The sequence below is a fragment of the Comamonas squillarum genome (genome assembly GCF_025309455.1).
Lineage (GTDB): Bacteria > Pseudomonadota > Gammaproteobacteria > Burkholderiales > Burkholderiaceae_C > Comamonas > Comamonas squillarum.
The window spans coordinates 3,166,198-3,274,108 of sequence record NZ_CP104377.1 but is presented as its reverse complement, the minus strand read 5'-3'; the positions used below and the strand labels follow the sequence as shown (position 1 = coordinate 3,274,108).

120 protein-coding genes and 1 riboswitch (2 of these 121 running past the window's edge) are annotated in these 107,911 nt (G+C 64.4%); of the genes, 79 read left to right on the top strand and 41 right to left on the bottom strand.

The window, feature by feature from the left end:
- From N4T19_RS15260 to N4T19_RS15250, 3 genes are all read right to left on the bottom strand, one after another.
- On the bottom strand, positions 1-130 hold the beginning of the coding sequence (locus tag N4T19_RS15260; RefSeq protein ID WP_116926754.1) for a sensor histidine kinase. Its footprint begins 1,142 nt before the window's first position; only the first 130 of its 1,272 coding nucleotides appear in the window; its start codon is at positions 128-130; the stop codon falls past the left edge of the window.
- A gap of 36 nt (positions 131-166) precedes the next feature.
- The gene (locus tag N4T19_RS15255; RefSeq protein WP_043340843.1) at positions 167-895 is read right to left on the bottom strand and encodes a response regulator transcription factor; all 729 of its coding nucleotides are present in this window, start codon (positions 893-895) and stop codon (positions 167-169) included.
- A 129-nt stretch (positions 896-1,024) separates the two neighbouring features.
- The gene (locus N4T19_RS15250) at positions 1,025-2,374 is read right to left on the bottom strand and encodes an AmpG family muropeptide MFS transporter (RefSeq protein ID WP_182344077.1); all 1,350 of its coding nucleotides are present in this window, start codon (positions 2,372-2,374) and stop codon (positions 1,025-1,027) included.
- A gap of 161 nt (positions 2,375-2,535) precedes the next feature.
- On the opposite strand from N4T19_RS15250, the gene N4T19_RS15245 reads away from it, so the two are divergent.
- The 5 genes from N4T19_RS15245 to cysC all read left to right on the top strand — a co-directional run bounded on the left by N4T19_RS15245 (position 2,536) and on the right by cysC (position 5,833).
- A complete protein-coding gene (locus N4T19_RS15245; protein WP_182344074.1) occupies positions 2,536-3,237 on the top strand; it encodes a helix-turn-helix domain-containing protein in 702 nt (233 codons plus the stop codon).
- A gap of 78 nt (positions 3,238-3,315) precedes the next feature.
- Positions 3,316-4,260 (top strand): DMT family transporter, encoded by a 945-nt coding sequence (locus tag N4T19_RS15240; RefSeq protein ID WP_232539475.1) that lies wholly within the window; start codon positions 3,316-3,318, stop codon positions 4,258-4,260.
- Positions 4,261-4,348: 88 nt separating this feature from the next.
- Positions 4,349-4,702: a DUF6916 family protein gene (locus N4T19_RS15235; RefSeq protein ID WP_116926758.1), complete on the top strand. Its 354-nt coding sequence runs from the start codon at positions 4,349-4,351 to the stop codon at positions 4,700-4,702.
- Positions 4,692-5,210 carry a GNAT family N-acetyltransferase gene (locus N4T19_RS15230; RefSeq protein ID WP_182344072.1) on the top strand — a complete coding sequence of 173 codons (519 nt, stop codon included), beginning with the start codon at positions 4,692-4,694 and terminating at the stop codon, positions 5,208-5,210. Before N4T19_RS15235 ends, N4T19_RS15230 begins: the two co-directional genes overlap by 11 nt.
- On the top strand, positions 5,207-5,833 hold the full coding sequence (gene cysC / locus N4T19_RS15225) for an adenylyl-sulfate kinase (protein WP_116926760.1): 627 nt from the start codon (positions 5,207-5,209) through the stop codon (positions 5,831-5,833). Before N4T19_RS15230 ends, cysC begins: the two co-directional genes overlap by 4 nt.
- Positions 5,834-5,857: 24 nt before the next feature.
- On the opposite strand, the gene N4T19_RS15220 is transcribed toward cysC, so the two are convergent.
- The 6 genes from N4T19_RS15220 to N4T19_RS15195 are packed head-to-tail and all read right to left on the bottom strand — an operon-like array spanning position 5,858 to position 11,006.
- Positions 5,858-6,382 (bottom strand): phage tail protein, encoded by a 525-nt coding sequence (locus N4T19_RS15220; RefSeq protein ID WP_116926761.1) that lies wholly within the window; start codon positions 6,380-6,382, stop codon positions 5,858-5,860.
- 20 nt (positions 6,383-6,402) lie between these two features.
- Positions 6,403-7,548: an ABC transporter substrate-binding protein gene (locus tag N4T19_RS15215; protein ID WP_182344070.1), complete on the bottom strand. Its 1,146-nt coding sequence runs from the start codon at positions 7,546-7,548 to the stop codon at positions 6,403-6,405.
- Entirely contained in the window at positions 7,545-8,570 is a 1,026-nt protein-coding gene (locus tag N4T19_RS15210) for a sulfotransferase family protein (protein ID WP_182344068.1), read from the bottom strand. The genes N4T19_RS15215 and N4T19_RS15210 overlap by 4 nt, the downstream gene beginning before the upstream one ends.
- Positions 8,558-9,412 (bottom strand): aspartyl/asparaginyl beta-hydroxylase domain-containing protein, encoded by an 855-nt coding sequence (locus N4T19_RS15205; protein WP_116926764.1) that lies wholly within the window; start codon positions 9,410-9,412, stop codon positions 8,558-8,560. Before N4T19_RS15205 ends, N4T19_RS15210 begins: the two co-directional genes overlap by 13 nt.
- A complete protein-coding gene (locus N4T19_RS23275; protein ID WP_133248176.1) occupies positions 9,409-10,371 on the bottom strand; it encodes a collagen-like domain-containing protein in 963 nt (320 codons plus the stop codon). The genes N4T19_RS15205 and N4T19_RS23275 overlap by 4 nt, the downstream gene beginning before the upstream one ends.
- Entirely contained in the window at positions 10,368-11,006 is a 639-nt protein-coding gene (locus N4T19_RS15195) for a hypothetical protein (protein ID WP_260718453.1), read from the bottom strand. The genes N4T19_RS23275 and N4T19_RS15195 overlap by 4 nt, the downstream gene beginning before the upstream one ends.
- Before the next feature lie 238 nt (positions 11,007-11,244).
- Here N4T19_RS15195 and N4T19_RS15190 point away from each other — a divergent pair, with 238 nt between their 5' ends.
- A complete protein-coding gene (locus N4T19_RS15190) occupies positions 11,245-12,102 on the top strand; it encodes a M48 family metallopeptidase (protein WP_116926766.1) in 858 nt (285 codons plus the stop codon).
- Positions 12,103-12,122: 20 nt separating this feature from the next.
- On the opposite strand, the gene N4T19_RS15185 is transcribed toward N4T19_RS15190, so the two are convergent.
- Both N4T19_RS15185 and N4T19_RS15180 read right to left on the bottom strand, forming a co-directional pair.
- A complete protein-coding gene (locus N4T19_RS15185; protein WP_232539474.1) occupies positions 12,123-12,422 on the bottom strand; it encodes a DUF2218 domain-containing protein in 300 nt (99 codons plus the stop codon).
- Between the two features lie 5 nt (positions 12,423-12,427).
- A complete protein-coding gene (locus tag N4T19_RS15180) occupies positions 12,428-13,453 on the bottom strand; it encodes an alpha/beta hydrolase (RefSeq protein WP_116926767.1) in 1,026 nt (341 codons plus the stop codon).
- A 162-nt stretch (positions 13,454-13,615) separates the two neighbouring features.
- Here N4T19_RS15180 and N4T19_RS15175 point away from each other — a divergent pair, with 162 nt between their 5' ends.
- Positions 13,616-14,539 carry a helix-turn-helix transcriptional regulator gene (locus N4T19_RS15175; RefSeq protein ID WP_232539473.1) on the top strand — a complete coding sequence of 308 codons (924 nt, stop codon included), beginning with the start codon at positions 13,616-13,618 and terminating at the stop codon, positions 14,537-14,539.
- Positions 14,540-14,691: 152 nt separating this feature from the next.
- Positions 14,692-17,001, top strand: coding sequence for a TonB-dependent siderophore receptor (locus N4T19_RS15170; protein WP_260718452.1), 2,310 nt, complete (start codon positions 14,692-14,694; stop codon positions 16,999-17,001).
- A 67-nt stretch (positions 17,002-17,068) separates the two neighbouring features.
- On the opposite strand, the gene N4T19_RS15165 is transcribed toward N4T19_RS15170, so the two are convergent.
- A complete protein-coding gene (locus N4T19_RS15165) occupies positions 17,069-17,707 on the bottom strand; it encodes an MBL fold metallo-hydrolase (RefSeq protein ID WP_260718451.1) in 639 nt (212 codons plus the stop codon).
- Positions 17,708-17,897: 190 nt separating this feature from the next.
- Here N4T19_RS15165 and N4T19_RS15160 point away from each other — a divergent pair, with 190 nt between their 5' ends.
- From N4T19_RS15160 to pntB, 4 genes are all read left to right on the top strand, one after another.
- Complete coding sequence (locus N4T19_RS15160) at positions 17,898-18,734, top strand: AraC family transcriptional regulator (protein ID WP_260718450.1); 837 nt, start codon at positions 17,898-17,900, stop codon at positions 18,732-18,734.
- A gap of 80 nt (positions 18,735-18,814) precedes the next feature.
- A complete protein-coding gene (locus N4T19_RS15155) occupies positions 18,815-19,240 on the top strand; it encodes a cupin domain-containing protein (RefSeq protein WP_182344058.1) in 426 nt (141 codons plus the stop codon).
- Positions 19,241-19,411: 171 nt separating this feature from the next.
- Positions 19,412-21,073, top strand: coding sequence for a Re/Si-specific NAD(P)(+) transhydrogenase subunit alpha (locus N4T19_RS15150; RefSeq protein WP_260718449.1), 1,662 nt, complete (start codon positions 19,412-19,414; stop codon positions 21,071-21,073).
- Between the two features lie 19 nt (positions 21,074-21,092).
- A complete protein-coding gene (pntB, locus tag N4T19_RS15145) occupies positions 21,093-22,502 on the top strand; it encodes a Re/Si-specific NAD(P)(+) transhydrogenase subunit beta (RefSeq protein WP_182344054.1) in 1,410 nt (469 codons plus the stop codon).
- Positions 22,503-22,508: 6 nt separating this feature from the next.
- Here the strand turns inward: pntB and N4T19_RS15140 are convergent, their stop codons facing one another.
- Both N4T19_RS15140 and N4T19_RS15135 read right to left on the bottom strand, forming a co-directional pair.
- A complete protein-coding gene (locus N4T19_RS15140) occupies positions 22,509-23,096 on the bottom strand; it encodes a hypothetical protein (RefSeq protein ID WP_116926776.1) in 588 nt (195 codons plus the stop codon).
- 62 nt (positions 23,097-23,158) lie between these two features.
- Positions 23,159-23,962: an exodeoxyribonuclease III gene (locus tag N4T19_RS15135; protein WP_182345519.1), complete on the bottom strand. Its 804-nt coding sequence runs from the start codon at positions 23,960-23,962 to the stop codon at positions 23,159-23,161.
- 10 nt (positions 23,963-23,972) lie between these two features.
- Here N4T19_RS15135 and pyrE point away from each other — a divergent pair, with 10 nt between their 5' ends.
- The 3 genes from pyrE to N4T19_RS15120 are packed head-to-tail and all read left to right on the top strand — an operon-like array spanning position 23,973 to position 25,990.
- Positions 23,973-24,671 carry an orotate phosphoribosyltransferase gene (pyrE, locus tag N4T19_RS15130; RefSeq protein ID WP_021026826.1) on the top strand — a complete coding sequence of 233 codons (699 nt, stop codon included), beginning with the start codon at positions 23,973-23,975 and terminating at the stop codon, positions 24,669-24,671.
- 19 nt (positions 24,672-24,690) lie between these two features.
- Positions 24,691-25,353 carry a DUF4124 domain-containing protein gene (locus N4T19_RS15125; protein WP_260718448.1) on the top strand — a complete coding sequence of 221 codons (663 nt, stop codon included), beginning with the start codon at positions 24,691-24,693 and terminating at the stop codon, positions 25,351-25,353.
- 16 nt (positions 25,354-25,369) lie between these two features.
- A complete protein-coding gene (locus N4T19_RS15120) occupies positions 25,370-25,990 on the top strand; it encodes a DNA-3-methyladenine glycosylase I (protein WP_260718447.1) in 621 nt (206 codons plus the stop codon).
- 11 nt (positions 25,991-26,001) lie between these two features.
- Here the strand turns inward: N4T19_RS15120 and N4T19_RS15115 are convergent, their stop codons facing one another.
- The 5 genes from N4T19_RS15115 to N4T19_RS15095 form a co-directional block, all read right to left on the bottom strand.
- Complete coding sequence (locus N4T19_RS15115; protein ID WP_116926779.1) at positions 26,002-26,535, bottom strand: GNAT family N-acetyltransferase; 534 nt, start codon at positions 26,533-26,535, stop codon at positions 26,002-26,004.
- 67 nt (positions 26,536-26,602) lie between these two features.
- Complete coding sequence (locus N4T19_RS15110) at positions 26,603-26,833, bottom strand: hypothetical protein (protein WP_021026822.1); 231 nt, start codon at positions 26,831-26,833, stop codon at positions 26,603-26,605.
- Positions 26,834-26,928: 95 nt separating this feature from the next.
- On the bottom strand, positions 26,929-27,291 hold the full coding sequence (locus N4T19_RS15105; RefSeq protein ID WP_116926780.1) for a hypothetical protein: 363 nt from the start codon (positions 27,289-27,291) through the stop codon (positions 26,929-26,931).
- 14 nt (positions 27,292-27,305) lie between these two features.
- Entirely contained in the window at positions 27,306-27,878 is a 573-nt protein-coding gene (locus N4T19_RS15100) for a hypothetical protein (RefSeq protein WP_133248181.1), read from the bottom strand.
- Between the two features lie 69 nt (positions 27,879-27,947).
- On the bottom strand, positions 27,948-29,078 hold the full coding sequence (locus tag N4T19_RS15095) for an alkene reductase (RefSeq protein WP_116926782.1): 1,131 nt from the start codon (positions 29,076-29,078) through the stop codon (positions 27,948-27,950).
- 324 nt (positions 29,079-29,402) lie between these two features.
- On the opposite strand from N4T19_RS15095, the gene serA reads away from it, so the two are divergent.
- The 6 genes from serA (at position 29,403) to N4T19_RS15065 (ending at position 36,232) form a co-directional block, all read left to right on the top strand.
- Entirely contained in the window at positions 29,403-30,632 is a 1,230-nt protein-coding gene (gene serA, locus N4T19_RS15090) for a phosphoglycerate dehydrogenase (protein ID WP_116926783.1), read from the top strand.
- 193 nt (positions 30,633-30,825) lie between these two features.
- Positions 30,826-31,782: a TauD/TfdA dioxygenase family protein gene (locus tag N4T19_RS15085; protein ID WP_116926784.1), complete on the top strand. Its 957-nt coding sequence runs from the start codon at positions 30,826-30,828 to the stop codon at positions 31,780-31,782.
- A 109-nt stretch (positions 31,783-31,891) separates the two neighbouring features.
- The gene (locus N4T19_RS15080) at positions 31,892-33,256 is read left to right on the top strand and encodes an ABC transporter substrate-binding protein (protein ID WP_232539472.1); all 1,365 of its coding nucleotides are present in this window, start codon (positions 31,892-31,894) and stop codon (positions 33,254-33,256) included.
- Between the two features lie 19 nt (positions 33,257-33,275).
- Entirely contained in the window at positions 33,276-34,283 is a 1,008-nt protein-coding gene (locus N4T19_RS15075) for a carbohydrate ABC transporter permease (RefSeq protein ID WP_260718446.1), read from the top strand.
- Positions 34,273-35,139, top strand: coding sequence for a carbohydrate ABC transporter permease (locus tag N4T19_RS15070; RefSeq protein ID WP_260718445.1), 867 nt, complete (start codon positions 34,273-34,275; stop codon positions 35,137-35,139). The genes N4T19_RS15075 and N4T19_RS15070 overlap by 11 nt, the downstream gene beginning before the upstream one ends.
- A 1-nt stretch (position 35,140) precedes the next feature.
- Positions 35,141-36,232, top strand: a complete 1,092-nt coding sequence (locus tag N4T19_RS15065; RefSeq protein WP_260718444.1) for an ABC transporter ATP-binding protein — start codon at positions 35,141-35,143, stop codon at positions 36,230-36,232.
- A gap of 63 nt (positions 36,233-36,295) precedes the next feature.
- Here the strand turns inward: N4T19_RS15065 and N4T19_RS15060 are convergent, their stop codons facing one another.
- Together N4T19_RS15060 and N4T19_RS15055 are read right to left on the bottom strand one after the other, a co-directional pair.
- Entirely contained in the window at positions 36,296-36,850 is a 555-nt protein-coding gene (locus N4T19_RS15060; protein ID WP_182344045.1) for a nitroreductase family protein, read from the bottom strand.
- A 58-nt stretch (positions 36,851-36,908) separates the two neighbouring features.
- Positions 36,909-37,367, bottom strand: coding sequence for a PaaI family thioesterase (locus N4T19_RS15055; RefSeq protein WP_116926789.1), 459 nt, complete (start codon positions 37,365-37,367; stop codon positions 36,909-36,911).
- Between the two features lie 161 nt (positions 37,368-37,528).
- On the opposite strand from N4T19_RS15055, the gene N4T19_RS15050 reads away from it, so the two are divergent.
- The 6 genes from N4T19_RS15050 to N4T19_RS15025 all read left to right on the top strand — a co-directional run bounded on the left by N4T19_RS15050 (position 37,529) and on the right by N4T19_RS15025 (position 41,964).
- Entirely contained in the window at positions 37,529-38,914 is a 1,386-nt protein-coding gene (locus tag N4T19_RS15050; RefSeq protein WP_260718443.1) for a hypothetical protein, read from the top strand.
- Positions 38,911-40,101 carry a hypothetical protein gene (locus N4T19_RS15045; protein WP_260718442.1) on the top strand — a complete coding sequence of 397 codons (1,191 nt, stop codon included), beginning with the start codon at positions 38,911-38,913 and terminating at the stop codon, positions 40,099-40,101. The genes N4T19_RS15050 and N4T19_RS15045 overlap by 4 nt, the downstream gene beginning before the upstream one ends.
- Positions 40,102-40,374: 273 nt before the next feature.
- On the top strand, positions 40,375-40,503 hold the full coding sequence (locus tag N4T19_RS15040) for a transcription initiation factor TFIID subunit D10 (protein WP_116926792.1): 129 nt from the start codon (positions 40,375-40,377) through the stop codon (positions 40,501-40,503).
- A gap of 41 nt (positions 40,504-40,544) precedes the next feature.
- Positions 40,545-40,703 carry a hypothetical protein gene (locus N4T19_RS15035; RefSeq protein WP_260718441.1) on the top strand — a complete coding sequence of 53 codons (159 nt, stop codon included), beginning with the start codon at positions 40,545-40,547 and terminating at the stop codon, positions 40,701-40,703.
- A gap of 107 nt (positions 40,704-40,810) precedes the next feature.
- Positions 40,811-41,593, top strand: a complete 783-nt coding sequence (locus N4T19_RS15030) for a hypothetical protein (protein WP_260718440.1) — start codon at positions 40,811-40,813, stop codon at positions 41,591-41,593.
- Positions 41,594-41,811: 218 nt separating this feature from the next.
- Positions 41,812-41,964: a transcription initiation factor TFIID subunit D10 gene (locus tag N4T19_RS15025; protein ID WP_116926794.1), complete on the top strand. Its 153-nt coding sequence runs from the start codon at positions 41,812-41,814 to the stop codon at positions 41,962-41,964.
- A gap of 135 nt (positions 41,965-42,099) precedes the next feature.
- Here N4T19_RS15025 and gatB read toward each other — a convergent pair whose 3' ends face one another.
- The 3 genes from gatB to gatC form a co-directional block, all read right to left on the bottom strand.
- On the bottom strand, positions 42,100-43,554 hold the full coding sequence (gatB, locus tag N4T19_RS15020; RefSeq protein WP_116926795.1) for an Asp-tRNA(Asn)/Glu-tRNA(Gln) amidotransferase subunit GatB: 1,455 nt from the start codon (positions 43,552-43,554) through the stop codon (positions 42,100-42,102).
- Positions 43,555-43,574: 20 nt separating this feature from the next.
- Positions 43,575-45,050, bottom strand: a complete 1,476-nt coding sequence (gatA, locus tag N4T19_RS15015) for an Asp-tRNA(Asn)/Glu-tRNA(Gln) amidotransferase subunit GatA (RefSeq protein ID WP_182344038.1) — start codon at positions 45,048-45,050, stop codon at positions 43,575-43,577.
- A 141-nt stretch (positions 45,051-45,191) separates the two neighbouring features.
- Positions 45,192-45,491, bottom strand: coding sequence for an Asp-tRNA(Asn)/Glu-tRNA(Gln) amidotransferase subunit GatC (gene gatC / locus N4T19_RS15010; protein ID WP_116926797.1), 300 nt, complete (start codon positions 45,489-45,491; stop codon positions 45,192-45,194).
- 212 nt (positions 45,492-45,703) lie between these two features.
- Here gatC and N4T19_RS15005 point away from each other — a divergent pair, with 212 nt between their 5' ends.
- The 4 genes from N4T19_RS15005 to mrdA all read left to right on the top strand — a co-directional run bounded on the left by N4T19_RS15005 (position 45,704) and on the right by mrdA (position 50,510).
- Positions 45,704-46,750: a rod shape-determining protein gene (locus tag N4T19_RS15005; protein WP_021026802.1), complete on the top strand. Its 1,047-nt coding sequence runs from the start codon at positions 45,704-45,706 to the stop codon at positions 46,748-46,750.
- A 288-nt stretch (positions 46,751-47,038) separates the two neighbouring features.
- Positions 47,039-47,980, top strand: a complete 942-nt coding sequence (gene mreC / locus N4T19_RS15000; protein WP_260718439.1) for a rod shape-determining protein MreC — start codon at positions 47,039-47,041, stop codon at positions 47,978-47,980.
- 37 nt (positions 47,981-48,017) lie between these two features.
- Entirely contained in the window at positions 48,018-48,536 is a 519-nt protein-coding gene (mreD, locus tag N4T19_RS14995) for a rod shape-determining protein MreD (protein WP_116926799.1), read from the top strand.
- A 21-nt stretch (positions 48,537-48,557) separates the two neighbouring features.
- Positions 48,558-50,510 (top strand): penicillin-binding protein 2, encoded by a 1,953-nt coding sequence (gene mrdA, locus N4T19_RS14990; RefSeq protein ID WP_116926800.1) that lies wholly within the window; start codon positions 48,558-48,560, stop codon positions 50,508-50,510.
- A gap of 30 nt (positions 50,511-50,540) precedes the next feature.
- Here mrdA and N4T19_RS14985 read toward each other — a convergent pair whose 3' ends face one another.
- Both N4T19_RS14985 and N4T19_RS14980 read right to left on the bottom strand, forming a co-directional pair.
- Positions 50,541-51,299 carry a sulfite exporter TauE/SafE family protein gene (locus tag N4T19_RS14985; RefSeq protein WP_260718438.1) on the bottom strand — a complete coding sequence of 253 codons (759 nt, stop codon included), beginning with the start codon at positions 51,297-51,299 and terminating at the stop codon, positions 50,541-50,543.
- Positions 51,300-51,819: 520 nt separating this feature from the next.
- On the bottom strand, positions 51,820-53,502 hold the full coding sequence (locus N4T19_RS14980) for a GMC family oxidoreductase (RefSeq protein WP_116926802.1): 1,683 nt from the start codon (positions 53,500-53,502) through the stop codon (positions 51,820-51,822).
- Positions 53,503-53,797: 295 nt separating this feature from the next.
- Between N4T19_RS14980 and N4T19_RS14975 the strand changes: the two genes are divergently transcribed.
- The 5 genes from N4T19_RS14975 to N4T19_RS14955 are packed head-to-tail and all read left to right on the top strand — an operon-like array spanning position 53,798 to position 58,052.
- On the top strand, positions 53,798-54,922 hold the full coding sequence (locus N4T19_RS14975) for an MlaE family ABC transporter permease (protein WP_116926803.1): 1,125 nt from the start codon (positions 53,798-53,800) through the stop codon (positions 54,920-54,922).
- Between the two features lie 2 nt (positions 54,923-54,924).
- Entirely contained in the window at positions 54,925-55,752 is an 828-nt protein-coding gene (locus N4T19_RS14970) for an ABC transporter ATP-binding protein (RefSeq protein ID WP_116926804.1), read from the top strand.
- A gap of 2 nt (positions 55,753-55,754) precedes the next feature.
- Positions 55,755-56,720, top strand: coding sequence for an MlaD family protein (locus tag N4T19_RS14965; protein WP_182344031.1), 966 nt, complete (start codon positions 55,755-55,757; stop codon positions 56,718-56,720).
- A gap of 10 nt (positions 56,721-56,730) precedes the next feature.
- Positions 56,731-57,414 (top strand): ABC-type transport auxiliary lipoprotein family protein, encoded by a 684-nt coding sequence (locus N4T19_RS14960; protein ID WP_260718437.1) that lies wholly within the window; start codon positions 56,731-56,733, stop codon positions 57,412-57,414.
- A 14-nt stretch (positions 57,415-57,428) separates the two neighbouring features.
- Positions 57,429-58,052 carry a hypothetical protein gene (locus N4T19_RS14955; RefSeq protein ID WP_260718436.1) on the top strand — a complete coding sequence of 208 codons (624 nt, stop codon included), beginning with the start codon at positions 57,429-57,431 and terminating at the stop codon, positions 58,050-58,052.
- 70 nt (positions 58,053-58,122) lie between these two features.
- On the opposite strand, the gene N4T19_RS14950 is transcribed toward N4T19_RS14955, so the two are convergent.
- From N4T19_RS14950 to N4T19_RS14925, 6 genes are all read right to left on the bottom strand, one after another.
- Positions 58,123-58,320, bottom strand: coding sequence for a hypothetical protein (locus tag N4T19_RS14950; protein ID WP_116926807.1), 198 nt, complete (start codon positions 58,318-58,320; stop codon positions 58,123-58,125).
- The gene (creD, locus tag N4T19_RS14945; RefSeq protein WP_116926808.1) at positions 58,317-59,738 is read right to left on the bottom strand and encodes a cell envelope integrity protein CreD; all 1,422 of its coding nucleotides are present in this window, start codon (positions 59,736-59,738) and stop codon (positions 58,317-58,319) included. Before creD ends, N4T19_RS14950 begins: the two co-directional genes overlap by 4 nt.
- 110 nt (positions 59,739-59,848) lie before the next feature.
- Entirely contained in the window at positions 59,849-61,321 is a 1,473-nt protein-coding gene (gene creC, locus N4T19_RS14940) for a two-component system sensor histidine kinase CreC (protein WP_116926809.1), read from the bottom strand.
- 9 nt (positions 61,322-61,330) lie between these two features.
- Positions 61,331-62,047: a two-component system response regulator CreB gene (gene creB / locus N4T19_RS14935; RefSeq protein ID WP_116926810.1), complete on the bottom strand. Its 717-nt coding sequence runs from the start codon at positions 62,045-62,047 to the stop codon at positions 61,331-61,333.
- Positions 62,048-62,072: 25 nt separating this feature from the next.
- Positions 62,073-62,819 (bottom strand): SDR family oxidoreductase, encoded by a 747-nt coding sequence (locus N4T19_RS14930; RefSeq protein WP_116926811.1) that lies wholly within the window; start codon positions 62,817-62,819, stop codon positions 62,073-62,075.
- Positions 62,820-63,191: 372 nt separating this feature from the next.
- Positions 63,192-64,073, bottom strand: coding sequence for a helix-turn-helix transcriptional regulator (locus tag N4T19_RS14925; RefSeq protein WP_116926812.1), 882 nt, complete (start codon positions 64,071-64,073; stop codon positions 63,192-63,194).
- A 129-nt stretch (positions 64,074-64,202) separates the two neighbouring features.
- Here N4T19_RS14925 and N4T19_RS14920 point away from each other — a divergent pair, with 129 nt between their 5' ends.
- The 3 genes from N4T19_RS14920 to N4T19_RS14910 all read left to right on the top strand — a co-directional run bounded on the left by N4T19_RS14920 (position 64,203) and on the right by N4T19_RS14910 (position 68,366).
- Entirely contained in the window at positions 64,203-65,420 is a 1,218-nt protein-coding gene (locus tag N4T19_RS14920) for an MFS transporter (protein WP_182344020.1), read from the top strand.
- A gap of 56 nt (positions 65,421-65,476) precedes the next feature.
- The gene (locus N4T19_RS14915; protein WP_260718435.1) at positions 65,477-66,169 is read left to right on the top strand and encodes a dienelactone hydrolase family protein; all 693 of its coding nucleotides are present in this window, start codon (positions 65,477-65,479) and stop codon (positions 66,167-66,169) included.
- Between the two features lie 145 nt (positions 66,170-66,314).
- Complete coding sequence (locus N4T19_RS14910) at positions 66,315-68,366, top strand: bifunctional 2',3'-cyclic-nucleotide 2'-phosphodiesterase/3'-nucleotidase (RefSeq protein ID WP_260718434.1); 2,052 nt, start codon at positions 66,315-66,317, stop codon at positions 68,364-68,366.
- A 49-nt stretch (positions 68,367-68,415) separates the two neighbouring features.
- Here the strand turns inward: N4T19_RS14910 and N4T19_RS14905 are convergent, their stop codons facing one another.
- Complete coding sequence (locus N4T19_RS14905; RefSeq protein ID WP_409935207.1) at positions 68,416-69,663, bottom strand: magnesium transporter CorA family protein; 1,248 nt, start codon at positions 69,661-69,663, stop codon at positions 68,416-68,418.
- A 71-nt stretch (positions 69,664-69,734) separates the two neighbouring features.
- Positions 69,735-70,748 (bottom strand): porphobilinogen synthase, encoded by a 1,014-nt coding sequence (hemB, locus tag N4T19_RS14900; protein ID WP_021026528.1) that lies wholly within the window; start codon positions 70,746-70,748, stop codon positions 69,735-69,737.
- A 199-nt stretch (positions 70,749-70,947) separates the two neighbouring features.
- On the opposite strand from hemB, the gene N4T19_RS14895 reads away from it, so the two are divergent.
- From N4T19_RS14895 to N4T19_RS14795, 21 genes are all read left to right on the top strand, one after another.
- On the top strand, positions 70,948-71,367 hold the full coding sequence (locus tag N4T19_RS14895) for a CopD family protein (RefSeq protein WP_182345516.1): 420 nt from the start codon (positions 70,948-70,950) through the stop codon (positions 71,365-71,367).
- A 60-nt stretch (positions 71,368-71,427) separates the two neighbouring features.
- A complete protein-coding gene (locus N4T19_RS14890) occupies positions 71,428-72,642 on the top strand; it encodes a VanZ family protein (protein WP_116926816.1) in 1,215 nt (404 codons plus the stop codon).
- A 91-nt stretch (positions 72,643-72,733) separates the two neighbouring features.
- Complete coding sequence (locus N4T19_RS14885; RefSeq protein WP_021026531.1) at positions 72,734-73,087, top strand: (2Fe-2S) ferredoxin domain-containing protein; 354 nt, start codon at positions 72,734-72,736, stop codon at positions 73,085-73,087.
- A 96-nt stretch (positions 73,088-73,183) separates the two neighbouring features.
- Positions 73,184-73,825, top strand: a complete 642-nt coding sequence (locus N4T19_RS14880; protein WP_116926817.1) for an alpha/beta hydrolase — start codon at positions 73,184-73,186, stop codon at positions 73,823-73,825.
- 85 nt (positions 73,826-73,910) lie between these two features.
- Complete coding sequence (locus tag N4T19_RS14875) at positions 73,911-75,083, top strand: D-alanyl-D-alanine carboxypeptidase family protein (protein WP_243419386.1); 1,173 nt, start codon at positions 73,911-73,913, stop codon at positions 75,081-75,083.
- Between the two features lie 658 nt (positions 75,084-75,741).
- Complete coding sequence (rpsL, locus tag N4T19_RS14870) at positions 75,742-76,119, top strand: 30S ribosomal protein S12 (protein ID WP_012202325.1); 378 nt, start codon at positions 75,742-75,744, stop codon at positions 76,117-76,119.
- Between the two features lie 169 nt (positions 76,120-76,288).
- Positions 76,289-76,762, top strand: a complete 474-nt coding sequence (gene rpsG, locus N4T19_RS14865; RefSeq protein ID WP_021026534.1) for a 30S ribosomal protein S7 — start codon at positions 76,289-76,291, stop codon at positions 76,760-76,762.
- Between the two features lie 158 nt (positions 76,763-76,920).
- Positions 76,921-79,032 (top strand): elongation factor G, encoded by a 2,112-nt coding sequence (fusA, locus tag N4T19_RS14860; RefSeq protein WP_182344014.1) that lies wholly within the window; start codon positions 76,921-76,923, stop codon positions 79,030-79,032.
- Positions 79,033-79,179: 147 nt separating this feature from the next.
- On the top strand, positions 79,180-80,370 hold the full coding sequence (tuf, locus tag N4T19_RS14855) for an elongation factor Tu (protein ID WP_116926819.1): 1,191 nt from the start codon (positions 79,180-79,182) through the stop codon (positions 80,368-80,370).
- Positions 80,371-80,395: 25 nt separating this feature from the next.
- Positions 80,396-80,707 carry a 30S ribosomal protein S10 gene (gene rpsJ, locus N4T19_RS14850; protein ID WP_021025591.1) on the top strand — a complete coding sequence of 104 codons (312 nt, stop codon included), beginning with the start codon at positions 80,396-80,398 and terminating at the stop codon, positions 80,705-80,707.
- A 233-nt stretch (positions 80,708-80,940) separates the two neighbouring features.
- Positions 80,941-81,612 carry a 50S ribosomal protein L3 gene (rplC, locus tag N4T19_RS14845; protein ID WP_021025592.1) on the top strand — a complete coding sequence of 224 codons (672 nt, stop codon included), beginning with the start codon at positions 80,941-80,943 and terminating at the stop codon, positions 81,610-81,612.
- Complete coding sequence (gene rplD / locus N4T19_RS14840) at positions 81,612-82,232, top strand: 50S ribosomal protein L4 (protein WP_021025593.1); 621 nt, start codon at positions 81,612-81,614, stop codon at positions 82,230-82,232. The genes rplC and rplD overlap by 1 nt, the downstream gene beginning before the upstream one ends.
- Positions 82,229-82,564: a 50S ribosomal protein L23 gene (rplW, locus tag N4T19_RS14835; protein ID WP_021025594.1), complete on the top strand. Its 336-nt coding sequence runs from the start codon at positions 82,229-82,231 to the stop codon at positions 82,562-82,564. The genes rplD and rplW overlap by 4 nt, the downstream gene beginning before the upstream one ends.
- Positions 82,565-82,566: 2 nt before the next feature.
- Positions 82,567-83,391, top strand: a complete 825-nt coding sequence (rplB, locus tag N4T19_RS14830; RefSeq protein WP_021025595.1) for a 50S ribosomal protein L2 — start codon at positions 82,567-82,569, stop codon at positions 83,389-83,391.
- Positions 83,392-83,401: 10 nt separating this feature from the next.
- Complete coding sequence (rpsS, locus tag N4T19_RS14825) at positions 83,402-83,677, top strand: 30S ribosomal protein S19 (protein ID WP_027010580.1); 276 nt, start codon at positions 83,402-83,404, stop codon at positions 83,675-83,677.
- A gap of 10 nt (positions 83,678-83,687) precedes the next feature.
- Positions 83,688-84,020: a 50S ribosomal protein L22 gene (gene rplV / locus N4T19_RS14820; protein WP_021025597.1), complete on the top strand. Its 333-nt coding sequence runs from the start codon at positions 83,688-83,690 to the stop codon at positions 84,018-84,020.
- Positions 84,021-84,036: 16 nt separating this feature from the next.
- Positions 84,037-84,900 carry a 30S ribosomal protein S3 gene (gene rpsC, locus N4T19_RS14815; protein ID WP_021025598.1) on the top strand — a complete coding sequence of 288 codons (864 nt, stop codon included), beginning with the start codon at positions 84,037-84,039 and terminating at the stop codon, positions 84,898-84,900.
- Positions 84,901-84,902: 2 nt separating this feature from the next.
- The gene (gene rplP, locus N4T19_RS14810) at positions 84,903-85,319 is read left to right on the top strand and encodes a 50S ribosomal protein L16 (RefSeq protein ID WP_021025599.1); all 417 of its coding nucleotides are present in this window, start codon (positions 84,903-84,905) and stop codon (positions 85,317-85,319) included.
- Positions 85,320-85,336: 17 nt separating this feature from the next.
- Complete coding sequence (gene rpmC / locus N4T19_RS14805; protein ID WP_021025600.1) at positions 85,337-85,534, top strand: 50S ribosomal protein L29; 198 nt, start codon at positions 85,337-85,339, stop codon at positions 85,532-85,534.
- A gap of 11 nt (positions 85,535-85,545) precedes the next feature.
- Complete coding sequence (gene rpsQ, locus N4T19_RS14800; protein ID WP_021025601.1) at positions 85,546-85,815, top strand: 30S ribosomal protein S17; 270 nt, start codon at positions 85,546-85,548, stop codon at positions 85,813-85,815.
- Between the two features lie 128 nt (positions 85,816-85,943).
- Positions 85,944-86,453: a peroxiredoxin gene (locus N4T19_RS14795; protein ID WP_116926821.1), complete on the top strand. Its 510-nt coding sequence runs from the start codon at positions 85,944-85,946 to the stop codon at positions 86,451-86,453.
- 127 nt (positions 86,454-86,580) lie between these two features.
- On the opposite strand, the gene N4T19_RS14790 is transcribed toward N4T19_RS14795, so the two are convergent.
- Positions 86,581-87,075, bottom strand: a complete 495-nt coding sequence (locus tag N4T19_RS14790) for a GNAT family N-acetyltransferase (RefSeq protein WP_116926822.1) — start codon at positions 87,073-87,075, stop codon at positions 86,581-86,583.
- Between the two features lie 109 nt (positions 87,076-87,184).
- Positions 87,185-87,697 carry a TlpA family protein disulfide reductase gene (locus N4T19_RS14785; protein ID WP_116926823.1) on the bottom strand — a complete coding sequence of 171 codons (513 nt, stop codon included), beginning with the start codon at positions 87,695-87,697 and terminating at the stop codon, positions 87,185-87,187.
- A gap of 136 nt (positions 87,698-87,833) precedes the next feature.
- Between N4T19_RS14785 and N4T19_RS14780 the strand changes: the two genes are divergently transcribed.
- From N4T19_RS14780 to ptsP, 4 genes are all read left to right on the top strand, one after another.
- The gene (locus tag N4T19_RS14780) at positions 87,834-88,379 is read left to right on the top strand and encodes a hypothetical protein (protein WP_116926824.1); all 546 of its coding nucleotides are present in this window, start codon (positions 87,834-87,836) and stop codon (positions 88,377-88,379) included.
- A gap of 158 nt (positions 88,380-88,537) precedes the next feature.
- Entirely contained in the window at positions 88,538-88,987 is a 450-nt protein-coding gene (locus N4T19_RS14775; protein ID WP_116926825.1) for a PTS sugar transporter subunit IIA, read from the top strand.
- A complete protein-coding gene (locus N4T19_RS14770; RefSeq protein WP_116926826.1) occupies positions 88,956-89,225 on the top strand; it encodes an HPr family phosphocarrier protein in 270 nt (89 codons plus the stop codon). Before N4T19_RS14775 ends, N4T19_RS14770 begins: the two co-directional genes overlap by 32 nt.
- Positions 89,226-89,464: 239 nt before the next feature.
- Complete coding sequence (gene ptsP / locus N4T19_RS14765; protein ID WP_116926827.1) at positions 89,465-91,225, top strand: phosphoenolpyruvate--protein phosphotransferase; 1,761 nt, start codon at positions 89,465-89,467, stop codon at positions 91,223-91,225.
- A gap of 14 nt (positions 91,226-91,239) precedes the next feature.
- On the opposite strand, the gene N4T19_RS14760 is transcribed toward ptsP, so the two are convergent.
- Positions 91,240-92,232: a GlxA family transcriptional regulator gene (locus tag N4T19_RS14760; RefSeq protein WP_260718433.1), complete on the bottom strand. Its 993-nt coding sequence runs from the start codon at positions 92,230-92,232 to the stop codon at positions 91,240-91,242.
- A gap of 134 nt (positions 92,233-92,366) precedes the next feature.
- Here N4T19_RS14760 and N4T19_RS14755 point away from each other — a divergent pair, with 134 nt between their 5' ends.
- The gene (locus N4T19_RS14755; protein ID WP_116926860.1) at positions 92,367-92,957 is read left to right on the top strand and encodes a cysteine hydrolase family protein; all 591 of its coding nucleotides are present in this window, start codon (positions 92,367-92,369) and stop codon (positions 92,955-92,957) included.
- A 78-nt stretch (positions 92,958-93,035) separates the two neighbouring features.
- Here N4T19_RS14755 and lipA read toward each other — a convergent pair whose 3' ends face one another.
- The 3 genes from lipA to N4T19_RS14740 all read right to left on the bottom strand — a co-directional run bounded on the left by lipA (position 93,036) and on the right by N4T19_RS14740 (position 95,231).
- Complete coding sequence (gene lipA / locus N4T19_RS14750; protein ID WP_116926861.1) at positions 93,036-94,016, bottom strand: lipoyl synthase; 981 nt, start codon at positions 94,014-94,016, stop codon at positions 93,036-93,038.
- A 141-nt stretch (positions 94,017-94,157) separates the two neighbouring features.
- Positions 94,158-94,862, bottom strand: coding sequence for a lipoyl(octanoyl) transferase LipB (lipB, locus tag N4T19_RS14745; protein ID WP_116926829.1), 705 nt, complete (start codon positions 94,860-94,862; stop codon positions 94,158-94,160).
- Positions 94,863-94,919: 57 nt separating this feature from the next.
- Entirely contained in the window at positions 94,920-95,231 is a 312-nt protein-coding gene (locus N4T19_RS14740; RefSeq protein WP_116926830.1) for a YbeD family protein, read from the bottom strand.
- A gap of 219 nt (positions 95,232-95,450) precedes the next feature.
- Between N4T19_RS14740 and N4T19_RS14735 the strand changes: the two genes are divergently transcribed.
- The 9 genes from N4T19_RS14735 (at position 95,451) to N4T19_RS14695 (ending at position 102,595) form a co-directional block, all read left to right on the top strand.
- A complete protein-coding gene (locus tag N4T19_RS14735) occupies positions 95,451-95,924 on the top strand; it encodes an ATP synthase subunit I (RefSeq protein WP_021025613.1) in 474 nt (157 codons plus the stop codon).
- 20 nt (positions 95,925-95,944) lie between these two features.
- A complete protein-coding gene (gene atpB / locus N4T19_RS14730; protein ID WP_021025614.1) occupies positions 95,945-96,808 on the top strand; it encodes a F0F1 ATP synthase subunit A in 864 nt (287 codons plus the stop codon).
- Between the two features lie 52 nt (positions 96,809-96,860).
- Positions 96,861-97,109 carry a F0F1 ATP synthase subunit C gene (atpE, locus tag N4T19_RS14725; RefSeq protein ID WP_021025615.1) on the top strand — a complete coding sequence of 83 codons (249 nt, stop codon included), beginning with the start codon at positions 96,861-96,863 and terminating at the stop codon, positions 97,107-97,109.
- 35 nt (positions 97,110-97,144) lie between these two features.
- Entirely contained in the window at positions 97,145-97,615 is a 471-nt protein-coding gene (locus N4T19_RS14720) for a F0F1 ATP synthase subunit B (RefSeq protein ID WP_021025616.1), read from the top strand.
- A 12-nt stretch (positions 97,616-97,627) separates the two neighbouring features.
- Positions 97,628-98,176, top strand: a complete 549-nt coding sequence (locus N4T19_RS14715; protein WP_116926831.1) for a F0F1 ATP synthase subunit delta — start codon at positions 97,628-97,630, stop codon at positions 98,174-98,176.
- 42 nt (positions 98,177-98,218) lie between these two features.
- Positions 98,219-99,778 carry a F0F1 ATP synthase subunit alpha gene (gene atpA, locus N4T19_RS14710; RefSeq protein ID WP_116926832.1) on the top strand — a complete coding sequence of 520 codons (1,560 nt, stop codon included), beginning with the start codon at positions 98,219-98,221 and terminating at the stop codon, positions 99,776-99,778.
- Between the two features lie 18 nt (positions 99,779-99,796).
- Positions 99,797-100,669, top strand: coding sequence for a F0F1 ATP synthase subunit gamma (atpG, locus tag N4T19_RS14705; RefSeq protein ID WP_021025619.1), 873 nt, complete (start codon positions 99,797-99,799; stop codon positions 100,667-100,669).
- Between the two features lie 34 nt (positions 100,670-100,703).
- Positions 100,704-102,107 (top strand): F0F1 ATP synthase subunit beta, encoded by a 1,404-nt coding sequence (gene atpD, locus N4T19_RS14700; RefSeq protein WP_116926833.1) that lies wholly within the window; start codon positions 100,704-100,706, stop codon positions 102,105-102,107.
- 71 nt (positions 102,108-102,178) lie between these two features.
- Positions 102,179-102,595, top strand: coding sequence for a F0F1 ATP synthase subunit epsilon (locus N4T19_RS14695; RefSeq protein WP_021025621.1), 417 nt, complete (start codon positions 102,179-102,181; stop codon positions 102,593-102,595).
- 51 nt (positions 102,596-102,646) lie between these two features.
- Here the strand turns inward: N4T19_RS14695 and N4T19_RS14690 are convergent, their stop codons facing one another.
- Entirely contained in the window at positions 102,647-103,195 is a 549-nt protein-coding gene (locus tag N4T19_RS14690; RefSeq protein WP_116926862.1) for a GNAT family N-acetyltransferase, read from the bottom strand.
- Between the two features lie 46 nt (positions 103,196-103,241).
- Positions 103,242-103,467, top strand: a riboswitch (cobalamin riboswitch).
- A 261-nt stretch (positions 103,468-103,728) separates the two neighbouring features.
- Here N4T19_RS14690 and N4T19_RS14685 point away from each other — a divergent pair.
- The 5 genes in view from N4T19_RS14685 to N4T19_RS14665 are tightly spaced (at most 48 nt apart) and all read left to right on the top strand, a layout consistent with a single transcriptional unit that may run on beyond the window.
- A complete protein-coding gene (locus N4T19_RS14685; protein ID WP_260718430.1) occupies positions 103,729-104,751 on the top strand; it encodes an ABC transporter substrate-binding protein in 1,023 nt (340 codons plus the stop codon).
- Between the two features lie 24 nt (positions 104,752-104,775).
- Positions 104,776-105,846, top strand: a complete 1,071-nt coding sequence (locus N4T19_RS14680; protein WP_260718428.1) for a FecCD family ABC transporter permease — start codon at positions 104,776-104,778, stop codon at positions 105,844-105,846.
- Positions 105,843-106,646, top strand: coding sequence for an ABC transporter ATP-binding protein (locus N4T19_RS14675; protein ID WP_260718426.1), 804 nt, complete (start codon positions 105,843-105,845; stop codon positions 106,644-106,646). Before N4T19_RS14680 ends, N4T19_RS14675 begins: the two co-directional genes overlap by 4 nt.
- Before the next feature lie 48 nt (positions 106,647-106,694).
- Positions 106,695-107,108 (top strand): pseudoazurin, encoded by a 414-nt coding sequence (locus N4T19_RS14670; RefSeq protein ID WP_260718424.1) that lies wholly within the window; start codon positions 106,695-106,697, stop codon positions 107,106-107,108.
- A 32-nt stretch (positions 107,109-107,140) separates the two neighbouring features.
- Positions 107,141-107,911, top strand: the 5' portion of a protein-coding gene (locus N4T19_RS14665) for an OprD family porin (RefSeq protein ID WP_260718423.1). The gene runs 564 nt beyond the window's last position; 771 of the gene's 1,335 nt are visible here — the first part of the coding sequence; its start codon is at positions 107,141-107,143; the stop codon falls past the right edge of the window.

Sequence of the window (107,911 nt, the reverse complement as noted above, 5' to 3'; positions counted from 1 at the left end):
GCGTGGCGTTTTTCTCCGCCGCCGCCTGCCAGGCCCAGCCAATCACCAGGATCAGCACGGCCACGCCGCCCACCACGGTGAGCCAGATGCGCAGATAAAGCCGCTCGGCGAAGTATTTGTAGAGATGCATGCGTGCAAACGTGCAAAGGGGCGCTAGCGCCGGGCCTCAGTCCTGCTGTTTGGCAAACACATAGCCCACGCCGCGCACGGTCAGGATACGGCGCGGGTTTTTCGCATCGGCCTCGATGGCAGCGCGGATGCGGCCCATGTGCACGTCGATCGAGCGGTCAAAGGCTTCGAGCTCGCGGCCGCGCACCGCTTCCATGATCTGGTCGCGGCTGAGCACGCGGCCGGCGCGCTCGGCCAGGGTGACCAGCAGGTCGAACTGGTAGCTGGTCAGGTCGGCGGGCTTGCCGCTGATGGTGACAGCCCGGGCGTCGCGGTCGATCTCGAGGCTGCCAAAGCGCAGCACCTGGCTGGCCGGGGCCGCGGCGCTGCCGCCATCGACGCGGCGGCGCAGAATGGCGCGGATGCGGGCGAGCAGCTCACGCGGCTCAAACGGCTTGGGCAGGTAGTCATCGGCGCCCACTTCGAGGCCGATGACGCGGTCCATCGGGTCGCCCTTGGCGGTAAGCATCAGGATAGGCACCTGGGCCGCGGGGCCGCTCAAGGTGCGGATGCGGCGGCAGACCTCCAGGCCGTCCAGATCGGGCAGCATCAGGTCGAGGATGACCAGGTCGGGCGACTGGCCGCTGGCCGGGTCCTGCAGCGCCGACAGGCCGCTGGCGCCATCGGCCATGTGGCTGACCTGCAGCCCCGACTGGGCCAGATACTCGCTCACCATATTGGCCAGACGCTCGTCATCTTCGATCATCAACAGTTGGTGGGTATGCATGGCAGTCATGGTTATGGGCGGGAGAACCCGCAGATTTTGCTATAGGGGGCCATCGTGGCACGCTGGGGTCGCGCCGGATTGTCCCTGCCGTAAAGTTTGGTAAACCGCACCGAGCTCCTGTCAACGTTCTCAAAACTCCCCAGTGACAGGCCTGATGCGCGAGGCCAGCCAGACCAGCACCAGCACCGGCAGCCCCAAAAGCGCCGTCGATACAAAGAACTGCGCATAGCCAAAATGGTCCACGTACACGCCCGAGAAGCCGGCGATCCACTTGGGCAGCAGCATCATCATCGAGCTGAACAGCGCGTACTGCGTGGCCGAGTAGTTCACGTTTGTCAGGCTGGACAGGTAGGCGATAAAGGCGGCCGACGCAATACCGCCGGCCAGGTTGTCGGCCGAGACCACGGCAATCAGGCCCGCCAGGTCATGGCCGCGCGTGGCCAGCCAGGCAAACAGCAGGTTGCTGCCCGCTGAGAGCACCGCGCCCAGCATCAAGACCCGCATCACGCCGATGCGCATCGAGATCACGCCGCCAATAAAGGCGCCGACCAGGGTCATGATGACGCCAAAGATCTTGCTGACCGAGGCGACCTCGGCCTCGGTGTAGCCCATGTCGACATAGAAGGGGTTGGCCATGATGCCCATCACCACGTCCGAGATGCGGTAGATCGCAATCAAGGCCAGGATCAGCACCGCGTGCCAGCCGTAACGCCCGACAAAGTCGGCAAACGGGGCGACCAGTGCCTCCTGCAGCCACTGGGCGGCATTGCGGGCGGGGGTCATGGGCTTGGCCGCCGGCTCAGGCGACAGCAGCACGGTGACCACGCCCACCAGCATCGAGGCGGCCATCACCATATAGGCAAAGCCCCAGGCCTGGCGCTGGTAGTCGCCCGCGCCCTCTTGCAGGCCCAGGGCCACCAGCCACAGCACGCCCGCACCGGCCCAGATCATCGCGATGCGGTAGCCGGTCTGGTAGGTGGCGGCCAGCGCAGCCTGGCGATCGGCGTCGGCCGATTCGATGCGGTAGGCATCCAGCGCAATATCCTGCGTGGCCGAGCCAAAAGCCACCGCCAGCGCGCACCAAACCACATGGTTGAGGTGCAGCTGCGGATCGACCCAGGCCATGCCCAGCAGGCCGGCAACTACCAGGCCCTGGGCCAGCAGCAGCCAGCTGCGCCGGCGCCCCAGCAGGCGCGTGAGGCCGGGCAGCGGCAGCCGGTCAACCAGCGGCGACCAGACCCATTTGAAGGCATAGGCCAGGCCCACCCAGCTGAGGTAGCCGATGGTGCTGCGGTCGATGCCGGCCTTGCGCAGCCAGAACGACAAGGTGCCCAGCACCAGCAGCAGCGGCAGGCCGGCAGAAAAGCCCAGCGCCAGCATGCGCAGGCTGGCCGGCTCGGTATAGACGCGAAACGTGTCCGCCCAGGAGCGGCGGGCGGCGGGGGAGGAGGCGGTAGCGGGCGAAGAGGTGTCGGCCATGCGGACGAGGCGTACAGTAAAAAGGGGTGGGCCAGGCCAGGCCCGGACAATGCGCCAATATACGCTGATCCGCGCTGCTGAACGGGGCAAGCGGCGCAACAAGGGGTCAGGGCCCACGCTTGGCTACACTGTGCGCTATGCACTGATGCACCGCTGCTTCCATGGCCGACCACCACCACCACCGCTTGCTGGCTCCTGACTACTCTGTTCGCCACTACGAAGGCGAGCAGCAGGCGCACAGCCATGACCATGTGCAGCTCTTGTATGCACTGGCCGGCCGCATGGAGCTGGAGGTCGATGGCAAGGCCGCCTATGTCGATACCGCCAGCGGCGTGGTGATACCGGCGGGTGCCACCCACGCCTACCTGGCACAAAAGGGCAGCGCGCTGGCCGTGGTGGATGTGCCCGACGGCGCAGACTGGGCGCAGATGCGCCGCTTTGCCGCCCCGCCGCGCGACTGGCTGGCCACCCATGCCTCGGCCTTGACCGTGGCCCAGGCCCATGTGGCCTGGGTCCAGCAGTCGCCCGCGCTGCTGCTGCGCCGCGCGCTGGATGTGCAGGCCATCACCGCTGCGGTACGGGCCGATCTGGCCGGCGACTGGCGCACCCCCCAACTGGCGGCGCTGGCACACCTGAGCGCCCAGCGTTTTCATGTGCGCTGGCAGGAGCTGACCGGCAGCACCCCCCAGCAATGGCTGCGCGACCTGCGCCTGACCGAGGCCAGCCAAGCCCTGGCCGCCGGCCAGCCGCTGGAGACCACGGCGCTGCGCTGCGGCTACAGCACGGCCAGCGCGCTGGCCTATGCGCTGCGGCGCGATCGCGGCGTGGGCAGCCGCAGCCTGCGCAAACGCGGCGGCGCATGATGCGCTGGGTGCGTTTGGCAGCCCAGCCACAAGCGTTTCTCGACATTTGCCCCGGCCCCGTCGCGGCACCATAGCGGCATGACACAGACTTCCAGCGGCATGGCATCCCCCGCCCCTTCTTCATTTTTCAGCGCCTCTGCGCAAGGTATTGCGCTGGTCGCCATTGCCGGCGTGCTCTGGGGCACCAGCGGCACCGCCCAGTACCTCGGGGCTGCGGGGCTGTCGCCGTTCTGGGTGGGGGCTGCGCAGCTGGCGGTGGCGGCGGCATTTTTGGGCCTGAGCCTGCTGTGGGCGCGGCGTGGCAGCACCGGCAGCCTGGTGCTGCGGCCCCGCCAGGCGGGGCTGCGGCTGTCGTCGTTCTTCTGGGCCTCGCTGGGCATTGGCGGCTATAGCGTGTTTTTCTACGCCGGCCTGCAGATGGCCGGTGTGGGCGTGGGCACAGCCGTTGCCATTGGCAGCAGCCCCATCTGGGCGGGCCTGCTGCAGGCCGTGGTGCTGCGCGCGCCCCTGTCGCCGCTGTGGTGGCTGGGCACCTTGGTCAGCGTGGCCGGCGGTGTGGCCATGGTGATGGGCGAGGGCGGCAGCAGCCAGGTCTCCTGGCCCGGCTTGGCGCTGTGCCTGCTGGCGGGTCTGTCCTATGCCGGCTATGCGCTGGTCAACAAGCGCCTGGTCAGCCATATGTCCCCCAAGGTGGTGAACTTCTATGTGTTCAGCGGCGCGGCACTGCTCGCACTGCCGGTGGCCGCACTGTATGCGGGCATGCCGCAGTGGAGCCTGTCTGCCGTGCTGGTTGTTGTCTACCTGGGCGCCGTTGTCTCGGGCATTGCACATTTATTGTTCTCGATGGGTCTGCGCCATATCTCGGGGCCCACCGGCGTGGCGCTCAGCCTCATCGAGCCGGTGGCGGCCTTTGTGCTGGCCGTGTGGATCGTCGGCGAACACCAGCCCTGGGTGGCCTGGGTGGGGCTGGCCGCCGTGCTGCTGGGGCTATGGGTGGTCGTGAAAGCCGAGATGCGCAGTTGACTGCCGGGTCGCACATGGACGGCGTGCTCTGCAGGCCCGGCGATAGAATGGCGCTCTTGCCACCACGGACTGCGTTTGCTGCCCCTGTATGACCTTGCCAGACACCACTTACCAACTGGATGACGCCGTATGGACGCGGGTGTTGACGCAGGAGATGGCCAGCCAGCTCCAGGGCCAGTCGCTGGTCTTTCTGGCGGGGGACACTGCCGGGCAGACGCAGCAGATTCCGCTGTTGGTGACCGCTTTTGAGGCGCAAAGCCGAGCCGCCCCCGGCATGGCCGCATACCGGCTCAATTTTCAGGGCCCGACGGCCCCGGTTCTGCCCAGCCAGACTTACCGCGCACGCCATGCGGAATGGGGTGATTTTGCGATCATGGTGTCCGCCACCGGCGCCGATGCGCAAGGCGTGTACTACGAAGCCCAATTCAGCCATGCCCTCTGAGCTGCCTGCGGCCCTGCAACTGGGCAGCTTGCAGCTGCGCCAGTCTTTGGCGTCAGATGCGGATTTTTTACGTGCTCTTTACCGCGATGTGCGCAGCGATGAGCTGGCGCTCACCGGCTGGCCACCCGAGGCCATCGATGCCTTCTGCCATTCGCAGTTTGATTTTCAGCGTCAGCATTACCGCAGCTACTACCCCCAGGCGCTGCATTACCTGGTTGAGCGGGATGGCCAACCGGTTGGGCGCCTGATCGTCGATGACAGCGCTGATGCACTGCGGGTTGTCGATATCTCGCTGCTGGCTGCACAGCGCAGCCAAGGCCTGGGCAGCGTGCTGCTGCGGTGGCTGTGCAACCACGCCGACGCGCAGCAGCGGCCCATGGCGCTGAGTGTGGAGCCCCAGAACCGGGCGCGCCATCTATATGGGCGGCTGGGCTTTGTGCAGCTGCCAAGCGATGGGCTGTACTGGACCATGTGCCGTGAGCCTGCCAAGACGGAGCCTGCCGAATGACCGGCCGACCCGATCCCGCTGCTTTTATCTTTCCGCCAGGCCAGGCGGTGCTGCCGGCGCAGCGCGCCGCGCTGATGGGCCATGCGCCCTGCTGCATTTGGCTTACCGGCTTATCGGCCTCAGGCAAGACCAGCCTGGCCCATGCGCTGGAGCGGGCCTTGCACCAGCGCGGCTGCCATACCTATGCGCTCGATGGTGACAACCTGCGCAAGGGGCTCAATGCCGATCTGGGATTCAGCGCCGAGGCGCGGGCAGAAAACATCCGCCGCATGGCCCATGTGGCGCGGCTGATGGTCGATGCGGGTCTGGTCGTTATCGTCTCTGCGATTTCGCCGTTTGCAGCAGACCGGGCACAGGCGCGGGCCTTGTTTGCGCCAGGAGCTTTTGTCGAGGTCTTTGTCGATACGCCCTTGGCTGTGTGTGAGGCGCGCGATCCCAAGGGCTTGTATGCGCGCGCTCGGCGCGGCGAACTGCGCGACTTTACCGGTATCGGCAGCCCGTATGAGCGGCCGCTGCAGCCGGAGCTGCATCTTCAGGGCGAAGATTTGGCGCCTGAAGTTGCTCTGGGCGCCGTGCTGGCTTATCTGGATGCGCTGGGCTTGGAACAGAAGCGGCCCGGCTGAGCGGGCTGCTGAAAGAACACCCTCTCAGTTGCGCGATGGGAAGATGCCTTCAAGTGCAATGATGAAATTTATGCCCAGATAGGGTTGCATGATGGAAATCGGCTGTGACCCACCAGCGATGCTGCTTCCACCCAATGGGACCGTTGTACCTACCCCACTGGCCTCAACGTACTGCGCGTCTCGCTGGTTTGATTGCGCCAGGAATGCGCCCGTAGCCGGAGCCTGTAGCGTACCTGCTGAAGTGCTAGCTATTGTGGGGTGGTTGTGTTGGGGGAGTTGCTGCAGGTTCAACGTGATGGTTGGGGTTCCACTTTGCTCCCCCAGGGTGACGAACGGAAGCCCTGGTCCTTGACCGGCGCCTACCGGCACCCGACCCATCAAATTTGGAAGCTGAAAAGTGGTCTGCCCATTGCCACCATAGGTGGTTCCTAAAATGGAGAACAAGGCTGGATTTTGGCTAATAGCGAGTGTCTGCCCTGCACAGTAAGCCCAGCCCCGCGGGGCAAAATTACCGGCGAACATAGTGATCATGCCAATAAACGGTTCCATGGTCGGTTCCTTTGATGTTGTTAGGTTTGCAGATAGCCATTGAGCCATCCACTGATAAGCGGGGTGGCTGGGCGGTTGAATACGTGGTTGGTTGAGGTCGTTATGCGCGAACTAACCGCGCGCGGGCCCTGCAGCACCGGCATCATCCAAGCCTCGTGCAACGCAGAAGCAGAAGGGCCTTGCGTACTTTGGTCGAGGGCAGCCGCAATGCTGTAACCCGCCTCGGCACCCATCAGGGCAGCAGCGGTCCAAGGCAATCCAACCCGCTCAAAACGTTGCTTCCAAACCGGCTGAGCCTGTGCAGCGCTGGGCCATGCACCGGCGGTAACGGCATTGCCGCCGGTATGCACATCCGCCAGCCAAGGCAAGCCAGCCAGTCCCCAAGCGCCTTGCGACTGGGCGTGAGCCTGCCACCAGCGGCCAAAGCGGGCCAACTGCGGACCAGAGTACAAGGCCACAACGGCATCAGGCCGGTGGCTGAAAACGGCAGTGCGCAAGCCGTCAAATTCCGCGCTCTGCGGCCCAAACTCGCCCACATGGCGAGCAACCACCCGCCCCCCCAGCGCACGGTAGGCATGCTCGAAACTATAGACAAAGTCATAGCCCCCTTCCATCTGCCCAACAGCCAGCACGGCCCGAGGGCCTAGCTGTTGGTAGACGGCCTGCGCCAGCTGCGCGGCGCTGCCGCACAGATCCAGGCTATGGCGCACGACAGCCTGGGGCTGGCCGGGCTCGGCGGCGGCAGGCAGATCGGCGCCGGTATCGCTGGCCCACAGGGGCAGGCCCAGGGGCTGGGCATGGGCAGCGACCTGGGCTTCGACGGCGGGCGGCATCCAACCGACAACACCATGCAGCTGGGGCCGCTGATCGATCGCCGCCGTGATGCTGCGGGCGGCGCGGTTGGGGGTGGGTGGGGCTTCCACCCAGTGCAGCTGTACAGCAACGTCAGGCCGCTGGGCCAGGCCCAGCTCCAGGCCTCGGCGGTAGTCCGATCCCAGATCGGCCACCTTGTGCGACTGGGGAGCGACGGCCAGCAGTTGCCAGGCCTTGGAGGTTTGCCGGGCCGGGGCACTGGGCGCCAGCGCCTGCGCTGCGCTCCAGCCACCGGTCGTGCTGACGGCCACGCTGGTGGAGGCGAGGAAATGGCGTCTTGGAATCATGGTCATATAGCGGCCTCGGAGAGAGTCTCTGCGCGGTCATGGGCTTCGCACCGGGCCCGCAATTGCTGGTAATGGGTGGCCATCCATTGCTCGGCCAGCGCGCGCAATGCAGCGTTGGCCTTGGCATGTTTGTTGTCTGTGTCCTGGGCAAAGGGCTCATGCGGCCGTTTGCCGTGGCGCGACAAACGCTCGCGCAGCGCTTGCATGGCTTTTGCATCAGGTTGCCAGGACAGCCGTGGCAGAACCAGTTGCTCAATGGCCTCGGGCAGCTGGGCATGGTCCAGCACCAGCGCTTGCGCCGGATCGGCGACGCGTGCCATGTCCGCATAAATGCGGCCCAGCATGCGGGCGCAGTACTGCTCGGGCGGCATCGTGGCCTGCTCCAGCAGGCTCAGGCCCGGCAGGCCGAATGTGGGGCCAAAGGCACCGGGCACCAGGTAAAAGGCGCGTTCCTGCATTTGCGACACCAGCACCGCCAGCGGCTCGCGCGTCAGGAACACCGGCAAGGCCTCGGGCCAGGCCTGCATCAGCAGCGGGGCCTGGCCGGTGTTCCAGGCGTCGATCTTGAGGCTGGCCGATTGCAGTGCCGGGCTGGCCGCGTCGCTGCGCTGGGCCCAGGCGCTCATCCAGGCGCGCAAGGCAGCGATGGCTTGCGCGGGGCTGAGCCAGCCGTTGACCAGCGCTTCGCGCAGCAGGAAATCGACGGGAGGCGGCTCGGACATCGCCAGGTGGTGGGCACTTTCGGCCAGGGCCTGGGGGAACAGGGTGGAGCCGCAGCGCGAGACATGGAAGACCAGCAAGCAGGGTGCCATGCCCGGCGACTGCGCGTGCCAAGCCAGCAGCACCTCCAGCGGTGTCTGGCGGCGAAACGCCTGGTTGAACGGGGTGCCCAGCAGCGGCTTGAGGCTCTCTTGGTAGAACGGTGCGCGCAGCGGCGCATCGCCCAGGCGCGCCCAGTCCACCATGACCTGGGCCCCATCCCAGTACAGCCGAACGGGCCGCCAGCCCCGGAGTGTCAGAGCATCCATTGGGCATTCCAGGCGCGGCGCCCGGCCTTCATCGCCGATTCCACATCGGAGGCATCAAACACCAGCCCCTGGGCCTGGCCCAGCGCGATGCTGCGGGCGCTCAGACTGGCCAGATCCGGGCAGCCGGCCAGCGCATCGGCCAGAGATTCTTGCACAAACACGGCCTGGCGAAACTGCGCAAAGGCCAGCCAGGGGTCGCCGTCATCGGTAGCAGGCTCGCCCTGGTCACCGGCTGCAAAGGCCTGTGCCAGGCGCTCGTCGACCAGCACATCGGCCACCAGGTGGATGCGCGCCTTGCCGCTGCGGTTGCGCACGCGGTGGGGCAGGGAGACATCGGTGTACCAGCATTCGCCCACGCGCATGGGCACGCGCTGGCCACCCAGGTGGAAAAACACCTTCTCTTCGGTTTGCAAGGGGATGTGCAGCCGGGCATCGCCCTCGGCGGCACAGAGGCCCGCGTCGGTGTGTTCCATGATTTCGCTGTCGGGCTGCAGGCGCATCAGGCGCACCGATTTGCACTGCAGGTCCAGGCTGCGCAACAGCTCGGCAATGGCCGGGCAGGCCTGCAGCGCTTCGCAGTCGGTATAGGCGTCCACGTCTGCATCCATCGGCATGATGTCCGATGGTGCCTGGGCAGACGCCCGCAAGGCCAGCGCCTGCCAGCCGCCGTCATGCCGGCCCTGGTTGAAATGCATGCGCCACAGCGATTCAGGCAACTGCTGGGCTTGCTGCAAGGCGGCCGCTACCTCCAGGCGCCAGGGCAGGCGCATGGTGGTGATGCCCTGCAGGCGCAGACCCTGACGGGGCTGGGCTGGTGGGCAGGGAGCGGCTGCTAGGGTCATGGGACGGCGGGAGCGACCGGAGCGCAGAGCGCGTAGGCTGTGCAGCTCAAGGAGCCATCACCCACGAAAGAGTTGAGCACGCGTACCGTCCAGCCTTGCGTGCCGCCACAGCTGGCAGGCGTGCCTGGTGCACTGGCCGAGACGCGCACATCAAAGTTCGCATTGCCACCCTTGGCATTGGCCGCTTCGTAGCCGCCACCCACCACTTGTTCGTTTGCGGCGCAGCAGGCCGAAGCCTGGCAGAGTTCACCTGATTTGGTGTCGGAGCGCAGATTGACCGCAGCAATGGAGCCTGGCGCACCTGTTGCACCGGTAGGGCCGATGGGGCCCTGGGGACCGGTCGCACCGGTGAGGCCAACGGGGCCTGGAATGCCTTGTGGTCCAGTGGGGCCTTGTGGGCCAACCGCGCCTGCAGGGCCTGTGGAGCCCGTGGCGCCAGTCGCACCCACGGGACCGACTGGGCCGGCGGGGCCTGCGTTACCCGTGGGGCCGACCGGGCCAACGGGGCCTGCTACACCGGTCGTGCCAGTGGGGCCTGCAGGGCCTGTGGCGCCTGCGGGACCCACTGCGCCTGCAGGGCCAATTTCACCGGCAGGGCCGGCAGGGCCAGCGGGGCCGGTGGCACCCACCGGGCCAGCGGCACCTTGAGGGCCCGTGGGGCCAGCAGGGCCCGTCGCCCCGGTGCCAATGCCGTCGGCGCAGCGCAGCAGGCGGCCCGTGGCGGGGTCCATACACAGCTGCTCGGTACCGGTGGCCGGCGCGGAAGGCAGCGGCGGGGCATAGGTCTCGCCAGTTCCCTGCACCCGGAACAGATCCTGGTTGGCCTGGCCCTTGATGACAAAGCCCGAGCCCGCCGCCGGCTTGAAGCTGGTATCGGCGGACCAAGCGGCGCTGGCAACCAGGGCCATGATGCCGCCGGCCAGCCAACGGCTGTGGAAGAAGGAGGTGACGAGGTTCATGGCTGGGTTCTCAGAAAAGAGCGGATGCGGGCGGAGCGCAAGGCGCCCCAAGACAGAAGCGAAAGCAGCAGCGCGAGGCTGGCCGTCCAGCCCAGGCCGGAGACTGGCACGGCGACGGGCGCGGTGCTGGGCGGTGGGCCGACATAGACATTGACCAGATTCACGTTTTGCTGGGTGACTTGTGCGCCGGGGCCCAGCGTGAAGGTCGCCGGTTGGCCGGCAGCGGTGGTGATCTGCAGCGGCTGGCCTGGCTGGCCCTGCAGCACCAGGCTGCCGGTGACCACGATATTGGCGCCGTTGGGCAGCACAAAGCTCTGGCCACTGCTGGAGCTGAGGGTGAGGTTGGCCACGGTGGTGACGCCGGTGACCGTGATGCTGGCCCCGGGGGCGGCGCAGGAGCCGTCAAACACCATGGCGCTGGCTGCGGCGTTCAAGCTGCCCTGGTTGCGGAAATCAGAACCCAGTTGGATGCTGCCCTGGGCATCGAGCACGCCACCCGCTTCAATGAGGAAGGCACCGGCATTTTGCAAGCTGCCCCCATCCAGGGAGTAAGTGCCTGCAATCGTGACAGATTCACAGCCCAGATCCTGGCTGCCTCCGCCCAGGCTCCCTTCAGAGCCGGCGGGGATTTCCATCTGCGCCTGTGCGGCGGAGGCGAAGCCGACCGCGAGGCACGCGGCGGCAAGAAGACGCAGGTAAGGCATGGGCGGCCCGCTTTGCTTGGAAGCAAAATGTAATAAGGTGTCGATTTGTACCAGAGCCCACCATTGTTTGCAATTTATTTGTTAAATATGTTCATCGATGTACCAAGCGAAATCGTATATGGGGCTAAAAATGCTGTGCAATCATCGCTCTTTAATGATTGGAACTGGAATGCCTGATCTACCCCATCCCTCACCACTGTTCAGCTGCGCCTGCCAAGGGCGCCGTGCCTGGCTGCAGGCCCTGGTGGCCGGAGCTGTGGTGGCCAGTGCTGGCGGGACGGGCACGGCCTGGGCGCAGGTGGAGGTGGGCAAGTCGTCGGCGCTGCGCAACCTGGTGCCGGCCGAAGCGCTGGAGCAGGCGGCACAGCAGCAGTACGGGGAGCTGCTGGCGCAGGCCAAGCAGCAGGGCGCATTGGCGGGGCCGGGCAATGCCCAGCTGCAGCGCCTGCAGACGATTGCCCAGCGCCTGATTGCACAGGCCCTGCCCTGGAACCCGCGCGCCAAGGACTGGAAGTGGCAGGTGAACCTGATCGGCAACAAGCAGATCAACGCCTTTTGCATGCCTGGCGGCAAGATCGTGTTCTACACCGGGCTCATTGACCAGCTCCAGCTCAGCGACGACGAGATTGCGATGGTGATGGGCCATGAGATGGCGCATGCGCTGCGCGAGCACTCGCGCGAGCAGCTGGCCAAGACCCAGGCCACTGGCTTGGGCATCCGCCTGGGTGCGGCGATTTTGGGTCTGGGCGATATGGGCACCGCTGCGGCCAACCTGGGCGGCCAGCTGCTTACGCTCAAGTTCAGCCGCTCCGATGAGTCCGACGCCGATCTGGTGGGGCTGGAGATCGCTGCGCGTGCCGGCTATGCACCGCAGGCCGCCGTCAGCTTGTGGGAGAAGATGGGCGCTGCCACCGGCAAGGGCGGCATCGGCTTTTTGTCGACCCACCCGACCGGGCCCAACCGCATTGCCAGCCTGCAGGCCAATGTGCCCAAGGTGCAAGGCCTCTACGAGCAGGCCAAGCGCTAAACGTCAAGCCTAAGACGACCTTACACCCAGGCCACCACCATCGGGTTCTTGCGCGAGAACAGCGCCACATGCGCGTCGATCGCATGGCGCACCCTGGCCAGTGCCTCGGCATTGTCAGCGCTGCAGACAAAGGACAGCATGTCGCCCTCGGCCCGCAGGCTGCAGTGGCCCCAGGGGAACTGGGCCTCACCCTGGTGGCTGTCGTACTGCACGCTGATCTTGCGGCTGAAGTGGTAACACAGGCGCTGCAGATAGCGGCTGGCCTCCGGGGTGGCGACCTGGCCTTGGCTGGAGAGGATGGGTAATGTGGACACAGGCATGGCGCTCAGTCCTCGATCGCCATTGCCAGCGCCTGCTGGGCCGCTGGCAGCATGGCGCTGCCGTGGTCGGCGCCGGGAAAGCTGGCATAGCGCAACTCCAGGTCCGGCGCGCCGCGCAGGCCCTCCATCAGCGCGGGGATGCCCGGGGCGTTCTGGCGCTGGCGCCGTATGGCGTCGCGGGCCGGGTCGCTGGCGGGGGGGGATGGCGCGGGCCGAGATGCCTGCGTGGATGGCGCCACAGGCCTCGCTTCGCGCTCGCCTTGCGTGACCAGCAGCCGCAGCGCCGGCGCATCCTTCGCCTGGCTGGCGGCATGCGCCAAGAATCCGGGCAAGGCCTGCAGCACCAAGCCATCGCGCCACCAGATCGAGGGGCTGGCGGCGACATAGCGGCCAAATCTGCCCGGCCGCGTCAGCAGCGCGTGCAGCACACAGAGGCCGCCGTACGAGTGGCCAAAAAAGGTCTGGCGCGCCGTGTCGATCGGCAAGCTCCCCTCCACCAGCGGGCGCACCTGCTGGTCGATGAAGTCGAGGAAATGGTCGGCACCGCCTTCGGCGCGTCCGCGCGCATCGGTAGCCGGGCCGGGGGCCGGCGGCGTGTAGTCATAGCTGCGCGCAGCAAGGTCCAGCACCTGGCTGTCGGCATAGCCCAGGCCAACGACCACGGCGCCTTGCGTGGGCACCGAGGGCCCGCGCGCAAAACGGTTGCGCATCAGCTGCGCGGTGGGCGTGAACAGCAGGTTGCCGTCAAGCAGATAGAGCACCGGGTAGCCCTGGGGCGGTGGTGGCGCGGGCGGCACGGCCACCATGATGCGGTGCACGCGCTCGGGCGCGCCCGGGCCCGGCATGCCGGGGGCGCGCAGGTCCAGCTGCCGCGTGCCGGGCAGGGTGACCGGTGGCGCGTCCTTCAGGCTGCTGTGCCAGGCGCAGCCGGGCAGCGCGAGCGCAGCGCCCAGGCCCAGCAAACGGCGCCGGGTTATATCGGCCAGTTGGGCCAAGGGCAGGGTGGGAAGAGGGGGCAGGGCGAGTTGCATAGGGGCTGGGCTTGCGGCAAATCAACCATGGGCTTGAGAATGATTTGCATTAAGAAATTATCATGGCAAGCATGGCACAAACCCGCTTGGCCCATGTTTGCTGCAGCAAGAAAGATGTTTGCGCATGCTGGGCTCCTTCAACACGCTCTACCGGCCTGGCCTGTGCGCGCCGCTGATTCCGCGATCAACGCCGAGGCGGAGCTGCGCGCGCATGTCTCGCGGCTGCGCGAGCTGCGCCCTGGCCTGAACCTGCACAGCGAAGACGGCTGCGACCCGCGCGACCAGACCGCGCAGGCCGATATCGATGCCGGGCTGCGCCTGGTGGTGTTGCTCGAAGGGCGTATCGATGTCTCTTACGGCCTGACCCGGGTGGCGCTGAGCCACCAAGGCGCAGGCGCCAGCGCCGCGCTGGTGTCGGTGGCCGAGCGCGAGCGCTTTGAGCGGCGGGCGCGCTCGGGCGTGTACTCGCGCCGCGTCAGCCTGGGGCTCACCCCTGCCTGGCTGGCCCAGGCTGGTGGTGGCGATGGGGCCGGCTGGCCCGATCTGCAGCGCTTCATGCACGAGCACCTGGCCACGCGCCAGTGGCAGCTGTCGCCGCGCGCTGCGGTGATTGCCGAGCAGATCGTGCACCCGCCCGGCTTGACTCCCCTGCTGCAGCACATGTACCTGGAGAGCCATGCGCTGGAGCTCTTGGGCGAGGCGCTGGCCACCGTGGGCGATTGCGAGGCCGCAGCGGCGGGCGGCAGTGCGGCGAGATTGCTGCCGCGCGAACACCAGCGGCTGCGCGAGTTGCATGCGTTTCTCGCCTCGGGCCAGGCCGATGCACTGTCGATGGATGCGATTGCGCGCCAGGCAGGCGTCAATGCCAGCACCTTGCAGCGCCAGTTCCGCAGCGTCTACGGCACCACGGTGTTTGAGTTTTTGCGCGAATGCCGGCTGCAGCGCGCCCGCCAGGCGCTGGAGCGCGATGGCATCACCGTGGGCCAGGCCGCGCTGCTGGCCGGCTACACCAGCGCCGCCAACTTTGCCACCGCCTACCGCCGGCGCTTTGGCCTGGCGCCCAAGCTGGCGCGGGTACGGGTTTAATCACTCGCCTTCCGGCTTTTAGCCTTGCTGCATGCCTGTGCTGCCGCTGGCGCAAACATCTTTGTTGGCCGCGCAAACCACGAGTCACCCCTGCAATGGAAGAATTCGATATTCGGTAATGAAAATCATTTGTCTTTCAAAAAAGGGGTGGTATGGCGATCCAGGCAGGGGAACAGGGGTGGCGTTTGCGCGCCGTGGCAGCGGCGGTGGCGGTGCTGGGCATGCAGGCAGGGGCCCAGGCGCAAACACAGGCTGCAGCGCAAGCGCCGTCGGAGCAGGATCCGACCTTGGCGACGGTGCAGGTGCTGGGCACGGCAGAAAGCGCCTGGAAGCAGGCGCCGGGCGTCTCGACCGTCACGCGCGAGGACCTGGACAGCCAGCCGAGCAATGACCTCGCCGATGTGCTGCGCCAGCAGCCCGGTGTGAACCTGACCAGCAACTCCAGCAGCGGCCAGCGCGGCAACAACCGCCAGATCGACCTGCGCGGCATGGGGCCGGAAAACACCTTGATCCTGGTCGATGGCAAGCCCGTCAACAGCCGCGGATCGGTGCGCTACGGCTGGCGCGGCGAGCGCGACACGCGGGGCGACATGAACTGGGTGCCGCAAGAGGCCGTCGAGCAGATCGAGGTGCTGCGCGGCCCCGCCGCTGCCCGCTACGGCAATGGGGCGGCTGGCGGCGTGGTCAACATCATCACCAAGGGCATCCCCGACAAGCTGAGCGGCAGCGCCACCGTGTACTACAACCAGCCAGAGGATTCGCGCGACGGCAGCAGCAGCCGCACCAGCTTTTCGCTCGCCGGGCCGATCTCCGAGCAGCTGGGCTTTCGCCTGAGCGGCAATGTCGACAAGACCGATGCGGACGCCTGGGACATCAACCAGGGCCATGCCTCGACCCGCACCGGCATTTATGCCGGCACCTTCCCGGCCGGCCGCGAAGGCGTGCGCGACCGCAACCTCTCGGGGCGCCTGAGCCTCAAGCCCGCAGCGGGCCACCGCATCGACTTCGATGCCAGCTTTGCGCGCCAGGGCAATATCTACGCGGGCGATACGCAAAACACCAACAACTACACGGTCGATGCGAATGGCAAGCTGGTGGCCACCTCGCAGCGCGTGCTCGATGCGCTGGGCACCGAGACCAACCGCATGTACCGCTCGACCTATGCCGTCACGCACAAGGGCGAGTACGACTTTGGCAGCTCCACCGCCTACCTGCAGTACGAAACCACGCGCAACACGCGCATGAACGAAGGCCTGGCCGGCGGTACCGAAGGCCTGTTCTCCAGCGATGCCTATGGCACCTCCAAGCTCGACATCCTGACCGCCCATGGCGAGATCAGCGCCCGAGGCCAATGGGGCAGCCTGCCCCATGTGATGACCCTGGGCGCCGAGTGGGTGGAGCAAAAGCTCAACGACAGCAACTCCGTCTCGCAAACCACGACCGAGGCCGGCAGCGTGCCGGGGGTGGACAACACCGGCCGCAGCGGCAAGATCTCCTCGCGCATTGCCTCGCTCTTTGTCGAAGACAACATCGAGCTCAATGCCAGAACCCTGCTGACCCCCGGCCTGCGCCTGGACCAGCACAGCGAGGTGGGCACCAACTGGAGCCCGTCGCTCAACCTGTCGCACTACCTGACGGACAAGGTCACGTTGAAGGCCGGTGTGGCGCGGGCCTACAAGGCGCCCAATCTGTACCAGACGAACCCCAACTACCTGCTCTACAGCCGTGGCATTGGTTGCTGGGGCGCGGGTGGGGCCTGCTATCTGATGGGCAATGCCGACCTCAAGCCCGAGACCAGCATCAACAAGGAGCTGGGCATCGAGTATGCCGACGAGGGCCTGCTGGCGGGCGTGACCCTGTTCCACAACGACTACCGCAACAAGATCGATGCGGGCATGACCCCGGTGGGCACCGCGACCGGCGGCACCGGCGCCTATGCCAATGCCGATGTGTTCACCTGGACCAATATCCCCAAGGCAGTGGTCTCTGGTGTGGAGGGTACGTTCAACGTCAAGCTCAGCCCCGCAGTGCGCCTGAGCAACAACCTCACGTACATGGTGCAGAGCAAGAACAAGACCACCGGCGAGCAGCTGTCCATCATCCCCAAGTACACGCTCAATTCACGCATGGAGTGGCAGACCACCAACGCCTTGCAACTGCTCGGCTCGGTCACCTGGTACGGCGGCCAAAAGCCCAACAAGCTCGACTACCAGGGCCTGCCGCTGACCGGCGAGGAAACCCGCCGCCTGGCCCCCTATGCGCTGGTGGGCGTGGGCGCGCGCTACAGCTTCAGCAAGGATGTCACCCTGACCGCCGGCATCAAGAACCTGTTTGACAAGCGGCTCTACCGCATGGGCAATGCCGTGGGCGTGAACAACCCGCGCACCATCTACGGCGCAGGGGCCGCCACCTACAACGAGCCCGGTCGCTCGTTCTACGCCTCGCTGACCGCCAAGTTCTGATCGGCGCCCATGCAAAATAGGCCAGCGGCATGCCGCTGGCCTTTGGCGTTAAAACCTGAACCCCGGATCAGGTCCCACCCACATAAGGATTGCTTTGGCGCTCGCGGCCAAAGCTGCTCTCGGGGCCATGGCCGGGGATGAACACCGTTGCATCGCCCATGGGCCATAGTCGCTGGGTGATGGAGTCGATCAGCTGCTGGTGGTTGCCCTGGGGGAAATCGGTGCGGCCAATGCTGCCGGCAAACAGCACATCGCCAACAAAGCAGCGCGTGATCTGCGGCGCATGGAAGACCACATGGCCGGGGGTGTGGCCGGGGCAATGGCGCACCTGCACGGTCTCCTGCCCGATGCTGACCGTATCGCCATCCTGCAGCCAGCGCGTAGGTGTAAAGCTTTGCGCGGGTGGAAAGCCGAACATCTGGCTTTGCTGGGGCAGGCCATCGATCCAGAACTGGTCGCCCGGGTGCGGGCCAATGATCGGCAGGCCGCGCTGCGCGGCCAGCTCGCCGGCGCCACCGGCATGGTCGATATGCGCATGGGTGAGCCAGATGGCCTGGAGCTGCAGACCCAGGCGCGCGATCTCTGCCTCGATCCGATCCAGATCGCCACCGGGATCGATGACGGCGGCCTCCATCTGCTGGTCGCACCAGACCAGGGAGCAGTTTTGCTGAAACGCGGTGACGGGAATCGTGTGGTAGTGGAGCATGGTTCAAATCGGTGCCTGCGGCAACGCGCAGGGCTGGCGGATGCGGGGCGCAATCTGGCTATTGTGCGGCAAGCTGTGGTGGGCTTGGGGCTGGGCGGGGTTCGGAGCCGCAAGTGGCGGGCGCCGATTGGGGGATGGTTTGTAGAATCAGCACTTCGCCCCCTGCTTTCACCACCTGTCTGGACTCTTGATGCCCCGCCCCCCTGCCTTGCCACGTTCGGATTGGGTGCTGCGCAGCCCGCCTTCCGACAGCATGGAGCGCATCGAGGCCTGGTTCCATGGCCGGGCCTACGCGATGCACCGCCACGACACCTATGCGATAGGGCGCACCCTGGCGGGCGTGCAGAGCTTTCACTACCGGCGCGGGCGGCGCGACAGCCTGGCCGGCAGCACCCTGGTGCTCCATCCCGACGAGGCGCATGACGGGCAGGCCGGCACGGACGAGGGCTTTCGCTACCGCATGGTCTATGTGGAGCCTGCGCTGATCCAGGACATTCTGGGCGGCAGCGCGCTGCCATTTCTGGAGGGCGGCATCACCAACGACCCGGCGATATCGGCCGCTGCTGAGGTCCTGCTGCAAGGCGTGGGGGATATTGCCGAGCCGCTGGAGCAAAGCGATGCGCTGGTGCAGCTGGCCCATGCGCTGGCCGCTGCCACCGGCGGGCCGGGCACACGGCGCGCCAAAGCCAAGGGCGACTACCAGGCCGCGCGCCGTGCGCGTGACTACCTGCTGGCCCATGCCAGCAGCGGGGTGGCACTAGATGCGCTGGAAGCGGCCACCGGCCGCGACCGCTGGAGCCTGTCGCATGATTTCCGCATGTTCTACGGCACCAGCCCCTACCGCTACCTCACCATGCGCCGGCTCGATGCCGTGCGGCGCGGGCTGCTGGCGGGCCTGTCGCTGGCCGATGCTGCCCAGGATGCCGGCTTTGCCGACCAAAGCCATATGACGCGGCATTTTCTCAAGACCTTTGGCATCACGCCAGGGCGCTGGCTACAGGTCATGCGCCAGGCATCGCGCCGCTGAACGCTTCCCCACAAACGTTCAATACTTTTGGGCGGTGCATTCTTAAGCTGGCTGCTGTTTTCAACACTTACAGCACCACCATGTCAGCACCTACCGAAACAGCTCCCACTCCAAGCCACCGTGGCCAAGGCCAGTCCATCGATCTGCAAGGCAAGATCGCATTGCTGCAGGGCCACTGGCAGCCGCGCGTGGTGGCAGAGATGAACGACTACCAGTTCAAGGTCGTCAAGATCGCTGGCGAATTTCTCTGGCACCAGCACCGCGACACCGATGAGACCTTTATCGTCCTCGATGGCCAGCTGCGCATCGACCTGCGCGACGCCAGCGGTGACATCCGCGCCATCCACCTGCAGGCCGGCCAAATGGCTGTTATCCCCCAGGGTATAGAGCACAAACCCTTTGCACAGGAAGAGGTTCAGCTGCTGCTGATCGAGCCGCGTGGGGTGGCGAATACGGGGGATGGCGAGGCGGGCGCGCGCACGGTGGCGAATGGTCTCTGGATCTGATCGCGGCCCAGCCATGGTCATGACTCGCATAGTAGATATGCAAGGCCCTAGGCAAAAATGCGCGTAGCCCAAATGGCTGCCCCGTGATACAAGGGGTTCAGCGCTGCAGCCATCGCCGGGCATACCGGCGCTCTGCAAGCCCGTTGATCCCTGAACCAGGAGCGCGCATCCATGTCCAGCATCTCACCGCCCACCGCGCCTGCGCCGCAGGCCGCGGCGTCTCCGCCCCAGTGTATCGGTGTGCCGCACGAGATATTTCCCGGTGAAAAGCGTGTCGCCACTGTGCCTGCGGTGGTCGACAAGCTGGTCAAGCTGGGCTTTCGTGTCAGTGTGGCGGCTGGCGCTGGCGAGGCGGCCAGTTTTGGCGACGAGGCCTACCGCGCGGCGGGCGCCCAGGTGCTGCCCAGTGCGGCGATCTGGGCAGGGGCTGACATTCTCTTCAAAGTGCGGCCCCCGACGCCTGAAGAGGTGGAATGGATGCATGCCGGCCAGATCCTGGTCGGCTTTGTCTGGCCCGCGCAAAACCCCGCGCTGATGGCGCAGCTGGCAGCCAAGGGGCTGACCGTGCTGGCCATGGATGCGCTGCCGCGCACCCTGAGCCGCGCGCAGAAGATGGATGCGCTGACCTCGATGGCGGGCGTCAGCGGCTACCGGGCGGTGGTCGAGGCTGCCCATGCCTTTGGGCGTTTTTTCAACGGGCAGATCACGGCGGCGGGCAAGGTGCCGCCTGCGCAGGTGTTTATTGCGGGAGCAGGGGTGGCCGGCCTGTCGGCGATTGGCACGGCGGTCAGCCTGGGCGCGGTGGTGCGCGCCAACGATACGCGGGCCGAGGCGGCCGACCAGGTGCTGTCGCTGGGCGGCACCTTTGTGCCGGTGGACTATGCCGAAGAAGGCGGTGGTGGCGGCGGCTACGCCAAGGTGATGAGCGAGGGCTTTCAGGCCGCGCAGCGCCAGATGTATGCGCAGCAGGCGGCATGGGCCGACATCATCATTACCACGGCCCTGATCCCCGGCAAGCCGGCGCCGCGCTTGATCACTGCCGAGATGGTGCAGGCGATGAAGCCCGGCAGCGTGATTGTGGACATGGCCGCCGAGCAGGGCGGCAACTGTGCGCTGACGGTGCCCGGCGAGGCCGTGGTGCGCCACGGCGTGACGATTGTGGGCTACACCGACCTGGCCTCGCGCCTGGCGGCGCAGTCCTCCACCTTGTATGCCAACAACCTGCTGCGCTTGACCGAGGAGCTGTGCAAGGCCAAGGATGGGCATGCGCTGGTCAACATGGAGGACGATGCGATCCGGGGCCTGACGGTGGTGTACCAGGGCAGCATCAGCTGGCCCGCGCCTGCGCTGGCGGCCGCACCCGTGGCCAAACCGGCAGCGGCTACTGCGGGAGCTGCGGGCACGGCAGCAGCCAGCCCGGCGGCTGCCAAAAAACGCGGCCACGGCCATGGCGCCGGCAGCCCCTTGCCGGCACGCACCCTGGCGATCCTCTTTGCAGTGCTGGCGCTGCTCTTCTGGCTCATTGGCGCCCATGCGCCTGCGGCCTTCCTGGGGCATCTGACGGTGTTTGTGCTGGCCTGCTTTATTGGCTACATGGTCGTCTGGAACGTGACGCCCGCGCTGCACACGCCGCTGATGAGCGTGACCAATGCGATCTCCAGCATCATCGCCATTGGCGCGCTGGTGCAGATGGCGCCGCCGGGCCTGGTGGGCACGGACCGGCCGGGGCTGCTGATCGGCGCACTGGCCTTTGTGGCGCTGGTGCTCACGGCGATCAATATGTTTGGTGGTTTTGCGGTCACGCGCCGCATGCTGGCCATGTTCCACAAATAGGCCACCGAGGTAGAACTGCATGACCGAAAGCCTTGCCACCGTCGCCTACCTGGGCGCTGCCATCTTGTTCATCCTCAGCCTGGGCGGGCTGTCACACCCCGAGACCGCGCGGCGCGGCAATCTGCTGGGCATGCTGGGCATGGGCCTGGCGGTGCTGGCGACCATTTTTGGCCCGCGCGTCTCGCAGTCCGGCGTCGTGGCCATTGTGGTTGCGCTGGTGCTGGGCGGCGGCATCGGCCTGTATGCTGCCAAGCGGGTCAAGATGACCCAGATGCCCGAGCTGGTGGCGCTGATGCACAGCCTCGTCGGCCTGGCCGCCTGCCTGGTGGGTTTTGCCAGCTATGTCGATACCTCGCACCCGCTGCAAGGCGCCGAGAAGGCCATCCATGCGGCCGAGATCTATATCGGCATTCTCATTGGCGCGGTCACGTTCTCGGGCTCGCTGGTGGCCTTTGGCAAGCTCAATGGCCGCATTGGTGGCAAGCCGCTGTTGCTGCCGGGCCGGCACCTGCTCAATCTGCTGGGGCTGGTGGTGGTGGTCGCGCTGGGCTGCTGGTTTGTGCAGAGCGCATCGCTGGGCCTGGGCATGCTGGCGCTGCTGGTGATGACCGCCATCGCGCTGCTGTTTGGCCTGCACATGGTGATGGCCATTGGCGGTGCTGACATGCCGGTGGTGGTGTCCATGCTCAACAGCTATTCGGGCTGGGCCGCAGCGGCCACGGGCTTCATGCTGGGCAATGACCTGCTGATCGTCACCGGCGCGCTGGTGGGCTCGTCCGGGGCGATCCTGAGCTACATCATGTGCCAGGCGATGAACCGCAGCTTTATCAGCGTCATCGCTGGCGGCTTTGGCAGTGGCGCGCCCACGTCCGCGGGCCAGGCAGGTGCGGCGCCCCAGGGTGAGGTGGTGGCGGTGACGGCGGCCGAAACCGCCGAGATGCTGCGTGAGGCCAAGCGCGTGGTCATTGTGCCGGGCTATGGCATGGCAGTCGCCCAGGCCCAGCACACCGTCAACGAGATCACCCGCACGCTGCGCGAGCGCGGCGTCGAGGTGCGCTTTGCGATCCACCCTGTGGCCGGCCGCATGCCCGGCCACATGAATGTGCTGCTGGCCGAGGCCAAGCTGCCCTATGACATCGTGCTGGAGATGGACGAGATCAACGACGACTTTCCCGACACCGATGTGGCGATGGTCATTGGCGCCAACGACATCGTGAACCCGGCCGCGCAGGACGACCCCACAAGCCCCATTGCCGGCATGCCGGTGCTGGAGGTCTGGAAGGCGCGCCAGTCGATCGTGATGAAGCGCTCGATGGCGACCGGTTACGCGGGCGTGGACAACCCGCTTTTCTACAAGGACAACAACCGCATGCTGTTTGGCGATGCCAAGCAGATGCTCGATGAGGTGCTGGCGACGCTCAAAAGCTGAGCGCTCTTACCATTCGAAGGCGGAGTCACTCTTGGGAAAGCGCTCGACCGGGCACTCGCCGCTGCGCGCATAGCGGTCGGCATAGTTGAAGCGGTAGGCCATCTCGCTGCCATTGCGGCAGGGCAGGCCGCCATACAGCCGGGCATAGGTCGCGCGCGCGCCACTGCTGCTGCGGTAGGTGTCTTCGCCCTTGAAGACCAGCTTGCCGTCCTTGTGCTGGATGCGCAGGGTGCCGTACGAGGCGTTATTGGGCGTCTCGTAATCGACCAGCATGTCCGCGCCCTGCTGGCCCAGCTGCGAGATGATCAGAAAGTTGGCGCGCTGCTCGGCCACCAGCTGCTCCCGGCTCAGCACCCGCATCGTGGCGGTGGACTGCAGCCGGGGTGCCAGTGCCAGGGCCTTGCCTTCGAGCACGATGATGGCGGCGGTATTGTCTGGTGAATCCCGCGTAGGCCCTGCCAGCAGCACCTTGGACAGGCGCTGGGCCAGCGCCTCCACCAGCTCCTGCGTGCTGTAGTCGGAGGCATTCTTGGCGCAGGCGGCCGTGCTGGCCAGCAGACAGGCCAGAAGAACAGGTACTGCGGTCATGCGCATGGAAGGCTCCCGAAGGGCGGTTGCAGCTCCCGGGACGGAGGCCGCAGGGACTGGGCGATGGGTTACAGCTGGAAGTCGTAATCGATGGTAATCGGGGCGTGGTCCGAGAACTTCACATCCTTGTAGATATGCTCCTTGCGGGCCAGCGCGGCAATCGCGGGCGTGGCCAGGTGGTAGTCCAGGCGCCATCCCACGTTGTTGGCATAGGCCTGGCCCCGGTTGCTCCACCAGGTGTAGCAGGCATCGGTGGTATCGGGCTGCAGCACGCGGTACACATCGACCAGGCCGCCGGTCTCGGTCTCTTTCTCCAGCAGCTGGGTCATCCAGCTGCGCTCTTCGGGCAGAAAGCCGCTGTTTTTCTGGTTGCTGCGCCAGTTCTTGATGTCGGCATTGGTGTGGGCAATGTTCACGTCGCCGCAGAGAATGAAGTCGCGCTCGGCGCGCAGGCGCATCAGGTGGGGGTGCAGCTCGGCCAGAAAGCGGTACTTGGCGGCCTGGCGGATCTCGCCGGAGCTGCCGCTGGGGAAGTAGCAGCTGATGATGGAGAGCTTGCGCGTGGGCGTGTCAAAGCGCAGCTCCACATAGCGGCCTTCGGCGTCGAACTCGTTGGGCGAAAAGCCGATCACCACATCGCTGGGCGCATGGCGGGTATAGATGCCCACGCCCGAGTAGCCTTTTTTCTCGGCAAACTGGAAATACCCGTTCATCTCATCGATGACGTCGAACTTGTCCAGCATATCCGCTTGCTGTGCCTTGATTTCCTGCACACAAATACAATCGGGCCGGGTTGTCTCAATCCAGGGGATCACGCCCTTGGTGGCAGCGGAGCGGATGCCGTTGAGGTTGAGGCTGGTTAATTTGAACAAGGATTGGGTCATGGTCGTTAGTCTCCCACAGTCAGGCGCGGATGCGCAGCTGGCGCAGGATTTTGTAGAGTTTGCCGTGGACGCGGGCGTGCTGCGCTTTGGGCAGTTCACCACCAAGGCCGGCCGCATCAGCCCGTATTTCTTCAATGCGGGCCTGTTCGATGACGGCGCCAAGATGGCGCGGCTGTCCGAATTCTATGCAAAAGCAATTCTGGCCAGCGGTGTGGCATTCGACATGGTGTTCGGCCCGGCCTACAAGGGCATTCCGCTGGCTGCGACCGTGGCCGTGGAGCTGGCGCGCCAGGGCAAGAACGTGCCCTTTGCCTATAACCGCAAAGAGGCCAAGGACCACGGCGAAGGCGGCAGCCTGGTGGGTGCGCCCCTCAAGGGCCGCGTGCTGATCATTGACGATGTGATGTCGGCCGGCACCGCCGCGCGCGAATCGATTGCGCTGATCCAGGGCGCGGGCGCCATCCCCCACGCCATGGCCATTGCATTGGACAGACAGGAAAAAGCCACTGAGAATGGCAAGGATGTGGCGCATAGTGCGGTGCAATATGTGCGTGACCAGCTGGGCATGCAGGTCTGCACCATCGCCAAGCTGGAGGACCTGCTGGCCTTTCTGGCCCAGGGTGCGGCCGCCGATTCGATGCGTGAACACCACAGTCAGGTGCTGGCGTACCGGGAACGTTATGGCGTTGGCAATTGATTATTAGAATTCGATAGTTTTGAATGATAAGGATCTGACGATGCGCAAGGACCGGTGTGCCGCTGCTTGGGCCATGGCGATGCTGATGCTCGCTGGCGCCAGCCATGCCCAAAAGTCCCCGTCTACGACCATGGTCTACAGCTGCGTCGATGCGGGCGGGCGCCGCCTGACGGCGGACCGGCCCATTGCCGCCTGCGCGGACCGTGAGCAGCAGGTCACGATGCCCGGCGGTGCGGTACGCACGGTCGGGCCTGCTTACTCCGAGCGCGAGCGCGCCGAGCAGGCCGCCCAGCAGCGCCGTGAGGCCGAAGAGCGCTACCGCGCCAATGACGGCAAGCGCCGCGAGCGGGCACTGGCGACCCGCTTCCCCAGCAAGGCCGCGCATGACGCCGAACGCGCTGAAGCCGTCGACGTGCTGCGCGCCCAGATCCGCATCGTGCAGGAGCGCCGCAGCTTCTTGCTGGAAGACCGCAAGAAGATCGACCAGGACATGGAGTTCTACAAGAAGGACCCGAGCAAGGCGCCCGCCCCGCTGCAGGCGCGCCTCGATGGCAACCGCCGTGACTTCAAGGAAGTGGACGAGCAGATCGCCACGATCAACGACGAGATCAAGGCCACCAATCTGCGCTTTGACGAAGAGGCCCAAAGCCTCAAACCCTACTGGAGCCCGGCTGCCAAGTAGCCGTGCGCACGCCCCCATGCCTCTTGACTCCCTCGCCCCAGGCCTGGCGCTGGCCGACGACCAGCGCGCGCGCTGCAGCTGGTGCATGGCCTCGCCCCTCTACCAGCACTACCATGACCATGAATGGGGCTTCCCCGTGCATGACGACCGCCGGCTGTTCGAGAAGATCTGCCTCGAAGGCTTTCAGGCGGGCCTGAGCTGGCTGACGATTCTGAACAAGCGCGCGTCATTCAGAGCCGCCTTTGCACAGTTTGATGCCCTGCAGGTGGCGCAGTTTGGCGCCGACGATGTGCAGCGCCTGCTGGCCGATGCCGGCATTGTGCGCCACCGGGGCAAGATCGAGGCGGTGATCAACAATGCCCAGCGCCTGGCCGAAGTGCAGCGCGAGTTCGGCAGTTTTGACGCCTACCTGTGGCGCTTTGCGCCAGCACCCGCCAGCCGCCCCGAGCGCATCACGCTGGAGGCCGTGCGCCAGATGGGTGTGCCGCCCGAGGCGGTCGCCCTGTCCAAGGACCTGAAAAAACGCGGCTGGAAGTTTGTCGGCCCGACCACGGTCTATGCCTTCATGCAGGCCATGGGCATGGTCAATGACCATCTGCACGGCTGCCATGTGCGCGATGGCCAGCCGGCGGGCTGAGCGCTGTTGCGCTACAGCGCAGCCAGTTCGCTGACCAGCAGCGAATAGCGCTGCAGCGATACATACGCTCCATCGCGCTTGCTGCAGTCGCGCAGCAGGCCTTCGTGGCAAAAGCCCAGGCGGTCCAGCAGCCGGGTCGATGCCGCATTGCCAGGCTCCACATAGGCCACCACGCTGTGCAAGTCCAGACGCGCAAAGGCGCTGGGCAGCCACTGGCGCAGCGCCTGGTCCATCCAACCCTGGCCCCAGTGGTCGGGCAGCAGCCAGTAGCCCAGATCGGCGCTGTCGGCTTCGTCGTCATGGTCGTAGAGGCCGACGGCCGCGATGACGGCGCCATCGAGCAGCACCGCCTGCCACCAGCCGCTGCCCTCACTGGCGACGGACGCATACCAATCGAGTTGCTCCTGCGCAATCGCGCGGGCATCGCTGTGCTCTGTTTCCAGCCCGTAGAACGCGGTCAGCCGCGCATCACCCATCGCATGGGCGACGACGAACAGGTCGGCGGGGGAGAAATCGCGGAAATGGAGGCGTTCGGGCTGCAGCATGGTGCAAGCCTAGCACCGCTGGGCGGCGGTGCTGTACGATAGGGAAGAGGGGGAGGTGAAACAGCCGTTAAGCCGCTACATGCCAGCGGGCGGGCTGGTGGCTGCCAACGGTCTGTATGCCCAGCAGCGCCGCGTTGCGCTGCAATACGGCTTCAAACTGTGCGCCGCTGGCGCCGATCTGCTCGGCAGCGCCATCCCAGTAGTCGTCGGCAATCTGGGCGGCCGTGAAGTCGCGGTGCGTGAACTTCTGCACAATATTGCGCAGCTTGTCGAGGTTGATGCTGTCGATATCGGTCATGGCAAGCCTCCAACTCAGATGTAAACACCAGTGTCGCGCAAATGGGGCGGCTGTCAATCGGCAATCGCCACCAAACCGGTGCTTTGAACAGGTTCTTAGCCGCGCATGGCCGCTGTGCTGCGCAGCAGGCGCTGCACCAGGAGCGCGCCCACCCAGGCAATGCCGCCAATCCACAGCGGCACCAGCACATAGCTGGGTGCGCGGGCCCACTGGCCCAGTTCGTCCAGCTCCCTCAGCGGCCACAAGGCCAGCGCCAAGCCGCAGGCCCACCAGGCCAGCGCCAACAGCGCAAAGGCCCAGGGCAGCCAGGCGGGGCCGCCACCTGCTGCGCGCTGCCGGGTGGGGCGGTTTTGCACAAACATCCACAGCACGGCGGCGAGCACCAGCAGCAAGGACAGGCCCAGGGCCACCGGCCACCACAGGGCCAGCGGCAAAAAGGCCAGAGTCAGCGAATCCATGGCAGGCCCGGCCTTTATTCCTTGTTGCAGAGCATGGAGTCAGCCAGGCTGCCCACGGTCACGCGCAGGTTCTTGCCCTTGTGGGCCTGCACCGCCCAGGTGTCGCTCAAATCTTCGGGCACCAGATCCTTGTCTTGCATCAGCTCGGGCTTCTTGTGCTCGGAGCGGTCCTGCTTGACCACCTCGGGCACGATCATCGTGATGGTGCTGCCGTCCATGCGCCACTGGCCCGTGCCTTGCAGCACAAAGCGGTATTGCTGGTCGGTGCTGGGCATGTCATAGACCAAAAAGGCCTGCGAGCGCAGGCTGTGGTCGGGGTTGAACTGGTTGGTATAGGTAAAGCTGGCGCTGTCCTTGCCCATGCTGATCTGGAACTGGCATTCCCAGACGCCGGCCAGGTCGGCTTCGCTGATGCTGGCCGCCGCAGGTGACGGGGCCTGCGGTGCCGGTTTGTCTGCGGGAGCCTGCTGGGGCGCACGTGGCGCCGGTTGGGCCTCTTTTTTGGAGGGCCAGAGGCTGGAGCAGGCGGCCAGGCCGGGGACCAGCAGCAGACAGAACGTGGTGCGGAAGAGGGGAGTCAATGGCATCTGCGCACTCTACCAAAATCCGGTAAAGCCGCGGCCCGGGCCTTTGTAGGCCCAGGCCGTTCAAGGCGCTTAGCCGGCGAGGGTGGGGTAGTCGGTATAGCCCTTCTCGCCGCCGCCATAGTAGGTGCTGCTGTCGCCGGTGTTCAGCGCCGCGCCGCTACGCAGGCGCTCGACCAGGTCGGGGTTGGCAATGTAGGGCCGGCCAAAGGCGACGATATCGGCCTGGCCGCTGGCTACGGCTTGCTCGGCCAGCGCACGGTCATAGCCGTTGTTCACCATCCAGGCGGCCTTGCCGCCGGCGCGGCGGTATTCCGCCTTGAAGGCCTCGTAGTCGAAGGGACGGCCTTCGACTTCACGCGGGCCGCCGGTGGCGCCTTCGATCACATGGATATAGGCCAGGCCCAGCGGCGCCAGCTGGTGGGCCAGGTAGGTGAACAGGCTCTGGGGATCGGCGTCGTCGATGCCATTGGCGGGGGTGACGGGCGAGAGCCGGATGCCGACCTTGCCACGGCCGACCGCGTCGATCACCGCGCGGGTGACTTCCAAGGTCAGGCGGGCGCGGTTTTCGATCGAGCCGCCGTAGTCGTCGCGGCGCGCATTGGCGCCGGTCTTCAAGAACTGGTCGAGCAGGTAGCCGTTGGCGCCGTGGATCTCGACGCCATCGAAGCCGGCGGTCTTGACCGCATTGCGGGCGGCCGCAGCAAAGCTGTGCACGATGCCGGGGATCTCCTCGGCATCCAGCGCGCGCGGCTCGGAGGTCGGCTCGAAGCGGCCTTCGCCGGTGGCCGGGTCGATCAGGTAGGTCTTTGTCTTGGCAGTGATGGCCGAGGGCGCCACGGGGGCCTGCTGGTCCGGCTGCAGCAGGCGGTGCGAGACACGGCCCACATGCCACAGCTGGCAGACGATCTTGCCGCCCTTGGCATGCACCGCGCTGGTGACCTTGCTCCAGCCATCGAGCTGGTCCTGCTCGTACAGGCCGGGCACATCGGCATAACCCTGGCCCTGGTGGCTGATGGCGGTAGCCTCGGTGATCAGCAGCCCGGCGCTGGCGCGCTGGGCATAGTAGGTGGCTGCCATCGGCTGGGGAACGGCCTTGGGCGAACGGTTGCGCGTCAACGGGGCCATCGCAATGCGGTTGGCCAGGGCCAGATCACCCACCTGCACAGGTTCAAACAGGTTATGGGTTGCGGTGCTTGTCATACAAAACTCCTGGTGGTTGTGTCACAAAATCACCCGCTTTTTGTACCACGCAGCCCCGCCCTTTGCAGGCCAGGGTTGAAGCCCGGGCGCTGTCAGCGAAGGCCTTGGATTCTTAAATACCCAACAAATCAAAGGTTTGCTGTGGGGCGGCGGGCAAGCTGGCGCAGGTGATTGGGCGCCAGCCCTGCTGCGATACAACCTAGGGTCAACCCGACAACACGTAATGGCAAAGGTTCTGCGCCATGATCGACCCGGGTCTGCTAGCTGCCGATCGCAGCCTGGTGGGCAGACCGCAGTCGTTTGTGAAAGAGAAAGCGCGCATTCATGACCAAAACATCGCTGGATAAATCGAAGATCAAGTTCTTGCTGCTCGAGGGCATCCACCCTTCTGCGCTCAAGGTGTTGCAGGCGGCAGGCTATACCCAGGTCGAGGCGCTGACCGGTGCCTTGGAGGGCGAAGAGCTCAAGCGCAAGATTGCCGACGTGCACTTTGTCGGCATCCGCTCGCGCACGCAGCTGACGGCCGATGTGTTTGCTGCGGCCAACAAGCTGGTGGCAGTGGGCTGTTTTTGCATCGGCACCAACCAGGTCGATCTGAATGCGGCGCGCGAGCGCGGTATTGCGGTGTTCAATGCGCCCTTCTCCAACACACGCTCTGTCGCGGAGCTGGTGCTGGCCGAGGCCATCTTGCTGCTGCGCGGCATCCCCGAGAAGAACGCGGTATCGCACCGGGGCGGCTGGAAGAAAAGCGCCGACAACTCCTTCGAGATCCGTGGCAAGACCTTGGGCATCGTCGGCTACGGCTCGATCGGCACGCAATTGTCGGTGCTTGCCGAAGGCCTGGGCATGAAGGTCGTGTTCCATGATGTGGTCACCAAGCTGCCGCTGGGCAATGCGCACCAGGCGGCCAACCTCAACGCGCTGCTGGCGCAGTCCGACATCGTGACCCTGCACGTTCCCGAGTTGGCCTCGACCCACAACATGATTGGCGCGGCCCAGATCGCGGCGATGAAGCCTGGCAGCATTTTGATCAATGCCTCGCGCGGCACCGTGGTGGACCTCGACGTGCTGGCCCAGGCGCTGCAAGCCAAGAAGCTGCTGGGCGCGGCCATCGACGTGTTCCCGGTCGAGCCCAAGAGCAACAAGGACGAGTTCCAGTCGCCGCTGCGCGGCATGGACAACGTGATCCTGACCCCGCACATCGGCGGCTCGACGATGGAAGCCCAGGCCAATATCGGCCTGGAAGTGGCAGAAAAGCTGGTCAAGTACAGCGACAACGGCACCACCACCTCGGCGGTCAACTTCCCCGAAGTGGCCCTGCCCGAGCACCCTGGCAAGAACCGTATCCTGCACGTGCACGAGAACCGCCCAGGCATCCTGTCGGCCATCAACCAGGTGCTGGCCGACAACGGCATCAACATCGCCGGCCAGTACCTGCGCACCGATGAAAAGGTGGGCTATGTGGTGATCGATATCGACCAGGAATCGTCGGCCCTGGCGCTGGAGAAGCTGGCCCAGATCGCCGGCACGATCCGCTGCCGCGTGCTGTTCTGATGCCGCGCCCACCATACGGCGAACCAGCGGCGCCGATGCGGTAGATGGCTTTAGACACCGAAGAAAGAGGCTTATGCCTCTTTTTTCTTAGCTGCTGTTGGCATATCGATGCATGAAATGCGTCGTTGTGGTGGCGCACCCCGCTGCCTAGCATGAAGGCTTCAACCCGATTGCCAGACCACGAGGAGCGCCCATGAATGCCATCACCAATGTTCGCCACCTGAGCCCAGCGGCCGATGCCGCTGCAGCTACGGCCCTGCACGTCGAGCCCCTGGCGGGCCGCATCGGCGCGGTGGTGCATGGGGTGTCGCTGTCGGGTGCATTGGAACCGGCGCTGTTTGCCCAGATCAAGGCAGCGCTGCTGCAGCACCGGGTGATTTTCTTCCGGGGCCAGCAGCACCTCGATGACGCCGGCCACCAGGCCTTTGGCCGTTTGTTTGGTGAGATCGAGGCCCACCCTACCGTGCCCGCGCCCGATGGCACGGCCTTTCTGGAGCTCAACTCGCAGCACGGCGGCCGGGCCGATTCCTGGCACACCGATGTGACCTTCAAGGCGGTCTTCCCCAAGGTCTGTGTGCTGCGCGCCGTGACCTTGCCCGGCCATGGTGGCGACACCGTCTGGGCCAATACCGTGGCCGCCTATGAAGGCCTGCCCGCGCCGCTGCAGCAGCTCGCCGAGCAGCTCTGGGCCGTGCATGGCAATGACTACGACTATGCGGAGAACTTCCGCCAGAACACAGCCGCCAGCCAGACCGAGACGCAGGGCCGGGCGAGCTACCGCAAGGTCTTCACCAGCAAGACCATCGAGTCCGAGCAGCCCTTGGTGCATGTGCATGCCGAGACGGGCGAGAAGGCGCTGCTGCTGGGCCACTTTGCCAAGCGCATCAAGGGCCTGCGCAGCAACGAGTCTGCCGCCTTGCTGCAGCTCTTCCATGAGCGCATCGTGCGGCTGGAAAACACCGTGCGCTGGCACTGGCAGCCGGGCGATGTTGCCATCTGGGACAACCGCGCCACCCAGCACTACGCCATCAATGACTATGCCGATGCCCACCGCGTGATGCGGCGCGTGACGGTCACCGGCGACGTGGCGACCTCGGTCGATGGCCGCACCAGCGTCGACCTGACCGTGCGCGAGCCGGCAGCGGCCTGAGCAGCCTGAGCGGCGGCCAGGCGCACCGGCTGGGCGCAGCGCCCTCCCCAACAGCAACACACTGATCGCAGATGGCGATGGCCGCCTGCGCGCACCACAGAGAGTTTCCATGACCCGAACCACCTACCACTACGAAGGCGGCCTGCTGGTGCCGCGCCGCAAGCTGCTGGCCTCTGCGCTGGCGGCCGGCGCCGGCAGCGTGCTGGGCTTTCCGGCACTGGCGCTGGACAGCAAGCCGCTCAAGGGCGTAACGCTCAATACCTCGCTGTACAGCTCGCCGTATTCCAAGCTGCTGCGGCCCTGGATTCCCGAGTTCGAGGAGGCCACGGGCGCCAAAGTCAATTTCGACACGCCCGGCTTTCCGGTCTACAACCAGCGCGCTGACCTGGAGCTGTCCACCAAGGGGGCGGCCTTTGATGCGGTCAATGTCACCTTCATCTATTCGAGCCGCTGGATCAATTCGGGCTGGCTGACGCCGCTCGATGGCTATATCAACGACCCCAACAAGACGCCGGCGAGCTTTGACATCCGCGACTTTCTCGAAGGCGCGCTGGCGCCCGAGCGCGGCCGCGATGGCCAGCTCTACGGCATCCCCTGGCAGGCCGAGGTCACGATTGCGGCGGCCTCGCGCTTTGATGTGCTCCAGCAGTCGGGCCTGGCCTTTCCCGATACGACAGACGCCTGGCTGCAAGCGGCCAAGCTGCTCAACCGCAAGGAGCGCGCGGCCGGCTTTGTCACCGACAACCACTATGGCTGGACCTTCATCCCGTTCCTGCAGGCCTTTGGCGGCGATGTGTTCCGCAAGGCGCCCGATGACCTGTTCCCCACCTTGGACAGCCCCGAGGCGATAGCGGCGGCCGACTACTTTGCCCGCCTGCTGCGCGAGTACGGGCCCGACGGTGTGGTCTCCTACACCTCGGACCAGGCCGTGCAGTCGCTCAAGGCCGGGCGCAGCCATTTGAGCGTGCAAGGCCAGATCAACCTCTCGCAGCTGGCCGATAAGTCCAGTAGCAAGGTGGCGGCATCGGCGGCCTGGGGCCAGGTGCCCAAGGGTGTGGCCGGGCGCTTTCCGGGCACGGCCATCCATGGCTGGGGCATTCCGGTGGGCAGCAAGAACAAGGATGCCGCCTGGCAGTTCATCCGCTGGGCCACGTCCAAGGAAACCTTGCAGCGCGCCGTGGCTGCAGGTTACGGCTCGCCCACGCGGCGCTCGGACATTGACTCGGCCGCTTACCGTGAGCGCCAGCGCGTCAACGGCTATGACATCGCGTCGCTGGTGACATCGTCGGTGGAGCTGTCGGCCAAGCAAGGCCATATGAAATACCGCACCGTGGCTGCCTACCCGCAGGTGGACCAGCAGATCAACAAGGCCATTGAGCTGATCGTGACCGGCCAGCGCACGCCTGAGCAGGCGATGAAGCAGGCGCAGACCGCGTCGATTGCCGAGCTGCGCCGCGCCGGCGTCTCGGTCTGAGTGGCGAGGGAGCGCGCCCATGCCGCCCACTGCATCTCTCGCGCCGCAGGCGCTCGACACCGGACCCGCGCGCCCGCTGCCCAGCCAGGCGCGCGGCAAGCCCGCTGCGGCTGCAGCGTCGCGCAACTGGCAGCGCAACTGGCAGCGCGAATCGGCGCGGGCCTATGGCCTGGGCCTGGCACCCGCACTGGTAGTGCTGGCCGCCATCACCTTGCTGCCGCTGGTCACGCTGGTGGTGGTGAGCCTCACGCCGCTGAGCCTGACCGACCCGGCAGCGACCTTCCATTTTGAGCAGCCCGCCGGCAACTATGCGCAGCTGCTGCAGGACCAGCGCTTTGTCGATTCGCTCTGGGTGCAGGCCAAGCTCTCGTCGGTCAGTGTGCTGCTGCAGCTGATCGTCGGCCTGGGCCTGGCCTTGCTGCTGCACAGCAGCAGCCGCGTGGTGGCGGGCCTGCGCACGTTCTTTCTGATCCCGATGGTGCTGCCGCCGATTGTGGTGGCCCTGGTCTGGAAGATCATCTACACGCCCGACATCAGCCCGATGCATGCGCTGCTCGAGCAGTGGGGCTGGCCGCTGCGCTCGCTGATCGCCAACCCCGACACCGCGCTGTGGGCCATTGTGGCCGCCGATGTCTGGCAGTGGTTCCCGTTCACGATGCTGATGGTGCTGGCCCAGCTGCAGATGGTGCCGCGCGACCCGGTCGATGCTGCCCGCATCGATGGCGCCAACCGCTGGCAGGTGTTTGTTTACATCGTGCTGCCCTATCTGCAGCGCACCCTGGTGGTCTGCGCGCTGTTTCGCCTGATCGACAGCTTCAAGGCCTTTCCGCTCTTGTATGTGCTGACCAATGGCGGGCCGGGCACCGTGACCGAGGTCACCAATTTCTACGGCTTTATCCAGGCCTTCAACTTCTCGTACTGGGGCTACGGCAGCGCCATTGCGGTGGTGATGCTGGCCATCATCTTTGTGCTGAGCGCACTGGTCAGCCGCCTGGGCCGGGCCAAGGGAGATGCCCATGCACGCTGAGACCTGGCACCACGCAGCACCTGCGCTGCCCGTATGGCAACGCGCCGTGCAAGGCGCGCAGCGCCATCTGCGCAGCACCGCTGCCGTGGTGGTGCTGATGGTGGTGCTGCTGCCTTTTTTGTGGATGGTGCAGATGGCCTTTCGCCCGGCGGGCGATGCGCTGTCGCTGGATCTTGTCTTCAGCCCCACGTTGGAGGCCTTTGCGGGCCTGTGGCAGGACAACTTTGCACGCTCCTTTGGCAACAGCTTGCTGGTGAGTGTGCTGTCCACCGGGCTGTCGCTGCTCTTGGGGGTGCCCGCTGCCTATGCGCTGTCGCGCTGGCGCTTCAAGCAGCGGCGCCAGGTGGCGCTGTGGGTGCTGTGCACACGCATGGCGCCGCCCATTGCGTTCACGATTCCGTTCTTTCTGGCATTTCGCTGGCTGGGCCTGCTCGATTCCGTCTGGGGCCTGGTGCTGGTCTACCTGACCTTCAACCTGGCCATCGTGATCTGGATGATGCAGGGCTTTTTTGAGGCCATTCCCACGGCGCTCGAAGAGGCGGCCTGGATGGACGGCTGCAGCATCTGGTCGGCCTTCTGGCATGTGACCTTGCCGCTGACCCGGCCGGGCCTGGTGGCCACCGCCGTGCTGTGCTTCATCTTTTCGTGGAGCGACTTTTTCTTCGCACTGATTCTGACCCGCACGCAGGCGGTGACGGCGCCGGTGGCCATTGTCAATTTTCTGCAGTACGACGGCTGGGAGTGGACCAAGATTGCAGCGGCCGGCACCCTGGTGATGCTGCCGGTGCTGCTGTTCACGGTGCTGGTGCGCAAATACCTCGTTCACGGCCTCACCGCCGGTGGCGTTAAGGACTGACATGGCTTCGATTGCATTGAGACAGCTGCGCAAGCATTTTGAGGGGCACGATGTGCTCAAGGGTATTTCGCTCGATATCGCCGAGGGCGAGTTTGTGGCGCTGGTCGGCCCATCTGGCTGCGGTAAATCCACCTTGCTGCGCATGCTCGCCGGGCTCGAAGAGGTCAGCAGCGGCCAGATCGTGCTGGGTGGCCAGCTCATCAACGATGTGCCGCCGCGCGAGCGCAATATTGCGATGGTGTTCCAGAACTATGCGCTCTACCCGCATATGACGGTGGCCGAGAACCTGGGCTTTGCGCTCAAGCTGCAGCGCCAGGCGCCCGCAGCCATTGCGCAGCGCGTGCAGCAGGTGGCCGAGATTCTGGGCCTGGAGCCGCTGCTGGCCCGCCTGCCTGCCCAGCTGTCGGGCGGCCAGCGCCAGCGTGTGGCCATGGGCCGCGCCATTGTGCGCGAGCCACTGGCCTTTTTGTTTGACGAGCCGCTGTCCAACCTGGATGCCAAGCTGCGCGTGCAGATGCGCACCGAGATCAAGGCCTTGCACCAGCGCCTGCGCACCACCACGGTCTATGTGACGCATGACCAGATCGAGGCCATGACCATGGCCGACCGCATCGTGGTGATGCGCGACGGCCTGATCGAGCAGGTGGGCACGCCGCTGGAGCTGTACGACCGGCCACGCAATGCCTTTGTCGCGCAGTTCATTGGCTCGCCCTCGATGAACCTGATTGCCGCCCGCAGCCAGCCAGCGCAGGACGGCTGGCAGCTGGTGACCGACGATGGCCTGCGCCTGCCGCTGCTGCCCGGCCTGCAGGCCCAGGGCGAGCGTGCGCTGTGGCTGGGCGTGCGGCCCGAACATGTGCAGCTGGAAGTGGCGCCCCTGAGCGGTGTCGCCACCAGCGCTGCGACCGTCGAGGTGGTGGAGCCCACCGGCGCCGAAACCCAGGTGATCAGCCGCTTTGGCCAGCAGCCACTCATTTCGACCGTCAAGGAACGCCTGGCGCTGGCGCCCGGCCAGGCGCTGCATTGGCACACGGCGCCGCAGCACTGGCATGTGTTTGACCGGCAAAGTGGCGAGCGCCTCAACGTCGCTTAATACCAAGTACCTCATGCACAAAGGCTTCCAGTCGGGAGCCTTTGCGTTGCTGGGTGCGGGTGTTTAAGCCAGGGGGCCTGCGGTCAAGATTTCCGACAGCGCCTTGCGCGGCGAGGGCGTCTCGCGCTCGGCCAGGTCGGCGGGCAGGCTGGACTTGTCGCCGCGCTCGCCAATGGCGACCAGGCATTCGACCTGCCAGTTGTCGCCGAGCTTGAGCACGGCGCGTGCGGCATCGCGCTCGATGCCGCCCATGGCGTGGGTGGCCAGGCCCATCGCATGGGCTTGCAGGGCCAGGTAGCCCCAGGCGCAACCGGTGTCAAAGCTGGGCGCGGGAGACTCGTCCTTGTTCGACAGCACCACCAGCAAGGCGCCGGCGTTCAGGCACCAGCGGCGGTTGAACTCGTTGGGAATGGTGGAAAACGCCTGCCAGTTGGCATCGCCGTTGATCGAATAGGCAAAGTGCCAGGGCTGCTTGTTGCTGGCCGAAGGGGCCCAGCGTGCGCCTTCCACAATGGTCTCGATGTCCTTGTGCGTCAGCGCCTTGCCCGAGAAGGCGCGGGGCGAGAAACGGTCCAGAAACTGGGGATGGATGGCATGGGTGGATTGGCGCGTCGTCATGGTCAAAAAGTGAGCAATAAGACCGCCAGCATGCCATATCTGCCGGTTTTTTGCAGGCTTAGATTTTTTGTTTATCGACCAGCTTGAAGGTGCCGGTGGCCAGGCCCAACAGGTTGCCGGCATCGTCATGCAGCTCGCCGCGCACAAAGGACAGGCTCTTGCCGCGCTTTTCGCAAACGGCCGTGCAGACCACATCGCCACTGCCCGGCGCAATGTAATGAATGGTCAGGTCCACGGTGATGACGCCATAGCGCAACGGATCATGCGCGCGAGCTGCGCAGGACAGGCCCACATCGAGCAAGGTGGCGATGGCGCCGCCATGCATGTCGCCCCGGCTGTTGGTGTATTGCTTCTGGTAGGGCATGCGCACCCGGGCGCGCTCATTGCCGATCGCCTCGCCCTTGAGCAAGAAGGCCTCGGCCATGGCCATGCCGAGGCCGAAGATCTGGTTGGCGGGCTCATCCACGGTGTAGGCGGGGATGTCGTTGGCAACAGCGGGGGATGCAGTGGTGGTCATGGGGCAGGGCGCAGCAGGTTCAAAACCTTGGATGTTAGCGGCTGGGCCGCCAAGCCGCGCCGCATGGCTGACACCTGGGAGTCGCCGCCCCAGCGGCACCCAGCTTCGTTTGCAAAGCGGCTGCCTCCGCTTCTGTGCCCTCGGTTTATCATCGCTGGCTTATGCCCGCCTGGCCCCCATCGTCCTCTCTGTCATCCCCGTATTGCCCGCGCTGCGGCGCAGCGAACTGCCGCAGCGCAGGTGCGCGCGACCGCTTTGCCTGCCTGCAGTGCGGCGCGCAGTTCCGGCTGGAGCAGCTGCAGGGCCAGTCCTTCGCGGCTGGTCAGGCCGCGCCAGGGGCGCCAAACGGGGCGCGGTTGCGCCAGCACCTGCCCTGGCTGGCGGTGGCGGTGGCCATGCTGGTGTCCATCCCCTGGTGGCTGCCCCGGCTGCAACCCGGGCTCCAGCTGAAGCTGCCCACTGCCTGGCAAGACAAGGCACCGCAGCTGGCACTGGGCCGCAGCGAGGCGACGACGCTGATCGAGCGCAACGGCCAGCGCCTGCTCGTGCAGCTGTTTGAAAACCGCGAGCAGGGCGATGTGGTCTACCGCGTGCTGGTCCGTGATGCGGCCACCGGCGCCAGCCTGGGCGAGCCCCAGCGCATGGCCATGCCCTGGGCCGGCAGCTCCGGGCGGGCCGAGCTGCAGTTTTTCTCGGACGGCCAGCTCTACCTATTTTTGCGGGAACGCGGCTTTTGGCGGCTGGATCTGGCGAGCCTGCGCTTTGTCGATCTGCTGCCCCAGCTCAGTGAGAAATTTGCCGCGCAGCTGGGCGAGGGCATCGTGGGCGTAGCGCCCAAGGGCCGCGACCGGCCCGACAGCCTGGAGGTCACCAGCCGCAGCGGCAGCAAATACCTGGTGTACTGGCTGATCGGCCAGATCTGGCCGGCGGCCGACAGCAGCAGCCTCTACGAAAAGGCCCAGGCCGGCTACCGCCAGGAGATCGCCTTCTACCGCTATGAATCGCTGCCCCGCCCGACCGGCGAGGAGAACCGCGCCGTGCTGGTGCAGTCCTGGTGGCGGCACGAGCCCGGCCAGCCCGCCTACTTTGGCTATTACGACCTGCAGCCCAGCGACAGCCGCGAGGTGCAGACATCGCCGCGCAGCTATGTGGCCATTGGCGATGGCTTCTCGACCCGCCCCTATGCCACCAAGGACCGGGGCCTGCTGCGCATCAAGGTGGTGCAGCCGGCGGTGCCGCGCTTCCATGCCGATGTGATGGCCGAGAACGCGCGCCGCCTGCTGCTGGCCTACAACCCCACGCCGCTGCGGCAGGAGGGGCGCGTGATCCAGCTGCTGGACAAGGCCAGCGAGCAGGTGGTGTGGAGCCGCACCATCGACCAGTTGCCCGCACTGGGCCAGCGCGAAGGCGGCATGTATGTCACCGGCCAGGCCGTCAGCGCCGGCTTTTTGCTGCTCAACGACATGCGCCAGCCCGCGCTGCTGATTGGCGATGACGGCGAGGTGCTGCAGGACTTTGGGGCTGCGGCCGCAGGAGCTGCGCAGTGAGCATTCCTCGGCGTTTTTATCTTCCGATGGGCCTGGGCTTTCTGTTCTTTTTTGTGCTGCCGCTGCTGGTGCCCGCGACGGTCAAGCTGCTGCAATCGGGTGCAGACAAGGCCGAGGAGCTGGGCGATGTGGCCGCCTCGGCCATCTACCAAGGGGAGGACGGCAGCCTGCGCATGCTGCGGGTGATGAAGCACAGCACCGCGCAGGACGATGTGTTTGTGCTGCTGGACAACGACCTGCAGGCCAAGCAGCTGCTGGGCGAGCCCCAGCGCATTGTGCTGCCGCGCGCCCAGCTGCGCCAGCCGGCGCGCTTGCGCAGCGAGGCCCATGGCCAGCTGTCGCTGCTGCTCAATGACCGGCACTGGTGGCTGCGCGAGCCGGCGCAGACCGCGTTTGCGCCGATGGATGCCGCGCTGCGCCAGCGCTTTGCGGCCGAGCTGGGCACAGGCGTGTCCAAATATGCGTTTGGCGAGCTGCGCGAGCCGGGCCTCTTGGATGTGACCAGCAATACCGGCGACCGCTATGCGCTGTACTGGGCCAGTGGCGAGCTCTACCCCTGGGCCGAGCGGCTGCAGCGCTGGCAGCAGCGCCCCTGGGCACAGTACCCGCAGACGGCCTCGCGCATCGACTATGCCGACTTTGACACCGACGTGGCCCAGTACGGCATGCCGATGATCTTGCTGCAGTTTGCGCAAAAAGTTAGGCCAGGCGAGTTTGAGCGCTGGCCACGGCTGAGCGTGCACTCCAGCGCCGACAAGCAGGTGCGCGCCGCCCCCAAGCTCTACCAGCCGGTCAGCGATGGTTTTGTCGTCAGCCGCCAGGCGCTGCGCGACGCGGGCATTACCCAGATTGCCGCGGTGGCCAGCGTACCGGTGCAGTTCAGAGGCGAGGTGCTGGCCCGCAATGCGGACCGGGTGCTGATGCGCTACGACGAGACCCCTACCACCGCCGCCGAGGTGGTGCTGCAGATCGTCGATGCGCACAGCCTGCAAGTGGTGTGGCGCAAGTCCACGCGCGAGATGCCGCAGTTGCTGTTTGACGGCGAGCACCTGGCGGCCCAGGCCTGGCCCGGCGGTTTTTACCTGAGCACCGGCTTGAACCTGCCAGCCCTGGTGATCGACAACGAGGGCCAGACCTTGGTCGACTTTCAGCCCCAAAAGCGCCTCGAGCAACCCAGCGAGGACTGAGGCCTAAGAACCTGTTCAAAGGCAAGCACACGCGGCCCGGGCGGCCCATTGTCAACGTGGATAGTGGACGATAAAAGTGCAGGGCCATCCGATAGTTATTGGCTGGCCTACAGCGCTGTTTTGTAAAGAAATTTTGCAAATCCGCCGGCCTGTTTACGTAAAGCCAAACGAATCTCCAAAACTCCTACAGCCAGCGCCACCCTGCAGCGGCACCATGTCCTTACGGCAGGCGTTTGTCCCTGCCGCCAACCTGACACTGAAGGAGTAAACGCCATGAACCAGCAGAACCACCAACAGTCCGGACAGCACCCTGCCCAGAAAAAGGAGCAGCAGCAACAGCAGCAATCCCCGAAGCAGCAGCAACCGGGCCAGCAGGACCGCAAGCAGTCCTCGCAGAAGTAGGCTGCGACAGCGCGGCCCACGAAGACCACACGGAGCACCCCATGCAACAACTGCCATTGCCGATGACCAAGCAGCAGCCTTGGCCGCTGCAACAGGGCCAGCCGTTGCGCGAGGCCAAGTACTCGCAGCAGCAGTGCAAGTGCAACCGGCGCCAACTGGGCACCGAGCCCAGGACGCCGGACAACGCACAGATGTGCTGATCTTCTGAACCCTGCGCCAAAGCCCGCACGATGCGGGCTTTTTTGTGGGCGCGGCAGGGCATGCGCGGCGATACTGGCGCTTTCCATCCCCCAGCCAGCAGACCTCCATGAACACCGGATTCTTCGCGCAGCCCAGCCCGCCGTACCCCCGCACCAACTACAGCTTTGCCTACCAATGGATCGAAGAAGTTGGCAGCCTGACCGCCTTGCTGGCGCATGTCGAAGCGCTGCGCGCCGCAGCCCCCGCGCACCGCTATCTGTGCACCTTGGACGATATCCAGCAGGGCAGCTACACCAGCGGCCATGCCAGCCAGGATGACCGGCTCTACCTGGCCAGCCCGCCGGATATGGACTGGGACGACCCAGTGCAGGAGGCGGCCTGGGATCTGCAGGCGCTGCAGCACCGCGCGCGCCAGCTGCGCCAGGGCCCGCAACGCTGGGCCGATGTCTGCGGCAGCCTGGCGGTAAGCGCCAGCGATCTCGACGCACTGCTGGCCGCGAATCGCGCGCCTGATCTGCTGCTCGATGACGTCGTCTATATCCAGCGCCTGCCGTTGGCCCAAGGCGATCCGCTGATTGCTGGCCAACCCAATGGCTATTTCAGCGCAGACTGGGACAGCTTTCAAAACCACGCCATCCACCAGCATCTGGCCGAGCAGCATGGCTACCAGCTGTTGGCCATGGGCGCCGCCTGGATGGCACTGGCTCGCGTGCAGCCGCCCGGTGCCGTGCAGGCCCAGGCGCTGGTGGAGGATTTGCGGGCGCTGTATGCCACGGGTGATGAGGCGCTGCTGGCCCATGCGGGCTGGCAAGCCTTGCCAGCGCTGCTGCAAACCCAGCGCATCCTGGTGATGGGCTATACCGAAGATATGGCCGACCGCTGGGAGTAAAGCCTCGCTTGTATTTCTGTGAAGGACGGAAAAGGAATGTAGGCGGCCCTGCGTTGCTTACCGCCTGGAATGCACCAAGCGGCTTTGCAAAATGTGCACCGAGAAACGTCTCGATGCAGGCGGCGCGTCAATTCCTACACCGGCCGTTCGGCTGCAGCGCGACCATAGAGCCATGGCAGGGCATGTCGCCCGGTCATCATCTTGAAGGAGCTAACGCTATGAATCAGCCAAACAGCCAACGCAATCCCAACCAGGTGAACCAGCAGCAATCGGGCCAGAAGCCCGGCTCGCCCAAAGAGCAGCAACACCAGCAGCAGTCGCCGCAGCACAAGCAGCCTGGTCAGCAAGACCGCTCCCAGCAGCAGCGCTGAAGGCCGCGTTGGCCTGAGCAACTGGTAGTCGCCAACGCGCGATAACCAGGAGGGTCAGCCAGGGTGCATGCCTGGCAAGCCCGTAAAAAAGCCTCCATTGCTGGAGGCTTCTTGCTGTCAGCGGTGGCGGGGAGATCAGGCCAGCTTGGCCTTCAGCAACTCATTGACCTGGCCCGGGTTGGCCTTGCCCTTGGAAGCCTTCATCACCTGGCCGACCAGTGCGTTGAAGGCCTTGTCCTTGCCGGCCTTGTACTGCTCGACATTGCCGGGGTTGGCGGCGATCACCTCGTCGATGATGGCTTCGAGCGCGCCGGTGTCGTTGGATTGCTTCAAGTCCTTGGCGTCGATGACAGCGTCGACGTCGGTGCCTTCGCCGCTCCACAGCGCTTCAAACACCTGCTTGGCGCTGTTGTTGCTGATGACATTGCCGTGGATGCGGTCGATCAAGGTGCCCAGCTGCGCGGCGCTGACCTTGACCTGGTCCATGCCGATCTCTTCCATGTTCAGGCGGCGCGAGATCTCACCCATCACCCAGTTGCTGGCCAGCTTGGGCTGACCGCTGGCCTTGGCAGCGGCTTCAAAGTAGTCGGCCATGGCCTGGCTTTGGGTCAGGGTGGTGGCGTCGTACTCGGGCAGGCCGTAGTCGGCCACAAAGCGGTCGGCGCGCTGGCGCGGCAGCTCGGGCATCTCGGCCTTGACGGCCTGCACCCAGCTGTCGGCGACCACCAGCGGCGGCAGGTCCGGATCGGGGAAGTAGCGGTAATCGGCCGCGTCTTCCTTGGTGCGCATGGCACGGGTCTCGCCGGTGTCGGGGTTGAACAGCACGGTGGCCTGCTGGATCGCGCGGCCATCTTCGATCTCTTCGATCTGCCAGCGGATTTCGTAATCGATGGCGATCTGCATGTTCTTGAACGAGTTCAGGTTCTTGATCTCGCGGCGGGTGCCCAGCGGCTGGCCGGGCTTGCGCACGGACACGTTGGCATCGCAGCGGAACGAGCCTTCCTGCATATTGCCGTCGCAGATGCCGATCCAGGTGACGATCTTGTGCAGTTCCTTGGCGTAGGCCACGGCCTCGGCGGTGCTGCCCATGTCGGGCTCGGTGACGATCTCCAGCAGCGGCGTGCCGGCGCGGTTCAGGTCAATACCCGATTGGCCGATGAACTCGTCGTGCACCGATTTGCCCGCGTCTTCTTCGAGGTGGGCGCGCACCAGGCGCACGGTCTTTTTCTGGTCGCCGACAAAGAAGCTCACCTCACCGCCTTGCACCACCGGGATCTCGAACTGCGAGATCTGGTAGCCCTTGGGCAGGTCGGGGTAGAAGTAGTTCTTGCGTGCAAAGATGCTGACGGGCGCAATCGTGCTGCCCAGCGCCAGGCCGAGCTTGATGGCGCATTCGACGGCCTTCTTGTTCATCACCGGCAGGGTGCCGGGCAGGGCCAGGTCTACGGCGCAGGCCTGGGTGTTGGGCTCGGCGCCAAAGGCGGTGCTGGCGCGGCTGAAGATCTTGCTGTTGGCGGCCAGCTGGGTGTGGGTTTCAAAGCCAATCACCACTTCGTAGCCGTTGATGAGCTTGATGCTTGTTTCGGTCATGTTCTGTTTTCCTCCCTGCGTTACTTCGCGATGCCGGTGGGCTGGCGCAGGTGGTGGTCGGTGGCTTGCTGCAGCTGGTGGGCGGCGTTCAGGAGCTTGGCTTCACCAAAATAGTTGCCGATCAGCTGCAGCCCCACGGGCATGCCGCCTTCGCCAAAGCCGGCGGGAACGCTCAGGCCAGGCAGGCCGGCCAGCGACGCGGGCAGCGTGTAGATGTCGGCCAGGTAGTTGGCAAGCGGGTCGCTCTTGCCGCCCAGTGCCCAGGCCACGGTGGGCGCAGCGGGGCCGGCAATCAGGTCGCAGTCCTGGAAGGCGGTCTGGAAGTCGTCGGCAATCATGCGGCGGATCTTTTGCGCCTGCAGGTAGTAGGCGTCGTAGTAGCCGTGCGAGAGCACATAGGCACCGGTCATGATGCGGCGCTTGACCTCGTCGCCAAAGCCTTCGGCGCGGGTCTTCTTGTACATGTCCACCAGGTCGCTGTAGTCCTTGGCGCGGTGGCCAAACTTCACGCCATCAAAGCGCGAGAGGTTGGACGAGGCCTCGGCCGGGGCGATGATGTAGTAGACGGGGATGGACAGCTCGGTGCGCGGCAGGCTGATGGGCACCAGCTTGGCGCCCAGCTTTTCGTACTCCTTCAAAGCCCCATCGACGGCGGCGCGCACATCGCTGCTCAGGCCATCGCCAAAGAACTCGGCGGGCACGCCAATGCGCAGGCCGGCCAGCGAGTCGTTGAGGTGCAGCGTGAAGTCTTCGGCCGGGTGGTCCAGGCTCGTGGAGTCTCGGTCCAGGTCGGGGCCGCACATTTCGCTCAGCAGCAGCGCGCAGTCTTCGGCGGTGCGCGCCATCGGGCCGGCCTGGTCCAGGCTGGAGGCGAAGGCGATCATGCCGTAGCGGCTGGCGCGCCCATAGGTGGGCTTGATGCCGGTGATGCCGCAGAACGACGCAGGCTGGCGGATCGAGCCGCCGGTATCGCTGCCGGTCGCCGCAGGCGCCAGGCGCGCGGCCACCGCTGCTGCCGAGCCGCCGGACGAGCCGCCGGGAACCCGGCTGGTGTCCCAGGGGTTGCGCACCGGGCTGATGGCGCTGTTCTCGTTGGCCGAGCCCATGGCGAACTCGTCCATGTTCAGCTTGCCCAGCGTGACCGCGCCAGCAGCTGCCAGCTTGGTCACCATGGTGGCGTCAAACGGCGACTGGTAGCCGGCCAGCATCTTGCTGCCCGCAGTGGTCGGGAAGTCCTGGGTGACGAACAGGTCCTTGTGGCCCATCGGCACACCGGCGAGCTTGCCGGCCGTGCCCGCTGCAATGGCGGCATCGGCAGCGCGGGCCTGGGCCAGCGTCACGTCTTCATTGATGTGGATGTAGGCACCCAGATCCTGGTGGGTCTTGGCGCGGGCCAGAAAGTGCTGGGCGGCCTCGACGGAGGACACTTCGCGGCTTTTGAGCTTGGCAGCCAGCTGGGCCACGCTCAAGTCATGCAATTCGGTAGGGATGCTCATGCAAATCTCGCGATCTTGGCGATCTCGGTGAATGGGAAGGGGCGCGGGGCGCCGGTCTCAGGGGCGGGCTGCAAGCCTGGGCTGCCACCCCGGCCGGGGGCCGGTGTTTGCCCGGCCCGCCAGGCCTGAAGATGCTGTGAATTACTCAATCACCTTGGGCACCAGGAAATAGCCTTTTTCCACGGCAGGGGCACTGCGCTGGTTGGCCTCCCGGTTATTGGGTTCGCTGATGACGTCATCGCGCAGGCGCAGGCTGATTTCCTGGATCGCGGCCACGGGGTGTGACAGGGGCATGACACCGGAGGTATCCACAGCCTGCATCTTCTCCACAATGCCGAAAAAGTTATTCATCTGCGAGAGCATGCGCTCACTCTCGGAGCCGGATAATTCGAGCCGCGCCAGGTTGGCGATGCGGGCAATGTCATCTTTTGTCAGGGCCATAGATAGTCGTATGTAAACCAGTCGTAAAAAAACGGGGCCGGAAAGCGTTGCCCTGTAAGTTATTCACAGGGGATGGGGTATTATCCCGTCTTTGACGCAATAACGCGGCAACGTCGGTCATTGCGCATCAAAAACCCTTCTGTCATCTCACCACACACCAATGAAGGGCGATGGAGCGCCGAAGCGCGTTCCATGCCCTAGAGGAAACTTGCATGTTCGGAGCGTTCCGTCGCTACTTTTCCACCGACCTGGCCATCGACCTGGGCACGGCCAACACCTTGATTTTTGCACGCGACAAAGGGATTGTGCTCGATGAGCCCTCCGTGGTTGCGATTCGCCATGAAGGTGGCACCCATGGCCGCAAGGTCATCCAGGCCGTAGGCCGCGAAGCCAAGGCCATGCTGGGCAAGGTGCCCGGCAATATCGAAGCCATCCGCCCGATGAAGGACGGTGTGATTGCCGACTTCCTGATCACCGAGCAGATGATCAAGCAGTTCATCAAGATGGTGCACCCCCGCACCTTGCTCTCGCCCAGCCCGCGCATCATCATCTGCGTGCCCTGCGGCTCGACCCAGGTCGAGCGCCGCGCGATCAAGGATGCTGCGCTCAAGGCTGGTGCCACCCAGGTGGAGCTGATCGAAGAGCCGATGGCTGCTGGTATCGGCGCCGGCCTGCCGGTGTCCGAGGCCTCGGGCTCGATGGTGGTCGACATTGGTGGCGGTACCACCGAAGTGGGCGTGATCTCGCTGGGCGGCATGGTCTACAAGGGCAGTGTCCGCGTGGGCGGTGACAAATTCGACGAATCCATCATCAACTACATCCGCCGCAACTACGGCATGATGATCGGCGAGCCCACGGCCGAGCTGATCAAGAAGAGCATTGGTTCGGCGTTCCCGGGCTCCGAAGTCAAGGAAATCGAAGTCAAGGGCCGCAACCTCTCCGAAGGCGTGCCGCGCAGCTTCACCATCAGCTCCAACGAGGTGCTGGAAGCCCTGACCGAGCCGCTGAACCAAATCGTCTCTGCCGTGAAGAACGCGCTGGAGCAAACGCCGCCCGAGCTGGGGGCCGATATTGCCGACCGCGGCATGATGCTGACCGGTGGCGGCGCCTTGCTGCGCGACCTGGACCGCCTGCTGGCCGAGGAAACCGGTCTGCCGGTGCTGGTGGCCGAGGAGCCACTGACCTGCGTGGTGCGCGGCTGCGGTATCGCCCTCGATACGCTCGACCGCAAGGGCGTGACCATCTTCACCAGCGAATAACCCGGGCGCCCTCCGCGCGGATACGCAATAATGGCGAGCGTCAGCGACTATGCAACCCATAGCCCGCTGCCGGCCCGCCATTGCGTTTTGTGGCCCGCTTGCCACTGGCAGTGTGCACAAGGTCTGGCTGATGGGCCCGCCGCCGCCATGCGCCCGCTTCTGCTTTTTCGCTTTTCTCTGATGTCCCTGCTCATGTCCCTTGTCCACCGTGCTGACCGCCGAGCGGCGGGGCGGCACGCGCCCGGACCAGGCGCAGCGCGCAGGGCCCGGTTCTGCTGAGGCCACCGCATGGCACGCAACGTCTTCTCCGGCGGTATACCGACCTTCCGACCCCAGGGGCCCAGCGCCAATGTGCGCCTGGCGCTGTGCGTGGCGCTGGCCGTGTTCCTGATGGTGGCCGACGTTCGCTTCAAGCTCACCGAGCCGCTGCGCAAGGTCGTCGCCACGGTGCTGTTCCCGATGCAGTGGGTGATGCTGCAGCCGGTGTTGCTGGCCCAGGGCGGCGCCAGGTATTTTGAAGACCTGCACACCGCGCAGGCAGCGGCCATAGTGGCCGAGAAAAACGCCATCGCGCTGACGCATCGCGCCAACCTGGTCGAGACCCTGGACCACGAGAACCAGCGCCTGCGCCAGCTGCTCAACCTGGTGCCCCGCCTCAAGACCGAGGGGCGCGCTGCCCAGGTGGTGTACGAGACGGCGGACGCCTTCAACCGCCGCGTCGTGATCGACAAGGGCGAGGTCGCCGGCATTGCGCGCGGCTCGCCGGTGATGGACGAGATGGGCGTGCTCGGCCAGGTGACCCGGGTGTTTCCGATGTCGGCCGAGGTGACCTTGCTCACCGACCGGGAGCAGGCCATCCCCGTGCTCAACCCGCGCACCGGCGCGCGGGCCGTGGCCTATGGCGACCCGACCAATGCCTATGGCGGCGGCATGGAGCTGCGCTTCATGCCCAGCAATGCCGATATCCAGGAAGGCGATCTGCTCACCACCAGCGGTGTGGATGGCGTCTATGCGCCGGGCCTGCCGGTGGCGCGCATCGTCAAGATCGAGCGCCGTGCCGATTCGCCTTTCTCGCGCGTTTACTGCGAGCCGCTGGCGCAGATGTTCGGCACGCAGTTTGTGATGGTGATCAACCCGCTGCCCGAAGACGCGCTGCCTCCGCGCCCGCCGGTGGAGACCAAGACCCAGGAAGGCCCGGCCTCCACCCCCCGCAAGGGCAAGCGCGGATGATGCCCGCTACGATGAACCCCACACCAGGAATGCAGCCATGATCATGCCGCGTGGGCAGCCCTTGCTGCTCCCTGTCCCCCCGGGCTTTATTGCGCTGACCCTGGTGCTGGGGCTGATGATCAATATGCTGCCGCTGGGCCGCGCGCTGTGGCTGCCTGATGTGCTGCTGCTGGTGCTGGTGTACTGGGGCGTGCACGAGCCCGGCAAGATCGGCATGGGCTGGGCCTTTGTGCTGGGCCTGTGCATGGATGTGCACCAGTCGTCCCTGCTGGGTTTGCATGCGCTGGTGTATTCGGCCGTGCTGTATGGCGTGGCGCTGCTGCGCCAGCGCATCACCTGGCTGAGCGTGATGGCCCAGGCGGTGCAGGTGATGCCGCTGTTCCTCGCGTCCGACGTGGTGCTGATGCTGCTGCGCATGTTGCTGCGCGGCAGTTTTCCGGGCTGGGGCTTTTTGACGCCCGGCCTGTGGTGCGTGGTGCTGTGGCCGCTGGTGAGCTGGCTGCTGCAGCTGCCCCAGCGCCAGCCGCCCGACGATGACGAAAACCGCCCTTTGTAAGCGGGGGCGTTTGCGCAGACCATGACCGAGATCCAGAATTCAGACCGCGCCTTCAGCCGCTTTCGGCTGCGGGTGATCGTCATCGGTCTGGTGGTGGTGCTGTGCTTTGGCATTCTGCTCTCGCGCCTGTATGTGCTGCAGGTCGAACGCCATGATGACCTGCTGGCACAGGCCGAGAGCAACCGCACGGCGGTGGTGCCCATCGTGCCCAACCGTGGCCAGATCTATGACCGCAATGGCGTGCTGCTGGCCACCAACTACTCGGCCTACACGCTGGAGATCACGCCCTACAAGGTCGGTGATGTGGAAGAGACCATCGATGCGCTGTCCCAGCTGATCGAGATCACGCCGCGCGACCGGCGCCGCTTCAAGCGCCTGCGCGAGGATTCGCGCAATTTCGACTCGCTGCCGATCCGCTCGCGCCTGACCGACCAGGAAGTGGCCAAGTTCGCCGCCCAGCGCTACCGTTTTCCCGGCGTGGATGTGAAGGCGCGGCTGTTTCGCTCCTACCCGATGGGCGAGACCGGTGCCCACCTGATCGGCTATATCGGCCGCATCAACCAGCGCGAGAAGGAGCGCATCGACGACTCCGACGAAGCGGCCAACTACCGGGGCACCGAGTACATCGGCAAGACCGGTGTCGAAGCCAGCTACGAAAAGGAGCTGCATGGCCACACCGGCGTGGAGCGCATGGAGACCTCGGCCGGCGGCCATGCGGTGCGCAAGCTCGACAGCTCCCCGGCCACCCCCGGCGAGAGCGTCGTGCTGTCGGTGGACATCAAGCTGCAGAAGATGGTCGAAGACCTGTATGGCGACCGCCGGGGCGTGGCCGTGGCGATCGACCCGCGCAGTGGCGAGCTGCTGGCCATGGTCAGCAAGCCCACGTACGACCCCAATATCTTTGTCGAAGGCATTGACCAGGAAAGCTGGAAGGCGCTGAACGAATCCATCGACCGCCCCTTGCTCAACCGCGCGATGCGCGGCACCTACCCCACCGGCTCCACCTACAAGCCCTTCATGGGCCTGGCAGGGCTGGAGACGGGCAAGCGCACGCCCTCGACCATCATCCAGGACGGCGGAAGCTGGACCTTTGGCGGCCACACCTTCCGCTCCGGCCATGCGCTGGGCCCGGTCGATCTGAACCGCGCGATCCAGCACTCGAGCAATGTCTACTTCTACACGCTGGCCAATGAGATGGGGGTCGATGCGATCCATGATTTCATGAAGCCGCTGGGCTTTGGCCAGATCACCGGCATCGACCTGCCCGGTGAAGTGCGCGGCGTGCTGCCCAGCACCACCTGGAAGCGCGACACCTACAAACGCCCCGAGCAAAAGCGCTGGTATGCGGGCGAGACCATTTCGCTGGGCATTGGCCAGGGCTACAACAACTTCACCATCTTGCAGCTGACCCATGCGTTGGCCACGATCCTGGACAATGGCAACAGCCGGGTGCCGCATGTGGGCCGTTCGCTGATCGACCCGGTCACCGGCGAGCGCCGCCCCATCGAGCAGCCCCCACCCGTGAACCTGGGTTACAAGCAAAGCAATATCGAGGCCGTCAAGCGCGGCATGGTGTCGGTGGTGACGGGCGGCACCGGGCGCGGCTCCTTTGGCACGGCCCGCTACACGGCCGGTGGCAAGACCGGCACGGCCCAGGCCATCAGCATCGGCCAGAAGGAAAAGTACAACGCCGCGCGCCTGGCCGAGCGCCAGCGCGACCATGCGCTGTACATCGCCTTTGCACCGGCCGATGACCCCAAGATCGCTGTCGGCGTGATTGTCGAGAATGCGGGTTTTGGTGCCGGCTCGGCCGCGCCGATTGCCCGCCGCATCATGGACTACTGGCTGCTGGGCGAGTACCCCAGCGAGGCCGACATGGCCGCAATGCAGCGAGGTGAAGGCCGCGCGCCAATGGGCACGCCGCGCAGGGTCGAAGATATCCAGCTCAAGCCGGCCGCCGAGCCGGGGCAATAACGAGGCAGCCTTCGCGCTGAGTGCCGGTTTCTAGCGCAAGAACGCGTCGTAGCCGGTCTTGAGGATCAGTGCCGCCACGACGACGATGAACATGCCGCGCACAAAGCCCGAGCCTTTTTTCAAGGCCATCCAGGTGCCCAGCATGCTGCCCAGGATGTTGGCTGCGGCCAGCGGAATCGCAAAGTGCCACCAGACATGGCCCTTGGCGGTGAACAGGATCAGCGCCGCGATATTGGTGGCGATGTTGAGGATCTTGGCGCTGGCCGAGGCATTCAGGAAGTCATAGCCCAGCCAGCGCACCATCAGGAAGACGAAGAAGCTGCCGGTGCCCGGGCCAAAGAAGCCGTCGTAGAAGCCGATGGTGGCCCCAATGGCCGAGGCCACCCAGGCTTCGGCGCGGCCGCTGTAGCGCGGCGCATGGGTCTGGCCCAGCTGCTTTTTGTACAAGGTGTAGGCCAGCACGGCAATCAGGATGACCGGCAAGGCCTTGCGCAGCATGCTGGGGTCGACCACGGTGACCGCCCAGGCCCCCAGCAGCGAGGCGACAAACCCTGCGCCTGCAGCCGGTGCAATGGCGGCCCAGCGCATGTCCACCCGCTTGGCGTACTGGCGCGCCGAGATCAAGGTGCCCCAGACGCCGGCGCTCTTGTTGGTGCCCAGCAAGGTGGCCGGCGGCGCAGAGGGGAAAGCGCCAAACAGCGCGGGCACCAAAATGAGGCCGCCACCACCGACGACCGCATCCACAAAGCCCGCGAACATCGACGCGAAGGTAACGAAGATCCATTCCATGGGGCGAGATTGTCGCATCGCCGCGTGGGGTGCAGCACCGTACCAGAGCCGCTAAATGCAGCGCTGCCAGCGGAACAGAAGGGGCGGTGGTGCCAGGCCGTGATGGGCTGGCCGGCGGGTGTGGAGGCGGGCGGCGGCGAATGCGGCGCCAGAAAAACAAAAGCGCCCGAAGGCGCTTTGAAGGAGCATCTCATTTTTATTGATGCTTTTTATAAATGTTCGAATTGTAGAGATGTCTCCTCGGTCCTCTCGCAGAGCACTGTTTCAGTGCCTCGAGTGCCTCTACTATAGGTCATCGCACCTGCATGGTGCATTGGGATTTACCCCAAAGGTAACTGATTTGGTGCAGATTGCAGGATGCGACCGATTTCTGCCCCTTTCCTGCGCCCAGCCGCCCCATAACGGCAAAAAATGAGACAAAACTGCCGTTTCAGGGCGTGTTGGGCGCTTGATTGCCCTTGAAGAGGGCAGGGTCAGCGCAGCGGGCGCTGTAACCGCGCTGAAACTCTGCGGCGCACCATCATGGCCCATGGCTGGCGCGTATCCACTCTGAGGCCCGCTCGGCCAGCATCAAGGTTGGCGAGTTGGTGTTGCCGCTGGTGATCGTGGGCATGGCGCCGGCATCGACCACGCGCAGGCCCCGCACGCCGCGCACGCGCAGCTCGCTGTCGAGCACGGCCATTGGGTCGTGGTCGGCGCCCATCTTGGTGGTGCCCACCGGGTGGAAGATGGTGGTGGCGATATCGCCGGCCAGGCGCGCCAGATCCTCATCGCTTTGGTACTGCGCGCCGGGCTTCCACTCTACCGGCTGGTACTTGGCCAACGCGGGCTGCGCGGCGATGCGGCGGGTCACGCGCAGGCTGTCGGCTGCGACCTGGCGGTCCTCGGCGGTGGACAGGTAGTTGGGTGCGATCGCCGGCGCAGTGCGGAAATCCGCGCTCTTGATCTGCACGGTGCCGCGGCTCGTGGGGTTGAGGTTGCAGACGCTGGCGGTGAAGGCAGGAAAGCTGTGCAGCGGCTGGCCAAAGGCGTCGAGCGACAGCGGCTGCACGTGGTACTGGATATTGGGGTGGGGCTGGCTGGCGCTGCTGCGGGTGAAGGCGCCCAGTTGCGAAGGCGCCATGCTCATCGGGCCGCTGCGCTTGAGCAGGTATTCCAGCCCGATCTGGGCCTTGCCCCAGAGGTTGCTGGCCAGCACGTTCAAGGTGGGCGCGCCATCTATCTTGAAGACCGAGCGGATCTGCAGGTGGTCCTGCAGATTGGCGCCGACGCCGGGCAGGTCATGCTGCACGGCAATGCCATGCTGCTGCAGCAAGGCGCCGGGCCCGATGCCCGACAGCTGCAGGATCTGTGGCGAGTTGATGGCGCCCGCGCTCAGCACCACCTCCTTGTCGGCCTTGACGATGGTCATCTCGGTGCCGGTCCAGACCTCCACCCCGGTGCAGGCGAGCTGGCCGCCGGCCTGGCGCTCCAGCACTAGGCGCGAGACCTGGGCATTGGTCCACATCTCGAAGTTGGAGCGGCCGTAGCAGGTGGGGCGCAAAAAGGCCTTGGCGGTGTTCCAGCGCCAGCCGTTTTTCTGGTTGACCTCGAAGTAGCCCACCCCTTCGTTGCTGCCCCGGTTGAAGTCCTCGGTGGCGGGGATGCCCGCTTGCTGGGCGGCTTGCGCAAAGGCATCCAGAATGTCCCAGCGCAGGCGCTGCTTCTCGACACGCCACTCGCCGGTGCTGCCGGTGCGGCGGTTGCCATGCCACTGCGCAAAGCTGGGGCTGGTCTCGCCTTCCTGGTCCAGGCGCCAGTGGTCTTCATGGCGCTTGAAGTAGTTCACCGTGTCGTTCCAGCGCCAGCGGGCGTCGCCGGTCAGCTCGGCCCAGTGGTCGTAGTCGCGCGACTGGCCGCGCATGTAGATCATGCCGTTGATGCTGGAGCAGCCGCCCAGCGTCTTGCCGCGCGGGTAGAGCAGGCTGCGCCCGTTGAGCCCGGCATCGGGCTCGGTCTTGTACAGCCAGTCGGTGCGCGGGTTGCCGATACAGTACAGGTAGCCCACGGGGATGTGGATCCAGTGGTAGTCGTCGCGCCGGCCCGCCTCGATCAGCAGCACCCGGTTGTGGGTTTTGGCGCTGAGGCGGTTGCACAGCAGTGCGCCCGCCGTGCCTCCCCCGATGACGATGTAGTCGAAACTTGTGTTGTCTCCAGATTGCATGTGCGGTCTTTTTCTCATTGGGAGTATGGGGCTCCCTCGGTCCATCGAATCGGCAAGTTTGTGAGCAGTATGCCGGGCTTGCCAAGCGGGAAAACCAATGCCCTGTCACCCATCGCGCCTACTGCCTGCCCTTGGCCGCCCAGCGTGGTGTAGATGCCGCACAAGCGTGGCTCGGCGATGCCTTCCTACAGCGGCACGCGCTGTGATCGCCAGCCCGCTGGGTGCGCCTGGGTGACAGACCGGCTATAGTGCGAATGGCGTGCGCGCAGGGCGACACGCTTTGTTTTTGGACCCCATGGACGATACAGCCCCTCATCTACAGCAACTTCAGGACGGCACGCAGCGCTGGGCGCAGCTGCGTGGGCGCTGGGGTGCGGCAGAGCTGGGCCAACGCCCGATGTGGCGCGAGTTGCGCCGCCAGCTCGATGGCGCCGCGCCCAGCGCCGATCAGGGCTGGGACCTCAGTGAGGTGCAGTGGCTCGACCATGTGGGCGCGCAGCTCCTGTGGGACCACTGGGGCCAGCAGTGGCCCGCGCAGCTGCGCACCACCGAGCTGCAGCGCCAGATGCTCGAACGGGTCGCGTCGCTGACGATGGGCTGCCCGCCGGAGACCAAGGTCAACTGGTGGGGCTGGCTGATCCAGCTGGGCCTGGTGCTGCTGGGCTTCATGGCCCATGTGCGCAGCATGGTCGAGATGGTGGGGCAGCTGTTGCTCGATGTGCTGCGCCTCATCAAGAACCCGCTGCGCGGCCCCTGGCGCGATGTATCGGGCCATCTGTATGCGATGGGGGCCACCGCGCTGCCCATCACGGCCCTGGTGGGCTTTTTGATTGGCGTGGTGCTCGCCTACCTGATGTCGCTGCAGCTGCGCCAGTTCGGTGCCGATGCCTTCATCGTCAATATTCTGGGCATCTCGCTGGTGCGCGAGCTGGGCCCCTTGCTGGGCGCCATCTTGGTGGCCGGCCGTACCGGCTCGGCCATTACCGCACAGATCGGCGTGATGCGCGTCAACGAAGAACTCGATGCGATGCAGGTGATGGGCATTGCGCAGGGCTACCGCCTGGTAATGCCGCGCGCGCTGGCGCTGGCGCTGGCGATGCCACTGGTGTCGATGTGGACCACGGTCTGTGCGTTGGTGGGCGGCATGATGGCCGCCGATGCCGCGATGGGCGTATCGCCCGCCTATTTTCTGCAGGCCATGCCCGGCGCGGTCGATATTGCCAACCTCTACCTGGCGCTGGCCAAGTCGGTCACCTTTGGGGTGGCGATTGCGCTGATTGCCTGCCACTGGGGGCTGGAGGTCGAGCCCAACACCCAGAGCCTGGGCCGGGGCACGACCTCGTCGGTGGTGATCTCGATCACGGCCGTGATCGTGCTCGATGCGATCTTTGCGATCGCGTTCCGCAAGGTGGGGTTCTAGCGATGAGCCATGCCATCTCCCAACCCCCCAGCGCGCCGACCAGCGATGAGAAAGTGGTCGATATCCGCAAGCTCTGGACCGTGTTTGGCCAGGGCGACAGGGCCTTTGCGATCCACCAGGACCTGGACCTTACGGTTTATCGGGGCGAGATCCTGACCCTGGTGGGCGGCTCGGGCACCGGCAAATCGGTGCTGCTGCGCCAGATGCTGGGGCTGCTGCACCCGGCCAAGGGCGAGGTGCTGGTGATGGGCCAGCCCGTCAAGGAGCTGAGCCTGCGCGGCGCGGCCTCGCGCATCGGCATGCTGTTCCAGCAGGGCGCGCTGTTCTCGGCCTTCAATGTGCTCGAGAACATCGCGTTTCCGCTCAGCGAGCAGGGCACGCTGCCCAAATCCGTGGTGCATGATGCGGCGATGGTCAAGCTGCAGATGGTGGGCCTCAAGCCCGAGCATGCCACCCGCATGCCCTCTGACCTGTCGGGCGGCATGATCAAGCGCGTGGCGCTGGCCCGGTCGCTGATCATGGACCCGCCCCTCTTGCTGCTCGACGAGCCCACGGCCGGGCTCGACCCCAACAGCTCGGACGAGTTCTGCGCTCTGCTCAAGGACCTGCATGCCGAGCTGGGGCTGACCGTGGTCATGGTCACCCATGACCTCGATACCTTGTTTGCACTGTCCACCCGCGTGGCGGTGCTGGCCGAAAAAAAGGTGATTGTCTCGGGCACACCGGCCGATGTGGTGCAGTTCAAGCACCCCTTTATTGAACATTTCTTCCTGGGTGAGCGTGGACGCCGTGCAATGGCTCCAGTGGCGCTTGGTGGGGTGAAGGAATAGCTATGGAAAACAAATCACACGCACTGGCGGCTGGATTGTTTGTGGTCTTGCTCACGGCGCTGGTCATCTTCCTGAGCCTGTGGATGGGCCGGGACAACACGAACTACATCCGCTATGAACTGTCCACCCGCGAGACCGTCAGCGGCCTGCAGCCGCAGGCGGCGGTGCGCTACAAGGGGGTGGCCGTGGGCCGTGTGACCAAGATAGAGTTCGACCCGGCCCGCGACGGCACGGTGCTGATCATCATTGCGGTCAACGCGGAAGCGCCCATCACGCAAACCACCTACGCGATGCTGGGCTACCAGGGTGTCACGGGCCTGGCCCATATCCAGCTCGATGACGACAACACCGAGACCACGCCGCTGCCCCCCGGCCCCGACGGCATTCCGCGCCTGCGCGTCAAGCCCTCGCCGTTTGGCCAGATTGCCGAGCAGGGGCCCATCATCTTGCAGCAGGTGGAAGACGCGACGCGCAAGGTCAACGACCTGCTCAGCGAGGACAACCAGCAGGTGCTGGTGGACAGCATGAAGAGCCTGGGCCAGGCAGCGCAGAGCATGGAGCAGCTGAGCAAGCGCCTGATGGTGACGGTCGACACCAAGCTCGACCCTGCACTCGCCAGCCTTCCTGCCATCGCGCAGGATACGCGCAAGACGCTGGCGGGTATCCAGAAGACCTCCAATGACGTGAGCACGGCAGTGGGCAGCCTGGCGGCCAAGGGCGGCGTGGTGGACCAGATGGGCCAGGCGGTCGAGAAGGTGAGCGACGCGGCCGACAACTTCAACCGCAGCACCTTGCCGGCGATGGGCCGCACCATGCATGACGTGGGCTCGGCCGCGCGCCGCATGGGCGATACGGCCGATGCATTCAAGAACAACCCGCAGTCTCTGATTTATGGCAGCTCCAATGCGCTGCCGGGCCCTGGCGAGCCAGGTTTTGTAGCCCCTGCCGCCGCAGGCAGCGGCCGATAGGATGGATGCCATGATTTCTACTTCCCTGCGTGCACCATGGGGCCGCCGCCTGCAAGGCGCAGGCCGTGCAGCCCTGGTGGCTGCATCCGTGGCGGTGCTGGCCGCTTGCTCGGCCCTGCCGCAAAAGCCCCAACCCGTCGCCCGTTATGACTTTGGCCCGACAGCCGCGCCGGTCTCACCCAGCGCGGCAGCTGCCGGCGCCGAGCCGCTGGTGCTGGCCAATGTGCGCGCCGCGGGCGTGCCCGATGCCAGCGCCGCCATCTACTACCGCCTGGCCTATGCCGATGTGCGCGAGCTGCGGCCCTACACCCAGGCCAGCTGGGTGCTGCCGGCCATGCAGCTGATCCAGCAGCGCATGCGCGATGTGCTTAGTGGCCAGCGCGCCGTCGTGCTCGATGACGATGGCGCCACCCAGCTGCTGCGCAAGAGCGGTTACCCGGCGATGCTGCGCCTCGAGGTGGTGGATTTCAGCCAGGTCTTCGACTCGGCCCAGTCGAGCCAGGGCGTGCTGCGCCTGCGCGCCACTCTGAGCGAAATCACCCCCAAGGGGGAGCGTTGGCTGGCCCAGCAGGTGTTCCAGGCCCAGCAACCCGCCGCCAGCGCCGATGCGGCTGGTGCCGCCGCCGCATTGGCCTCGGCCACGGACCAGGTGGCCCAGCAGCTCGATACCTGGCTGCGCCAACAAAACCGCTGATGGGCGGCGCAGTGATGCGCCCGCTGTGGCGCCTGGCCGCTGCCTGGGTGATAGGCTCCGTGGCCGTGCTGCCGCTGTTGGCAGCCGCGATGGATGACGATGCCTACCGCGAGGCGGTGGCACAGCTCGATGCCCGCGCAGACAAAGCCCTGGCGCATTGCAAGCGCCTGGCCACCGGCTCGGCGGCGCAGCGCCGCTGCACCGCCGAGGCCCAGACCCAGCACGAGGTCGACGCCGCCCAGCTGCAGGCGCGCCGCCACCCCAGCGGCAACAACCGCTTCAAGGCGCTGGCCGCCCAGGTGAACCGCCGCTATGCGCTGGCGGTCGAGGACTGCAAGACCGGCCATGCCGGCAACGACAAGGACAGCAAGAGCGCGCAGCAGGAGTGCCTGCGCGGGGCCAAGCAACAGCGCGCAGCCGGCATCCAGGAGGCCCACCAGCAGGCGGCCAGCGAGGTGTCCATCTTCACGCCACCCAAGAGCGAGGCCGAGCGCCAGCGCGAAGCCGATCTGGACACCGCCATCCGCAAGTGCGACAGCCTGCTGGGCGACGCCAATGTGCAGTGCGTGCGCGGCCTGTCGCCGGAAGCTCGCTTGCGCGCCATCAGCCGGGGCAGCGGCGTACCGCCTGCCAAATAGGCTCTCATTTTTAAAAAAGCAACAAGGCAGCCCGAGGGCTGCCTTGTTGCGTTGGGGTGTGAAAAGGCGTTCAGAACCGCTGCTGCGCCAGTAACAGCGAGCAGCGCAGCCGCAGCCACATCAGGCGCCGGGCATTGGCCTGCAACGGCAGCTGGCTGCCGCGCTCCAGCCACTGGTCACGCAGCGCGCGCAACTGGCTGCGGCTCATCTGGTGCTGGGCCTGGCGCCATTGCTGGCGCTGTTGATCCATGCGGGTGTCGGTGTTCATGCGCTCTCCTGGGTGCGTGGGCCAAAAGTCTTGGAGGCTGGGGTGGGAACTGGCTCGGGGGCGTCGCCTTTGCCAAACGCATACCAGTCGACCTTGCGGGTGGCCACCATCACGATCGCCAGCACGGCGAACAGCGCGAGCGAGCCGACGGCCAGCGCGGTTTGTTCGAGCTGCAGCAGCACAAACAACAGGCCATACATCACTGCGATCAGCGCGGCAAACGGCAGGCCGCGCCGCAGGCTGCCCAGGATGTGGCTGGCATAGTAGCCCAGCAGCAGCACGCAGGCGCCCGCGCCAATGGCATAGGCCTGGCTGAAGCCCAGGTGCTCGGACAGGCTGATCAGGAGCAGGAAGAAAATGCACAGCGCCGAGCCCACCAGCAGGTACTGCACCGGGTGTACGCGCAGCTTTTTGAGCACCTCGAACATGGCCACGGCGACAAAGGTCAGCACGACAAAGAGCAGGCCGTACTTGGTGGCACGGTCGCTCAGGCTATAGGGGTTGACCGGGTCGATGAAGCTGGTGCCAAACTGCTCCAGGCACTGGCTTTCGTCGGAGGCATGGGCGTAGGTGGTGTCGGGCGTGCCCAGGCTGCACAGCGAGCGCTCCTGCACAAAGGCCTGGCGCGCCGATGAGGCCAGCGCCGGGATGCTCCAGCTGGCGTTGAAGCCCTGGTCGCTGATCTCGCGGCTGAGCGGCAGAAAGTTGCCACCAAACGAGGGATGGGGCCAGTCGGCCTGCATGCTGACCTGGTTGGTGCCGCCCAGCGGCACAAAGGCCAGGCGCTCGGTGCCCATCAACTGCAGCAGCACGACCACTTCGATGGCGCTGCTGTCGTTGCCACTGGCAGCAGTCATAGGCTTGGTCTGCAGGCCCCGGGTGTAGACGCCGTGGCCGGTGCCTGGCTCCAGCGGCAGCGGCTTGCCATCGACCTGCAAAGTCGCACTGCGGATGCCGCGCGGATCGCTGAGCGGCAGGACCAGGCGCGGCGCATCGCAGTGGCGCACGGCACCGCCCTCGGGCTTGCCTTGCAGCTGGTTGCCGGGCGCAAAGCGGGCCACCAGCTTGTCGTGCATGAGGAAGGTGTTGACCTGGTAGAGGCCGCGCGCGCGCGGCTGCATCTCGGCCCGCGTCTGGTGGCTGATCTCATCGGGCAGCGCGTAGCGCTGAAAGCTGACCAGGCGGGTCTCCACACGCCCCTCGCTGTCCTTGCCGCTCACTTCACGGCTGCAGCGCTGGGCCAGCACCGGGCCAAACAGGGTCTGCGACCCTGCGGTGCTGTTGACCACGCTTTGTACCGCGCGGTCGCGGTTGTAGATGCGGTCGCGCACCACATCGCTGATCATCATTAGCGCCACCAGCAAAAGCGCCATAGTGATGGCCAGGCTCAGGGCCTTTTGCACCAGTCTGTTTTTCATGCATTCCTCGTTGCTCTGTGTATCGGTGCGGCGAGTGTCTGCGGCCCCGGTGAGCCGAGCATGAAGTCTGTGAAGGCAGTGTGAAGTGCAGCGGCTTGCGGCGGAAGTGCTCAGTCCTGGGCCGAGAAATCAAGGCTGGCGCGCAGGCCCGGATGGGTATTGGCAAACTGCAGCCGGCCGCCATGGAGCAGCATGATGCGCTGCACGATGGACAGGCCCAGCCCGCTGCCACTGCGCTCGCCGTTGGGGCGCGGCGTGGTGAAAAAGCGCTCGCCCAGGCGGAGCAGCAGGCTGGCCGGCACGCCCGGGCCGCAGTCCTGCACGGCCAGGCGCTGGGGCGCCAAGGTCAGCACGATCTGGCTGTGGGCAGGCGAGAAATCCAGCGCATTGGCCAGCAGGTTGCTGATCGCCAGCGTGACCAGGGCCGCATCCCAGGCGCCCTGGCTGTCATCGCCTTGCAGTACCAGCTGTATGCCTTTTTGCGAGGCCGTGGCCTGCAGCTGCGCGATGGCCTGCTCGGCGCAGGCGCGCAGGCTGGTGTGCTGGCTGACCGTAGCCAGCGCGCTGCGCTGCTCCAGCTGGCTCAGCTGCATCAGCTGGTCGATCAGGTTTTGCAGGCGCAGGCTCTGGTCCACCACCTGCTGGGCAAACATCGCGCGGTCGGCGGCGGGCAGCTCGTCCTGCAGCAGCTCACCCGCGCCCCGGATGGCGGCGACCGGGCTCTTGAGCTCATGCGTGAGGGCGCGCACATAGCCTTCGATGTAGTCGCGCCCCTCCAGGCGCCGGCGCATCGAATCCATGGCCTGGGCCAGGTCGCCCAGCTCGCCGGGGACATTGGGCACCTCGGGTGTCTTGGGCGCGCGGGTGATGCGGCTGCCTTGCGCCTCCTGCAAGGTGGGGCCCTGCACCTGCTGGGCATAGCTGCGCAGCTTGCGCACCTGTACCACCAGCCACCAGGTGATGGCAAAGCCGACGGCCGCCGACAGCAGCAAAAACAGCACACCGCCGCGCAGCATCTTGCTTTCGCTGCTGTCGATGATGCTTTGCACCGCGTTGGCCGGCTTGGAGACGGTGAGCACGCCCAGGATGGTGCCGCCCTGCACGACGGGCGCGGAAACATACATGACGCTGGTGGCCTCGTCGGTGGCCACTTCGCGCGAGGTGCGGGCGCCGTATTCGCCGCGCAAGGTGAGCGCCACATTGCGCCAGCGGGAGTAGTCGGCCCCCACATCCAGCCCTGCCGAATCGAACAGCACGCGCCCCTGGGCATTGGTCACGGTCACGCGCAGGTCGAGTGCGGCCTTGCGCGTGTCCCAGATCCACACCCGCAGCGGCTGCTGGAAGGCGGCCTGCACCTGCTGGGCAAAGCGGCTGGTGCTGCTGCCGCTACCGCTGCCCAGCTTTCCATCGGCCAGGTCATCGCTGGCCTGCGCGGCCAGCAAGTAGGCGGTCTCGACCAGCGTGTCTTCGGTCACCTTGCGCACGCTGGGCTTGATCTCGGCCATGAACACGCGCAGCACAAAAAAGGCCGCCAGCCCGTTGATCAGGAAGAACGCAAACAGCAGGCGGATCCCCAGACGCATGGCCGGTCCTCAGTCGCCATCGCGCAGGCTGTAGCCCATGCCGCGGTGCGTGGTGATGAAGTCGCGGTCGGCCACCACGGCGCGCAGCTTGGCGCGCAGGGTCTTGATGTGGGTGTCCACCGTGCGGTCGGTGCTGTCGCTGTGCAGGCCCCAGACGGCATCGAGCAGATGGTTGCGGCTGAGGATGCGGCCCTGCGCGGCCAGCAGGCTGCTGAGCAGCTGGAACTCGCGCCGCGTCAGATCCAGCAGCACGCCCTGCAGGCGCACGCACTGGCCGGCCTCGTCGAGCTGGAAGGCAGCACTGGCGGCATGGGGCGGGGCGCTGCTGGCGCTGGCCGGCGCCAGCGTAAATTGCTGGGCGCGGCGCAGCAGTGCGCGGGTGCGGGCCACCAGCTCGCGCGGGCTGAAGGGCTTGCTCAGGTAGTCATCGGCGCCCAGCTCCAGGCCCAGCACCCGGTCGACTTCTTCGCCCCGGGCGCTGAGCACCAGGATGGGCGCGGGCGAGCCAGCAACGCGCAGCTGGCGGCACCAGTCCAGGCCATTGCCATCGGGCAGGCCCACATCGAGCAGCAGCGCATCAAAGTGGCCACTGGCCCACTGCGCGCGGGCATCGGCCAGCAACAGGCTGTGGGTGCAGCCGATGCCATCGCGCTCGAGCGCATAGCAGACGGTGCGGGCAATGGCTGGATCGTCTTCCAGCAGCAGAACATGGGGAGCAGGGCGCATGGTGGGTTCCGTCAGAACGGGCGGCCTAGCGGCCGCCTCCGGCATCGATGAAGGAGCCGGTGCAGTAGCTGCTGTGCTCGGACATCAGCCAGTAGATGGCCTGGGCGATTTCGTCTGCGGTGCCGCCGCGCCCCAAGGGCACGCCTGCCGACAGCCGCTGCACGCGGTCGGGCTGGCCGCCGCTGGCGTGGATGTCGGTCTCGATCAGGCCCGGGCGCACGCCATTGACGCGGATGCCTTGCGCGGCCACCTCATGGGCCAGGCCCAGGGTCATCGTGTCGATAGCGGCCTTGGACGCCGCATAGTCCACATACTGGTGGGCTGAGCCCAGGCAGGCGGCGCGGCTCGAGACATTGACGATGCTGCCGCCCGCGCCGCCTTCGGCGGTGCTCATGCGGCGCACCGCCTCGCGGGCGCAGAGAAAGCTGCCCAGCACATTGATGTCGAACATGCGTCGCCAGCGCGCCATGTCCATATCCTGCAGGCGCTGGGCGCGGTCCACCACGCCGGCGTTGTTGACCAGCCCCGTGATGCGCCCCAGCTCGCTGTCCACGCGCGCAAACATCGCCAGCACCTGGCCCTCGTCACCCACATCGGCCTGCACGGCGATGGCGCGGCGGCCCAGAGCCTGCACCGCCTGCACCACGGCCTGGGCCGCAGCTTCGTTGCTGCTGTAGTTCACGGCCACATCCCAGCCATGGTGGGCGGCCAGGACGGCGGTGGCGGCACCGATGCCACGGCTGGCTCCGGTGATAAGGACGATTGAGGTCATGGCATGTCGGCTCGCAAAAGAGGCCCTATCTTAGAACCTGTTCAAAGTCACTACGTAGCCGCGTTGGAGTGCAATCGGGATGAGTTCGAAGGGATGGAACGCAGCTTGCACCGGGGTGCAAGCAAGGGCCAGCGTGAAGAAATTGCCCGATTTCACTCCAACCCGTAGGGACAGTGGCTTTGCGGGCGCCCGGCTAGGGCCGCCCGGGCAGGGGCGGTCTGCGGCGTTGCAGCGCTTGCCAATAGCTGGCTATTGGCTGCGCACTGCGCCTAGCATCCCATCCCGCAAAGACACTGTCGCAGCGCGAGGAGACTTTGAACACGTTCTTAGGCGAGCTTGCGGCCGCTGCCCACTGTGCTGCCCAGGTCGCGTTCAAGGCGCGGGCAGCGCGGCCAGCCGGTCCAGCGCCTCGGCGTCCTGGTCGCTGACGGGCAGGTAGACCACCATGCGCATGCCGTTGCGCGGGGCCGACCACCAGTAGGTCTGGCGCAGATGGATGATGCCCAGCGTGGGGTGGTCAAAGGTCTTTTCGTTGTTCTCGGGGCTGCGCACCTGGTAGCGCTCCCAGGCATGGCGGAAGACCTCGGAGTGCCTGAGAAAGTAGTCCAGCCGCTGTGCAATGGCTGGATCGCCGCTTTGCTGGGTGGAGGCCGCCCGGAACATCGCCACCATGCGCTCAATGGCCTGGGGCTCGTGGCGCACCACGCGCTGCCACTGGGGGTTGAACAGGTTCATGTGCAGGCAGTTGCGCTCCAAGGCAGGCAACTGCTGCAGCGACACGCCCATTAGCCGCTCATAGGCGGCATTGGCGGCCAGCAGGTCAAAGGCCGCGCTTTGCATCTGGGCGGGGTAGGGCAGCAGCTTGTCGAGCAGCTGCATGTGCAGCGCACCCGGGGCGTCGTCGGCGGAGGGTGCAGCCTGGTCGAGCTTGATGCCCGCCAGCGCCAAGAGGTGGCGCAGTTCGTCGTCATTGCATTGCAGCGCCCGGGCAATGGCCTCGATCGCCTGGCGCGACGGTTGCACCTCGCGGCCCTGTTCGAGCTTGGTGTACCAGGTCACGCCAATGCCGGCGAGCTGGGCGACCTCTTCGCGCCGCAGGCCCGGGGTGCGCACCCGGCCGTGGCGCGCCAGGCCCATGGCGTCGGCCGACAGGCTCTCGCGCCGCGCGCGCAGAAAGTGGCCCAGCTCCTGCGAGCGGACAGAGGCCGCGACAGCAGGCGGGTCATGGGGTGGGGGGGCTGCAAACAATGTCATGGGGCGCTAGTCTCGCGGTCAATGGTGCAGTGCAGTATAGGCCTTTCAAGCCTAGGCTAAGCAGAATCTTGTACCAGTCTAAAAAACATAACACACTGGCGCCCTGTTTATTTTCAGGCGCAGACTCCCATGCGAAGAATCACTGCTGACAACGCCACATTCGGCGTTTTTCTGGCCTTTTTGCTGATCCCGCTCTCGGGCATCGGCACCGATATCTACCTGCCCTCGATGCCCGCCATGGCCCAGAGCCTGGGCGGCACCGCGTCCCAGATCCAGCTGACCTTGACCTTGTTCATCGCCGGCTATGGCCTGGGCCAGCTGGTGGTGGGCGTGCTGCTGGACCGCTTTGGCCGCTGGCGGCCCACGATGGTGGCGCTGGCCCTGTTTGCGCTGTCGAGCGCGGCCATTGCCGTCAGTGACGACATCGTGGTCATCTGCGCGCTGCGCCTGCTGCAAGGCCTGCTGGGCGCGGTCGCCGTGGTGGGCAAGCGCACCTTTTTTGTCGATGTGTTCCGGGGCCCGGCACTGCAGCGCTACCTGACCTGGATGACCGTGGTCTGGTCGCTGGGGCCCATCTGCGCGCCTTTTATCGGCGGCTTTGTGCAGACCCATTGGGGCTGGCGCGCCAACTTTGTGGTGCTGGCCGTGTTCTCGGTGGTTGCGCTGGTGCTGGAGCTGCTGGGCGGTGGCGAGACCCTCGCCCAGCCCCAGCCCATCCGGCCGCGTGAAGTGGCCAGCCGGGCCTGGGAGATCATGCGCAACCGCGCCTTTGCGCGCGGCGTGCTCTGCGTCAGCGCTGCGTATGCGATGGTGATGGGCTGGAGCATGGCCTCGCCCTTTATCGTCGAGACCGTGTACCACCGCCCGCCCACGACGACGGGGTCGCTCGCGCTGCTGATGGGCCTGGCCTGGATGGGCGGCGGCTTGATCGCCCGCGCGGCGATGGCGCGCTCGCTGGCGGCCAAGCACCAGGCTGCGCTGTTGGCGATGGCTGGTTTCATCGCACTGCTGGCGCTGACGGCCTGGCTGCCCGCGTCCTGGCCATCGCTGGAAGTGATGGCGGCCGTCGCCTTTTGCATCCATGTGGCAGCGGGCCTGGTGTTCAATATCCACTTCGCCAATGTGCTGTCGATGTTCCCCAAACACGCTGCCTTGTCGGGCGGCATTGCCGGCGGTCTGGCCTTTTTGCTGACCTCGCTGCTCGCGTCCTTGGGCATCCACCTGGTGAACCCGCAGACCGGGTTGGGCCTGGCGGCGGTCTATGGCGGGCTGGCCTTGCTGCTAGCGGCCGCCTGGCTGACGATGCTGGCGCGTCCGGCGCCGGCAGCGGCCTGCGCAACGCCATAATCAACCAGGCCCCCAATCTCGCATCTGTCGAATCTGTTTAGCAAGGAGTGATCGCTATGGGACATTTTGTAGATCTGACCTCGGCCGACGGCCAGGTGTTTCCGGCCTACATCGCCGAGCCTGAAGGCCAGGCGCGCGGCGCCATCGTGGTGGTGCAGGAGATCTTTGGTGTCAATTCGCACATCCGCTCGGTGGCGGACAGCATTGCCCAAAGCGGCTATGTGGCGATTGCGCCGGCCACGTTTGCCCGCATCAAGCCCGGTGTGGACCTGGGCTACAGCGAGGCCGACATGCAAGCCGGCGTGGCCCTGAAGGCCGCTGCCGAAGCGCCTGCGGTGGCGCCCGGTGTGCTGCTGGACCTGCAGGCTGCGATTGATGAAGGCGCACGCCGCAGCGGCGGCAAGGTCGGCATCACCGGCTTTTGCTGGGGCGGTCTGCTGGCCTGGCGCGCAGCCTGTGAGCTCCAGGGCCTGTCGGCCTCGGTGCCGTACTACGGCGGCGGCATGACCACGGGCGAGGAGATCGCGCGCACGCCCAAGTGCCCGGTGATGGCCCATTTTGGCGACAAGGACCACTGGATCTCGCTGGCGTCGGTGGACGCTTTCCGCACTGCCCACCCCGAGGCCGAGGTCTATGTCTACGTGGCCGACCACGGCTTCAACTGCGACCAGCGCGGCTCGTACGATGCAGCAGCATCGGCCGCCGCACGGGCGCGCAGCATGGCCTTTTTTGCCAAGCATGTAGGCTGAGCGGTCACTCCCGCTGTGCTCCGCACCAAGCCTTGCCGGCCCGCAGCCTGCAAGGCTTTGTTGCATTTTCGGGGGCCGTTCGTAACACCGTCGTCATAGGGGCTGCAGATGATGCGCGCATCGCTCACTTTCAACGATAAGCACCATGCGTACCCCCTTTTTCCGTGCCACCGACCTGCGGATGGCGCCGCTTGCCTTGTCCGCGCTGGCCGCTGCCGCCATGCTGACGGCCTGCGGCGGTGGCGGCTCCAGCAGCACCAAAGCGGCCACGGCCACGTTGGCGGTGCTGGAGACCACCGACCTGCACTTCAACATCCGCAGCTACGACTACTTCAAGCTGGCCGATGACCCCTCGTATGGCTTTGAGCGCACGGCCACCCTGATCCGCCAGGCGCGCAGCGACTATGCCAATACCTTGCTGGTGGACAACGGCGACACCATCCAGGGCACGGCGCTGGCCGACTACGAGGCGCAGGTGGCGCCGATTGCCTGCGACCAGCAGCTGTCGATGTACAAGGCCATGGCGGTGTTCAAGTTCGATGCCGGCACCTTGGGCAACCATGAGTTCAACTATGGCCTGCCCTTCCTCAATCAGGTGCTCGGTGGCGGCCTCCAGGTCGATGGCGTCGATGCCAGCAAGAAGTGCGCGGGCAATGGCTACCCGATGGCGCTGGCCAATGTGATCAGCAGCCAGACCAAGGCCCCGCTGGTGTCGCCCTATGTGGTGCTGGAGCGCGAGATCAGCGGCACCGACAGCGACGGCAAGGCCGTCAAGCTGCCCATCAAGATCGGCGTGATCGGCTTTACCACGCCCGGCATCCTCGGCTGGGACAAGCGCCATCTGGAAGGCAAGGTGCAGGTGACCGGCGCCGTCGAGGCGGCGCAAAAGTATGTGCCCGAGCTGCGCAGCAAGGGTGCGGACATCGTTGTGGCGCTGCTGCACGGCGGCCTGGACGCCTCGGAATACCGCGCCGACATGGAGAACCCGGGCCTCTACCTGAGCCAGGTGGCGGGCATCGATGCGATGGTGATGGGCCACCAGCACAGCGTGTTCCCCGACACGGCCGCGCAACCGGCATTCAGCATGGCCGGTGTCGACAACAAGGCCGGCACCATCAACGGCGTGCCGGCGGTGATGGCCAGCAGCTGGGGCAAGGCGCTGGGCGTGGTGGCGCTGGCGCTGAAGTGGGACGGCAAGGCCTGGAGCGTGGACAAGACGCAGAGCAAGTCGGAGCTGCGCAGCACCACCACCGGCAAGGATGCCGCCGGCAAGACCAGCTATGTCGCCGTCGACAGCAGCATTGCACCGGTGGTGGAGAGCCAGCACCAGGCGGCGATCAGCTATGTGAAGACGCCGGTGGGCCAGACGGACTTTCGCATGGGCACGCAGTTTGCCGATGTGGGCGACCCCGGCGCGATCCAGCTGGTCAACCAGGCGCAGCAGGACTATGTGCAGCGCTATGTGCAGGCCAACCTGCCGCAGTATGCGCAGCTGCCGGTGCTGTCGGTGAGCGCGCCTTTCAAGTCGGGCTTCCAGGGCGGTGGCGATTACACCGATGTGGCCGCCGGCCCGCTGGCGATCTACAACGCGGCCGACCTCTATCTCTACCCCAACACCGTCTACGCGGTAAAGGTGAACGGCGCGCAGATCAAGCGCTGGCTGGAGGCCGCTGCCCAGCGCTTCAACCGCATCGACCCGGCTGCGACCGCAGACCAGTGGCTGATCAGCAGCTTCCCCGGCTACAACTTTGACATGTTCACCACCGCCGACATGCGCTACCAGATCGATGTGACCCAGCCCGTCGGCAGCCGCATCGTGGATCTGCAGTACAAGGGCGCCCCGATCGACCCGGCGCAGGACTTTGTGATCGCCACCAACAACTACCGCGCCACCAGCGGCAAGAGCTTTCTGCCTGAGCTCGATGGCCGCGCCACGATCTATGCCTCGCCCGATGCGAACCGCGATGTGGTGATCTCCTACATCAAGGAGCATCCGCAGATCAGCCGCGCGGCCAACGGCGCTGCCCACAGCTGGCGCTTTGCCAAGACGCCCACTGCCGGCAAGGTGCTGTTCACGTCGGCGGCCAACGCGTTGCCTGTGGCGCAGGCAGCGGGCCTGGCTAATGTCTCGCTGGACAAGGCCGATGACGGCACGGGCACGCAGCGCGCGGTCTACCGCATTGATCTGGGCCAGTAAGCCGTCCAGCAGCGGCGCGCCATGCGCCGCTGCTGGGGGCTGTACAGCGCTATCGGCCCGTGCGGGTGAGATAGCGCTTGTACGAGAAAAAGCCGATCAGCGCCACCGTGATGAAGGCCATCACGCCCATCGCCCACCAAAAGCCGTCTTCCTTGTGGATGAGCGGGATGAACTCGAAGTTCATGCCAAAGATCGCGGCAATCAGGTTGAGCGGCAGAAAGATGGCGGTGATGGTGGTGAGTGTGCGCATGATGTCGTTGGCGCGGTTGCTCTGCACCGAAAAATGCATCTGCACGGCGGTCTCGGTGCTTTGCTCCAGCCGGCGCACATGGTGCACCACGCGCTCGATATGTTCGAGCACATCGCGGCTGCGCACCTTAAGCGCTTCAAGCTCGCGCTGGGCGCTGGGCGCCTCGGGTTGGGGCCAGGTCTCCAGCGCATCGACCCAGTCCTGCACGGCGGCGCGCTGGTCCTCGCAGATCTCGTCGAGCTGGTGCAGGGACAGGCGCGCTTCGAGCAGCGCCTGCCAGTTGGCAATGCGCTTGCGCGGCGACAGCAGCGCGCTTTGCCACTGGTCCAGGTGGCGCGAGAGCTCGCGGCGCAGGTCCAGGTAGTTGTCCACAATGATGTTGACCACGCGCATCATCAGATCGGCCGGGGACATGGGCAGGCGGATGGGCTGCAGGCCGCCCGGCGTGGGGCTGCTGCCGGGGTTGCGAAAGGCCTTGTCCTCGCGCGCCAGGCGCTCTTGCGTGGCATGCGATATCTGGCCCAGGTCGGGCGCGCTGGCATCCTGCGGGGCGGGCGCGCCGGCCTTGGCAAACTGCAGCAGGCGCCGCGCATAGGCGTCGCGCACGGTGCAGTCCTCCGGGTGCACCGACAGCAGCACCCGCTCCCAGGCGGCAAAGCCCACCGGGATGGTGCTGATGTGGGGCGCCTCATTGATGGGCTTGGCAGCGGCGGTGCGGCGGGCGGCGGCCAAGGCGGCGGTGCCCGCCTGCGAGGGGGTGCTGGCCAGGCGCCGTATCACCAGCAGGTCGTACTGCGAGGTGTAATCGTAGTGGGAGGGGAGCTGGGCATTGAGCAGGTCGGAGACATGCAGATCGACCAGCGGCGCGCCGCTGAGCTTTTGCAGCGCCAGCTGCAGGCTGCCCAGCTGCTCGCTGAAGTAGCCGCGCGTGCAGGCCAGCCACAAAAAGCCCTTGTCCGGGAGTTCATAGGGCACGGCGGCCAGTTCGCTGGCCTCGTTGCCGACGATGTGAAAGATGCGGATGCTGCTGGGTGTACTCACCGGAATTCCTCGAACGGTTCAGGCGCAGCATGGCAAAAAAAACGGGCCTGTGCAAGCCCGTTCTGGTATTTTTGCTATCAGTTTTTCTCTTTGAGCCAGCGCGCAGCGTCCAGCGAGAAATAGGTCAGGATGCCGTCGGCGCCGGCGCGCTTGAAGGCCAGCAGCGACTCCATCATCACCTGGTCATGGTCCAGCCAGCCGTTTTGTGCGGCGGCCTTGAGCATCGCGTACTCGCCGCTGACCTGGTAGGCAAAGGTGGGCACCTTGAACTCGTCCTTGACGCGGCGCACGACATCCAGGTAGGGCATGCCGGGCTTGACCATCACCATGTCGGCGCCTTCGGCCAGGTCCTGCGCCACTTCGCGCAGTGCCTCGTCGGTGTTGGCCGGGTCCATCTGGTAGACGTTCTTGTCGGCCTTGCCCAGCGCGCCGCGCGTGCCCACCGCATCGCGGAAGGGGCCGTAGAAGGCGCTGGCGTACTTGGCGCTGTAGGCCATGATGCGGGTGTAGATGTGGCCCTGGGATTCAAAGGCCTCGCGGATGGCGCCAATGCGGCCGTCCATCATGTCGCTGGGGGCGACGATGTCGACACCGGCCTCGGCATGGTTGAGCGCCTGGCCCACGAGGATCTCGACAGTTTCGTCATTGAGGATGTAGCCGGTCTCGTCGAGCAGGCCATCCTGGCCGTGGCTGGTGTAGGGGTCGAGCGCCACATCGGTCATCACGCCCAGTTGGGGGAATTCCTTTTTCAGCGCCCGCACCACGCGCGGGATCAGGCCCTCGGGGTTGAGCGCCTCCTTGCCGTCGGGGGTCTTGAGCGCCGTGTCGATCTGGGGGAAGAGGGCCATCACCGGAATGCCCAGCGCCACGCACTGCTCGGCCACCGGCAGCAACAGGTCCAGGCTCAGGCGGTCAACGCCCGGCATGGACAGCACGGGCTCGCGCTTGCCTTGTCCTTCATGCACAAAGACCGGATAGATGAAGTCGTGCGGGGTGAGCACGTTCTCGCGGACCAGGTTGCGGGTGAAGGCATCGCGGCGCAGACGGCGCGGACGGTTATGGGGAAAGGGGGTGGGGCTGGACAGATGCATGCAGCAATTGTGCGCCAGATCAATGCCAGGCTGCACAGCGCGGGCCCGAGAGACTGCGCTGGGCATGGAGGAATGGACGCTGGGCTTGTGCCTGGCTTGCGCCAGATCAAGCCCCGACCTGAGCGCGGCATCGAACCGTGTTTAAGCCGGGGTCCAGCGCTGGGCCATCGTGCCAGCCACTACACTGTGGCGCATGCTCATGCTGTGGATCAAAGCCTTTCATATCGTGTTTGTGGCCAGCTGGTTTGCGGGCCTGTTCTACCTGCCCCGGATCTTCGTGAACCTGGCCATGGTGCCGGCCGACTCGCAGGCCGAGCGCGAGCGCCTGCTGCTGATGGCGCGCAAGCTCCTGCGCTTCATGACGATGATTGCGGTGCTGGCGCTGGGCCTGGGCCTGTGGCTGTGGCTGGGCTGGTGGCGCGGCGCAGGCGGCTGGCTGCATGCCAAGCTGTTCTTTGTGCTGCTGGTCATCGGCTACCACCATGCCTGCGCGGTGCTGCTGCGCAAGATCGCCAATGGCACGGACCGGCATTCGCATGTCTGGTACCGCTGGTTCAACGAGGTGCCGGTGCTGGCCATGGTCATCATCGTGGTGCTGGTCGTCGTCAAACCCTTTTAATCCGCGCACACTCGGGTACCGCCTAACGCACCACCATCTGCGCACCAGGGTCCACGCACCATGCCTGACAGCAGCCCCGCTCCCCTCAACCTGCAAGAGCCGGCCCCGGCCGGCGAGCACCGCACCATCGCCTGGCCGCTGGTGCCGGTGTATATGGCGCTGATCGTCTTTGCCAGCCTCTTTCCCTTTGCGGGCTGGCGCACCCAGGGCATCTCGCCGGCGGAGTTTTTGCTCGCCCGCATTCCGCCGCCGTACTGGACCTGGTTCGATGTCTGGATCAATGTGGCCGGCTATGCGCCGCTGGGCTTGCTGCTGAGCCTGGGCTGGTGGCGCCATGGCTGGGTCAGAACGGGCTGGCTCTGGGCCTTGTGCGTGGGCAGCCTGCTGTCGCTCGCGATGGAGTTCCTGCAGATTTTTCTGCCGCTGCGGGTGTCCAGCAACATGGACTGGCTGCTCAACAGCATCGGCACCTTGCTGGGCGCGCTGGCCGTGCCCCTGCTGGCCTGGCTGGGTATCTTGCGGCGCTGGCGCGATGTGCGGGCGCGCTGGTTCGATGCCGATGCGCGGGGCGCGATCGTGCTGCTGATGCTGTGGCCGCTGGCCTTGCTGTTCCCGGCCGCGCAGCCCTTTGGCCTGGGCCAGGTCTTTGACCGGCTGGAGATGTGGCTGGTCGACATGCTGGAGAACTCGGCCTTCGAGCACTGGATGCCCAACTTCATGCAGGCCACCGAGCCGCTGTCGCCCATCGGCCAGTTGATGGCCGTGCTGCTGGGCCTGCTGATTCCCTGCTGGCTCGCCTTCAGCGTGATGGGCAGCGTGACGCGGCGCATGGCCATGGTGGCGCTGGTGGTGCTGGCAGGGATTGCATTCTCGGCGCTGTCGTCCTCGCTGAGTTACGGGCCCAGCTATGCCTGGGACTGGCTGGACCAGACCACGCGCCTGGGCATTGCGCTGGCCGTGTCGCTGGCGCTGCTGCAAGTGGGCCTGCCGCGCCGCTACTGCGTGCTGCTGCTGCTGATGGGCTTGATGATCGATGTCAACTTGCTCAACCAGTCGCCGCCCAACCCCTACTACGCCGATGCCCTGCAGTCCTGGGAGCAGGGGCGCTTTATCCGCTTTTTTGGCCTGGGCCAGTGGCTCAGCTGGCTGTGGCCGTTTGCGGTGATCGCCTATGTGCTGCTGCGCCTGGGCCGGCTGCCTGCGGTGGTGGCGGCGCGCCGGCGCCAACGCCTGGACCAGCGCGCGGCTTCCAGCACACCGCCCGAGCAAGGCTAAACGCAGTAGCCCGTGGCAGTATTGCGGCCTCTGGGCGCCAGGCGGGCGCCAAGCTGCCACAATGGGGGATCGCATTCGAAGAGAGCTTGGCATGAGCGAGCAAAAACCTGGCAACGACGGCCAGTACTACCAGCACCACGTGTTCTTCTGCCTCAATGACCGCGTCAACGGTGAAGACAGCTGTGCCCACCATGGCGCCAAGGACATGTTTGACCACTGCAAGGCCCGCGTCAAAGCCGAAGGCTTGAGCGGGCCGGGCAAGGTGCGCGTCAACAAGGCTGGCTGCCTGGACCGCTGCGCAGGCGGCCCCATCATGGCGGTCTACCCCGAGGGCGTCTGGTACACCTATATCGACAATGACGATATCGATGAAATCGTCGAGTCGCACCTGAAGAACGGCAAGGTGGTCGAGCGCTTGCTGACCCCGCCCGACGTGGGCCGCTGAGCGCGCGCCTGCTTCCTCCCCTTTTTTTCCCGCACAGACACAGGGCGCCACTGCCGCTGCAGGCGCTGGGTGGCCCGCCATGGAGTAGACCGCAGCATGAACGCGCAAACCGAACGTTTCACCATCCACGGGCCGGCCGGCATTCTGGAAGTGGCCCGCGATCTGGCCGCCAGCCCCGATGGCGCGCAGCGCGGCACGGCCATCATTGCCCATCCCCATCCCCTGTTTGCCGGCACGATGGACAACAAGGTGGTGCAGACCCTGGCGCGGGCCTTTGTGGCGAGCGGCTGGACGGCGCTGCGCTTCAACTTTCGCGGTGTCGGCCAGTCGGCAGGCAGCTATGACGAAGGCCGCGGCGAGCGAGATGATTTTCTGGCCGTGGTCGAGCAGCTCGCGCCCCAGGGGAATCTGGCGCTGGCCGGTTTTTCTTTTGGCTCCTTTGTGATGAGCCATGCGTTGGCGGAACTTTGGCCCCAACGCCAGATCGACAAGGCGGTGTTCGTGGGCACGGCCGCATCGCGCTTTACGGTGGCGACCTTGCCGCCCGAAGCCCATGAGCGCACCTTGGTGGTGCATGGCGAGGCCGATGACACGGTGCCGCTGTCGGCGGTGATGGACTGGGCCCGGCCTCAGATACTACCGGTTACGGTTGTGCCCGGAGGCGGGCATTTTTTCCACGGACAATTACCGCTGCTCAAAGGCCTGGTCACGCGCCACCTGCTGGCCCCCGCCTTGTGATGGTGGTGTAGTATTGCTATTGTTTTTGATATCCTGCGGCCAGCCATCCTGCGCTGCAGGCACTTGTTTCTAAGAGTTGAACGACATGAAATCGAGCTTGATGCCCACCCTGCGTAACTGGGCTGCAGCAGCGCTGCTGGCGCCCACCCTGGCCTTTGCCCAATTGGCAGCGCCCCAGCCGCCCGAGATCGCGGCGCGCAACTACCTGTTGTTTGACGTGACCACCGGCCAGATCCTGGCGGCCAAGGATGTGGATGCGCCGGTCGAGCAGGCCTCGCTCACCAAGCTGATGACGGGTTATGTGGTGTTCGATGCGCTGCGCAACAAGAAGATCAGCCTGGAGCAGACCATGCCGGTGAGCGAGCGCGCCTGGAAGATGCCCGGCTCGCGCATGTTCATCGACCCCAAGATGCAGGTGAAGGTGGATGACCTGCTGCACGGCATGATTGTGCAATCGGGCAACGATGCGACGATGGCGCTGGCCGAAGCGGTGGGCGGCACGGCCGAGAACTTTGTGCGCCTGATGAACGAGCAGGCCAAGGCGCTGGGCATGACCAACACGGCCTACAAGAACCCCGAAGGCCTGACCGAGCCGGGCCACACGACGACCGCCAAGGACCTGAGCATTCTGGCCAACCGCCTGATCAAGGACTTCCCGGAGTACATGCACTACTACGCGACCAAGCAGTGGTTCTACCCCGGCACGCCCAAGTCCAACGGCACCAATCGTAATACTTTGTTGTTCCGCGACCCGACGGTGGACGGCCTCAAGACCGGCCACACCAATGCCGCCGGCTATTGCCTGGTCTCTACGGCCAAGCGCCAGGTACCCAATGCGGGCGAGCGCCGCCTGATCTCCATCCTGCTGGGAGCGGCCAGCGACAAGGACCGCGCCAACGAAAGCCAGAAGCTATTGAACTGGGGCTATACCGCATTCGACACCGTCAAGCTGTTCGATGGCGGCCAGGCCGTGGCGACCCCCAAGGCCTGGAAGGGCGCGCAGGACACCGTCAAGATCGGCAGCGTGGCGCCCATCGTCGTGAATGTGCCAGCGGGCACCGGCGGCAAGCTCGAAACCCAGGTGGTGAGCCAGGAGCCGCTGATTGCGCCCTTCACCAAGGGCCAGAAGCTGGGCACCTTGAAGGTGATGGCAGGCGGCCAGCCAGTGGCCGAGGTGCCGCTGGTGGCGCTCGACGATGTCGCAGAAGCGGGCATCTTTGGCCGCGCCTGGGATGCGATCCGTCTGTGGATCAAGTAAAGCGGTGCTGATGCCGGCCCTATAAGAACCTGTTCAAAGTCTCTACGCAGCCGCGTTGGAGTGCAATCGGGATGAGTTCGAAGGGATGGAACGCAGCTTGCACCGGGGTGCAAGCAAGGGCCAGCGCGCAGAAATCGCCCGATTTCACTCCAACCCTTAGGGACAGTGGCTTTGCGCTGCCCGGGAAGGGGCGCCCGGCTAGGGCCGCCCGGGCAGGGGCGGTCTGCGTCGTTGCAAATCCTCGCAATAGCTGGGCTATTGCTGCGGTATTGCGCGGCTGGGCGCCCCCCCCCCTAGCATCCCATCCCGCAAAGACACTGTCGCGGCGCGAGGAGACTTTGAACAGGTTCTAAGGCCCGGCAGACGCCCAGTCCACCCCTCTGCAAAGCGTGCCCCTGGCACGCTTTGTGGTTTCTGTGCTTGCAAAAATGAGAGCAGCTAAAGCAGAGCTGTTGGGCGCTGCCTGAAGAAAGTGCCCCGATGGCGGCCACCGGGCAGTGGCCTTGGGTCCAAACCATTTGCTCAATTTGGAGTCAGGTGGTACATTAGAGGGCTTTTCGGAATTTCCGAAGGGGCTGCCGTCTTTGCCTTTGGGGCAAGGGGCTGGCAGCAAATCACGGTAAGTTCACGGTAATTTCACGTTTAGGGACGTTTATTAATGCCAACCATTAACCAACTCGTGCGTCAGGGCCGCACGGTAGAAGTTGTTAAATCCAAGAGCCCTGCTATGGAAAACTGCCCCCAGCGCCGCGGCGTGTGCACCCGTGTGTACACCACGACGCCTAAGAAGCCTAACTCGGCTTTGCGTAAGGTGGCCAAGGTTCGTCTGACCAACGGTTTCGAAGTCATTTCGTACATCGGCGGTGAAGGCCACAACCTGCAAGAGCACAGCGTTGTGCTGGTGCGCGGTGGCCGTGTGAAGGACTTGCCAGGTGTGCGTTACCACATCGTGCGCGGTTCGCTTGACCTGCAAGGCGTCAAGGACCGTAAGCAGTCCCGTTCGAAGTACGGTGCCAAGAAGCCTAAGGCCAAGTAAGCCCTGGTTTTTTGAACGAATACAAAGGTGCTGTGTCCCGCGTGGCGCGAGATTCAGCGTAGTGACCCCAAGCGCAAGTGTTTTGTGTGGGTCGAGTAAGTGGGAGTCCTTGATTGGCTCTCGCGGTGTCTGAAAAGATGCCAACTGAAGCAAAGATAGAGGTAAAGAAATGCCACGTCGTCGCGAAGTCCCCAAACGTGAAATTCTGCCGGATCCAAAGTTCGGCAATGTAGAGCTGTCCAAATTCATGAACGTGATCATGGAAGGCGGCAAGAAGGCAGTTGCTGAGCGCATCATTTACGGCGCTCTGGAACTGATCGAGAAGAAGCACCCTGATAAAGACCCGCTGGAAGCTTTCGTTGTTGCCATCAACAACGTCAAGCCCATGGTCGAAGTGAAGTCCCGCCGTGTTGGCGGTGCCAACTACCAGGTGCCAGTGGAAGTGCGTCCTGTCCGTCGTCTGGCTCTGTCCATGCGCTGGATCAAGGAAGCTGCTCGCAAGCGCGGTGAAAAGTCCATGGCCCAACGCCTGGCCAACGAACTGCTGGAAGCCACCGAAGGCCGTGGCGGCGCGATGAAGCGTCGTGACGAAGTGCACCGTATGGCCGAAGCCAACAAGGCATTCAGCCACTTCCGCTTCTAAGCTGCGCGAGATCTGTCTCGATATTGCAAAGGCCGCATGCAACAATTTTTGCCTGCGGCCTTGCTCGGATTGAGACTGCCCTCACATCGTAGGCTGATGCCTGCGCAATCCGCCAGTCCGCATCGCCTCCACACTTACTGATCAACAAAGGATCAACCATGGCTCGCAAGACCCCCATCGAGCGCTACCGCAATATCGGTATTTCTGCGCACATCGACGCAGGTAAAACCACCACGACCGAACGTATCCTGTTTTACACCGGCGTGACCCACAAGCTGGGCGAAGTGCACGACGGCGCTGCTACCACCGACTGGATGGAGCAAGAGCAAGAGCGTGGCATTACCATCACTTCCGCTGCAGTGACCTGCTTCTGGAAGGGTATGGACATGTCCTACCCAGAACACCGCTTCAACATCATCGACACCCCCGGCCACGTTGACTTCACGATTGAAGTGGAACGTTCCATGCGCGTGCTCGACGGCGCTTGCATGGTGTACTGCGCTGTGGGTGGCGTGCAGCCCCAGTCCGAAACCGTGTGGCGTCAAGCCAACAAGTACAAGGTGCCACGTCTGGCCTTTGTGAACAAGATGGACCGCACCGGTGCCAACTTCTACAAGGTCTACGACCAGATGAAGCTGCGCCTGAAGGCCAACCCCGTGCCCGTGGTGATCCCAATCGGCGCTGAAGACAACTTCACCGGCGTGGTCGATCTGGTCAAGATGAAGGCCATCATCTGGGACGAAGCGTCCCAGGGCATGAAGTTCGAATACGCTGACATTCCTGCAGACCTGGTCGAGACCGCCAACAAGTGGCGTGAAAACCTGGTGGAATCGGCTGCCGAAGCGTCGGAAGAGCTGATGAACAAGTACCTGGAAGAAGGTACCTTGTCGGAAGAAGAAGTGAAGGCCGGTATCCGTGCCCGCACGCTGTCGACCGAAATCCAGCCTATGCTGTGCGGCACCGCGTTCAAGAACAAGGGTGTGCAGCGCATGCTGGACGCCGTGATCGACTACCTGCCTTCGCCAGTGGACATCCCTGACGTGGCTGGTACCGACCCAGAAGACGAAGAAAAGAAGCTGACCCGCAAGGCGGACGACGGCGAAAAGTTCTCTGCTCTGGCGTTCAAGCTGATGACCGACCCGTTCGTGGGCCAGTTGACCTTCGTGCGTGTGTACTCCGGCGTTCTGTCCAAGGGCGACACCGTGTACAACTCGGTCAAGGGCAAGAAAGAGCGTATCGGCCGTATCGTGCAGATGATGGCGAACGACCGTATCGAAGTGGACGAAATCCGCGCCGGTGACATCGCCGCTTGCGTGGGCCTGAAGGACGTGACCACCGGTGAAACCCTGTGTGACGTGGCTTCGCCTATCGTGCTCGAACGCATGGTGTTCCCAGAGCCCGTGATTGCACAGGCTGTGGAACCCAAGTCGAAGGCCGACCAGGAAAAGATGGGTATCGCTCTGTCGCGTCTGGCTGCAGAAGATCCATCGTTCCGCGTGCGCTCCGACGAAGAATCGGGTCAGACCATCATCGCCGGTATGGGCGAGCTGCACCTGGAAATTATCGTTGACCGCATGAAGCGTGAATTCAACGTGGAAGCCAACGTGGGCAAGCCCCAAGTGGCCTACCGCGAAACGATTCGCCAAAAGGTGGTGGACGTGGACGGCAAGTTCGTTCGCCAGTCCGGCGGTAAGGGCCAGTACGGTCACGTGGTGTTCACGGTTGAGCCGCAAGAGCCAGGCAAGGGCTTCGAGTTCGTCGACGCCATCAAGGGCGGTGTGGTTCCTCGCGAATACATCCCTGCGGTGGAAAAGGGCGTGATCGAAGCGCTGACCTCCGGCGTGCTGGCTGGCTACCCTGTGGTGGACGTCAAAGTGACGCTGACCTTCGGTTCGTACCACGATGTGGACTCGAACGAAATGGCGTTCAAGATGGCCGCTATCTTCGGTTTCAAGGAAGCTGCTCGCAAGGCCAGCCCCGTGATCCTCGAGCCCATGATGGCCGTGGAAGTGGAAACGCCTGAAGACTACGCCGGTACCGTGATGGGTGACTTGTCTTCCCGCCGCGGTATGGTGCAGGGCATGGACGACATGGTCGGTGGCGGCAAGGCCATCAAGGCAGAAGTGCCACTGTCCGAAATGTTCGGCTACGCCACGTCGCTGCGTTCGCAAACGCAAGGCCGCGCTACGTACACGATGGAGTTCAAGCACTACGCTGAAGCCCCACGTAATGTGGCAGAGGCTATTGTCGCTTCCCGCGCAAAGGCCTAAAATATGCGCCCGCACCTGGCTTGCCAGGTGCGGATCGCTTTTTTGTCTACGACCGGATGCCGCTTTGTTTCCTGTGCGAAGCGACCCAGCAATTCGGTGTAGACGTTAAACCCAACACAGGTTTTGCTCTTTATTTGGAGAATTCTCATGGCAAAAGGTAAATTCGAACGGACCAAGCCGCACGTCAACGTGGGCACCATTGGTCACGTGGACCACGGCAAGACCACGCTGACGGCTGCTATCGCAACCGTGCTGTCTGCCAAGTTCGGCGGCGAAGCCAAGAAGTACGACGAAATCGACGCTGCTCCTGAAGAAAAGGCACGCGGCATCACCATCAATACCGCACACGTTGAGTACGAAACGGCTAACCGCCACTACGCTCACGTGGACTGCCCAGGTCACGCCGACTATGTGAAGAACATGATCACCGGCGCTGCCCAGATGGACGGCGCTATTCTGGTGTGCTCGGCTGCTGACGGCCCCATGCCCCAGACCCGTGAACACATCCTGCTGGCTCGCCAGGTGGGCGTGCCTTACATCATCGTGTTCCTGAACAAGTGCGACATGGTGGATGACGAAGAGCTGCTGGAGCTGGTGGAAATGGAAGTCCGCGAACTGCTGGACAAGTACGATTTCCCAGGTGACGACACCCCCATCATCCGCGGCTCGGCTAAGCTGGCTCTGGAAGGCGACCAATCCGACAAGGGTGAACCCGCTATCCTGCGTCTGGCTGAAGCGCTGGACACCTACATCCCAACGCCAGAGCGCGCTGTGGACGGTGCTTTCCTGATGCCCGTGGAAGACGTGTTCTCCATCTCCGGTCGTGGTACCGTGGTGACCGGCCGTATCGAGCGCGGTATCATCAAGGTCGGCGAAGAAATCGAAATCGTCGGTATCAAGGACACCGTCAAGACCACCGTGACCGGCGTGGAAATGTTCCGCAAGCTGCTGGACCAAGGTCAAGCTGGTGACAACGTTGGCCTGCTGCTGCGCGGCACCAAGCGTGAAGACGTGGAGCGTGGCCAAGTGCTGTGCAAGCCTAACTCGATCAAGCCACACACTCACTTCACCGCTGAAGTGTATGTGCTGAGCAAGGACGAAGGCGGCCGCCACACCCCCTTCTTCAACAACTACCGTCCTCAGTTCTACTTCCGTACCACGGACGTGACCGGCGCCATCGAGCTGCCAGCTGACAAGGAAATGGTGATGCCTGGCGATAACGTGTCGATCACCGTCAAGCTGATCAACCCCATCGCTATGGAAGAAGGTCTGCGTTTCGCTATTCGCGAAGGCGGCCGTACCGTGGGCGCTGGCGTGGTTGCCAAGATCATTGCTTAATTCTTAGCACAACTGGGAATTAACCATGTCCAAGCAAAAAATCCGCATCCGCCTGAAGGCTTTCGATTACAAGTTGATCGACCAGTCCGCTGCTGAAATCGTTGAAACCGCCAAGCGCACCGGCGCGATTGTCAAGGGTCCAGTGCCACTGCCAACCCGCATGAAGCGTTTTGACATTCTGCGTTCGCCCCACGTGAACAAGACTTCGCGTGACCAGCTGGAAATCCGCACCCACCAACGCCTGATGGACATTGTCGATCCTACCGACAAGACCGTTGACGCGCTGATGAAGCTGGACCTGGCTGCCGGCGTGGACGTCGAAATCAAACTGCAATAAGGCCTGAAAGCCACACCTGCCGGTGTGGCTGCTTGTCCTTTCTAACGCGAACTTGCCTATTTGGGAAGTTCGCGTTAGAATTTATGGCTTCGTGATCTATACATCCAATGTGCCTGGCATTTTGGTGGTAAGAGGCGAAGTTTTTATTAACCTTCTTTCGTGCCTGTGGCGTCAAACCCAGGGGCAACACCGAGCCAATTGCAGTTTCGGTGGCGGAAGTTTTGGAGCAACAAATGAGTCAAAGCAACTCCCTCGGGTTGCTGGGCCGTAAGGTAGGCATGATGCGCCTGTTCACGGATGACGGCGATGCAGTGCCTGTCACCGTGGTGGATGTGTCTAACAACCGCGTGACCCAGGTCAAAACCCAAGAGAACGACGGCTACGTGGCCCTGCAGGTCACTTTTGGTCAACGCCGCGCTTCGCGCGTGACCAAGCCAGCCGCTGGCCACCTGGCCAAGGCAGGCGTGGAAGCTGGTGAAATCACCCAGGAATTCCGCGTTGAAGCTGACACCGCCGGCAAGTACGCCGCAGGTGCATCCTTGCCAGTGACCGAGATCTTCGCAGTGGGCCAAAAGGTCGACGTGCAAGGTACCTCGATCGGTAAGGGCTACGCCGGTACCATCAAGCGTCACAACTTCAAGTCGCAACGTGCTTCTCACGGTAACAGCCGTTCGCACAATGTTCCCGGCTCGATCGGTATGGCACAAGACCCAGGTCGCGTGTTCCCCGGTAAGCGCATGACCGGTCACATGGGCGATGAGACCGTGACTACCCAGAATCTCGACGTGGTTCGTATCGACGAAGCCCGTCAACTGCTGCTGATCAAGGGCGCAATCCCCGGTTCGAAGAATGGCTTCGTGACCGTGCGTCCTGCTGTCAAGGCAGCCGCTAAAGGAGCGAACTAATGAAGCTCGAACTCCTGAACGAACAAGGTAAGGCAGCCTCCCAAGTGGACGCTCCTGAGACCGTGTTTGGTCGCGATTTCAATGAAGACCTGATTCACCAGATCATCGTTGCTTACCGCGCCAACGGCCGTCAAGGCACACGCGCTCAAAAGGACCGCGAACAGGTCCGTCACACCACCGCCAAGCCTTTCAAACAAAAGGGTACTGGCCGTGCACGTGCTGGTATGTCGTCTTCGCCTCTGTGGCGTGGCGGCGGTCGCATCTTCCCGAATCTGCCTGATGAAAACTTCACGCAGAAGATCAACAAGAAGATGTACCGCGCCGGTATGGCATCCATCTTCTCGCAGCTGGCCCGTGAAGGCCGCCTGGCTGTGGTTGATTCGCTGACGGTTGATTCGCCCAAGACCAAGGTACTGGCTGACAAGTTCAAGTCCATGAACCTGGACTCGGTGATGGTGATCGCCGACGAAGTGGACGAAAACCTGTACCTCGCTTCGCGCAATCTGAAGAATGTGTTCGTGGTTGAGCCACGTTACGCTGATCCAGTGTCGCTGGTGCAATTCAAGAAAGTGCTCGTTACCAAGGGCGCTCTCGACAAACTCAAGGAGATGTTCGCATGAGCCGTGTGAACCCTACTCCCGCCGAACGCAAGTTCGACGAAGGTCGTCTGATGCAAGTGCTGGTTGCTCCTATCGTGTCCGAAAAGGCCACGCTGGTTGCTGAAAAGTCCAACGCTGTGACATTCAAGGTGCTGCAGAACGCCACCAAGCCCGAGATCAAGGCCGCTGTTGAGCTGCTGTTCAAGGTCGAAGTGAAGGGCGTGTCTGTGGTGAACACCAAGGGCAAGACCAAGCGCTTTGGCAAGACCATCGGCCGCCGCGACAACGTGCGCAAGGCTTATGTGCTGCTCAAGCCAGGTCAAGAGCTGAACCTCTCTGGGGAGGCTGCGTAATCATGGCTGTTATTAAGCTCAAACCAACTTCGCCCGGCCAACGCCATGTGGTGAAGGTGACCCGTGGCCATCTGCACAAGGGCGAAGGTTTCGCTCCTCTGCTGGAACCTCAGTTCCAAAAGGCAGGCCGCAACAACAACGGTCACATCACTACCCGTCACAAGGGCGGTGGTCACAAGCACCACTACCGTGTGGTGGACTTCAAGCGCACCAAGGACGGCATCCCCGCCAAGGTGGAACGCATTGAATACGATCCAAACCGTACCGCTCACATCGCTCTGGTGTGCTACGCAGACGGCGAGCGTCGTTATGTGATCGCTCCGCGTAACCTGGAAGTGGGCGCAACCATCATCAGTGGCTCTGAAGCACCGATCCGCGTGGGTAACACCCTGCCGATCCGCAACATCCCTGTGGGTTCGACCATTCACTGCATCGAGCTGAAGATCGGCGCTGGCGCACAAATCGCCCGTTCCGCTGGTACCTCGGCTACCCTGCTGGCTCGCGAAGGCGTTTACGCCCAAGTGCGTATGCGTTCGGGCGAAGTTCGCAAGATCCATATCGAATGCCGTGCAACCATCGGTGAAGTCGCCAACGAAGAACACAGCCTGCGCCAACTGGGCAAGGCCGGTGTCAAGCGTTGGATGGGTATTCGTCCTACCGTCCGCGGTGTGGTGATGAACCCTGTCGATCACCCACACGGTGGTGGTGAAGGCAAGACCGGTGAAGGCCGTCACGCAGTTGACCCATGGGGCAATCTGACGAAGGGCTACCGTACCCGTAACAACAAGCGCACACAGACCATGATCGTGTCGCGCCGTAAGAAGTAAGGGGTAGCAAATGACTCGTTCTCTTAAAAAGGGTCCGTTTGTTGACCATCACTTGCTGGCAAAGGTCGAAAAGGCCATCGCCACCAAGGACAAGAAACCAGTGAAGACCTGGTCGCGTCGCTCCATGGTTCTGCCCGATTTCATCGGTCTGACCATCGCCGTGCACAACGGCAAGCAACACGTACCGGTATATGTAACCGACCAGATGGTGGGCCACAAGCTCGGCGAATTCGCCCTGACGCGCACCTTCAAGGGTCACCCCGCTGATAAAAAAGCGAAACGATAAGGAGTAGACCATGTCTGAAACACGTGCAGTCCTCCGCGGCGTTCGCCTGTCGGTTGACAAAGGCCGTCTGGTTGCGGATCTGATTCGCGGCAAGAAGGTTGACCAAGCTCTGAACATTCTCGAATTCACGCAGAAAAAAGCTGCCGTGATCGTCAAGAAGGTTCTGGAGTCCGCTATCGCCAACGCTGAGCACAACGACGGCGCTGACATCGACGAATTGAAGGTCAAGACCATCTTCGTCGAGCAAGGCACCACGCTCAAGCGTTTTACCGCTCGCGCCAAGGGCCGCGGCAACCGCATCAGCAAGCCTACCTGCCACATTTATGTGACCGTGGGTAACTGAGGCCTAAAGGAAGAACATGGGACAAAAAATCCATCCTACCGGCTTCCGTCTGGCGGTCAGCCGTAACTGGTCTAGCCGCTGGTACGCAAGCAACCGTGATTTCGCCGGCATGCTGGCCGAAGACATCAAGGTTCGTGAGTACCTGAAAGAGAAGCTGAAGAACGCTGCCGTGGCACGCGTTCTGATCGAGCGTCCTGCCAAGAACGCCCGCATCACCATTTACTCGGCGCGTCCTGGTGTGGTGATCGGCAAGAAGGGTGAAGACATCGAGGCCCTGAAGAAGGAACTCGCTGCTCGCCTGGGCGTGCCAGTGGCTGTGAACATCGAAGAAGTGCGCAAGCCTGAAATCGATGCCCAGCTGATCGCTGACTCGATCACCCAGCAGCTCGAAAAGCGTATCCAGTTCCGTCGCGCCATGAAGCGTGCGATGCAGAATGCGATGCGTCTGGGCGCTCAAGGTATCAAGATCATGTCGTCGGGCCGTCTCAACGGTATCGAAATCGCACGTACCGAGTGGTACCGCGAAGGTCGTGTGCCACTGCACACCCTGCGCGCCGACATCGATTACGGCACCTCCGAAGCCAAGACCACCTACGGTGTGATCGGCGTGAAGGTGTGGGTCTACAAGGGTGACACTCTGGGTCGTAACGATCTGCCAGCCGCAGAAACGCCACGTCCTGAAGAAGAGCGTCGTCCACGTGGTCCTCGTCGTGACAACCGCAATGGCGATCGTCCATCGCGTGGCCCTCGTCGCCCCGCTGGTGGTAACACGGCTCCTGCAGACGGCAGCGACAAGCCCGCCGGCGCTGGTGCTGATTCCGTTAAGCGCGTTCGCAAGACTGACGCGCCCGCTACAGCAGCGGACGGTAAAGGAGAATAACTATGCTGCAACCTGCTCGCCGCAAATACCGCAAGGAGCAAAAGGGTCGCAACACTGGTATCGCAACCCGTGGTAACACGGTAGCGTTCGGTGATTTCGGCCTGAAATGCACGGACCGTGGCCGCCTGACGGCCCGCCAGATCGAGGCTGCACGTCGTGCAATCTCCCGTCACGTCAAGCGTGGTGGCCGTATCTGGATCCGCGTGTTCCCTGACAAGCCAATCTCGACCAAGCCAGCCGAAGTCCGTATGGGTAACGGTAAGGGCAACCCAGAGTACTACGTGGCTGAAATTCAGCCCGGTAAGATGGTGTTCGAAATCGTTGGCGTGCCCGAAGAACTGGCCCGCGAAGCGTTCCGCCTGGCTGCTGCCAAGCTGCCGCTGCGCACCACGTTCGTTACCCGTCAGCTTGGCGCTTAAATTCAGGAGAAATCGATATGACGAAAGCTGCTGAACTGCGCCAAAAAGACGTTGCTGGCCTGGAAGCCGAGATCAAGTCCTTGCAAAAGGCTCACTTTGGTCTGCGCATGCAAAAGGCAACGCAACAACTGGGCAACACCGCTACCATCAAGGCTACCCGCCGCGATGTGGCACGTGCCAAGACCATTCTTGCTGAAAAGCAAGCCGCCAAGTAATAGGAGCCGACATGACGGAAGCTAAAAAATCCCTCAAGCGCACCTTGATTGGCAAGGTGGTCAGCGATAAGCGTGAAAAGACCGTGACCGTTCTGGTAGAACGTCGCGTGAAGCACCCCATCTACGACAAGATCATGATCAAGTCCAGCAAGTACCACGCCCACGACGAAAAGGGCGAGTACAACACCGGCGATACGATCGAGATCACCGAGAGCCGTCCGCTCTCCAAGACCAAGAACTGGGTTGCTACCCGCTTGGTGCAAAAGGCTGCTTTGGTTTAAGTCTTTTGCGACTTGCACCAACGTAACTTCAAAAACGACCCACAATCTGTGGGTCGTTTTTTTATGCCCGTTTTGGCCCTCCGGCCGGCGGGATCACTGCCTGATGGGCAATTTACAAGGAGTACACCATGATCAAAGTTGGCGATTCGCTTCCCTCTGCAACCCTGAGCGAGTTTGTGGCGGTCGAAGGCAATGGCTGCAGCCTGGGCCCCAATGCCTTTGATGTGAGCAAGGAAGCGGCTGGCAAGACCATCGCTTTGTTTGCGGTGCCCGGCGCTTTCACGCCGACCTGCTCGGCCAAGCACCTGCCTGGCTACGTGGAAAAGGCAGACGCCTTCAAGGCCGCCGGTGTGGATGAAATCTGGTGCCTGTCCGTCAATGACGCCTTTGTGATGGGCGCTTGGGGCAAGGACCAGCACACCGAAGGCAAGGTGCGCATGATTGGTGACGGCGATGCCGCCTTTGCCAAGGCCACCGGCCTGACGCTGGACCTCAACGGCAAGGGCCTGGGCCTGCGCAGCAACCGCTACTCCATGCTGGTCAAGGATGGCAAGGTGGTGCAGCTGAACGTGGAAGCCCCTGGCCAGTTCACGGTCAGCGATGCCGACACCATCCTGGCCCAAGCCAAGCAGGCCTAAGGCCACATCGGGCTGCTGCTGCGCTGCAAGGCGTTGCAGGGCCTGGCCGGAATGCACAAAGCACGCCTAGGCGTGCTTTTTTGTGGCTGGCAGCGGTATCTGCAGTGCGCTGTTCCTAGCGCAGCGGTCAGGGATGGACGTCGGCCTTGAGGTAGTGCGTACCGGCGACGGGGTTGTGGTAGTAGGGCGGAATCTCTTCAAAGCCAAAATCGGCATAGAGCGCGCGGGCCGACTCCATGCTGTCCAACGTGTCGAGCAGGATGCAGTCATATCCCAGGCGGATCGCGCTGGCCATGGTGTAGTCCACCAGCTGGCGGCCCAGGCCAAAGCCCCGGAAGGCCTTGCGCACATAGAGGCGCTTCATCTCGCAGGCGTTGCTGTAGTCCACGTCGTCCATGGGCCGCAGCGCGCAGCAGCCGGCGACCGAGCCTTCCACCAGCGCCAGCACCAGGTCGCCGCGTGGGTCGCCATATTCGCCGGGCAGCTCGGCCAGCTCTTCCTCAAAACCCTGGAAACCCAGATCAATATCCAGTGACTGGGCATATTCCCGAAAGATCTCGCGGGTCACGGCGAGCTCTTCCGGTGTGGTGGGGTGCAGGAACGTTATCTCAGGTCGGTCCACAGCGGCGGCGCTTAGTCAAGGAATGTGCAGTGTAGCGCCCGCGCCATCGCAGGCGCCATTGAAAAACCGCCTATCAAGGGCGGTTTTCTTGGGGGGGTGCTGCAAAGGTTCAGGTCTCTGCGAGCAGCTTGTCGATCAGCTTGTGCAGCTCCTCAAAATTGGGCGCGCCCACATAGCGCTTGACCACCTGGCCCTGCTTGTTCACGACAAAGGTGGTCGGGGTGAGTTGGATGTCGCCCCAGTCCTTGGCAATCTGGCCGGTGTTGTCGATCGCGACCTTGAAAGGCAGCTTGCGCGACTCTGCAAAGTTGACGACATAGCTGGGCGGGTCGTAGTGCATGGCCACTGCCATGGTGTCGTAGCCACGGTCCTTGTACTTGTCGTAGGTCTTGATGATCTCGGGCATTTCCGCTACGCAGGTGGTGCAGCTGGTGGCCCAGAAGTTCACCAGGGTGACCTTGCCCTTCATGTCGGCCGTCGTCTGCGTGCTGCCGTTGAGCAGCACAAACCGGCTCTCGGGCGCGGCCGCCTGCCCCGTGCCCTGGTAGACAAAGGCACCAATGCCAATCGCCGCAGCGATGGCCAGCGTGGTGAGGACGGTGGTGGAGGTTTTTCGGGACATGGTGCTCGGAGTCAAGGCGGTGCCGAAAGTTCGGCGCTGTGGTCATTATGCGACCAGTGTTGCTGACGGGCGCAGTAAGCTGGCCATACCTGCGCGCACGGCTTGACCATCACAGTGCCGTGCCCATAATGGCCGGATGCCCCTGGCCCGCCGCCTGATCCTCACCACTGCCATGCTGCTGGCCGCCTGCAGCCCGGCGCTGAACTGGCGCGTGGTGCGCCTGGCCGATGCACCGCTGGACCTGATGCTGCCCTGCAAGCCTGACCGTGCGGTGCGTGAGCTGGCCTGGGGCACGCAGACCTTGGCCGTGTCGATGGTAGGCTGCAAGGCCGACGGGGCGACCTATGCACTGGCCCATGTGGCCCTGGCGCAGCCGCAGGATGCGGCCTCGGTGATGGTTGACTGGCAAAAGGCACTGCACCAGCAGCTGCAGATCGCCGATGCCTGGCAGCCGCTGCCCGGCGAGACCTTTGTACTGCCCGGTACCTTGGCGCTGCCCCAGGCACGCCAGCTGCAGTGGCAGGGCCGCAATGACCAGGGGCGCACCGTGTATGCGAATGCACGCTGGTTTGCGCGCGCCGAAGGGCCGCAGGTGCGCGTGTACCAGGCCCTGGTGCTGTCCGCTGAGCCTTTGGCCGCTGAGGCGCTGCAGAGCTTTGTCCAAGGTCTGCAGCTGCGTTAGGAGTCGCCGGATTGGCCACGGGCCAGCCCGGGCGCTTGGCTAAGCAACACTACCAATGTTGCAGTGCCGCAAAATCGCTACACTGGTGCAGGGTACAGCAGGGCCGGGATTGCCGCCTGCTGCATGCCCATTCACAGAACTTCTGGGTTTTTGATTTGATGAGCAACCGGATATTGTTGATCGCCCATGCACCGCTGGCCCAGGCGCTGGCGCAATGCGCCGCGCATGTGTTCCCCGACAGCGGAGAGCACCTGATGGCGCTGGATGTGCCTGCCAGCGCCGATCCGGTGGCCTGCCTGCAGGAGGCGCGGGCCATGCTCGACCACAGCCACAGCGGCCCCGTGCTGGTGCTGAGCGACGTGTTTGGCGCGACCCCGCATAATATTGCCCAGGAGCTGGCCAAGCGCCGCGCATCTACAAGGCTGGTGGCCGGTGTCAACCTGCCGATGCTGCTGCGCGCGCTGTGCTATCGCCAAGAAGCGCTGGACAGCCTCGTGGCCCGGGCGATTGCAGGGGGCAGCCAGGGCATTATGCAGGTGACGCAGAACACGCCACAGAACCAAAATATCCGAGCACATGATCAAGACCGCAGTCACCATCAGCAATAAACTGGGCCTGCATGCCCGTGCGTCTGCCAAACTCACCAAGCTGGCCGGCAGTTTTGCCTGCGAGGTTTGGATCACGCGGGGCGAGCGCCGCGTCAATGCCAAAAGCATCATGGGCGTGATGATGCTGGCCGCCGGCATCGGCACCGAGGTGACCATCGAGACCGATGGCGCCGATGAGCAGCAGGCCATGGATGCCTTGCTGGCCCTCATCAACGACAAATTCGGCGAAGGCGAATAAGGCGCAGCCTGGCGTCTGCAGCGGCGCGGGCTCGCTTTTCGCACCGGCCACGACCTTCCAGGCACGCCGCTGCCTGTCGGTGCTGGCAGGTTGCCCAGCTGGCACTGGCATGCGCCGCTCTTTACCTGAACGCCCGCCTTTCCCTGCGCTTTACCAGCCCCCGTGCTTGTACAGTCTTCTGAGACAGGCGTATAAATCAGCTTGGCGCAACGAGCGCGCCAGCGAAGAGGAAGATCCGCATGACATTTGCCATCCATGGAATTGCAGTGGCCCGGGGGATTGCCATTGGCCGGGCCGTCATGGCGGCGTCCAGCCACCTGGAGGTGACCCATTACCTGATCGAGCCCGACCAGGTGGCGCGCGAGATCGAGCGTGTGCGCAAAGGGCGGCTGGCAGTGATCGAAGAGCTGCAGCGCCTGCGCGGCGACCTGGGGGTCGATGCCCCGCAGGAGCTCGAGCCGCTCCTGGATGTGCACCTGATGCTGGTGCAGGACGACATGCTGTCCTCGGGCGTGCGCCAGCTGATCAGCGAGCGCCTCTACAACGCCGAATGGGCGCTGACCGCGCAGCTGGAGCTGCTGTGCCGCCAGTTTGACGAGATGGACGACGAGTACCTGCGTGAGCGCAAAGGCGATCTCGAGCAGGTGGTCGAGCGCGTGCTGCGCCATATGCGTGGCGTCTCCAGCCCGGTGGCGGCGCCCGTCAGCACGCCGCTGGGCGTGCAGGAGGGGCAGCACGACTGGGTGGCCGATGAGCGCGATGCGCCGATGGTGCTGATCGCCAATGACCTCTCGCCGGCCGACATGCTGCAGTTCAAGCAAAGCGTGTTTTCCGGGTTCGTCACGGCCGTGGGCGGCAAGACCAGCCACACCGCCATCGTCGCGCGCAGCATGGATATTCCGGCCGTGGTGGGCGCACGCACGGCCAGCCAGCTCATCCGCGCCGATGACTGGGTCATCATCGACGGCGATGCCGGGGAGGTGATTGTCGATCCCTCGCCGATCCTGCTGGAGGAGTACCGCTTCAAGCAGCGCCAGATGCGCCTGGAGCGCGAGCGCCTCTCGCGCCTGCGCGATACGCCCTCCATCACCATCGATGGCGAGCGCATCGAGCTGCTGGCCAATATCGAGCAACCCGGCGATGGCCCGGCCGCAGTTAAAGCGGGTGCCGTGGGCGTGGGGCTGTTCCGCACCGAATTTCTCTTCATGGGGCGGAGCGGCAAGGTGCCCGATGAAGAAGAGCAGTACCGCGCCTACCGCGAAGCGCTCGAGGGCATGCAGGGCATGCCGGTGACGATTCGCACACTCGACGTGGGCGCCGACAAGCCGCTGGACAAGGCCCAGCCCAAGGACTACTACCTCAACCCGGCGCTGGGCTTGCGCGCCATCCGCTTCAGCCTGGCCGACCCGGACATGTTCCGCACCCAGCTGCGCGCCATCTTGCGCGCCGCAGCGCACGGCCCGGTGCAATTGCTGTTTCCAATGCTCGCCCATGTCAGCGAGATCAAGCAGACCCTGGCGCTGGTCGAGCAAGCCTCGCAGGAGCTGCGCGAGCGCAATGTGCCCCAGGGCCTGGTCAAGCTGGGCGCGATGATCGAGATACCGGCCGCAGCACTGACGGTGCGCACCTTTTTGAAGTACTTCGATTTCCTCTCGATCGGCACCAACGATCTGATCCAGTACACGCTGGCGATCGACCGGGCCGATGAGGCGGTGTCGCAGCTCTACGACCCCTTCCACCCCGCCGTGCTGCGCCTGGTGGCCGAGGTCATCCAGGCGGCCAACGCCGCCGGCAAGGATGTCTGCGTCTGCGGCGAAATGGCCGGCGATACCGCGATGACCCGCTTGCTGCTGGGCCTGGGGCTGCGCAGCTTTTCGATGCAGCCCGCGCAGATCCTGGCCATCAAGCAGCAGGTGCTGCGGGCCGATACGCGGCGCCTGGTGGGCTGGGCCCAGCAGGTCGTCGATGCCGAGAATCCGGCCGATCTGTTGGAGAGCTAAGGCCTTCGCAGGGATTACTCCGCCGGCGTGCGAAAGCGGCTGCGGTACTGGCCCGGTGTCGTGCCCAGCTGGCGGCGAAACGCGCGCTGCAGCGTGTCGGTGGTGTTGAAGCCGCAGGTCTGGGCCACCCGCTCCAGCGGGGCATCGGTGGCCTCGAGCTGCTGGCGGGCTGCCTCCACCCGCGCAGCTTCCAGGTAGGCGGCCGGTGTCATGCCCAGCTCGGTCTTGAAGATACGGGCCAGCTGCCGGTCGCTCACATGCATCTGCTCGGCCAGGTCGGGCATCGACAGCGGCTGGCCCAGGTGCTCGGCGATGTACTGGCGCAGCTTGTCCATGCGGCGCGTGCTCGACAGCGGCTCGAGCATCACGCTGAACTGGCTCTGCCCGCCGGGGCGTTTCAAGAACATCACCAGCTGGCGCGCCACGCGCATCGCCAAGGTGTTGCCAAAATCCTCGGCCACCAAGGCCAGCGCCAGGTCCAGGCAGGTGGTCAGGCCCGCACCGGTCCAGATGTGGCCCTGCTGGATGTAGATGCGGTCGGCATCGACGCGGATGCCGGGATGGTCCTGGGCCAGCTGCGCGGCCGTGGACCAGTGCGTTGTGGCCTCCCTGCCGTCGAGCAGGCCGGCGGCGGCCAGAATATGGGCGCCGACACAGACCGAGGCCACGCGCCGGGACTGTCCCGCCAACGTCTGCACCCATTGGACGACAGCCGGATCGGCCAGCGCCTGCACGCGGCCCTTGGCATCGGTGTCGACCGAGCCCGGCACGATCAAGGTATCAATGGCCTGGTGCTGCAGGCTATCCAGGCGTATGTCGGGCAGCACGCGCACGCCTGCAGCGGTGGTGACCGGGTCCAGTGACTCTGCAGCCAGCAGCACCTGGTAGCCGCAGGGCGCTTCCATCTCGCGCTGCAGCAATGCAAATACCTCGGGCGGGCCGCTGATGTCGAGCAGGTCAACCCGGTCAAACAACACGATCACCATCAGGCGTTCAGGGTGCGGCATGCGTTCTTTCGTTCAAGGCGGGTGTCGGTTTCTGCGGCAAAGACGGCATTGTCCGAAGCGGGGGCTGTCCCTAAGATGCATCCATGCCGCCACCACTGCCGGTGGCGGTCAACCCTCTACACCAGGCCACCACCATGCATACCAGCACTTTACGCGAACTCAACCAACTTGACGCCAAGCCCGCGGTCCTGGCCCAGTCGACCCTGATTCTGGTCGACTACCAGAACACCTACACCCAGGGCGTGATGGCGCTCGAAGGCTGGGAGGCCGCGCTGGACGCCGCATCCCGCCTGCTGGCCCAGGCCCGCGCGGTCGGCGCCAAGGTGATCCATGTGATGCATGATGGCGGCGCGGGCTCGCCGTATGACATCCGCGCCGAGATCGGCCAGATCCATGCCAGCGTGGCGCCGCAGGCCGGGGAGCCGGTCGTCGTCAAGACCGCTCCCAATTCCTTCCACAACACCGATCTGGCCGAGCACGTCGATGCTGCCGGCAACGCGCAGCTGGTGATCATCGGTTTCATGAGCCATATGTGCGTCACCTTCACCGCCGAAGGCGCCTTCCTGCGCGGCAAGCGCGCCACCGTCGTTGCCAATGCCTGTGCCACCCGCGCGCTGCAGTCGGCTGCCGGTTCGGTCTCTGCCGTGCAACTGCACCAAAGCGCGATGGCCACCATCGGCGACCTGTATGCGGTGGTGGTGGGCAGCAGCGCGGCGCTGGGTTAAGACTGCGACTCTGGCGCGAGCCCCAACGCAAAAAGGCTGCCCGGTAGGCAGCCTTTTGCTGTGATGAACACCGCGCGTTTACACGCCAGCCGCGTGTGCCTGCTGGTCGGCGTGGTAGCTCGAGCGCACCATCGCGCCCACGGCGGCATGGGTGAAGCCCATCTTGTAGGCCTCTTCTTCAAACATCTTGAAGGTGTCGGGGTGCACATAGCGGCGCACCGGCAGGTGGCTGTTCGAGGGAGCCAGGTACTGGCCGATGGTCAGCATGTCGATGTTGTGGGCGCGCATGTCGCGCATCACCTGCAGGATTTCCTCATCCGTCTCGCCCAGGCCGACCATGATGCCGCTCTTGGTCGGCACGCTCGGATGCAGGTCCTTGAACTTCTTGAGCAGGTTCAGGCTGAACTGGTAGTCGGAGCCGGGGCGCGCTTCCTTGTACAGGCGCGGTGCGGTTTCCAGGTTGTGGTTCATCACATCGGGTGGGGCAGCCTTGAGGATTTCCAGCGCGCGGTCATCGCGGCCGCGGAAGTCCGGCACCAGGATCTCGATCTGGGTCGTGGGCGAGAGCTCGCGGATGTTCTTGATGCACTCGACAAAGTGGCCCGAGCCGCCGTCGCGCAGGTCATCGCGGTCGACGCTGGTGATCACCACATACTTGAGGCGCAGTGCGGCAATGGTGCGCGCCAGGTTCAGCGGCTCGTTCAGATCGAGCGGGTCGGGGCGGCCATGGCCCACGTCGCAGAACGGGCAGCGGCGCGTGCACTTGTCGCCCATGATCATGAAGGTCGCCGTGCCCTTGCCAAAGCACTCGCCGATGTTGGGGCAGCTGGCCTCTTCGCAGACGGTGTGCAGGTTGTTCTGGCGCAGGATGTCCTTGATCTCGTAGAAACGGGTCGTGGGGCTGCCGGCCTTGACGCGGATCCAATCGGGCTTTTTCAGCACCTCGGCTTGCTGGACCTTGACGGGGATGCGCGCCAGTTTGGCGGCCGCCTTTTGCTTGGCCAGCGGGTTGTAGGTGGCAGCGGACTGTGCTTCGCGCACGACTTCATTGGTGCTCATGATGCTCACTTTAGTTGTTTCACCGCGTTCTGTGCGAGATGCACGCACAAACCCGCTGGGGCCGTAGGCTCTGAGCAAGAACGGCCCGAGGCTGCTGCGCCGCCCCTTGGTGGGGACCAGGGCGTGCGCTGCGGCACCCGCTTATGCAGAACCGGCAGTCGCCAAGCGGGAGGACAGCTCGCGCGCCAAGGTCTTGGCCACGTCCTCCCAGTCGGCGTTAACCCCAATTGTAGAAAGATCGACGGTTTGCAGCCCGGCATAGCCGCAAGGGTTGATGCGGTGGTAGGGTTCCAGGTCCATCTTTACATTCAGGGCCACACCATGGTAGCTGCAGTGGCGGGTGATCTTGATGCCCAGCGCGGCAATCTTGCCCAGGCCGTCAAACACCGGCTCGGGTGCGGGGCTGGTGCCATCGCGCTGCACCGGGCGCTGGGCCAGCATCGCGTGGGAGAAGGGGTCATCGAGGCGCACATAGATGCCGGGGGCCCCCGCCACGCGGTGGCCGGTAACGCCCAGCGAGGCGAGGGTGCGGATCACCGCCTCTTCAATGCGGAACACATATTCTTTGACGAAGTAGCCGGCACGCTGCAGATCGATCAGCGGGTAAGCGACCACTTGCCCCGGGCCATGGTAGGTGACCTGGCCGCCCCGGTTGGTTTGTACCACTGGAATGTCGCCTGTATGCAACAGATGGCTGGGCAGGCCCGCAATGCCCTGGGTGAAAGTGGCCGCATGCTCACACATCCACAGCTCATCGGGCGTTTGCGGCGTGCGCTGCGCAGTGAATTGCTGCATGGCGTGCAGCGTGGTCTCGTAATCGGCCTGGCCAAGAAAGCGGGTCTGCATGGCGAAAAGCGGCCGCAACGGGCCGGCAAGGTTCACAAAGGTGACAACAAGGTGCGCTTACAGTACGACCTTGACCAGGGGGCTGGAGGTGAGCGCCCGGTAGAGGTTGTCGAGCTGTTCGCGGCTGGTGGCCGTCACGGTGATGGTGACACCCAGGTACTTGTCGCCGCTGCTGGGGCGCAGCTCTACCTTGCTGGCGTCGAAGAAAGGGTCGTGTTCCTTGGCGATGGCGGTGACCGCGTGGACAAAGCCGTCCTGGTTGAGCCCCATCACTTTAATCGGAAAGTCTGAGGGGTATTCGATCAGGGAATCTTTGCGAGGATCGGTGCCGGAATCGCTGGGGTCTGCAGCAGGTGTGTTGGTGCTCATTTTGCTATTAAAACAGAAGCTTGCAAGTGATGTGCCATCAGTCGATAAGCCATCTTCATGGTGTGGAATTTGTCGGATGCAGCTGACGTCAAAAGGGGCTGGATGGGGGCTTGTGTGCCGCAAAAAAACAGACGCGCAACAAAACGCTTCCCGTTTGCAACGGGTTTATCCTTATAATCGCAGGCTTTGGCTAGGTTGTTCTGCCCGGGAGCCAACACTATGACAACAAATGCTCCACAAGAAGAACATGTGGCCGAAGAATCGGACTTCAAGCCCCTGACTGCTCAAGAAGCAGCAGAGTGGCGCCAGCGCCATCCGCCGGTATCGGTGGTGCGTGTGGTGAAGTGGCAGCTGGTTGTCGGGGTGGTGCTCACCGTGTTGGTGGGTCTGGTGACGCAGCGGGCCGGATGGATGTGGTCGGTGGCATACGGTGCGGCGGCGGTGGTGATTCCTGCTGCCTTTTTTGCACGTGGATTGCGGCTGCATCTGGGGGCTGGGCAAGAGAATCTTGCGATGGTCCGGTTCTTTGGTTTGGAGATCGCAAAATTGGTGCTGACCGTGGTGCTGCTACTGCTGGCGCCCCTGGTGGTGCCGGGACTCAACTGGTTGGCGCTGGTGTTGGGTCTGGTTGTAGTGATGAAGACGTACTGGTTGGCGCTTTGGCTGCTGACCAGATCTGCAAAAATTTTGTAATTGAGAAGAAGAGTTGTCCGATGGCCGCAGAAGCGAATGCACCCACTGCAAGTGAATACATCGTTCACCACTTGCAGCATCTTCAGAATATCAAGCAAAAGTCGATCATCGATTTCTCGGTGGTCAACCTTGATTCGATCTCAGTGAGCGTGATCCTGGGCGTGCTGGGCATCTTTGTGATGTGGCTGGCCGCGCGCACGGCCACCTCCGGCGTGCCTGGTCGTTTCCAGGCAGCAGTCGAGATGCTGGTCGAGATGGTGGATAACCAGGCCAAGGCCAATATCCACAACGCCCAATCGCGCAAGTTCATCGCTCCTCTGGCGCTCACCGTCTTCGTCTGGATTTTCCTGATGAACGCGATGGACATGCTGCCGGTCGACCTGCTGCCCCTGCTGTGGCAAGGCGCTACCGGTGACCACCACGCCTATCTGCGTGTCGTGCCTACCGCCGATCTGTCGACCACCCTGGGTCTGTCGACGGCCGTGCTGATCCTGTGCCTGTACTACAGCGTCAAGATCAAGGGTCTGGGCGGCTGGGCGCACGAACTGGTGTCCGCACCTTTTGGTACCAGCAAGAATCCTGTCTTTGCCGTGATTCTCGGCATCGTCAACCTGCTGATGCAGATTATTGAATACGTTGCCAAGACGGTGTCGCACGGTATGCGACTGTTCGGCAACATGTACGCTGGTGAGTTGGTGTTCATGCTGATTGCCCTGATGGGTGGCGCAGCCGCTATGTCGCTCTCTGGTGTGTTGCTCCCCGTGGGGCACATCATTGCAGGCACGATCTGGGCGATCTTCCACATTCTGGTGATTACTCTGCAGGCCTTCATTTTCATGATGCTGACGCTGATTTACCTCGGCCAGGCACATGAAGCTCACTAACTGTTCCCTTTCCTTTTTCTCTTAACCTTTCTTTTTTTTCTCAGGAGTCATCATGGAAAACGTTCTCGGTCTCGTCGCTCTGGCTTGTGGTCTGATTGTTGGTCTGGGCGCTATTGGCGCTTCGATCGGTATTGCTCTGATGGGCGGCAAGTTCCTGGAATCGTCGGCACGTCAGCCTGAGCTGATCAACGAACTGCAAACCAAGATGTTCATCTTGGCTGGTCTGATCGACGCTGCATTCCTGATCGGTGTTGCTATCGCTCTGCTGTTCGCTTTCGCCAACCCGTTCCAACTGGCCTAAGCTCCGATCAACGCCGTAGATAGAAAGGTGTTGCCGTGAGTATTAACGCGACCCTGTTCGTTCAGGCCATTGTCTTCTTGATTCTGGTGCTCTTCACGATGAAATTCGTGTGGCCACCTATTGCCAAGGCGTTGGATGAGCGAGCAAAGAAAATCGCCGATGGTCTTGCTGCTGCCGATAAGGCAAAGTCCGAGTTGACAGCTGTGAACAAGCGCGTTGAGGAAGAACTTTCCGCAACCCGCAATGAGACAGCGTCGCGTATCGCGGACGCAGACCGTCGTGCCCAAGCAATCGTAGAAGAGGCCAAGGCCCGTGCTACCGAAGAAGGCAACAAGATCATTGCCGCCGCTCGTGCAGATGCCGAGCAGCAAGTGATCCAGGCGCGCGAATCGCTGCGCGAGCAAGTTGCTGCTTTGGCTGTCAAGGGTGCTGAGCAGATTCTCCGCAAGGAAGTCAATCCTGCGGTACACAGTGATTTGCTCAATCGCCTGAAGACTGAGCTGTAAGGAAGCAACGAAATGGCAGAACTCGCCACCATTGCCCGTCCTTACGCTGAAGCCTTGTTCAAGGCCTGCACTGAAAAGAGTGTTGGCCTGAACGATGCCCTGTCTTGGACGGACGAACTGGCGGCGATTGCCGCCGATCCGGAAATGCGCCTGCTGGCCGACAATCCCAACGTCACCAACGAACAGGTGATCGATGTGATGGCCGGTGTGACGCTGGCACGCGGTTGGGCCTTGTCAGACCTGGCGCGCAACTTCCTGCGCACGGTGGTGGAAAACCGCCGTCTGGATGCGCTGCCTGAAGTGGCCTCGCAATTTCGCGCGCTGGTGAACCGTAACAACGGTTCGTCCGATGCGCTGGTGTACAGCGCCTTCCCCATGGATGACTCCGCATTGAATGCGCTGGGCACCGTGCTGGAAAAACGCTTTGGCCGCCCACTGAATCTGAGCACCACCGTGGACGAGTCGCTGATTGGCGGCGTTCGCGTTGTGGTGGGTGACGAGGTGCTTGACACCTCGGTCAAGGCCCGTCTGGAACAAATGAAAGCAACCCTCACTGCTTAAAGCAGTTCGAGGATTCGGCTAAACCATGAAAAGGAGTGAGTAATGCAACTCAATCCCGCAGAAATTTCTGAACTGATCAAGAGCCGCATTGAGGGTCTGTCAGGCAATTCCGATATCCGTAACCAAGGTACGGTGGTGTCGGTGACCGACGGTATCGTGCGCGTGCACGGCCTGTCCGATGTGATGGCCGGCGAAATGCTGGAATTCCCAGCCACCGCCGATGGTCAACCTTCCTTCGGTCTGGCTCTGAACCTGGAGCGTGACTCTGTTGGCGCCGTGATCTTGGGTGAATACACCCACATCTCGGAAGGCGACATCGTCAAGTGCACCGGCCGTATTCTGGAAGTGCCCGTGGGCCCGGAACTGGTCGGTCGCGTGGTGAACGCCCTGGGCCAGCCTATCGACGGCAAGGGTCCTATCAACGCCAAGATGACCGACGTGATCGAAAAGGTTGCGCCTGGTGTTATCGCCCGTCAATCTGTGGACCAGCCCCTGCAATCGGGTATCAAGTCCATCGACGCGATGGTGCCCGTGGGCCGTGGCCAGCGCGAGCTGATCATTGGTGACCGCCAGACCGGTAAGACCGCTGTCGCGATCGACGCCATCATCAACCAAAAGGGCCAAGGCGTTACCTGCGTGTACGTGGCCATTGGTCAGAAGGCTTCGTCGGTCAAGAACGTTGTGCGTGCGCTGGAGCAAGCTGGCGCGATGGAATACACCATCGTCGTGGCCGCTACCGCTTCTGAATCCGCTGCCATGCAGTACGTGTCGGCCTACTCGGGTTGCACGATGGGTGAGTACTTCCGCGACCGTGGCCAAGACGCCCTGATCGTGTATGACGACCTGTCCAAGCAAGCCGTGGCTTACCGCCAAGTGTCGCTGCTGCTGCGCCGTCCACCAGGCCGCGAAGCGTTCCCTGGCGACGTGTTCTATCTCCACAGCCGCCTGCTCGAGCGCGCAGCCCGCGTGAACGCGGACTACGTGGAAGCCTTCACCAAGGGTGAAGTCAAGGGTAAGACGGGTTCGCTGACGGCTCTGCCCATCATCGAAACCCAAGCCGGTGACGTGTCGGCCTTCGTGCCTACCAACGTGATCTCGATCACCGACGGCCAGATCTTCCTGGAAACCAGCCTGTTCAACGCCGGTATCCGTCCCGCTATCAACGCCGGTATCTCGGTGTCCCGCGTGGGTGGTTCCGCTCAGACCAAGCTGATCAAGGGCCTGTCCGGCGGTATCCGTACCGACCTGGCGCAGTACCGTGAACTGGCTGCTTTCGCGCAGTTCGCTTCTGACCTGGACGATGCAACCCGCAAGCAACTCGACCGCGGTGCCCGCGTGACCGAGCTGCTCAAGCAAGCCCAGTACAGCCCTCTGCCCGTCGCTCTGATGGCCGCTTCGCTGTTTGCCGTGAACAAGGGTTTCATGGACGACATCGAAGTCAAGAAGGTCCTGCCTTTTGAATCGGGTCTGCACCAGTTCCTCAAGACCAGCTACGGCGCCTTGGTGGACCGTCTGAACGAGAAGAAGGCTTTCGACAAGGAAGGCAAGGACGAAGCTGAACTGACTGCAGCGATCACTGCATTCAAGAAGTCCTTCGCTTAATCCGGTCGAGGAGTCATCATGGCAGCAGGCAAGGAAATACGCGGCAAGATCAAATCGGTGGAAAACACCAAGAAGATCACCAAGGCCATGGAAATGGTTGCCGCATCCAAAATGCGCAAGGCGCAGGAGCGGATGCAGGCAGCCCGTCCATACAGCGAGAAGATTCGCGCAATTGCAGCTCACCTGAGCCAGGCAAACCCCGAATATGTCCACCCCTTCATGGTGTCGAATGACGTCAAGAAGGTGGGCGTGATCGTGGTGACGACTGACAAGGGCCTGTGCGGCGGCATGAACACCAATGTGCTGCGTGCCGTGACGAACAAGCTCAAGGAACTGCAATCTGCGGGTGTCAGCACGGAAGCCGTGGCCATTGGCAGCAAGGGTCTGGGCTTTCTGACGCGCGTGGGTGTCAAGGTGGTGGCCAACGCTACCGCCTTGGGCGATACGCCGCATCTGGATGCGCTGATCGGCCCGGCCAAGGTTTTGCTCGACCAGTACGCTGAGGGCAAGCTGAGCGCGGTCTATTTGTGCTACACCAAGTTCATCAATACGATGAAGCAGGACTCGGTTGTGGAGCAGTTGCTGCCCCTGTCGCAAGAAGCGATCCAGGGCTCGGCACCGGCTGCATCCCACGGCTGGGACTACATCTACGAGCCCGATGCGCAAAGTGTGATCGACGAGCTGCTCGTGCGTTATGCGGAATCGCTGATCTATTCGGCCGTTGCAGACAACATGGCTTCCGAGCAGTCTGCGCGCATGGTGGCCATGAAGGCCGCTACCGACAACGCCGGCAACGTCATCAACGAGTTGAAGCTGATCTACAACAAGACGCGTCAGGCTGCGATTACGACCGAGTTGTCGGAAATCGTCGCAGGCGCCGCGGCTGTGTAATACAGCTCGACTGAAATCAATATTGGAGCAACAAATGGCTCAAGTACAAGGCAAGATTGTTCAATGTATCGGTGCGGTGGTGGACGTTGAGTTCCCCCACGGCAGCGTGCCTAACGTGTATGACGCACTGAAGCTCGAAGGCACTGCCCTGACGCTGGAAGTGCAGCAGCAGCTGGGCGACGGCGTGGTGCGTACCATTGCGCTGGGCTCGTCGGACGGTATCAAGCGTGGCCTGATGGTCACCAACACCGGCAAGGCGATCACCGTGCCCGTGGGCAAGGCAACCCTTGGCCGCATCATGGACGTGCTGGGTAACCCCATCGACGAACGCGGTCCTGTGGACCAGACCTTGACCGCTTCCATCCACCGCAAGGCGCCCGCTTATGACGAGCTGGCCCCTGCACAGGAACTGCTGGAAACCGGCATCAAGGTGATTGACCTGGTGTGCCCGTTCGCCAAGGGCGGTAAGGTCGGTCTGTTCGGTGGTGCCGGTGTGGGCAAGACCGTGAACATGATGGAGCTCATCAACAACATCGCCAAGGCGCACAGCGGTCTGTCCGTGTTCGCCGGCGTGGGTGAGCGTACCCGTGAAGGTAACGACTTCTACCACGAAATGTCGGACGCCGGTGTGGTGAACCAGGAGTCGCTCAACGACTCGAAGGTTGCCATGGTGTACGGCCAGATGAACGAGCCACCAGGAAACCGTCTGCGCGTGGCGCTGACCGGCCTGACCATGGCAGAAGCGTTCCGTGACGAAGGCAAGGACGTGCTGTTCTTCGTGGACAACATCTACCGCTACACGCTGGCCGGTACCGAAGTGTCCGCACTGCTGGGCCGTATGCCTTCGGCCGTGGGCTACCAGCCTACGCTGGCCGAAGAAATGGGCCGTCTGCAAGAGCGTATCACCTCGACCAAGGTGGGTTCGATCACCTCGATCCAGGCCGTGTACGTGCCAGCGGACGATTACACCGATCCATCGCCAGCAACGACCTTCGCCCACTTGGACTCCACCGTGGCGCTGTCGCGTGACATTGCTTCGCTGGGTATCTACCCTGCGGTGGACCCCTTGGCGTCGACCAGCCGCCAGCTGGACCCCCAAGTGGTCGGTGAAGAGCACTACTCGGTCGCCCGCCAAGTGCAGGGTACCCTGCAGCGCTACACCGAACTGCGCGACATCATTGCGATTCTGGGTATGGACGAACTCGCTCCCGAAGACAAGCTCGTCGTGGCCCGCGCTCGCAAGATCCAGCGTTTCCTGTCGCAGCCTTTCCACGTTGCTGAAGTGTTCACGGGCGCTCCAGGCAAGTACGTGCCGCTGTCGGAAACCATCCGCGGCTTCAAGATGATCGTCAACGGCGAGTGCGACCACCTGCCCGAGCAAGCCTTCTACATGGTTGGCACGATCGACGAAGCCATCGAGAAGGCGAAGAAGATCTAAGCTTTGCAGAACGGGCTGCCGCACGCAGCCCTGCTCGCAAACTAGTTTCTTTTTCACTCTGAGGATCAAAGATGAACACCTTCCACGTTGATGTGGTCAGTGCTGAAGAATCCATCTTCTCCGGCGAAGCCCGCTTTGTGGCTTTGCCTGGTGAAATGGGCGAACTCGGTATCTACGCCCGCCACACGCCGTTGATCACCCGCATCAAGCCGGGTTCGGTGCGCATTGAGAAGGCCGACGGCGGCGAAGAGTTCATCTTCGTGGCTGGTGGCATTCTCGAAGTGCAACCCGACTGCGTGACCGTGCTGTCCGACACCGCTGTGCGCGGCAAGGACCTGGACGAGCAAAAAGCGGTTGAAGCCAAGCAAAAGGCTGAAGAAGCCCTCAAGAACGCCAAGGGCGAGCTTGACCTGGCCAAGGCCCAATCCGAGCTGTCCGTCATGGCCGCCCAGATTGCCGCCCTGCAAAAATACCGCAAGAAGCGCTGATCCGCTGTTTGCGCAACTGCCACAGGAAAACCACCGCATGCGGTGGTTTTTTTACGCCCGTACCGGATGCGTCGGAGCAGGCCCCGTCTGCAGCACCTGCTGCATATGGATGGTTTGCCACAGCGGGTCGGCATCCTGGTGCAGGGTGATAAAACCCTGGCGCTGCCAGAAGGTTTGCGCGCCTGGCAAAAAAGGATGCGTGTGCAGGTAGAGCCGCTGCACACCCTGCTGCAGCGCCCGCTGACGCAGCTGCGCGAACAGCACGCCAGCCAGGCCTTGCCGGCGCCAGGCCGGGTCCACATACAAGCGCACCACCTCGGCGGTGCCTGCACTGGGCACGGTCAGATGGGCAAAGCGCCCGTCATAGGCGCGGTAGGCAATGCTGCCGATGACGCTGTCGCCCTGCCAGGCCGCCAGCATGCAGCCGCCGGGCGATGCGTAGACCGAGGCAAAGTCGCGCAGGTCGGCCTGCGGCGTGTTGGTATCGACCCGATCGCCAAACATGGTCTGGCGCGCCGCCTGCAAAAAGGCCGCCACCGGCGCGAGATGTTCAACGCGGCGGATGCCGTATGCGCTGGGTGTAGTGGGTGGGTGGTTCATGGCCATCAAACGGCCTGCAGCTTAGCATGCAGGCCCTGTAAATCGGCTACAGTACAGCCACTTTGGTTTCGCAAGAACATGCGCACGGCAGGGTGCCGGGGCATGAGGGAATCCAGGGAGCGCGAGCCGGCAGCCAGCGCCCCCAAACGGAACTGCCCCCGCAACTGTAGGCCACGAGCAGGCCATCCATGCGCCACTGAACTGCGGTTCGGGAAGGCGATGGTCTGCGCAGACCGGCCAGTCAGGAGACCTGCCAAGGTCATGCATTCACAACCCACTGGCAAGCCCCTGGTTTGCACAGAGAAACAGGCATGCCACCGGTTTGCGCGCTGCAAGGCGAACATCGCAAACGCCGGTGATGCAAACCCATTCATGGCGGATGTGCGTGTGTTTTGATCATGACCGGCGGGGTGTCCGGGCGGTGAGCAGCGTCTCGTCTGCGCAAGCCTGTCCTGGCTCCACCGGGCAGCGCCCCGCACCGGATCGGCTCGCACGGCCCGCATGCCCAGCCTCTACCTGGAGAGACGATTCCGATGCCTGTTCGCCGTTTTGCGCTGCCTGCCCTGTTGGCTACCTGTGTATTCACCTCGCTGTCCGCCTGGGCTGCCCCTTATCCGATGCAGCTGCAAAACTGCGGCTACGCGGTGTCCCTCAAGCAGGCGCCCGCCTCGGTCGTCACCATCGGCCAGGCCGGCACCGAGATGCTGTATGCGCTGGGTCTGGGCGACAAGCTGGTGGGCACCTCGCTGTGGTTCAACGCCGTGCTGCCCCAGTTCAAGGCGATCAATGACAAGGTGCCACGCCTTGCGGACAACGACCCGAGCTTCGAGTCGGTGATCGGCAAGCGCCCGGCACTGGTGGTGTCGCAGTTCGAGTGGATGGTCGGCAAGGACGGCGTCGTGGGCACGCGCGAGCAGTTCCATGACCTGGGCATTGCCACCTATGCGATGCCCTCCGACTGTGAAGGCAAGAACAACCTCAAGGGCGCCGATGGCACCCGCACCGCGGCCTACGATGTGCAGGCGCTCTACAAGAGCATCACGCAACTGGCGCAGCTCTTTGATGTGCAGCCCCAGGGCGAGCGCCTGGTCAAGGACCTGCGCGAGCGCCAGGCCAAAGCGGTCGCCAAGGTCCAGGCGGCGCAGCAGCCGAACCTCTCGGCTGCGCTGTGGTTCTCCAGCGCCGATCTGGCCATCGACCCGTATATGGCTGGTAAGAATGGCGTTGCCGGCTACATGCTGCAGACCTTGGGCCTGCGCAATATCGTCGACTCGTCCGAAGAATGGCCCACCGTGGGCTGGGAGACGATTGCCAAGGCCAACCCCTCGGTCCTGGTGATCGCCCGCATGGACCGCCGCCGCTTCCCTGCGGACGACTACCAAAAGAAGCTGGAGTTTCTGAAGAAGGATCCGGTCACCCAGCACATGGATGCGGTCAAGAACAACCGCATCGTCATTGTTGATGCCGATGCGCTGCAAGGCTCGATCCGCCTGGTCGATGGCATGGAGCAGATCAGCGATGCGGTACGCAAGCTCGGCCCAGCGGCCGCGCGTTGATCAGCCGCTGATGCAAGGCTCTGCATGATGGTGGCAACGGCATCAGCGCGCCCATCGGCGCTGCGCAGGCCGCTGCATGGGGCCGCCTGGTGCCTGGGCGCGGCACTGGCGCTGCTGCTGAGCGTGGCGCTGGGCATCGCCATTGGCGAGACGGCGCTGTCGCCCAGCCTGGTGCTGCAGGTGGTGGCCAACAAGCTGGCCGGTGCCCACTACGCCATCGATCCCATCAGCCAGGGCATTGTCTGGAACTACCGCCTGCCCCGCGCGCTGGTGGCGGCCAGCTGCGGCGCGGGCCTGGCGGTCTCGGGCGTCATTTTGCAATCGCTGCTGCGCAATGCGCTGGCCGAACCCTATTTGCTCGGCATCTCTGCCGGGGCCTCCACCGGCGCAGTGCTGGTGACCGTCGTGGGCATCGGCGCGGGCGCCATCTCGATGACCGTGGGCGCCTTTTTTGGCGCGCTCTGCGCATTTGCACTGGTCGCCCTGCTGGCCCACGCCGCCGGCAGCGGCGGGCTGCGCAACAGCGGCCAGATTGTGCTGGCCGGCATTGCGGGCTCGCAGCTCTTCAATGCGCTGACCTCGCTCATCATCACCAAGTCGGGCAGTGCCGAGCAGGCCCGGGGCATCATGTTCTGGCTGCTGGGCAGCCTGAGCGGCGTGCGCTGGCCCGATACCGTGCTCACGGCCTGCATCGCGATCACCGGTTTGCTGCTGTGCCTGCTGCATACGCGCGCGCTCGATGCCTTCACCTTTGGCAGCGAATCGGCGGCCGCGCTGGGCGTGCCGGTGCGCCGTGTGCAACTGGTGCTGCTGCTGGCCGCGGCGCTGATGACGGCCGTCATGGTCTCCATCGTTGGCGCGATCGGCTTTGTCGGCCTGGTGATTCCACATGCCGCGCGCATGCTGGTCGGCGTCAGCCACCGGCGACTGGTGCCTGCCAGCGCGATGATGGGCGCGGTGTTTCTGATCGCCGCCGATGTGCTCTCGCGCACCCTGATCCGGGGCCAGGTGCTGCCCATTGGCGTCATCACCGCCCTGGTCGGGGCGCCGGTGTTTGCCGTCATCCTGCTCCAAAGCCAGCGGAGGCGCGGATGACGGCGGCACCTCTGGTCACGGCGGATCAACCCGTGTTGCAGGCCTGTGCGCTGGGCCTGCGCCTGCAGGGCCGGCCGGTTGTCGAGCAGCTCAGCCTGCCGGTGCAGCGCCACGAAATGCTGGGGCTGATCGGCCCCAACGGCTCGGGCAAATCCAGCCTGCTGCGCTTGCTCGCCGGTGTGATCCGGCCCAACGAGGGCCAGGTGCTGCTGCAGGGTCAGCCGCTGCACAAGAGGGGGCGCCGCGCCATTGCGCGCGAGCTGGCCCTGGTGGCGCAGATGGCCGAGACGCAGGATGCCATCAGCGTTGAAGACGCGGTGGCGCTGGGGCGCACGCCCTGGCTGTCGGCGCTGCAGCCTTTTGCCGCGCAGGACTGGGAGGCCGTGCAGCAGGCCCTGGATGCCGTGGGCATGGCGGACCGCCGCCACAGCGCCTGGCACAGCCTCTCGGGCGGCGAGCGCCAGCGCGTACACATCGCACGCGCGCTGGCGCAGCAGCCCGGTGTGCTGCTGCTCGATGAGCCCTGCAACCACCTCGATATCCACCAGCAGCTGTCGCTGATGGCCTTGATCCGCGCCTTGCCCGTCACCAAGGTCGTGGCCCTGCATGACCTGAACCAGGCGCTGGCCTGCGACCGGCTGGCCGTCATGCAGCAAGGCCGGCTCGTTGCGCTGGGCAGGCCCGAGCAGGTGCTCGATGCCGCGCTGCTGGCGCAAGTTTTTCGCGTCGAGGCCAGCGCGCTGGTCGACCCCTGGGACGGCAGCCGCGTGCTGCGTTTTCGCCCGCTTTCTTCTTCCTGACTGTGAGCCGATATGCCCACCCTGAACCACCGAATCTGGCTACCTGTTGTGTTGAGCAGCTTGCTGTGCAGCCAGGCGGGCGCAGAGACTTTTGAAGTCAAGATGCGCAACCGCAGCGCCACCGGCGCAATGACCTATGAGCCCGAGTTTTTGCAGATCAAGCCGGGCGACAAGGTCAAGTTCCTGGCCAGCAGCAGCGGTCACGATGCGGTCAGCATCCCGGGCATGGCGCCCGCCGGTGCCAAGCCCTTCAAGGGCAAGATCAACGAGGAGATCGAGGTCAGCTTTGATGCCGCAGGTTTGTATGGCGTGCAGTGCCTGCCCCATTACGCCATGGGCATGGTGATGCTGGTGCAGGTGGGCGATGCGCCGCTGCCCGGCCTGCAGGTGCCCGCCGAGGTGCCCGAGCGCGCGCAGCAGCGCTTCAAGGACATCGTCAGCCGCGCCTCGGCGCCGCGCTGAATGGCTGCAGTGATTTTTAGCGACACAAGACAATGAACAATTTCACATGGATCGCCCGGGCGAGCGGCCTGGCCTTGCTGGCTGTGATGGGTGGCCAGGCACAGGCCGGCGCGCAGGACGAGGCCAAGGGCTTGATCGAGGGTACGAGCCTGGGCATGGTCAACCGCATGGTGTATGAGCAGCTGGACTACCGGCGCGGTGACAGCACGCGCGTGGTGTCCGGCGGCGCGCGCTCGGACAAGGCCGCCGAAGCAGCCTATGGGCTGATGATGAACTTCAGCTCGGGCTACACGCAGGGGGTGGTCGGCCTGGGGCTGGATGCGCATGCCTATGGCGGCATCAACCTGGGCTCGGAGGCCGACAAGGTGCGCAGCAACCCGCGCTATATCGCCAAGGACGGCACGGACCTGCAGGACAGCTTTGGCCGCGCAGGGGCGGCGCTCAAGCTGCGCTGGTCGTCGACCGAGCTGAAGGTGGGTGAGATGCGCACCAAGAACCCGATCTTCCACTCGTCCGACACCCGCCTGCTGCCCGAGACCAACCGGGGCTGGCAGATAAGCAGCAACGATATTGCGCAGCTGACGCTGCAGGCCGGTCGCTTTACCCGCTGGGCCGACCGCAATGCGCGCAAGAATGGCCAGCCCCTGCTGGCCAATTACTCGGGCGTGCAAGGCGATGCCTTCAGCTTTGCCGGCGGCAGCTGGACTACGCCCTGGAGCGGGCTGAGCCTGTCGAGCTACGTCGGCCAATACGAGGATGTCTGGAACACCTGGTACCTGGGCGGCGTCTACAAAAAGGCGCTG

What these genes read in the sequence shown, in the direction of transcription:
- N4T19_RS15255 (WP_043340843.1), bottom strand. Translation starts at nt 895, where the DNA reads ATGCATACCCACCAACTGTTGATGATCGAAGATGACGAGCGTCTGGCC.
- N4T19_RS15250 (WP_182344077.1), bottom strand. Translation starts at nt 2,374, where the DNA reads ATGGCCGACACCTCTTCGCCCGCTACCGCCTCCTCCCCCGCCGCCCGC.
- N4T19_RS15245 (WP_182344074.1), top strand. Translation starts at nt 2,536, where the DNA reads ATGGCCGACCACCACCACCACCGCTTGCTGGCTCCTGACTACTCTGTT.
- N4T19_RS15240 (WP_232539475.1), top strand. Translation starts at nt 3,316, where the DNA reads ATGACACAGACTTCCAGCGGCATGGCATCCCCCGCCCCTTCTTCATTT.
- N4T19_RS15235 (WP_116926758.1), top strand. Translation starts at nt 4,349, where the DNA reads ATGACCTTGCCAGACACCACTTACCAACTGGATGACGCCGTATGGACG.
- N4T19_RS15230 (WP_182344072.1), top strand. Translation starts at nt 4,692, where the DNA reads ATGCCCTCTGAGCTGCCTGCGGCCCTGCAACTGGGCAGCTTGCAGCTG.
- cysC (WP_116926760.1), top strand. Translation starts at nt 5,207, where the DNA reads ATGACCGGCCGACCCGATCCCGCTGCTTTTATCTTTCCGCCAGGCCAG.
- N4T19_RS15220 (WP_116926761.1), bottom strand. Translation starts at nt 6,382, where the DNA reads ATGGAACCGTTTATTGGCATGATCACTATGTTCGCCGGTAATTTTGCC.
- N4T19_RS15215 (WP_182344070.1), bottom strand. Translation starts at nt 7,548, where the DNA reads ATGACCATGATTCCAAGACGCCATTTCCTCGCCTCCACCAGCGTGGCC.
- N4T19_RS15210 (WP_182344068.1), bottom strand. Translation starts at nt 8,570, where the DNA reads ATGGATGCTCTGACACTCCGGGGCTGGCGGCCCGTTCGGCTGTACTGG.
- N4T19_RS15205 (WP_116926764.1), bottom strand. Translation starts at nt 9,412, where the DNA reads ATGACCCTAGCAGCCGCTCCCTGCCCACCAGCCCAGCCCCGTCAGGGT.
- N4T19_RS23275 (WP_133248176.1), bottom strand. Translation starts at nt 10,371, where the DNA reads ATGAACCTCGTCACCTCCTTCTTCCACAGCCGTTGGCTGGCCGGCGGC.
- N4T19_RS15195 (WP_260718453.1), bottom strand. Translation starts at nt 11,006, where the DNA reads ATGGAAATCCCCGCCGGCTCTGAAGGGAGCCTGGGCGGAGGCAGCCAG.
- N4T19_RS15190 (WP_116926766.1), top strand. Translation starts at nt 11,245, where the DNA reads ATGCCTGATCTACCCCATCCCTCACCACTGTTCAGCTGCGCCTGCCAA.
- N4T19_RS15185 (WP_232539474.1), bottom strand. Translation starts at nt 12,422, where the DNA reads ATGCCTGTGTCCACATTACCCATCCTCTCCAGCCAAGGCCAGGTCGCC.
- N4T19_RS15180 (WP_116926767.1), bottom strand. Translation starts at nt 13,453, where the DNA reads ATGCAACTCGCCCTGCCCCCTCTTCCCACCCTGCCCTTGGCCCAACTG.
- N4T19_RS15170 (WP_260718452.1), top strand. Translation starts at nt 14,692, where the DNA reads ATGGCGATCCAGGCAGGGGAACAGGGGTGGCGTTTGCGCGCCGTGGCA.
- N4T19_RS15165 (WP_260718451.1), bottom strand. Translation starts at nt 17,707, where the DNA reads ATGCTCCACTACCACACGATTCCCGTCACCGCGTTTCAGCAAAACTGC.
- N4T19_RS15160 (WP_260718450.1), top strand. Translation starts at nt 17,898, where the DNA reads ATGCCCCGCCCCCCTGCCTTGCCACGTTCGGATTGGGTGCTGCGCAGC.
- N4T19_RS15155 (WP_182344058.1), top strand. Translation starts at nt 18,815, where the DNA reads ATGTCAGCACCTACCGAAACAGCTCCCACTCCAAGCCACCGTGGCCAA.
- N4T19_RS15150 (WP_260718449.1), top strand. Translation starts at nt 19,412, where the DNA reads ATGTCCAGCATCTCACCGCCCACCGCGCCTGCGCCGCAGGCCGCGGCG.
- pntB (WP_182344054.1), top strand. Translation starts at nt 21,093, where the DNA reads ATGACCGAAAGCCTTGCCACCGTCGCCTACCTGGGCGCTGCCATCTTG.
- N4T19_RS15140 (WP_116926776.1), bottom strand. Translation starts at nt 23,096, where the DNA reads ATGCGCATGACCGCAGTACCTGTTCTTCTGGCCTGTCTGCTGGCCAGC.
- pyrE (WP_021026826.1), top strand. Translation starts at nt 23,973, where the DNA reads ATGGTCGTTAGTCTCCCACAGTCAGGCGCGGATGCGCAGCTGGCGCAG.
- N4T19_RS15120 (WP_260718447.1), top strand. Translation starts at nt 25,370, where the DNA reads ATGCCTCTTGACTCCCTCGCCCCAGGCCTGGCGCTGGCCGACGACCAG.
- N4T19_RS15115 (WP_116926779.1), bottom strand. Translation starts at nt 26,535, where the DNA reads ATGCTGCAGCCCGAACGCCTCCATTTCCGCGATTTCTCCCCCGCCGAC.
- N4T19_RS15110 (WP_021026822.1), bottom strand. Translation starts at nt 26,833, where the DNA reads ATGACCGATATCGACAGCATCAACCTCGACAAGCTGCGCAATATTGTG.
- N4T19_RS15105 (WP_116926780.1), bottom strand. Translation starts at nt 27,291, where the DNA reads ATGGATTCGCTGACTCTGGCCTTTTTGCCGCTGGCCCTGTGGTGGCCG.
- N4T19_RS15100 (WP_133248181.1), bottom strand. Translation starts at nt 27,878, where the DNA reads ATGCCATTGACTCCCCTCTTCCGCACCACGTTCTGTCTGCTGCTGGTC.
- N4T19_RS15095 (WP_116926782.1), bottom strand. Translation starts at nt 29,078, where the DNA reads ATGACAAGCACCGCAACCCATAACCTGTTTGAACCTGTGCAGGTGGGT.
- serA (WP_116926783.1), top strand. Translation starts at nt 29,403, where the DNA reads ATGACCAAAACATCGCTGGATAAATCGAAGATCAAGTTCTTGCTGCTC.
- N4T19_RS15085 (WP_116926784.1), top strand. Translation starts at nt 30,826, where the DNA reads ATGAATGCCATCACCAATGTTCGCCACCTGAGCCCAGCGGCCGATGCC.
- N4T19_RS15080 (WP_232539472.1), top strand. Translation starts at nt 31,892, where the DNA reads ATGACCCGAACCACCTACCACTACGAAGGCGGCCTGCTGGTGCCGCGC.
- N4T19_RS15075 (WP_260718446.1), top strand. Translation starts at nt 33,276, where the DNA reads ATGCCGCCCACTGCATCTCTCGCGCCGCAGGCGCTCGACACCGGACCC.
- N4T19_RS15070 (WP_260718445.1), top strand. Translation starts at nt 34,273, where the DNA reads ATGCACGCTGAGACCTGGCACCACGCAGCACCTGCGCTGCCCGTATGG.
- N4T19_RS15065 (WP_260718444.1), top strand. Translation starts at nt 35,141, where the DNA reads ATGGCTTCGATTGCATTGAGACAGCTGCGCAAGCATTTTGAGGGGCAC.
- N4T19_RS15060 (WP_182344045.1), bottom strand. Translation starts at nt 36,850, where the DNA reads ATGACGACGCGCCAATCCACCCATGCCATCCATCCCCAGTTTCTGGAC.
- N4T19_RS15055 (WP_116926789.1), bottom strand. Translation starts at nt 37,367, where the DNA reads ATGACCACCACTGCATCCCCCGCTGTTGCCAACGACATCCCCGCCTAC.
- N4T19_RS15050 (WP_260718443.1), top strand. Translation starts at nt 37,529, where the DNA reads ATGCCCGCCTGGCCCCCATCGTCCTCTCTGTCATCCCCGTATTGCCCG.
- N4T19_RS15040 (WP_116926792.1), top strand. Translation starts at nt 40,375, where the DNA reads ATGAACCAGCAGAACCACCAACAGTCCGGACAGCACCCTGCCCAGAAA.
- N4T19_RS15035 (WP_260718441.1), top strand. Translation starts at nt 40,545, where the DNA reads ATGCAACAACTGCCATTGCCGATGACCAAGCAGCAGCCTTGGCCGCTG.
- N4T19_RS15030 (WP_260718440.1), top strand. Translation starts at nt 40,811, where the DNA reads ATGAACACCGGATTCTTCGCGCAGCCCAGCCCGCCGTACCCCCGCACC.
- N4T19_RS15025 (WP_116926794.1), top strand. Translation starts at nt 41,812, where the DNA reads ATGAATCAGCCAAACAGCCAACGCAATCCCAACCAGGTGAACCAGCAG.
- gatB (WP_116926795.1), bottom strand. Translation starts at nt 43,554, where the DNA reads ATGACCGAAACAAGCATCAAGCTCATCAACGGCTACGAAGTGGTGATT.
- gatA (WP_182344038.1), bottom strand. Translation starts at nt 45,050, where the DNA reads ATGAGCATCCCTACCGAATTGCATGACTTGAGCGTGGCCCAGCTGGCT.
- gatC (WP_116926797.1), bottom strand. Translation starts at nt 45,491, where the DNA reads ATGGCCCTGACAAAAGATGACATTGCCCGCATCGCCAACCTGGCGCGG.
- N4T19_RS15005 (WP_021026802.1), top strand. Translation starts at nt 45,704, where the DNA reads ATGTTCGGAGCGTTCCGTCGCTACTTTTCCACCGACCTGGCCATCGAC.
- mreC (WP_260718439.1), top strand. Translation starts at nt 47,039, where the DNA reads ATGGCACGCAACGTCTTCTCCGGCGGTATACCGACCTTCCGACCCCAG.
- mreD (WP_116926799.1), top strand. Translation starts at nt 48,018, where the DNA reads ATGATCATGCCGCGTGGGCAGCCCTTGCTGCTCCCTGTCCCCCCGGGC.
- mrdA (WP_116926800.1), top strand. Translation starts at nt 48,558, where the DNA reads ATGACCGAGATCCAGAATTCAGACCGCGCCTTCAGCCGCTTTCGGCTG.
- N4T19_RS14985 (WP_260718438.1), bottom strand. Translation starts at nt 51,299, where the DNA reads ATGGAATGGATCTTCGTTACCTTCGCGTCGATGTTCGCGGGCTTTGTG.
- N4T19_RS14980 (WP_116926802.1), bottom strand. Translation starts at nt 53,502, where the DNA reads ATGCAATCTGGAGACAACACAAGTTTCGACTACATCGTCATCGGGGGA.
- N4T19_RS14975 (WP_116926803.1), top strand. Translation starts at nt 53,798, where the DNA reads ATGGACGATACAGCCCCTCATCTACAGCAACTTCAGGACGGCACGCAG.
- N4T19_RS14970 (WP_116926804.1), top strand. Translation starts at nt 54,925, where the DNA reads ATGAGCCATGCCATCTCCCAACCCCCCAGCGCGCCGACCAGCGATGAG.
- N4T19_RS14965 (WP_182344031.1), top strand. Translation starts at nt 55,755, where the DNA reads ATGGAAAACAAATCACACGCACTGGCGGCTGGATTGTTTGTGGTCTTG.
- N4T19_RS14960 (WP_260718437.1), top strand. Translation starts at nt 56,731, where the DNA reads ATGATTTCTACTTCCCTGCGTGCACCATGGGGCCGCCGCCTGCAAGGC.
- N4T19_RS14955 (WP_260718436.1), top strand. Translation starts at nt 57,429, where the DNA reads ATGCGCCCGCTGTGGCGCCTGGCCGCTGCCTGGGTGATAGGCTCCGTG.
- N4T19_RS14950 (WP_116926807.1), bottom strand. Translation starts at nt 58,320, where the DNA reads ATGAACACCGACACCCGCATGGATCAACAGCGCCAGCAATGGCGCCAG.
- creD (WP_116926808.1), bottom strand. Translation starts at nt 59,738, where the DNA reads ATGAAAAACAGACTGGTGCAAAAGGCCCTGAGCCTGGCCATCACTATG.
- creC (WP_116926809.1), bottom strand. Translation starts at nt 61,321, where the DNA reads ATGCGTCTGGGGATCCGCCTGCTGTTTGCGTTCTTCCTGATCAACGGG.
- creB (WP_116926810.1), bottom strand. Translation starts at nt 62,047, where the DNA reads ATGCGCCCTGCTCCCCATGTTCTGCTGCTGGAAGACGATCCAGCCATT.
- N4T19_RS14930 (WP_116926811.1), bottom strand. Translation starts at nt 62,819, where the DNA reads ATGACCTCAATCGTCCTTATCACCGGAGCCAGCCGTGGCATCGGTGCC.
- N4T19_RS14925 (WP_116926812.1), bottom strand. Translation starts at nt 64,073, where the DNA reads ATGACATTGTTTGCAGCCCCCCCACCCCATGACCCGCCTGCTGTCGCG.
- N4T19_RS14920 (WP_182344020.1), top strand. Translation starts at nt 64,203, where the DNA reads ATGCGAAGAATCACTGCTGACAACGCCACATTCGGCGTTTTTCTGGCC.
- N4T19_RS14915 (WP_260718435.1), top strand. Translation starts at nt 65,477, where the DNA reads ATGGGACATTTTGTAGATCTGACCTCGGCCGACGGCCAGGTGTTTCCG.
- N4T19_RS14910 (WP_260718434.1), top strand. Translation starts at nt 66,315, where the DNA reads ATGCGTACCCCCTTTTTCCGTGCCACCGACCTGCGGATGGCGCCGCTT.
- hemB (WP_021026528.1), bottom strand. Translation starts at nt 70,748, where the DNA reads ATGCATCTGTCCAGCCCCACCCCCTTTCCCCATAACCGTCCGCGCCGT.
- N4T19_RS14895 (WP_182345516.1), top strand. Translation starts at nt 70,948, where the DNA reads ATGCTGTGGATCAAAGCCTTTCATATCGTGTTTGTGGCCAGCTGGTTT.
- N4T19_RS14890 (WP_116926816.1), top strand. Translation starts at nt 71,428, where the DNA reads ATGCCTGACAGCAGCCCCGCTCCCCTCAACCTGCAAGAGCCGGCCCCG.
- N4T19_RS14885 (WP_021026531.1), top strand. Translation starts at nt 72,734, where the DNA reads ATGAGCGAGCAAAAACCTGGCAACGACGGCCAGTACTACCAGCACCAC.
- N4T19_RS14880 (WP_116926817.1), top strand. Translation starts at nt 73,184, where the DNA reads ATGAACGCGCAAACCGAACGTTTCACCATCCACGGGCCGGCCGGCATT.
- N4T19_RS14875 (WP_243419386.1), top strand. Translation starts at nt 73,911, where the DNA reads ATGAAATCGAGCTTGATGCCCACCCTGCGTAACTGGGCTGCAGCAGCG.
- rpsL (WP_012202325.1), top strand. Translation starts at nt 75,742, where the DNA reads ATGCCAACCATTAACCAACTCGTGCGTCAGGGCCGCACGGTAGAAGTT.
- rpsG (WP_021026534.1), top strand. Translation starts at nt 76,289, where the DNA reads ATGCCACGTCGTCGCGAAGTCCCCAAACGTGAAATTCTGCCGGATCCA.
- fusA (WP_182344014.1), top strand. Translation starts at nt 76,921, where the DNA reads ATGGCTCGCAAGACCCCCATCGAGCGCTACCGCAATATCGGTATTTCT.
- tuf (WP_116926819.1), top strand. Translation starts at nt 79,180, where the DNA reads ATGGCAAAAGGTAAATTCGAACGGACCAAGCCGCACGTCAACGTGGGC.
- rpsJ (WP_021025591.1), top strand. Translation starts at nt 80,396, where the DNA reads ATGTCCAAGCAAAAAATCCGCATCCGCCTGAAGGCTTTCGATTACAAG.
- rplC (WP_021025592.1), top strand. Translation starts at nt 80,941, where the DNA reads ATGAGTCAAAGCAACTCCCTCGGGTTGCTGGGCCGTAAGGTAGGCATG.
- rplD (WP_021025593.1), top strand. Translation starts at nt 81,612, where the DNA reads ATGAAGCTCGAACTCCTGAACGAACAAGGTAAGGCAGCCTCCCAAGTG.
- rplW (WP_021025594.1), top strand. Translation starts at nt 82,229, where the DNA reads ATGAGCCGTGTGAACCCTACTCCCGCCGAACGCAAGTTCGACGAAGGT.
- rplB (WP_021025595.1), top strand. Translation starts at nt 82,567, where the DNA reads ATGGCTGTTATTAAGCTCAAACCAACTTCGCCCGGCCAACGCCATGTG.
- rpsS (WP_027010580.1), top strand. Translation starts at nt 83,402, where the DNA reads ATGACTCGTTCTCTTAAAAAGGGTCCGTTTGTTGACCATCACTTGCTG.
- rplV (WP_021025597.1), top strand. Translation starts at nt 83,688, where the DNA reads ATGTCTGAAACACGTGCAGTCCTCCGCGGCGTTCGCCTGTCGGTTGAC.
- rpsC (WP_021025598.1), top strand. Translation starts at nt 84,037, where the DNA reads ATGGGACAAAAAATCCATCCTACCGGCTTCCGTCTGGCGGTCAGCCGT.
- rplP (WP_021025599.1), top strand. Translation starts at nt 84,903, where the DNA reads ATGCTGCAACCTGCTCGCCGCAAATACCGCAAGGAGCAAAAGGGTCGC.
- rpmC (WP_021025600.1), top strand. Translation starts at nt 85,337, where the DNA reads ATGACGAAAGCTGCTGAACTGCGCCAAAAAGACGTTGCTGGCCTGGAA.
- rpsQ (WP_021025601.1), top strand. Translation starts at nt 85,546, where the DNA reads ATGACGGAAGCTAAAAAATCCCTCAAGCGCACCTTGATTGGCAAGGTG.
- N4T19_RS14795 (WP_116926821.1), top strand. Translation starts at nt 85,944, where the DNA reads ATGATCAAAGTTGGCGATTCGCTTCCCTCTGCAACCCTGAGCGAGTTT.
- N4T19_RS14785 (WP_116926823.1), bottom strand. Translation starts at nt 87,697, where the DNA reads ATGTCCCGAAAAACCTCCACCACCGTCCTCACCACGCTGGCCATCGCT.
- N4T19_RS14780 (WP_116926824.1), top strand. Translation starts at nt 87,834, where the DNA reads ATGCCCCTGGCCCGCCGCCTGATCCTCACCACTGCCATGCTGCTGGCC.
- N4T19_RS14775 (WP_116926825.1), top strand. Translation starts at nt 88,538, where the DNA reads ATGAGCAACCGGATATTGTTGATCGCCCATGCACCGCTGGCCCAGGCG.
- N4T19_RS14770 (WP_116926826.1), top strand. Translation starts at nt 88,956, where the DNA reads ATGATCAAGACCGCAGTCACCATCAGCAATAAACTGGGCCTGCATGCC.
- ptsP (WP_116926827.1), top strand. Translation starts at nt 89,465, where the DNA reads ATGACATTTGCCATCCATGGAATTGCAGTGGCCCGGGGGATTGCCATT.
- N4T19_RS14760 (WP_260718433.1), bottom strand. Translation starts at nt 92,232, where the DNA reads ATGCCGCACCCTGAACGCCTGATGGTGATCGTGTTGTTTGACCGGGTT.
- N4T19_RS14755 (WP_116926860.1), top strand. Translation starts at nt 92,367, where the DNA reads ATGCATACCAGCACTTTACGCGAACTCAACCAACTTGACGCCAAGCCC.
- lipA (WP_116926861.1), bottom strand. Translation starts at nt 94,016, where the DNA reads ATGAGCACCAATGAAGTCGTGCGCGAAGCACAGTCCGCTGCCACCTAC.
- lipB (WP_116926829.1), bottom strand. Translation starts at nt 94,862, where the DNA reads ATGCAGACCCGCTTTCTTGGCCAGGCCGATTACGAGACCACGCTGCAC.
- N4T19_RS14740 (WP_116926830.1), bottom strand. Translation starts at nt 95,231, where the DNA reads ATGAGCACCAACACACCTGCTGCAGACCCCAGCGATTCCGGCACCGAT.
- N4T19_RS14735 (WP_021025613.1), top strand. Translation starts at nt 95,451, where the DNA reads ATGACAACAAATGCTCCACAAGAAGAACATGTGGCCGAAGAATCGGAC.
- atpB (WP_021025614.1), top strand. Translation starts at nt 95,945, where the DNA reads ATGGCCGCAGAAGCGAATGCACCCACTGCAAGTGAATACATCGTTCAC.
- atpE (WP_021025615.1), top strand. Translation starts at nt 96,861, where the DNA reads ATGGAAAACGTTCTCGGTCTCGTCGCTCTGGCTTGTGGTCTGATTGTT.
- N4T19_RS14715 (WP_116926831.1), top strand. Translation starts at nt 97,628, where the DNA reads ATGGCAGAACTCGCCACCATTGCCCGTCCTTACGCTGAAGCCTTGTTC.
- atpA (WP_116926832.1), top strand. Translation starts at nt 98,219, where the DNA reads ATGCAACTCAATCCCGCAGAAATTTCTGAACTGATCAAGAGCCGCATT.
- atpG (WP_021025619.1), top strand. Translation starts at nt 99,797, where the DNA reads ATGGCAGCAGGCAAGGAAATACGCGGCAAGATCAAATCGGTGGAAAAC.
- atpD (WP_116926833.1), top strand. Translation starts at nt 100,704, where the DNA reads ATGGCTCAAGTACAAGGCAAGATTGTTCAATGTATCGGTGCGGTGGTG.
- N4T19_RS14695 (WP_021025621.1), top strand. Translation starts at nt 102,179, where the DNA reads ATGAACACCTTCCACGTTGATGTGGTCAGTGCTGAAGAATCCATCTTC.
- N4T19_RS14690 (WP_116926862.1), bottom strand. Translation starts at nt 103,195, where the DNA reads ATGAACCACCCACCCACTACACCCAGCGCATACGGCATCCGCCGCGTT.
- N4T19_RS14685 (WP_260718430.1), top strand. Translation starts at nt 103,729, where the DNA reads ATGCCTGTTCGCCGTTTTGCGCTGCCTGCCCTGTTGGCTACCTGTGTA.
- N4T19_RS14680 (WP_260718428.1), top strand. Translation starts at nt 104,776, where the DNA reads ATGATGGTGGCAACGGCATCAGCGCGCCCATCGGCGCTGCGCAGGCCG.
- N4T19_RS14675 (WP_260718426.1), top strand. Translation starts at nt 105,843, where the DNA reads ATGACGGCGGCACCTCTGGTCACGGCGGATCAACCCGTGTTGCAGGCC.